We start from the raw sequence: 115,343 nt of genomic DNA on the forward strand, positions 1-115,343 counted from the left end.
CCAACATAGTACATATGGGCGACCTTCTTTTTAACCGAAGACCTCCTTTTGTTGATAAATCGGCTGGGGCAAATATGGGCAATTGGCAGTCGGTTCTTGAAAAAACTTATAATACCTTTGACCGCGATACGATTTTCATCTATGGCCACTCTGGCGAGGGTTATGATATTCAAGGAAATCGTGAAGATTTGAGGGCTTTTCAAAATTATTTGCAGAAGGCTCTTGAGTATGTAAAAAAGGGAATTGATGGAGGAAAGACGAAGGAAGCTTTGTCTGAAGTGAATGAGATTCCGGGTGCTCCTGAATGGAAAGGAAACCAATCTAGAATAATTGATGCAGCCTATATAGAGCTGTTTGAAGGAAAATAATGATTTTAAAAAAACTCATCTTACCTGTTATAGTATTACTTTTTGCCATTCCGACTAAGCAAGGAGGTGACGGGCTCAGTTTGCTGGAAAAAATGAATAAGCGTTATCAAGGCAAATGGTATAAAACCCTCACCTTTGATCAGCAGACTACCCGCTATGATGAAAATGGAAAAGTAACAAGTGACAATGTTTGGTACGAAGCCATACAAATGCCTGATAAACTAGCCATTAAGTTTTATCATATGGATCAGGGAACGGGCATTATCTTCAGAAATGACTCCATCTACCAGCTAACAGATGGCCAAGTTACAGGCTCTAGATTAATGTACCACCCACTCCTTATTTTAGGGTTTTCGGTTTACGACCAGCCTGCGGCAAAAACCGCCAAAGCATTAACTATATTGAATTTTGATCTTGAAAAGGCTTATCAGCGAGACTACAATGGAAAGAAGGTTTATGTTGTAGGCGCATTGGAAGGGGACGAAAGCTCTAACCAGTTTTGGATAGATAAAGAAACGCTCCTTTTTGTTAGAATGATTCAGAATTTTGGAAACGGCCGAAATCAGGATGTTCACTTCAACAAATATGAAAAACTGGGTGGTGGCTGGGTAGCCACAGAAGTAAAGTTTTATACCGACAATAAACTAAGACTTTTGGAGGTGTACTCTAACATCAAATCTCCTGAACACATTTCTAATAAAGCATTTGAGCCTAAGAATTTTACTGAGGCCAAATGGCTGCCATAAAAGTATATTGAGGAATAAGTTTGGTCTGAATATCTGAGCGATTGAACATAGAATGAGATTCGAAAAACATTTTAACTAAGCACTTTCTGTTTGGCTTATGCTCAATAAAAAATGCCTCCAAAATCAATTTTGGAGGCATTTTTTATATAGAATCGAAACTGATCAAAGATCGAACAAGTGCGTATTCAGCTTTCGAAGCGCTTCTACCTTAGAGCCCTCATCTGTTAGTAAGGAGATATTGTGACGGCTACCTCCATACGAAATCATTCGAATTGGAATGCTGGTTAAAGCCTCAAAAATATTGTTGACTACTCCTTTTCTTTCGGCTACAAAATTACCCACTACGCAAATGATGGTTTGATTCTTATCTACCTCCACGGTACCAAATTTCTCTAGTTCCGTAAGAATTTTGTTCAAATAAGTATCGTCATCTATGGTTACCGAAACCGCTACCTCAGAGGTGGTAATCATATCAATTGGTGTTTTATACTTCTCGAAAATCTCGAACACCTTTCTCAAGAAACCATAGGCCAAAAGCATTCGACTAGACTTGATCTTAATAGCGATAATCCCATCTTTGGCGGCCAAGGCCTTCACATCATCAGAAGTCGTTGCCGTGCTAATCACAGTTCCTTTTGCTTCTGGCTGCATGGTATTGAGCAAGCGCACGGTAATTCCCATTTTCTGCGCAGGCCAAATAGAAGCAGGGTGTAAGATTTTAGCCCCAAAATAAGCTAACTCAGCAGCCTCATCAAAAGAGAGTTCAGCAATTGGGAAGGTTTTGTCTACCACCCTTGGATCGTTATTGTGCATTCCATCAATGTCCGTCCAAATCTGAATTTCAGTCGCATTAATGGCTGCACCTACCAAAGAAGCTGTATAGTCACTTCCTCCACGCTGCAAATTGTCAATTTCTCCCTTATGGTTTTTACATATATAACCTTGGGTAATAAAAATTGAGGCATCGTTTTCCTTTGCTAGAATAGCCGTCAGTTTTTCAGAGATCAAGTCTAAATCTGGCTCCTCCTCTTCGTTGGTACGCATAAACTCAAGGGCAGGGAGTAACTTTGCGTTTACACCAATTTCTTCCAAATAAAGTGTAAACAGCTTGGTAGACATCAGCTCACCTTGTGCCAGAATATCTCTGTTTAATGCTTCGTTGAAAGATATTTTAAGGGTGATTAACAGAAACTCAAAATGCTCATCGATGATATCATTTGCCTCTGCTGCTTTCTCTTTTGTTGAAAACAGAGTCTCTATAAAAGTGGCATAATGAACTCTAAGTGTTTCAATCTTACTTTTTGCCTCTTCCTTATCGCTTTTTGCCAACGACTCTCCAATAGACACTAAAGCATTGGTAGTACCCGAAAGGGCAGATAAAACAACAATTTTTGAGTGCTCATCTTTAGTAATAAGCTGAGCCACTTGATGCATTCGTTCCGGTTTCCCAACCGAAGTTCCTCCGAATTTTAAGACCTGCATAAATTGATCTAGAAAAATAAATAGTGAAAAAATTAATGATTAAAAGCCGAGCATTTTCACAGCCGTAATTGCCGCTTCGTCTCCTTTGTTGCCGTGTTTTCCTCCTGCCCTGTCTAAGGCTTGTTTTTGAGTGTTTGGTGTAAGCACCCCAAAAATTACAGGCTTATTGTACTTCAATGATACGTTAGTTATGCCATGGGCAACGGCATCGCAGATAAAATCGAAATGACGCGTTTCGCCTTGAATTACACAGCCTAAACAGATTACCGCGTCAATTTCTTCTTTTTGAGCCATCCATTGCGCTCCCATTGAAAGCTCGAAGCTACCTGGTACCATCTTTTTAATGATGTTTTCTTTATTTGCGCCTTGCGAAATCAATGTTTCATATGCACCTTGGTAAAGCGATTCAGTTACTTCTTCATTCCATTCTGAAACTACAATAGCGAACTTCTTCTTACTCATATCGGTAATATTTTTATCGCTGTAATCGCTTAGATTTTTAAGGTTCGATGCCATAATGTTGGTATAAAGTTTTTGATGTTAAAGAATGTTCTGTTTGGCTTCTCGCCAAATAAAAAAGGTAAGACCTTACGACCTTACCTTCATTGTTAATTTTTTGAATTAAGAATTAACTCCCGGCAAGGCCTTCAAGGCGAGCCTTATGCTTTCGTGCGCTAGCGTACTCAGCAGTTCCAAAGTGGTTCTTAATAATATTGTCTAGAGGCTTAACAGCCGATTTTAGGTCTCCTTGTTTTTCGTAAGCCAAAGAAGCTTTCAATAAATAAGCAGGAGAAAAAGCATCGTCATCAGCAGTGCTTGCTGCTTTTTCGTATTGGCTCGCTGCATCACTAAAGTTACCCAATTCCATATAAGCATCGCCTGTTAGCTTATACGCTCTTGCTTGGATCAATTCTTCAGAAGAACTAAAATCTTTCAAATGATCTAAAGCCAATTGAAATTTTTGCTCTTTTAGATAAATAGCTCCAACATAATAGTTAGACAGATTTGCAGCTTCTGTTCCACCGTAAATATCGATGATACTCAAGAAACCAAGGTTTCTGCCATCACCATTCAAGGCCAAATCAAGGCTATCTTGCTCAAAGTAATATTGCGCTTGAAACATGTCTGCCTGAGCAGTTGTGTTCTTGCTAGTCTTGGTATAATTAATAAAGAAAACACCACTGGCAATTACTATAATTACCAATCCAACTATCATCCCAACAAAACCTGTTGGGCCTAGCTCTCTCTTCATTTTTCCAACTGCTGAGTTGGTGTCGTTATGCGTGTCGTGTGCTTCTTCTGAAGTCTTCTTTGCCATCTCTTGAAAATTAGGTCGCAAATATAAGGAAAATGTTGAACAACAAGGGATTAAATCCTATTCGGTGATGAACGGATAGTCTTCTTGTACATAAACGTCTTTGTAAGCCTCAGACGGATCTGGATAATCAGACTCTTCTGCAAACTTAACTGACTCTTCCACAGTAGCTTTGATCTTCTTGTCGATCTCTTTCAATTCTGCTTCAGTAGCCCATTTGTTCTCCAAAATCTTAGCTCTTACTTGCTCAATTGGGTCTCTATCTTTGTATTCGTTTAACTCTTCTTTGGTTCTGTATTTCGCAGGGTCAGACATTGAATGCCCTTTATAACGGTAAGTTCTGAACTCCAATAAGGTTGGGCCATCACCTCTTCTTGCTCTATCGGCAGCTTCTTCAACCGCAATGTGAACGTTTTCAGGGTTCATGGCATCAACAGCAGCAGAAGGCATATCATATGATTCACCTAAAGTATGAAGGTCGGTTACGTTAGAAGTTCTTTGTACCGAGGTTCCCATGGCGTAACCATTATTTTCGATTACGAAAATCACTGGCAATTTCCAGTTCATGGCCATGTTGAGCGCTTCGTGGAATGCACCTTGACGCACAGCACCATCACCCATCATACAGATACAAAGCTTACCTGTTTTATTATATTTTTCGGCAAAGGCAATACCTGCGCCTAAAGGCACCTGCCCACCTACAATACCATGACCGCCCATAAATCCAACTTCTTTGTCGAACATGTGCATAGAGCCACCTTTTCCTTTAGAAACACCCGTTTCTTTGGCCATAAGCTCGGCCATAATTGCATTAGGGCTAGTACCTAAAGCCAATGGCTGACCGTGATCTCTGTAAGCAGTAATCCACTTATCTCCTTTTTCTAATGCAGTAACCGAACCACTTGAACAAGCTTCTTGGCCAATGTATAAATGGCAAAAACCTTTGATTTTTTGCTGTCCGTAAAGCTGTCCTGCTTTCTCCTCGAACCTTCTTTGTAACAACATGTTCTCGAACCAGAACATATAAGTCTCCTTAGAGAACTTTGTCGCCTTTTTTGCTTTTGCTTTAGATGTTGCTTTAGTTGCGGCCATTCGTCAATATATTTGAAGGAAATCTCCGTTTCCTTTGCTTGTACAAGTTTAAATCGGAGTGCGAAAATAAGACAAAAACGTTCAACTTCGAAATTAATGCATCTCGAATCTATCGGCCTTAACAATTTCAAGAACTACGAAAGTTTAAAGATCGACTTTTCGAAGGAAATTAACTGCTTGGTGGGTAAGAACGGAAGCGGCAAAACCAACCTATTGGATGCCATTTATTACCTTTGCATCACCAAAAGCGCCTTTAATCCTCAAGACGTCCAATGCGCCCTTCACGGCCAAGACTATTTTTCTTTACGAGGAAAAATTATTCTAGGCGACCGAACACACACCCTCGTTTGTGGCTTGCAATTGGGCAAAAAGAAATTAATTAAGCTAGACGAGAAGCCATATAAGAAAGCAAGCGAGCATATTGGCAAGTTTCCCGTAGTGCTAATTGCTCCCAACGACACGGATGTAATCCGAAATGGAAGCGAAGATAGACGAAGATTTTTTGATGGAATTATTTCCCAAACTAGCCAAAGCTACCTGAACGACCTGATTCAATATAACCACGTACTAAAGCAGCGCAACAGCCTGCTGAAACAGTTTGCCGACCGTGATTTTTTCGATGCAGCCCTGCTTCAACAATACACCGATCAACTGATTGAAATTGGCCAACGCATTTACGAAGTCAGAAAAGGCTTTACCCAGGCTTTCCGTCCTTTGGTGCAAAAGCATTATGCGCTGCTTTCAGAAGAAAGTGAACAAGTGGATTTACAATATGAATCGGACTTTGGGCATGACATTGCCGCTTTATTTAAGCAAAATCAGAAAAAGGATTTAATTCTGAAGCGTACAAATGTGGGGATTCATAAAGATGAGTTTCTATTTGAAATGGAAGGTGAGTTGATCAAAAAGTTCGGGTCGCAAGGGCAGCAAAAGTCTTATTTGATTGCACTTAAGCTGGCGCACTTCGATTATATCTTTACTGAAACAGAAATAAAGCCCATGCTCCTGCTCGATGATATTTTCGATAAGCTGGATGATTTCCGCATTACCAAGCTGATGGAAATGGTGGCCTCCGATGCCTTCGGTCAGATTTTCGTTACCGATGCCCGCCCCGAGCGCAGCCAAAAAATCTTTGAAGCCATTGGCCATGAAGTGAAGTTTTTTGAGGTAGAAGGCGGAGAAATTGAAGCTAAATAACTGGCCTCATTTTTCACCAACCTTTATACGCATACCTTCAGAATGGCTTGAGAATTCAGGAGCATACATGTTTTGGATGCTCGTAATTCCATTCGAAAACTCTCCCTTATTGTTTACCCTAAGATCATACTCAAAAACAAAAGTACCCTTTGGTAACCTCTCGATAAAAAAGTTGGTTGCGGCATCTCTTGTGCTTTCATAATAGCCAAGTCCATCTTGCCACTTATATTCAGACAGTACGTTTATCGGCTCCAAGCCTGATGCTCTCATGTCCTTCAAGTGAATATATTCCATTTCTCGATCAGAGGTGATTTCCAAACGTACCCTAATGAGGTCTCCAAGGGCTAAATCCGTTCCTTCTCTTACCGACTCAAGCTTTTCTCCCGAAGCGGAACGAACCACTTTATAGAGCTGCTTTTTTATAGAAAGTGGCCCCACCGCAGAAGTCACCTGATCTAAATCTTCGAAGTATTGCCAATGAAGCCCTCCCCATGCAATATTATCGTTTGGATTGTCAATTGTAACTTTCGCCATCTCAGGTTTAATCTCATTGGTGTTCCATACTTTTTTGAAGTAAGCCGTTTCTGGCTGGTCTGAATTTCCATTCGTGTTAAACGTTTCAGTGCCCACCATAAGCTCCACGGGTTGAGAAGGCACCAACAGCTCTTGACCGCCCGAAAGTAAAGCGAATATAGCTTCAGTTGTAGCCTTAGTCGACTTCCAACTTTTCACCCTTTTTTGACTTAAAAGCCATTGCTTCATCCCATCAATAAAAACCTGATCTTTTGTGATTTGAGAGAAGACATCAATCAAGATAGATTGCGTCTCGATAGGCGATTGCCAAGCACTCCATCCCGAAGTATTGTTCATCCAATAAACACCTAACTCCTCTGAGCTAGTGCTATTCTCCTTAATCGAAGTAAGAATCGTATTGGCCATTTTACTATTGCCAATTTTATAGGCGTAAAAAGCAACCATGGCTTGAGACTGAAGATCCAACTGCAACCAGTGGTCAAAAGCTTGTTTTGAATAAAAATCAACGGCTTCTTTTAATGCCTTAGGCGTTTCCTCTCGAACATGTAAAGCATAGGCATAAAGATACTGCACTTGTAAAAAGTTAATCTGCCTTTCTCTAGGATTGACTTTGTCTTTTAATGCTCGTTTGTGGTTGCTTATGATTTCGGAATCTAAATAAGACATGCCCTTATTGATCGTAGCCAATGCATCGTAATTTCCAGTAAGGTTTTGAAGTTTCAGAAGCCCTGTGATTATATGCTGAGTAATGTAAAGATTAGCCCTATTACTTCCTGTAAACCAAGGGAAGCCACCAGAGCTTAACTGCATATCTTTTAGCTTTTGCAGGGCAGCATCGATATCGCTTTCAGTCATTCCAGAATCAAATATTTGGGCTAACCTCTTTCTTTGAAGCGTTTCATTTTTGGCATCTCTCAACCATGGCGTTTCCTCAATCAAAATTGCTTTTAAGTCAGGGTTCTTTTCTAGTGGGCTCAACGGCTCCTCGATCGAAGCCCAGTTTTTTAATGTTGACTTAATCGTTGGGTTTTGCTCTATAATATAGGCGCCTAGACTATTGGCATAAAACCTTGCAAACGTTTGTTCAGAACATTCATATGGGTATTCAATTAAATAAGGTAAACTCTGAATGGCTTCCCATATTGGATTTGTTGTAAGGGAAAGTGTTAAGTTGTGGTTCACCAAAGTTTTGGAACTGTTGCTATTTAGCTTATCCAAAGTAAAGGTATTTTTGCTTTTGGCGTTCACCCATAATGGAGTGCTTTCTTGAATCAGAATACGGTTGGTTAAGACTGGAAGCACGCTCTCTTCTCCATCTGAAAAACTACCTGTTGTGGCTACCACCTTATAACGAATTGCGGAGATCCCTTTAGGTATAAAAAGCCTCCATTCCACATTCGTATTTCCCTTAGGAAGAAGGCTGAAGCTCTTGTTCTCGACTCCTAAAATTATGGTCTGCAGATGTTTTTCTGTTAGTGCATCGAAAAGCTGTAGCTGGGCTGTTCCTTTCAAAGAGTCTAAGCTTAAGCTGGCAATTTTAGAGGCAAACACTAATGTATCCCCTTCTCTAAGAAAACGTGGAGGGTTGGGCAGCACCATTAGCTCCTTTTGGGTCACTACATTTCTTTTAAGTATGGCGGAGGCTAGTTCTTTATTATGTGCCAACAATTGGAAATTCCACTGAGTCAAAGACTCAGGGCTTTCAAAGTTAAAAGACACATTTCCTTCTGCATCTGTTCTGAGCGTAGGGAAGAAAAAGGCAGTTTCATTTAAATTCTGTCTTGTTTTTACCTGTGCCAAAAGGGCGTCTTGTTCTTTCTTGCCTCTTTTGGTAGTGATTAAAACTACACCATTCACCGCTTGAGCACCATAAAGGGAAGTAGCCGCTGTACCACTTAGTATTTCCATGTTCACAATATCTTCCGGATTCAGCCCACTAAAAGGTTTAATCACGCCATCGACAATATACAGAGGCTCTTTGCCTGGAGTAATTGAGCCAGTGCCTCTTAGGGTTACTCGAATTCCTGAGGCAAGACTGGTTAACTTCATAGGGTTAGGCTCAAACTCAAACATCATTTCCTCAGCAATCTCTTCGTCATCGGGAATTTCGGCAATGGAGTATGAAAGAGACTTCTTGTTTCGGGCAACCCCATAACCTGTAACTATCACCTCTCCTAAGTCTGTTAAGTCTGGCAGTAGGCTAATCTCAAAGTAGTTGTTATCACCAATTTTAGACTCATAGGTTTTATAGCCTAAAAACCGAACCAGTAGGGTTTCCCCTTTACTCGCTTCCAATTCAAAGTACCCTTCAGCATTGGTAGAAACGCTTTTATTCTTGCCTTTCACCAAAACGTTTACACTGATTAAGGGAGAGCCTTCTTCATCCAAAATTTTGCCCGCCACAAAACCATTTTTAAGCGCTATTTTTTTTGAAGAAAGCACCGGATTGGGTTTTTTTCGCCAACGTAAATCATTCAAATATCTCTGATTGACATTTGATGGATTGACAAAACTGAACCCAAAATAATTTAAAGCATCATAGCTAAGACTTGGGGAGGGTGGAGAATATTCATACTTAAGATTTCTGAAAAAAGTCAGGTTAAAGCTGTTTTCGCGGTCAAAGGAGTTTTGGGTATACAAGGCATAATCGCGAAAAGGTGAGAATGACCATTCATTTGTGCGAAACTGATCTAATGAAGCATCGTACATTGACGCTAATAATTCAGCGGAAGCTTTTTTACCATTTTCTCCCAACACTTTAAAAGACCATTGTTCATTAACCCCCGGTTCGAGTTTATTGCGAAAAGTACCCACTTCTAAATCAAGCTTTGGCAAGTCATCCGTTACCTCCACGTCAAGGGTTCCACTATTGAAATCATTGAATGCTGAATAGAAATAATGAATACTAAAGCCTCCTCTATCACTTTCATTCACAGGAATTTCTAAGGTTTTCAATTCATTATTCAGGGGAGTAGTTATTTTCTCTACAACCTCATCTCCTTTCTTGATCCATATGGTTGCTACTAGGTCTTTCGCTGCGGTGCCATACCTGAACTTAACCACCTCGCCCGGAGAATAACTCACTTTTTCTGTATTGAAAGTGAATAACAGATTGTCCGATACTTTTTGGCTATTAAAATCTGTCAGTTCAAAAGTCATGCTTTCTAAAATCTCCTCTCCAGAAGGTTCTTGAGTAATAAACTCCAATAGATATTTCCCCGTAGGCCAGTTGTTCGTTTGACCTAAATCGACAGCCTTTGAATCTGTTTGAATACTATCGCTAAAAAAAGTGCGTCCTTTTGGCCATTCAGCCACTTCGCTTTCATTTTGGTAGGGAAGATGAGGAAAGAGCTTGTCGTGTTCTTCCTTAGTAAAACCAACGTAATCTGGAGAGTCCCAAAGCGCACTACGCTTTACTTGCTCAGGAGCGACCAATTTATATACTTTTAAATCACCCAACACTTGCTGAGGCTCTCCATTGAGTGATTTCGCATTGACAAAAACACCTAAGTTCTTTGAGGTTCTATCAACAACTGATGGAACAGAAACAGATACTTTTAAGGTATGGTGTGCAACCTTAACCTGAGTTTCTGCGCTATGCGTCTCTCCATTGATGTCGATAACATCGGCTTCAATGCGATACACAAAAACAGGTCTGTTGACTTTAGAAATGCTGGAATCTATAACGGCTTTAAAAGGAATGATGAACTTACCTTCTAAATCCGTTTCCATTTCTCCTTCTACCAGAGTTACCGCTGTGCTTAGTGGATAACGGGGAAGCGAGTAGTAATTAAGGCGGTCAAAATCAACTGACCTAACTACTGAATAACGCACTTTTGCATTAGAAACATTGCTGCCTGCAAAAGCTATTGCATTCCCTTCTACAAATATTGAATCGTTAATCTGATGGGTATCGAGGGTTGGAGTAAATGTAACTTCGAATTTTGGGCGCTTGTATTCTTCTACAGAAAACGTGGCATATTGATAATCAAAGTCATCTGAGTCTTCAAAAAATGGAGACTCGTACATATCTTCATCCACCTCAATTGAATACTCTCCTGTAAGACCCGATTTAGGCAACTTAAAGCTTCCCGAAAAGGAGCCAAATTCATTGGTAACCAAGCTGTGTGAACCCACAGGTTCATCATTCGGGTCAAAGAGCGTTACATATATTTTTTCTTCAGAAACTACTTTTGATTCATTGGCAGTCTGTTTAATCAAGATGCCTTTAAAATGAACTTCTTGGCCTGGGCGATAAATCCCTCTGTCGGTAAAGAAGAACATTTTAGCCTCATAGTCACCTTCCTCTTCCGTATACCCTTTATTATATCCTGACTGATAGATATTGTTAAATACTGGCTTGTCCTCCCCATTAATTAACTCAATATTCACGGAGCCATAACGATTGCTAGGAAATGAAAAAGACACTTCTCCACTTTCATTGGTGGTTAGTGTTTTATCTATCTGGGTATCTTGGTTGTTCGAAGTAGAATAAACATGAAAACTCACTCCAGAAACATGATTTCCATTATTTCTGTCAATTACCCTATATGTCTTTGAGGAAGCGTTTTCAACTTGAACAATAGCCAATTGAGTCACTTGAACCATATCAAAAGCAAGCAATTCATTGTCCTTAAGCGCATTTGATACCACTACTAAATAACTGCCAAAATCATGTGCAGGAAACAAAAGCTCAGTACTGTGTTCTTGATAATCCTTTTCATTTTTAACCTGAACAGTCCATTCTTCAACTTTTTCAAGCGTATTCAGAAGCGCGACTCTTGATGAATCGTTTCTAAGTCGTTCAAAGCGTTCAGAATCCTTTGAGTTTACTTTGTATGTTGAAAGCTTAAGTCGATCATAGTTCTTGTAACTTAACAATACCTTAGTGGCTTGGTGAGGAAGAATATATGATTCGGCCCTGAGTGAAAGAGAAGGCTTTTTAATTTCGTCAGCCAAGTTTTTGCATTGCTTAGCGCCAAAACTTTTTGGAAAATTATCAATTGCCTCATTACAAATTCTTAATGCCTCTGCTTTTTTAAATTGGTTCTGCCCTAAAATATTTGGATCATATTTATCACCTTCTTGGTTTAGAAACCTAGCCAATTCATAGTCAATCATAGTAGACACGTCATGATTGGCATACTGTTCTTTCAGCTCTTCTAATGATTGAAAATAAAGCTTATCGCTCTCTGGAAAGGTATTTGATCGCTTGATCAATAATTTTCTCTTGAGCTCTAAGTCAACGATTGCATAAGGTTGTTCATCAGTTTTATGTAACTCAATTAAACGCTGATAAACCCTAAGCGCCTTTAACAAAAATGAGGAAGGATCGGGGTTAGAGAGAGCAAGAGATAAAAACTCTGTTGAATTATAGAAAGATTGAGGGTTGTTAATAATAAATGTGTTTGCATTCCTTTTTCTGCGGTATTGATATGCAACAAAATAATCAATGGCCTTGTTGGCGAGTAAATCAAACAGCAATGGTCTGTATTTGCGCCCAAGCTCACTTTCATCTAGTAGCATTTCATAGTTTGAAAGAGGGATATAAATTATACTTTTCCCCATTTCTAAAGAACTTTCATACAACTGCGCAATATTATCAAGGAACGTTTCCGAGTCCCAGGTTAAGAAACCAGAGGCATTATCAGTTTTTGATCGTTCTCTAATTCTCCATTGATTTTGCGCATAATAGTCCAAGTACATTCCGGCCAGCATACTCTGCAGTAAATTCCTAAAGGGTTCACTGCTCTGATCAATCTCATTTCTGAAATTTTCAATCACCTTACGCTGTGCGTTTTCCTCAACCAACAGAATAAACTTGGATTGATAGATCAGTGCTTGAATGACTTGATTTGGCTGATTATGCTTTTTAGCTGCCGTATAAATAGAGTCTACTATTGGAGCAGCCGACTTAGGCCGGCCTTGTAACTCTAAATGATATACTCTTTCCCAAGATTGGTCAAAATTGAATTTCTTGTGCTGTGCATTAACAGCACTATTCATCATTAGAAAGACTATAATAAATGCGGTATACTTCATAAAATAAATCTATGTTAATCTAACAGGTCAATTGGCTCAAACCACTATGTGATGGTAATGTAACTGTTCTTACAATTAATAACTAATTATTTAGTTTATAAATAACTTCTTGCCTCCTAACAAATATGTAATCACTTACGTATAATCTTTATTTTACATTTAACTACCACTTATGAAAAGCAAACTAAAACAAAGAGCCATTCCGGCTTTCGCTCTCTGCCTATTGGCCATTGGACTCACCAGCTCAACCTTAAAGCCAGTAGATGGCGGTTATGATTACCTCAAACAAAGGTTAGAAGTTACCAAAGCCTTCACCATTGAGGTTTTTAATGCCATGCCAGAGGCAGATTACAACTTTAAGCCCAATGAGGAGCAACGCTCTTTTGGGGCACAGGCCTATCACATTGCCTATAGCATCGATTATTTCCGAAGGGCTTTTCAAAACCAAGGGCAAGCCGCTTGGAGCCCAGGCGATGAAAACGCCAAAAGTAAAGCAGAGCTGATCAAATGGGCTGGGGAGCAATTTGATGCCATGCACAAATTAATTCTTTCGAGTGAGTCAAGTGACGCAGTAACTGCTCAAGTAATTTCTTATTTGGACCATAATGGCCATCATCGTGGCCAAATGATCACCTACTTAAGAATGAAAGGAATTACGCCTCCTGCTTATCGCTAAACGAATTGTATTGTGTATTGGAATGGGCTGTGCCGAAAGGTGCAGCCTTTTTTTATTTCAAATCACCCCCCTACAAAGCAGCATTACATCTTCTCAACAGTTCAGTGCAGACAAATTACAGTTCATTGCATTGCGGTTTTTTCTTGCGCGGCATCTTCCCATCATTGTAAGGTCGATTAGCCATTTGGCGCATCGGCAAGAGGTCAAGCCCGATAGGTCATCGGGAACTCAAAACAACAAAGACAGTTGAAAGGCAGGTTTGGTCACCTGCCGGCAACTGCCTAAAAACAAAAGAAATTATGAAAAACCGAAGCACAAAAACTCGAAGTATGATTATGGGAATGGCCGTTGCCTTATGGGCAATGCTTTCCTTGGCAAATGATCTTTCTGCACGCCAAATCTCTATTTCAACCTCTAGGTCTAATTCCAATTCAACAAGCATTTCACAAAAGAACGGCACCTATCGCTATACTAGCAAACAAGGCAGCAACGGCTTTGAAATAGAGTATGAAGGCGACATTGAATTTACAGATGATGACAAAGCCATCAAATCCATTTCCAGAGACGGCTATATCAAAATAAGAAAAACCTCTTTCGGAGAAAGAAGAGAGTTATTGGCCGAAGGAAATTCTGCTGGAACTATTGATTATCAGTTTTATGAAGGCAGAAGAAGAGCCGATTTTGATGCCGCTGCACAAAAATGGTTGGCCGATGTATTGCCCGAAGCCATTCGCGCCACGGGCATTGGGGCTGAAAGCAGAACCCTAAGAATTTACGCCAAAGGTGGTCTAGATGCCGTTTTGAAAGAAACGAGTGAAATCAAAAGCGACCATGTAAGCCAAATGTACCTTAAAGCAGTACTCAGCAAACAAAACCTAAGCAATAAGGAATTGGTAAAAATTGCGGCTTATGTACCTGCTAACTTAAGCTCTGACCATTACATCACCGAAGTTTTTAAGGATTACAGCACCTTGTTTCTTAAGAATAATGAAACTACAGAAGCATTCTTGAATGCGATTAGTAGAATGGATTCCGACCATTATGTGAGCCTCATTTTAATGCGTGCTTTGAAAGAAGACTTAAGTGATGCTATGATTTCTAAAGTGTTAGATGCTGCTGAGAGAATGGATTCTGACCATTATAAAACTGAGGTAATTAAAAGAGTAATGGATAGAAAAGAGCTTTCGAGCAACGCAGTAAATAGAATAGTGAAAGCCACTTCAGATATTGACTCTGATCATTATTCAACTTTGATTTTACGCCAAGCACTAGACAGGCCCAACTTAACAGACGAGGCTTTTGAAAGCTTGATGGAGGCCATTTCAAATATTGATTCCGATCATTATGTAACCGAAACCATGCGTGGCCTTTTAAGACAGAACAACCCTTCCGACAGAGTAGTAGAAGCGGTAATAAAAAGAGTAGGCCGAATGGATTCAGACCATTACAGAAGCTTAGTAATCAATGATTTGATGAAGAATCAACAAATTTCTAAAAAATACTTTAATGACTTATTGGTCACTGTCAATAATGTAGACTCCGACAATTATGCTTCCAAAATATTGAAAAGCATATTAAGTGAACAAGACCTTTCAGACGAAGATTACGACAAGGTATTAAGCCGAGTGGCCAACATTGATTCGGACTTTTACAAGCTTGGCATTTTGAAAGATCTGCTTAATGCCAGGAACTTGAATAAAAAGCACATGATCAGCATACTGAAAACAATATCCACCATAGACTCAGATTATTATAAGTCTGAAGTATTGAAAGGCGCTTGCAGTTCGGTAAGTGGCGCTGATACAGAAGTAAAAGACTTGTTCAGATCGGTAGCTAAAACTATTAAATCAGATACTTATTACGGCAAAGTAGCCCGTTGTATCGACTAAAATTTTCTGTCCAAAAGAGAGGGAAGTGAAAATACGGCTTTTGAATATATTTCGATAGACCGTTATTTTGCCCCTCTCTTTTTCTTAAATTTCTATCCAACCAACTTTAATGTATGCCCAAGCTTATCAGGCTTGTACTTTTTACCGTCATAGGAATTCTATTTCTAGAATACCTCTATTATAGCGAATACGATTTATTACCCAATGTATATAAAGAGGCTCCACTATATATATTTACCATTGTTACCAGTATTATCTCTGGCTGGGTTATTAGTAGCATTAACCTAAAGCTCAACGAAAAACTACCCTGGCGTAAAAGTATCATGCAGCGATTTATCGCAGGTTTAGCCTTCGATTTTATAGCCCTCGCCATTATACTTTTGACCTTAAACTGGTTGGCAAGAATTTCAGGTATTATCGACTTTCACTTGTTCGAAGCAGCACTTACGGAAAGCCAACTAGAAGTAAAAGTGATCATCCTGTGCTTTATCACATTATTTATAGTTACGCTGGTTGAATTCAATACTTATTCCTACAGCGAGTTTTCTGTAGGGCAAATTCGGAGACTAAGGTCGGAACGAAAACAACTTGAATTTCAGTTTGAAGCCTTAAAAAGTCAGCTCAGCCCGCATTATTTGTTCAATAGCATGAACACCATTTCATCGCTCATTTATCGCGATCCTCAAATTGCAGAGAACTTTATTCGCAACCTGGCCGAAACATTCAACTATGTTTTGAACACTAAAAATGTAAAGCTGGTAAGCTTAAAAGAAGAAATTGAAGCCCTGAGAGATTTTAATTATTTGTTGGGCATCCGTTATGGAAATGCGCTGGACTTGAAAATTGAAATTGATGATGCTACGCTCTCTTTCCCAATTCCGCCTTTAAGCCTTCAGCTTTTGGTAGAAAATGCGGTAAAACACAATGTAATTTCTGATGACGAGCCGCTGAGGATCAACATTAGAAATGACGAGCATCACCTCATCGTGTTGAACAACAAAACCGAAGCGCCCACCAAAACCAGTTCACATAAAGTAGGCCTCGACAATATAAAAAAGCGATATGCCTTTTTCACCGTGCGAGAAGTGGAGGTAAAAGACGAAGATTATTTTGAAGTGAAACTGCCGATTCTGAAAGATTCATGAAAAAGAACCTACTAGATCAGCCGCTTTTCCGCATTACCGTGCCTCCCATTTATGGGTTGATGATGTATTTTCTGATTCTATTGCTCAACAACAGACTTGGTGAAATTACAGAAACTGTCCTTACCCAAGAGTTACTCCTTTGCGTAGTCCTTGCCTTTCTTACTTCCGAATCGCTGCGTTTTACCATTGTGCTCTTCGAGAAAAAAGTAGGGCATGAATTAAGAAGAACAGGCAATATCACTTTGCTCTTTTTTACCTCATTACTGATTTCAGCAGCGATCATCTTCGCTGCCGTGTATTATTACTTTTCTGAAATTGAAGGCAATTCTTACTTTGTACTTTTTAAATCGAACTTGATTAAACTTGTTTCCATTTACTCGATTAGCGGCCTGCTTTACACACTTTTCTATCTGAGCATTTATTTCCTTTCCGTTAAAAACGAAACTGAGATAAAGCGTGAAGACCTGAAGCGCCAAAACCTAGAACATCAGCTCGAAATCTTCAATAATGAAATCAACCCAAGTCTGCTTTTCCAAAGTTTGGAAACGCTTATTGCCTTGGTGCATCACAATATTGACGCTGCAGAAGATTTTGTGGACAGGCTGTCATTGGTCTATCGTTACATTTTAGATAACCGAAAAAAGGAATTGGTAAAAGTGGAAGATGAGCTTCAGGCCACCAAAAACCTGTTTCTCCTTTTCAAAGAAAAGTATCCTGAGCAAATCAGCTTAACTATTGCGCCTTGGACTGGAGAAAAAGGAAAGTTACTGGTGCCGAATTCATTGCCAATGTTGTTAGACTGTGTGGTAAACAGCACAATCATATCGGGCTACCAACCTTTAAATATTCGAATTAGCTTTGATGAAGAAGGTTACCTGGTAATGCAATACCAAGAAAATGATAAATTGAGTTTGGATGAGATGATTAAGAAAAGGCATAGAAACCTGCATCAGGCCTTTGCTTATTTTTCAGACAAGCCCGTAATCCAAATCAAGGCCTATGGTGACGCCTTTATAAAACTGCCATTGCTCGAATTGAAAGAAGAACTATGAAGGTATTTATTATAGAAGATGAAATTCCGGCAGCCGAAAAGATTCAACGCTATTTAAAGCGCTATGATGAAAACATAGAAATCTTGGGTCAGGCCATGAGCGTAAAACAAGCCATAAGTTGGCTTGATGAAAACCATGATGTAGATCTGCTGCTGATGGACATTCAATTGACAGACGGCCTCAGCTTTGATATTTTCAAGTCTGTTAAAATCGATATTCCCGTGATTTTCACTACGGCTTACAATGAATACGCCATCGAAGCCTTTAAGGCCAACGGCATAGATTACCTCCTCAAGCCCGTTACTTTCGATGCCCTTTCGGAAAGCTTGCACAAATTCAAAAACCTTAAAAACCGACTTTCGGAACAAGGAAAAGTAGAAACAGAATCGGTCATTGATTTACAAGCGGCCCTACAAATGCTAAGCAAGCGCGAATACAAAACACGTTTTATGGTGAAAATTGGGGAACACATTCGATCCGTAACCACCGATACCATTCACCTGTTTTATGCCGAAGGGCGAAATGCTTATATCGTTACTGAAGAGGGCAAAAGATTGATCATAGATTACAAGCTGGAAACGCTCGAAGAAATGCTCGACCCAAAAAAGTTCTTCCGAGTAAACCGTAGTTATATCATCGAAATCAATGCGATTAAAGATGTACTGGTTTATTCTAACAGTCGCCTGAAAATCATTCTTCATCTAAATTTCGATCGAGAAATTATTGTTAGTCGTGAAAAGGTGAATGCTTTTAAGACTTGGTTTGATGGAGAATGATTTGGTCATTGGTTGATTAGTCATTGGTAAATTGGTAGCCTTTTGAGGTATGAACAACATTCAAATCAAAGAAACAGCAGAGGGACTAGAACTGGTAAAAACCAAGAAAAGTGCGTTCAAAAAGCTGATCCCTGAAGTGGCATTCATCATTTTTTGGTATGCTGTGCTTTTTTCCTACTCCTCAGCTTTCAGGGGAGAGAAGGCTATTTTTGCCTACCTTTTCTTCTTTGCACCTTTTATCTTGATCCCAAGATGGTTTAGGCTGACAAAACCATTCTTTACTAAAGAAAGCATCCCTTTCGACCTCAATACTAGGACTGTGTATAACGGAAAGACCGTGCTAACTACCTTTGATCAAATAGACAAAGTAGTGATTAAATATAGGTCGCAATTAGACAATGATAGATCGCTTCTAAACTTGGTACTAAAGAATGGAAAGCAAATTCTCATTGAGGAAATGGATGCGCATTGGAATAAAGAACTTCAGCTTGTGGGAAATAAAATCGCTGATTTTATTGGGGTGAAATTCCACGATTTACATCCATACGAAGAAAAATAATGATTTTGTCAACTCTCCATTAAGTCTTAGTACTAATATCTAACTACTCAATACTCGCCTTCGCTTTCATCATCACAGGTAAAGCCGACTTGGAAAGCATTTCATTTATATCCAAAGTATCGCTATTTTGGTTTATGAAATTTTTAGGAATAAGTAATAGGATTAGATTTTTTTCACTGGGCTTCTGTCTTATATATCTCTCTCTTCAGGCTCAGACAGAGAAGCAAGTAGTTTACGGAGATGACTTTGTTTTCAAGCTTGATTTTAAAACCTCCTACGATGCGTACGGCCCTGTGAAATACAAAAACTTCTTTGCTTTTTTTACCCATCAAGGCAAAACAATCAACTTTTATAACGACAAAACACTCGAGTCAGCTGGAACTATTTCTATAGCCCAAGAAGGGCCTAATGCGGAAAGGAACCCTTCTGGCTTATTTACGGATAACGATCAATTGTATGTTTTCAATCATTATTATGGCCTGTTATCTGCTATTGATATGGATGGAAAAGCATCTACCGCTTATAGGTTCAAACAGGAAGACCATTATCGTGGTAGCTATGTGCCATATAGAGCTAACCTTGTTTTTAGTGATGAAACGTTCATCTATATTCCATATCAACCAGGTGTTGATTTTAAAACAAAACTGATAGATCACAGCTACCCAACAGTTCTAAGAATTAATAAAGCGGACTCTTCGATAACTACATTCTTAAATTACCCTTCCAATTATAAAAATATAATCAGTGGAGGTTTTCAATCCTTCATTATCACAGCTTTCAATAACAAAACGAGTTCCCTTTTTGTCGGTTACCCTTTGAGTCATGTTGTTTTGGAGCTTACTCAAAATGGCGAAGTAAAAGAGCATTTGATGCAGTCTAAAGAAATAGATGGCTTTGAAGATCACTATTTCAAATCTGAGTCTGAGTTAAAAACAGCAAATATAAAAATCAAATTTCTGAAAAATCCATCTTATTGGAGACTTCATTATGATATCTATTCCGACACTTACTGGCGCTTTGTCAATTTACCGCTAACATACTCTCAAATGAATGAAGAGGAGATTAATGAAGCAGAAACTAGAAATTACAAAGTGGTGGTATTCGATGCTAACTTTAAGAAAATAGCTGAAAGTGATATTTTGAAGGATATCAACTTAACGCTATTGGCTCCGGTAGTCTTCTCCACAGAAAAAGGAATTCACATCTACGCTAAAAGTCAAGAGAACGAAGATGAAATGAGGTTCAAAACGCTGAAAATCAAATAACATCTTAGAACGATTCAAAATATATAAGTGGTTACCTTTTTTTCCTGAATCAAAGTAATTTTGTTTAAGCAACCATTTTTTATGTTGAAAACTCTTTTTTACTCGGTCATTGCGTTTGTTGTTCTTTTTAAATTTCAGGCAAACGCTCAAGTTAAGTCGGTCTATGTAGAAACACCCCCAAAAATAGATGGGGTTTTAGATGAAGACATTTGGAAAAATAGCCCCAATGTAACTGGCTATAAAACCTTTGTGCCAGATTTTGGAAAGGACATGCCTTTTCAAACCATCGCTTATATGGCACATGACGATGAAAACTTATACTTCGCCTTTAAGTGTTTTGACGACCCCAAACTGATTAAAACATCCATTGCAGCACGCGATAAAATTTCGGCCGATGATTGGATTTGCATTAACCTCGATTCATTTAACAGTGCCCAATCACTCTATGGCTTGTACGTAAACCCGAATGGTATTCAAATGGATACGCGATTTGCCGCAGGTAATGAGGACGTTGGTCTAGATTTGATATGGTACAGCGCAGCTAAAATAGTGGATGATGGCTACGTGGTAGAAGCCAAAATTCCTTTTAAAAGTATTCGCTATACTGTTAAGGACGGTCAGGTAGAAATGGGTGTAATTTTCGAACGAAAGATTAGCCGTTTTTCTACACAGGGCACTTTTCCGGCACTAGACCCAAAACAAGGTTTTGCTTTTCTTACCCAAATGATGCCACTACAATATGATAGGGTAAAGAAGCCTAAATTAGTGGAAGTATTGCCTGCAGTTACTTACGCCATCAATAAGGAACATATAAACGGAGCATACAAAAAGGAGTATAATTTTGAACCCAGCCTAACGGCCAAAATCGGTATTACTCCCGAATTGGTTTTTGATGCTACCATCAACCCTGATTTTAGCCAAGTAGAATCTGATGCGCAACAGGTAGAGGTAAACCAGCGCTTTCCTGTTAACTATCCTGAAAGAAGACCTTTCTTTTTGGAAGGAAACGAGAACTTCAATTTTGCTGGAACAGGTGGTTTCTCTCCTGTAAATTCAGTGGTCAATTCTAGATCAATTGTATCTCCGAAAAGAGCCGCTAAACTGACGGGTAAGATTGGCGATAAAAACATTATTTCAAGCATATATGCAGTAGACAGAGCGGATGAAACTTTGGCCGACTTTGCCCAAGACGAAACTGCCGATGTTGGTGTAATGCGCTATATGCGCTCGCTTTCTCAAGACAGCTATGTAGGCTTAATTGGTACAAGCCGTAGAAGAAACGGGGCTTCGAATGATGTATTAGGTTTTGATGGCCAATACCGTTTCAATCAGTCGAACCAAGTGACAGGTCATTTTTTGAATTCCCGAACCAAACTTACGGAAGATGGCCAACTGGCCAACAGTATTTCTAGCTCCATTAGTGTTTCCAAAAACACCCGAAATTTCAATGGCTCTTTTAGTCTGTTAGATATTGGTGAAGACTTTAGGTCAGAGGTAGGCTATATTACCCGAACAGGTATTAGCCGTGCTACGATAAGCTTAAACCCAAAAATATTTCCAAAAGGAGATGGCTTAATCAAACGCATAGATCCACAGCTTTATACCTCCCTCACCAAAGACAAACCCAGCGGGCTTAACGAACACGTGGTTTACCTTTCATTGGCAGCCACCCTGCCCAGAAACACACGTTTGTCTGTTTCTGCAGACCATTCTTCGGAAATCTACTTGGGTCAAGAGTTTAAAGACGGAACTATTAGCCTTCAGGCGAGTTCGCAGATTACAAAACGTATTTTCTTTAGAACTAGCTACGACTGGGACAACGGAACTTACTACCGAGAATTGGCCCAAGGGTATGGCAAGCGCATCAGTAACAACCTGACCCTCCAATTGTCCGACAAGTTTAGCGCGCAGTTCACCCATACTTTTAACTCGCTTTACAATTCTGACACGGATGTAAAATACTATGATATCCACATCGCTCGTGGACGCGTGGTTTACCAAATGAATAAGTACCTTTTCTTTAGAGGCATTGCCCAATACAATAGCCTTTCTAAAGTACTTAGCCCTAATTTCTTGGTGTCATTTACCTACATTCCTGGTACTGTAGTTCACCTGGGCTGGGGTTCTGTTTATGAAAAAACCCGCTGGGATGGCGCCCAGTACGTAAATGATGACCAATACCTGCAAAAAGCCAGCGGCTTCTTCTTTAAAGCCAGTTACTTGTGGAGATGGTAGGCGGGTGTGTAGTTAAGAGGGATTGGTTAGTGAAGAATATCCCTTCCTAAGGCCTCATCAGCTTGTTCGTGAAGAACAGCAACAAAGGCAGAAGGGGCTCTAGCACTAGATGTCCTGCTGAACTTTGACTAGTTCACTTACAACCATTCTAAAATTGTCCTCTCGCATTTCTTTATAGTTGAGTTCAAAAACCTTATCTATTAAATTAGAAAAGGTTTTGCCACCATCAATCCCTGATGCGAAGAAATTTTTAAACAAGAATGGTAAGCCCAATACGGGAAGCAATAAAATTATCGTCAAAAATGGCTCTAGAACCATCACAATATCAAGACCCGTAAACAACAATTCAACATTATTGAAAAGGGTAGATAAGACTACTATAATTATAAAAATGATCCATAAAAAGGTAATTCCCAGTAAGATGAGTGAGGCTATTCCCGACATGTATAATTTTGGAAATACCAATTCAGATTGATTTGCTATTCGAATAAGATCCTTCCTCTTAAACACTCTATTAATTGAGACTCCTTTATGTTTGGGTATTCTTCTCAGTCCATTCTCGTTTTTAGCAATTTGAAGAAGTCTGATCGCAATCAAATTCTTGATTAGCTGAACCAGTAAGTATTTTTTGTCAGCATAAAGCTCAAGTAGGAAAATCTCAAACTCCTGACGCGAAGTGTTTCGGTCGAAACCATAAACCTGGAGGTATCTGTCTCCTTCAAACTCCATTTTAAAGACTGATACTTTCATCTTTCCTGATCTACTGATAACTGATTTCTAAACACTAAGAAATCCTCCCCCAATTCACTACGGCTTTTCTAAGCGACTTGATATGGCGGAGGATATTGCGGTTTTCTTCTTTTTCTAGCTTGGGGTCGGCTTCAAGAATATCGCTGGCAGCATTTCTGGCAGCTTGGAGAATTTGGCCGTCTTTTGCGATGTCGGCAATCAGTAAATCGAGCACGCCACTTTGTTGGGTTCCGGTAATATCGCCTGGGCCACGGAGCTGAAGATCTACATCGGCAATCTCAAACCCATTGTTGGTGCGCACCATGGTTTCCAGTCGCGTGCGCGCTTCTTTGCTCAGCTTGTACTCTGTCATCAGAATACAATAAGATTGCTCTGCACCACGCCCCACACGGCCCCTCAACTGATGCAATTGCGCCAAACCAAAGCGTTCAGCATTTTCAATCACCATCACCGAAGCGTTCGGCACATTTACCCCTACTTCGATTACCGTAGTGGCCACCATAATTTGGGTTTCGTGCTTAATAAAACGCTGCATTTCAAAATCTTTGTCCTGAGGTTTCATTTTGCCATGCACAATACTAATGTGCTGGTCGGGGAAAGCCCTGCGAATGGATTCATAACCATCGTCCAAATCTTTCAAGTCCAGCTTGGCAGATTCTTCAATGAGCGGATAAACCACATAAATCTGTCGTCCTTTTTTGATTTCATCCTTCATAAAACCAAACACCTGTAGGCGTTTGGCATCGTACTCGTGCAAGGTTTTAATAGGCTTTCTGCCGGCAGGCATTTCATCAATAATGGAAACCTCTAAGTCTCCATAAAGCGTCATGGCCAAAGTGCGTGGAATTGGCGTGGCCGTCATTACCAATACATGCGGATGGAAACGTTCGTTTTTGCCCCACAGCTTTGCCCTTTGCGCCACACCAAAACGGTGTTGCTCGTCAATAATGGCCAAACCCAAATTCTTGAATTGAACCACATCTTCGAGCAAAGCATGCGTACCCACCAAAATGCTGATGGATCCATCGAGTAAGCCTGCATGAATCACTTTTCGCTCACTCTTTTTGCTAGAGCCTGTCAGTTTTGCAATGCCAATGCCCAAAGCATCGGCAAAGGGTTTTAAACCCTGATAATGTTGATCGGCTAAAATTTCGGTAGGTGCCATAATACTGGCTTGTGCACCTGAGCCCACCACCAAAAGCATGCATATAAAGGCTACAATGGTTTTTCCACTTCCCACATCGCCTTGCAGCAAACGGTTCATCTGCTTCCCCGACTTCATGTCGAAGTAAATTTCTTTGATTACCCGTTTTTGGGCATTTGTTAAGTCAAATGGTAAATAGTTTTTGTAGAAATCGGTGAGTAAGCTAGAGTCGCTAAACACGGCTCCTCGGTACTTTTCTGTTCGGGTAAGTTTTAATTTGAGAAGGCGCAGCTGAATAAAAAACAGCTCTTCGAATTTTAGCCTGAATTGGGCCTTTTTCAATAACTCTTCGTTGCCCGGAAAATGAATGTGCCAAAGCGCCAGCTTCTTTTCAATCATTCCATAACGCGCCACCAAATGCTGAGGAAGCGTTTCGTTAATATGCTGTTCAGACAATATCATTACTTGGCGCACCATTTTAGAAATGGCTTTACTGTCCAAGTACTTGGCCTTCATTTTTTCAGAAGTATGATACACCGGTTGAAGGAATGAAGCCTTTTCATTTTGGGTGGTCAGCACTTCAAGCTCAGGGTGCGCAATGCTAACTTTTCTACCAAAAGTAGCGGGCTTGCCAAACACCACGTATTCCACCCCCAGCTGTATTTTCTTGGCTATAAACTGAATTCCCTTAAACCAAACCAGTTCTAGGGTACCCGTTCCATCCTCGAAATGCGCAACGAGACGCTTTTTCCGCATTTCGCCCACGGTTTCAATTCTTCTGATTTTGCCTTTAATCTGAACGAAGGGCATATCGCCATGCACTTCTTCAATAGGGTAAAACTTGGTGCGGTCTTCGTAGCGGAACGGGTAATGTTGAATAAGATCGCCATAGGTGAATAGGCCTATTTCGGCACCTATCAGCGCTGCTTTTTGCGGGCCAACGCCCTTAATAAATTCTATGCGTGTTTCGAAAAATGACGGCACGGAAACAATTTAATATTTCCATTCTAAAGTGTTCAACATTTCAATTGCATCCTTCTTAATAAAATCAATAATTGGCCGAAGCGAGTCGTTTTTGTTAGCGGTGTTAAAATACAATGCTCCTCTAAAAAAATGTGTTGTGCTATCGGTAGTAAAAAACTGAAACTGGCTGGGCACTTCTCCTGATAATTCGGCTATGCTTGCCACTTGCTGGTTTTGAATAGAAATAATGCTTTCCTTAATAGAATAGGCCTTTTTATTGTGCTCCATTGTGAGATTAAAAGCCTCGGTAAGCAGTTCCTCCATGTTATTCTCAGGCTTTTTCAAGTCCTTATATGTGATTTGAATCACCGCATCGTAATCGGGGTAAAATAAATTGATATAATACCTGCCCGATTTTGGAAAAGTATCGCGCGAAAGTTCGGCATACTTTGAATAGAAAAAGTGATAAGGAAAAGTATCGGGCAAAGCCTGATAAGCTGATTCTGGTAAATCGATTCGGTTGTATGCTTTTGGTTTGGGTAAATAGCTTTGCTCGCAGGCGGAAAAGCCAAAGAAAGAAACAAATGAAAGGAGTAGTAATTTCTGAGTCGACTTTTTCAAACTGACACTTTACGGTTGATCAAAACTCTAACCCTCTTAATCCTACGAACATCCACCGCAACTATTGTGAAAAGGAACTGTTCGAATTTAATTTTTTCTCCTGCCCTAGGGAGTTTACTGTGTAGCTCGAGCAAAAGCCCACCAAGCGATTCGCTTTCCCCCTTTATTTGATCAAAGTAATAGGGGTCGATTTCCATAATTTTACAGAAATCGTTGAGGGAGGTTTTGCCTTCAAAAACGTAAGTATTGTTGTCTAGTTTATTAAAGGCTACATCATCGTCATCAAATTCATCGTTGATTTCACCCACAATTTCTTCAATAATATCTTCCATTGTAATCAGTCCGGAAGTGCCCCCGTATTCATCTACCACAATGGCCATATGAACCCTTTTATCTTGAAAGTTCTTTAGCAGACTATCTACCTTTTTATTTTCTGGAACGAAGAAGCCTGGTCTCATCAATTTTTGCCATTCAAAATCCTCTTCCTTGTCTACATGTGAAAGCAAGTCTTTGATATATAAAACGCCTTCAATTTTATCAATTGTCTCGTTATAAACAGGAATTCTGGAGAAGCCGCTTTTATTAATCTTGTCCATTAACTCATGAAAATCTACTTCGATATCCACAGCCGTAATGTCCATTCTTGACTTCATTACCTGCCGAACTGTAAGTGTACTAAAGTTTACAATTCCCTTTAGTATTCCCTTTTCTTCATCGGTAGTATCATCACCTGTGGTCATTTCAAGTGCCTGATTTAGTTCGTCTACGGTAATATTGTGCCCTTTTTTCTTCACCCGTCTTTCTATAAGCTGGGTGAATTTTATCAACACATAGGCAATTGGTTTTACAATTCCTTCAAAGAAGAAAAGCATTCTGGCCGTAGCTCTAGAAAATTTTAAATTGTTCTGTGTAGCGAAGTTCTTTGGAAGTACTTCTCCAAAAAAGAGAATAACAAAAGTTACTACAGCTGTTAAGGCCACAACTATGGTTCCTTCACTGGTTTTCTCTCCTATAATTTCCCAGGTTACAAAGGTGGTTAGGGTTACAATAGCAATATTGACCAGGTTATTCATGATAAGAATAGTAGCCAGTAAATGGCGTGGCCTTTCCATCAGCTGAATAATTACTCTATTAATAGGGGTGTCATCATTTTTGCACTCTTCTATTTGACCCTCATTAAGTGAGAAAAATGCCACTTCGGAGCCAGAAATTAGGGCTGAAAGTATTACTAGAAAAATAAAAACCACTCCATTAACCAAAAGGTACGGAGTGGAGATATCTTGAGCTAAGGCCAGAAGGGCCAAACTAGGATAGGGATCGTCTACTGCTGATTCCAATATTCTTTTTTTAAACTAATTAAAACGGCAAATCATCTGAGTCGTCCTCAGGAATGCTCGAAACTTCACTAGATTTCTCTGAACTAGGCGAGTATGAGGAACTTCCTCCACCACCTTCATTATCCGATTTAGTACCTAGCATTGTTAGGTTATTTCCAACTACTTCGGTTGTATATCTCTTGTTTCCATCCTGATCATCCCAAGATCGGGTAGTCAGTTTACCTTCAATATACACTTGATTACCCTTCTTTAAAAATTTCTCTGCAATTTCTGCAAGTGGACTCCAAAGCACAATATTATGCCACTCTGTAGTGGTTACCCTTTCGCCTTGCTTGTTCTTGTAAGTTTCGCTCGTAGCTAAAGAAAAGTTTGCTACTGCTCTACCGCTTTCTAAGTGACGCACCTCTGGGTCTTTGCCCAAGTTACCTACTAGAATTACTTTATTTACTCCTGCCATGGTTTATATTTTTGGTTTCAATAGAACAAATTAATTAAAAACATTGATCTTCCAAGTATTTACTAATAAGAACTGGCTTTGGAAGGTTGTTTATATGTTCTAAAGAGTATTTTTCAATTTCAAGATGATTGCTCTTTAATCTAGCTTCATCTTCATTTCCGAGTTCAATTTTTACGAAGTTGGCGAAAATACGTTGATGCGTCAAAACATGTTCGTATAATTTTGATTCTTCTCCAATAATTGAGTCCGTCAAACCCATTTTCTGGAGGGCTGAAATGACCTCATCTAGACCAATTTGTTTATTCTCTTCAATCAAATAAAAATCAAACAATCCTTGCCAAACATCGCCCTTTCCTCTTTCCTTCAGCCATAAACCTTCTTCTGATTGAAAAACCAAATAGGTTAAATATCGCTTTCTAACCTTGGTCTTCTTTGTTTTAACTGGAAGGCTATCAATTTTATTATTGTTGAAAGCAAAACAGTCGTCCCTAAAAGGGCAAACCCCACAAGCCGGAGACTTTGGTGAGCACTGTATTGCTCCAAATTCCATAATGGCCTGATTATACTGATTTGGCTTTTCCTTATCTAAAAGCTCATTAGCCCTTTTTTCAAAAACTTTAGGGCCTTTGGTGCTCGAAATGTCCTCTTCAATTCCAAACACCCGACTGAGCACTCTATATACATTACCATCTAAAACGGCATTTGGTTGGTTAAAAGCCGATGAAGAAATTGCTGCAGCGGTATATCGTCCTATTCCCTTTAATTTGAGTAGTTCGTTAAAGTCAGACGGAAACACTCCGTCAAAATCATTAACCACCATTTTAGCACAACTATGAAGGTTTCTGGCCCTAGAATAATAGCCTAAGCCTTGCCATAAACGCAGTACTTCGGTTTCAGAAGCATTGGCCAAGTCATTAATTGTAGGAAACTGCTCAACAAACCTTTCATAATATGGTAAACCCTGTGCAACTCTGGTCTGCTGAAGGATAATCTCAGAGAGCCAGATTCGATAAGGATCCTTGGTTTTCCTCCACGGTAAGTCTCTTTTATTTTCTTCATACCAGTTAATTAACTGATTTGCAAACAGTTTACTGTCCAGCATAGTGCTATTTTAGGCCAAATTTAGGTGCTTTCAGGGTATTGTTTAAAATTTGAGGGTTTGTTTTCATAATTAGAAATGAACTCGTAATTTTGCAGGCCAAAATAACTGGGAATTAGTTTTTTACACAATATTTATAAATCTAAAATTTAACAGCGGTGACGAAAGCAGATGTTATTAACCAAATAGCAGAGAAGACAGGAATAGATCGATCTGATGTTACTACTACGGTGGAAACTCTTTTTACAGTAGTAAAAGATTCAATGGCCGAAGGTGAAAATATCTATGTGAGAGGATTCGGCAGCTTTGTGAATAAGAAAAGAGCAAAAAAGATTGCTAGAAATATCTCAAAAAACACTGCCATCGTAATTGATGAGCACTTTGTTCCAAGCTTTAAGCCGTCAAAGGTTTTTGTTGAACAGGTAAAAGTGAGTGATAAAGTAAAGATTGCAAACAAATAAGCTTTAGCCTCATTGGCTATGATGAAAAAGAACCAAATTATACTTCTGAGCATTGGAATTCTGGCGGTTGTTGTATTGTACAGTCTTCCAACTTCTGTGGTAAATAATAAGGATAATGAGGCTTTAGAGTTTGTAGATGAAAGTAGGCCAGGAGGAGAGGTGATAGATCACAGCTCTGAAATACCGGAAGAAATTCAACCCAAAATTGATTTTTGGAAAGAGAAACTGGTTTCTGATTCTAACATTAAAAAGGATGAAATAGCATTGGATTCATTAATGGGTGTTTTTCAAACCATTAACCAATATGATAGCGCTGCCTATTATGCTGAATCTTTTGCAAAAGAATTTAAAACGATTACTCTCTGGCAGAAGGCTGGAGATGCCTATTTCGAGGCGTTCACTTTTGCTATTGAGCCACAAAAAGTAGAAAGACTTGGTGGTAAGGCCCGTGAAATGTATGCTAAGGTTTTAGAACAAACTCCAGACAATCTGGATGTTAAAAACAATTTGGCAATGACCTATATTGCAAGTTCTAACCCTATGCAGGGCATTATGATGCTAAGGGAAATACTTGAAATAGACGACAAGAATGAAAAGGCCCTTTTGAATATGGGTCGCCTTTCAATGCAGTCAAATCAATTTGATAAAGCGGTAGAAAGGTTCGAAGCATTAGTCAGTTACCATCCGAATAGTTTAGATGGCAACTACCTTTTAGCGGTATGCTATTTTGAAACAGGCAAGAACGATAAAGCAAAAGCCCAATTTCAAAAAGTAAAAAACATGGATTCTGATCCAGTAGTGCAAACTGCGGTGGATGAGTATCTGCAAAGAATTAAGTAAAATATTATATCATTAAAACATTAGAATTATGCCTTGCGGTAAAAAAAGAAAAAGACATAAGATTTCAACTCACAAGAGAAAAAAGAGACTAAGAAAAAACAGACACAAAACTAAGAAGTAGTACTTCTTAGTTTTGTGCTTATACGCATCATTAGTTTAATTTTTAACATTTAACTTTTTTCAAATTGAGCAACGAATTAGTAATTAATTCGACTCAAGATGGATGTCGTATAGCCCTTCTGAAAGATAAAAATCTGGTTGAATTCCATCATGACCATGATGACAACCAGTTTAAGGTAGGTGATATGTACTTGGGTACGGTTAAAAAAATCGTCCAAGGATTGAACGCGGCTTTTATAGATATTGGGTACGAGAAAGATGCTTTTCTGCATTACCTCGACCTTGGTCCGCAAATAAAATCACTTAATAAATACACCAGAATGGCCCAATCGGCCAATGATGTCAATGGTAACCTGAGTAAATTCAAAGGTGAGCCAGACATTAACAAGCTTGGCAAAATGGGTCAAGTGCTGACAAGAGGTCAGCAAATACTTGTTCAGGTTGTAAAAGAACCTATTTCAACAAAAGGGCCACGACTCTCTTGCGAGTTGTCTATAGCTGGGCGCTATATGGTTTTAGTGCCTTTCTCCGATTCTATCAATATTTCTAAGAAAATCACTGATGGAGACGAGAGAAAAAGATTGATGAGATTAATTTCATCGATCAAACCCGAAAAGTTTGGTGTCATTGTTCGCACAGTAGCGAAAGGAAAAGATGTAGCCGAATTAGATAAAGACCTCCGAAACCTTGAGGAAACTTGGATTGAAGGCATTAAAAAACTTCATAAAGCCAAGCCTAAAGATAAGGTAATAGGAGAAATGAGCAGGGCTTCATCCTTGCTCCGCGATATCCTCAACGAATCTTTTGACAGTGTAACTACGGATGATAAGGAAATCTTTAATGAGATTAAATCTTACATTCACAAGATTGCTCCTGATAAAGAAAAGATAGCCAAGCTTTACACAGGAAAGGCTAAAATCTTTGAAAGTTTTGGAATTGAAAAGCAGTTTAAATCGCTTTTTGGTAAAACAGTAAGCTTGCCAAAGGGTGGCTATTTAATTATTGAGCATACCGAGGCACTTCACGTTATTGACGTGAACAGTGGTAATAAATCGAATGCAGGAGAAGATCAAGAAAGTACCGCACTTGCTGTAAATATAGAAGCAGCAAGAGAAGTAGCTCGCCAACTAAGGTTGCGCGATATGGGCGGAATTATCGTGATCGACTTTATCGATATGCGTAAAGCTGAAAATAAAAAAGAGCTTTACAGCGTAATGCGTGAGATTATGGACGAAGATCGTGCTAAAAACACAGTTCTTCCCATTACCAAGTTTGGCTTAATGCAAATTACACGTCAGCGTGTAAGGCCAGAAATGAATATCACTACCCGTGAAAACTGTCCAACTTGTGGTGGAACAGGAAAAGTATCTGCAACAATACTTGTGTCAGATACAATCGAAAAGAACATTGATTACATTCTTGGTACACAAAATGAAAAGGGAATTTCACTAACTGTACATCCTTTTTTACATGCTTACTTCACCCGAGGGATATTCTCGAAAAGGTGGGAGTGGTACAAGAAATACCACACATGGGTTAAGATTGAAAAAGACAGTTCTTTAAGTCTTTCAGCTTACACCATTAACAACAAGCTTGGCGAAGAAATTGCCATTACAGCTTAAGTTTAAAACATCAATTCAAACAAAAAGGGAACCTCAAATTAGGTTCCCTTTTACTTTATCAGTCTACTTGGTTGTTAGGCAAAGTAATACGGGAATTTCCCCTTAGCAATCATTGTATCGGCCACTTGTCTACGAAGCTCTTTGGTGTTCACTAAGTCCATTTTCGTAAAGCGTTTTAAGCCCATCAACATTACTTTTTGTTCATCGCCTTTGGTGAATGAAGCAATGGCTTCTTTAGCAGCGGCATTCACTCTGTCAATAGCTTCAGCCATATAAATCTGCGTCATGGCAATGTAATCTTTACATGCTTCCTCACCTCTTTGACTCACCAACTTCTCTGTTCTTAACATAGAAGATTCAACAGCGTAAATCTCAATGAGAATGTCGGCAAGGTTCATCATTACTTCCTGCTCATCTTCAATTTTATCTTGAAGTGCCATGGCGGCTTTTCCGCCTACCATTAGGAAAACTTTTTTCAAGTTCTTCACCACTTCTTTTTCAGCATTGAATAACACCGACTTGTCAATTGTAGTGAAAGAAGGTACCGACACAAGTTCTTTAGAAACTGCCATTGCAGGCTCAAACATGTTCAATTCACCTTTCATTGCACGTTTCAAAAGCATTCCAATCATCAACATACGATTGATTTCGTTAGTGCCTTCATAAATTCTGGCAATACGTGCATCTCTATAAGCTCGTTCCATTGGGGCATCAGCAGAATAGCCCATTCCGCCATATACTTGAACGCCTTGATCTACCACATAGTCCAATACTTCGGAACTGTGGATTTTCGCAATGGCGCATTCAATGGCAAATTGCTCAACTCCTTTAAGCTTGGCCTTGGCTTCGTCCATTCCGCCTGCTATCAGGTCGTTAATTTTATCTTCAATATTCTGTCCTGCTCGGTAGTCTAAAGATTCCGTCACGTAGGTCTTAGTGGCCATCTCAGCCAATTTGCCTTTGATAGCACCAAAGCTTGAAATTGATACACCGAATTGCTTGCGTTCGTTGGCATATTGAGTGGCGTGAGAAATTACAGTTCGGCAACCTCCTAATACTCCAGCGCCTAATTTTACACGACCAATGTTCAAGATATTCACAGCTATTTTGAAACCATTTCCTCTTTCAGAAAGCATGTTTTCAACAGGAACTGGGCAATCGTTAAAGAATACTTGGCGAGTTGAAGAACCTTTGATACCAAGCTTCTTTTCTTCCTCATTCATTGTGATTCCACCAAAGGTTTTTTCAACAATAAATGCAGTCAAATTCTTATCATCTTCGATTTTAGCAAATACAATAAACAAGTCAGCGAAACCTGCATTCGAGATCCACATTTTCTGACCCGTAACATTATAATGTTTTCCATCCGCAGAAAGCACCGCTTTAGTCTTTCCTGAATTAGCATCAGATCCAGCATCAGGCTCTGTCAAGCAATAACAAGCAGCCCATTCGCCAGTGGCAAGTTTCGGTAAGTATTTTTCTTTCTGCGCTTCCGTTCCATAATAAAGAATTGGCAAAGTTCCGATTCCGGTATGAGCCCCATAAGTGGTAGAAAAAGACCCCGCTGCACCAATCACATCTGCCATGAGCATACTTGTGTTAAAGCTCATGCCCAAACCACCATATTGCTCTGGCACGGTGATACCTAAAAGACCCAGTTCACCAGCCTTCTTAAAAATGCTAGGAACCAAGTCTGGCTCTTTCATGCTGTCGATGCGATCGGCATTAGGCGTAATTTCTGTTTCGATGAAATCGCTACAGGCCTGCGCCATCATTTTTTGCTCTTCGCTAAATTCTTCAGGAATAAAAACCTCTTGAGCTGGAGTTTCTCTTACTAGGAATTCTCCTCCTTTAATTGTTCGTTTTGTAATTTCGCTTGACATGTTACGTGTATTTAGTATTGTGATTTGGGTATTGAGCGTGTTAGCGGTTTATTGATTTTTTGAGACTATAAATCATCTTCTGTATCTTATCCACTTCTAACTCTAGTTTCCCAAATGAGTCATTGTTTAAAAACTTTAATCTATTTGCAATGATTAGTTGCGTTTCCAATTCACAAGAAGAGCCATAGGCAATTCCCGAAAACTGGTTAAATTCTCCAGAGGTATTTCTTCCAGCACCCTCCGCAATGTTTGAGCTAATAGAAACTACGCTTCTCCTAATCTGGCTTGTTAAGCCAAATCTTTCATCAGTAGGTAGTTCCTCGGTTGATTTGTAGACATCCACCGCAAAGTCTACTGAACTTTGCCAAACTCTTAACTCTTTATAATTATTCATATGTGCATTGTTTTTGGTTTACAACTGAAACTCATTCACACTACACAATACACACGACTAAAATCCTATTTTAAGAATTCATAGATACCTGCTACGCCTTGGCCACCACCTACACAGGCTGTTACCATTCCGTATTTGGCATTGCCCCTTCTTCTCATCTCGTTGAAAAGTTGGACTGAAAGCTTTGCTCCTGAACATCCAAGCGGATGACCTAGTGCAATAGCTCCACCGTTAACATTCAGAATAGAACGGTCTAAATCCAATTCTTTGATTACCGCTAATGATTGCGCGCCAAACGCTTCGTTTAATTCAATCAGATCAAGGTCGGACTGTTTCAATCCAGCTTGCTTTAGTGCTTTTGGCACTGCATCCACTGGGCCAATTCCCATAATTCTTGGGTGAACACCCACAGCAGTATAAGTAACCATTCGAGCGATAGGCTCTAAACCGAGTTCTTTTACCATTTTCTCAGACATTACCATCACGAATGATGCACCATCTGAAACTGGAGAAGAGTTACCAGCCGTTACCTGGCCACCTTGAGCAAATACCGGCCTTAAACTCGCCAATATTTCCATTGAAGTATCTCCTCTTGGGCCTTCATCTTTATCTACGGTGTAAGACTTTTCAGCCATCTTACCGTTAGCATCAACGAATTTTTCCGTCACTTTAATCGGAACGATTTCATCATCGAACTTGCCATCCGCTTGGGCTTTCACAGCCTTTTGGTGTGACTCAAAAGCAAATTGATCAGACTCTTCTCTGGTGATATTATATTCCTTTCCTACTTGCTCAGCTGTTAGGCCCATGCTTAAGTAGTAATCTTTATGTTCTGTGGCCAGCTTATAGTTAAGGGCAGTTTTATAACCCATAACTGGTACTTGACTCATAGATTCAGTTCCTCCAGCGATAATACAATCTGCGGTACCTGCATGAATTCTAGAAGAGGCCAAAGCGATAGCTTCCAAACCAGAACCACAATAACGGTTAACCGTTACGCCCGGTACACCAATAGGTAATGATAATAGTGAAATCATTCTTCCCATTTGCATACCTTGCTCTGCCTCTGGTACAGCATTACCCACAATAAGGTCATCTACTCTGGTTGGATCAAAGTTGGCCACCTGACCAACCAAGTGTTTTATCACTTCAGCAGCCATGTCATCAGAACGTACACTTTTTAGCACACTGCGCTTGCCACGTCCTACGGCTGTTCTATATCCTGCAACTATATATGCGTCCATATTTTATTTAGATTATAGAGGTTAGATGTTAGAAGATAGACTTACTAACCCTTACCTCTTAGTTTGTTTAATAATCCTGTAATCATTTTCTGAATTTCCCAGACTTTCTCTAGGCACTCATCTAATTTTTCTTGGGTCAAAAATCCCAAATCAAAAGACAAAATAAGTTGAGTTTCAACTTCATGTGAGGAACCCATACTCATGTCCAAGAATCTAGCAAAATCAACATCGCTGCTCCTACCAGAACCTTCTGCAATATTTGAGGGAATAGAAACAGCACAAGATTGAAGTTGGTGGCATAAGTTGAATTTTTCACTGTCTGGAAACTTCGAAGTCAATAAATAAACTTCTTTCACCAGTGACATACTCTTTTGCCAAACTTTTAGCTCTCTGAAATTATGCATCTCTATTCGTCTAAATACTATTATCTAGCGTCTAATCTCTAGTTTCTAAGTGGCTTACCTTTAAATAGAATGCTGTGAATTCGCTCTAAGGTTTTTGGCTCGGCCGTAAGTGCCAAGAAAGCTTCACGCTCTAAATCAAGAAGGTATTGTTCCGAAACTTCTTGAGGAACAGTTAAATCTCCTCCACACATTACATAACCCACTTTTCTAGCAATTTTAGCATCGTGCTCAGAAATATAATTTCCGAAAAGCATTCCGTTAATTCCCGCTTCGAACAATGCTAAACCTGTAACACCTTGTACCTTAATGTCTGTTCTTTCCACTGGCTGGGTATAGCCTGCTTCATAAATTTCGAGCACTTTTTTCTTGGCATCAGAAATCAATCGTTTTCTGTTCATTGTAATTCCATCTGTAGGTCGAAGAATATTCATTCCTCTGGCCTCTTCTGCGGAAGTAGCAACCTTAGCAGTCGCTATATTCATAAAGGCTTCTTGAAGTCGGTTCAATTCTGGATCACCAGCTACGTAAGAATCTGCTGCTCTTAAAGCGAGTTCCTTAGTTCCACCACCACCAGGGATAAGGCCAACGCCTACTTCAACCAAACCAATGTAGGTTTCAGCATGGGCTTGAATGGCATCACAATGCAATGACAATTCACAACCTCCGCCAAGGGCAAGCCCTGCCGGTGCAGCCACTACTGGAATTGAAGAGAATTTTGCGCGTTTCATGGTGTTCTGGAATTGCGCAATCATTAAGTTGATTTCATCAAAATCCTGATCACCTGCATACATAAACAACATGGCCAAGTTTGCACCTGCCGAGAAGTTTGGTCCTTCATTTCCAATTACCAAACCTTTATAATCCTTCTCTGCCATAGAAATGGCTGTTTGAATTCCTTCAATGACCTCCGCGCCCATTGAGTTCATTTTGGTATGGAACTCTAGACAAAGTACTCCATCTCCGATATCGAAAACAGATGCACCCGCATTGCCCCAAACCTTATTGGTTTCACGGATATTTTCTAAGATGATCAACTCATCTAAGCCAGGAATAACTTTGTATGATTTTGAAGGAATGTCGTAATAGTGCTTTATTCCTTTTTCAATTTTATAGAAAGCATCGTTCCCAGCTTCAAGCATTTCATAAACCCAAGCCGCTGGCTTTAGGTCCATGGCTTCCATTTTATCAACTGTAGCTTTCACGCCTAGTAAATCCCAAGTTTCGTAAGGGCCGAGCTCCCACCCAAAACCAGCACAAACCGCTTGATCAATTCTGTAGAGCTCGTCTGAAATTTCTGGAATTCTGAACGAAACGTATTTGAAGGTATCGTAGAAAGTTGTTCTGTAGAATTCGCCCGCTTTGTCATCAAAATTAACGAGTGTTTTAATTCTGGCTTTTAGGTTTTCTTCTTCCTTAACCGCTTCAAGCGCTTTAAAATTCGCCCTTGTTCTTTCACCGTATTCGTAGGTTTTTAAATCAAGCTCAAGGATTTCTGTTTTACCGTTGGCGTCTTTCGTTTTCTTGAAATAGCCTTGCTTAGACTTATCACCAAACCAACCTCTTTTATGAACTTCTTCAACAATTCCAGGAAGGATAAATTTCTCTCTGGCCTCGTCATTTTGTAAGCCCTTATACAAGTTGTTGGCAACGTTAACCGTAGTATCAAGTCCAACAACATCCATGGTACGAAAAGTTGCAGACTTTGCTCGACCGATAATTGGCCCAGTCAATCTATCAACTTCACCCACTGTAAGCTCCATTTCTTCAATGGTATGCATTGCCGACATGATGGCATAAATACCAATTCTGTTGGCAATAAACGCTGGGGTATCCTTACAAAGCACAGTTTCTTTTCCTAAGAAAAGGTCTCCGTAATGCATTAAGAAATCAATAATCGCAGGATCCGTTTTCGGTCCAGGAATGATTTCCAACAAACGTAAATACCTTGGGGGGTTGAAGAAGTGAGAACCACAGAAATGCTTCTGGAAATCTTCGCTTCTACCTTCGCACATCAAATGCATAGGAATACCAGATGTATTCGATGTAATAAGAGTGCCTGGTTTTCTATGCTTTTCAACTTGGTCGAAAATGATCTTTTTAATATCGAGTCTTTCTACAACCACTTCAATGATCCAATCCACTTCAGAAATTTTAGACATATCGTCTTCAAAATTTCCGGTAGAAATTCTATTTGAAAAACTCAAGTCATAAATGGGGGATGGCTTTGATTTTAACGCAGCTGCTAGTGCATCGTTTACCAGCTTATTTCTGGCCGCCTTATTGGATTTTTGATCTTCGGGCAAATCCCTGCGTACCATATCCAATAACAATACTTCTACTCCGATATTAGCGAAATGACATGCTATACGTGAGCCCATCACTCCTGAACCTAATACCGCTACTTTTCTAATCGATCTGTTCATTTGTTCTAAAAGATTGATTTTGTATCTATAAGATTATTTATCTGTTCTATTACCTCGAAAAAGGTGTCCAACTTTTCTTTCTCTATTAATTTGTTGGCTGTAGTATTAAACTCCAAAACGGTAGCTCGAGATATCTCTCTCTTTTGTTTTCCAAGGTCGGTAAGAAATATTCTAACTGAACGGCCGTCATTTGGGTCTTTCTCCCTATAAATGAACCCTTTTTCTTCCATGCTCTTGAGCATGCGGGTGAGGCTACGTGATTCTAAGCCCATTAATGGGGCTATTTTGGTGGCTGGGGTTCCTTCTTTACTGTTTATAATTAGAAGTACAAAACCAATAGAAGTGGTAATGTCGTGTTTTACTGCTTGTTGGTTATACATGCGATAGATAGCATGCCAGAGCATTTTTACGTTGTGGTCTATGGTTTCTTCTCTCTTCATAATCCTGTAAGGGTTACGAAGTTAAAGAAAATTTGTTATGCATGCATACTATTTATTAGAAAAAAGTATGTTCCCAGTTTGTGAAGGAATTACTCTACTTTATACTCTGAACCAGTACAATAGTGGTTAAAGTAGAACTTACAATGGCAGCAAGTGTTCCAAAATTTTCTAGAAACCTGCCTCTTTCTCGTGGTTCTTTAGGTGGTTTTGCAGAAACTGTGATAACTGATCCGTCTAGAACTTTCGGGTTAGAAAGAAAGCCTACTCTACGAGTAAAGCCATTTGGTTTCGTAAGATAGATTTTATCCCCTTGTTTAGTTTTTCCTCCAGCATTTTTCAAGTAAGACCTTACTGAATTATTTGCTAGATATTTTTGGAGTGATGGGTTTGCTACTTCTCCCTCAACCTTTACAGTATAAATAGACTCTGGAAAATAAATACTGTCTGCATTTTGGAGAATTATATCAAATTTTTCGTTTTGCTCCCCAAGAGCCTTCTGAAAATCAAAAGCTAACTGTATTCCGTTTCTATACAGTCTTGCACCAGCTAAATAAACATTTGGGGAAACACCACCTGCCCTTTCTGTGACTTCAGTAAGTTTTTCATTCTTTGACTCCAAATAATAAGTTCCAGGAAACTTAATTTCACCAGTAAGTTGAACCGCTCTTTGTTCTGATGAGCCAGGGATATAGTTTACTGAAACCTGATCGTTGTCCTGAAGAATATAATTGGATGATGGTTTTTTATTTCCTCCTAACAGGTAATTGAGGTCTAACTCAACATTCGTATTAAATGCAATTTTATTTCCTGTAAAATCAAAGTTTTCTCGCGATACAGTAACACTTTCGCGATATGACTTTTTCAGAAAACCACCAGATTGAATAATAAGATCCTCAACCGTCATGCTATCTGTAAGTAGGTATTTCCCTTCGTTTCTAACAGCTCCTTTTACAAAAACGTACTTATCTAATGTTTCAGTAATATCCTTGCTATAAAGAATAACCCTATCTTTTGGCTTTAGTACGGCATTGAATTTCCTATCGAGTACTTCGTCTAAATTGAAAGGTATAACCTGATATTCCAGTTTGCCTTCTTGATAGCGGAGCAAGTCGGCCCTACTGGTTAAAATTCGGTTTCGGTACTCTAAATCTTCTACATTGGCCGACATAAAAATCAAATCGTACAGACTAAGATCCTTTCTCCACAATATTGTTTTGGGTTCGGATAAAAACCCCTCTATGGAAACTGTTTCCAAAGATTTCAGTTCTTCAGTATTATATACTTTCAAGGAGTCATCTGCTTGTAGCAGAACATTTTGTCCAGAATTGGCATCTGTTATAATTTCTGACAAAGAGAAAGAAAGGAATTTAAGTTCTCCATTTCTGTCTTTACGAAATAAATCCACCTTCTCTAGATAGGTATTCGGTCTAAGTCCACCCGCTGAATTAATTAGGTCTCTTATTTTTAAGCCTTTATTTAACTCATAATCACCTGGTCTAAAAACGGATCCGTTTACGGTTACCATGTTGTCATACTTTTCCAGAACTTCTCCGAAAGTAACTTCGTCACCATCTTGAAGTTTGAAGTTTATGCCATGATTCAACAGACTATCATAATTTACGGATACAATTTCACGATCGAATGAGCTGCCATTTGTTCTATTATTAATAGCTCTAATTCTCTTAACGGTAACTGTTTTTGTATAGGCTGTTGGTTTTAGCCCTCCAGCAAAACCAATTAAGTCTAATAAACCTTCATTATCTTTCAGTTCATAAATAGCTGGTTTATTTACTTCTCCTTTAAGGCTAATGGCGTTCATTCTTGTTGGAATGAAAATCACATCATTATTCATTAGTCTTAAATCTTCACGAAGGGCTCCTTTTACTAAGTAATCGTATAAATCTACATTTGAAATGAAACGATTGTTTCTGAAAACCTTAATGTCACGCAATGAGCCTGAGGTTTGAATTCCTCCAGATACGTAAAGTGAGTTCAGTGTGGTTGCAAAAGAGTTGATAAGATGAGAACCTGGATTTTTTGATTCTCCCATGACTACAATTCTGATTGGTCTAAGCTTGGTTAACGAAACATCTAAGAATATTTTTGGTGGATCTTTCTTCAACCCAGAGTAAAACTTTGAAAGAAATTCTTTCATTCGAACATTGAGTCCCTCATATGAAGTTCCTGCAACAAAAACTTGCCCTACATTTGGAATGAATAGATTACCGTTAATGTCAACCTTGCCTTCAAACTGAAACTCGGCTTCACCCCATAAGTAAACTCTTAGTTCATCTCCAGGCCCAATTAAATAACCAGGGTCAATGTTGCCCACTAAAGCTTGTTCGTTTGCAAATGGGTTATTATTAAAAATATTGTACCCAAAATAATCTAAGCCTTCTTTTTTCTTATCTAACTGAATTACTTCAGCTTTTTGACTGTTGTTATCTTGTCTTTCACTATTGTAGTCAACTGTGTCTCTTTCTATTCTTTGGATTGACTCTGGAGTAGTTGTTTCTTCATTTTTGGAAATATATTTCCTAATATATTCATCATAATCAATACCATATAAACGTGCTTGTCTACGAGCATCATCCTCAGACATTCCACGTTTTCTGAGTTCAGACAGAATTTCTTCTTGGGTGTTAATTCCGCGTTTTTCGAGTTCTTGTTTTACTTGCTGCTCAGACTGAGAATAGCCGTTCAGAGTGATTACAAGTAAAAGCAATAGGGAACAGGTAACCGGAGATATGGTTCTCGTTATGATCAAAGTTCGGTATCTATTTGGTATCAGAGGTATGCTTAACATTGTATGAAAAGCATTATTTTGTATCAAAGTAACAAAAAAAGAATTACACTCAAGGATATTTTACCACAAGAGGCAATTGATAACAAAGGTTTAATTTAGGTATTCAGCTCGTCAATATCAAAATCGCCTCCAATACCGTATTGGATTAAGTCAAAAATATTATAGTATTCCAATGTATTAATGTCCTTCAAGCGATAATCTCCATTTGAAAACATCTCAATTACCTCAAAATCAAATCTTTCGGAAAAGTTAATTAGGGTAAATTTTTTACCTACTCGTAAGTTATTAAATGATTTTGCCATTGAGCGAAGGTATTACACTGCGTAAATCTTCTCTATTAGATTGGTATATTTTTCTTTTATTACTCGCCTTTTGAGTTTTAAAGTTGGCGTAAGCTCTCCAGAAGCAATACCCCATTGATCGTTGAGCACTTCAAATTTTTTCACTTGTTCCCAGTGGCCAAAGCTTTGGTTAGTAAGCTCTATTTCACTTTGAAATTTGTTTCTTACTTCAGGGTTATTAATTATATCTGGATCGTTCTTGTCTAAGTTATGACGCTCTGCCCAATTTTTTACAGCATCTAGGTTTGGAACGATTAAGGCAGCGGGAAACTTTCTGTTTTCACCTATAATCATCACTTGCTCTATGAGAACCGATTCTTTCAGTTTATTTTCCATTACCTGCGGAGCGATATATTTTCCTCCAGAGGTCTTAAACATTTCTTTTTTTCGATCTGTAATTCTTAGAAAGTTATCTGGAGTTAATTCACCAATATCTCCAGTATGAAACCACCCATCAACTATTGTTTCATCCGTTTTTTGCTGGTCTTTATAATAGCCCATCATCACGTTTGGTCCCTTCACCAAAATTTCCCCGTCATCCGCAATTTTCACTTGTACATCTGTTAGTAACGGGCCAACATAATCCAATTTTGCTTGTGCTGGGTCTGGCAAACCAATACTAATTCCGGGTGATGTTTCAGTTAGTCCATAGCCTTCCAAAATTTTAATATCCGCAGCCCAAAACACTCTTTTGAGGCGAGGTTGAATCGCTGATGCCCCCACTATAATGTGCTTAACGTTTCCACCAAGAGCTGCTTGCCATTTACTGAAAATGAGTTTTCTAGCAATTGTGAGTTTTGTATCGTAAACAAAACCCATACTTTGATCTGGGTTGTATTTAAGGCCTAAGTTTACAGCCCAAAAGAATAGCTGCTTCTTAATACCAGAAAGAGCAAATCCTTTGTCTATTATTTTATCATAAATTTTTTCGATGAGTCTTGGAACGGTATTAAAGCCATGGGGCTTTATTTCTTGTAAATTTTCACTTATGGTTTCCAAACTTTCGGCATAATGGATAGAAAGGCCAAGCTGAAAGTAGAAGTAAATCGCAGTACGTTCAAAAATATGACAGAGGGGTAAGAAACTTAACACTCTATCATGACCATTTGTATATTCTGCTCTTTCTGAAACTGCCGTGGCATTGGAAATAATATTTTTATGATTGAGCATTACTCCTTTTGGTCGACCAGTGGTACCAGAAGTGTAAATTATAGTAACGAGGTCTAACTCATTAATTTGAGCTTGCCTCATCTCCATTTCTTTTTTCTGATCCTCAGAGCCGTTCTCTAAAAGTGACGACCAGTGTTCGGTAAGTTTGGACTCATCAAAAATATAGATTGGTAAATCTAGGTTTGCTTTTGACGCTCCATTTTTAGCCTTTTTATAAATTTCTTCGGAAGAAACAAAAACCAGTTTAGTTTCGGAGTGTTCAAAAATAAAAGCATAATCATCTTCTGAGATGGTGGGGTACATTGGGACACTGATTGCTCCAATTTGCTGAATGGCTACATCTGCGAAATTCCATTCAGTACGATTTTCGCTGATAATTGCGATTTTATCACCTGCTGATATTCCTTTGCTTAAAAGCCCGAAAGAAAGTTGGGTTGATTTTTCTATTACCTGTTGTGTGGAATACTTACGCCACTTACCGTCTTTTTTATCGGCAAGACAAACTTCTAAATTGTATTGTTGCAACTGCAGTGGTAGCAGCTCAAAAAGGCGGTGCGCGATTTTCATAATAGTTGGCTAAAGTTGATCAAGATAATAAAATCCGTGAGCAGTAAAAATTAACCAAAATCTCCTCGTAATTCTCTTAGCCTTTTTCGGGCTTCCGAAACAAAAATACTTCCCTTAAATTTTTCGAGTAATTGAAGATAGGTTTCCATTGCCTTTTCATTGTCTTTTAAGTCATCTTCCAAAATAATACCTGTGAGAAACAAGGCGTCATCTCCCAAAATTTCGAAGTAATGCTTTTGATTTATAACTGCCAAAGCTGCCAAAGCTTTATCGAAATGACCTAACTCTCTTTCTGTTTTGGCCATTAAAAAATACACTTCATCAATAATTGAATGATTTGGATATTTTTCAATCATTTGATTTAAAGCAACTATGGCTTCATTCTTCTGATTCTGAAAAAGCTGAAGCTCAATATTGGCATATTCTTGCATTACCACATCTGTTGAATCAAAAACTGTATTGTTTTTAATCAGAATGCTTAAGTTCAATGCGTCATTCGCTATTTCCCTAGAGGTGGCAAGTTTTAATATATCTAGATGGCTTTGGGCCAGTTCAAATTCTCCTTTAAAGTATGAGAGCTTGGCACTCTTCAGCTTAGCTTCATACCCAAGTGGCTCATCCTTAAACATTCTTTCTACCTGAGCATAAAGTAAAATTGATTCCCAAGGCTCTTCATTCAGTAGATAAATATCTGCCAAATCCATTTTTGATTCCGCAATTACTCTATGCTTACCAACAGGCTGATTGATATTTTCTGTAAGAATTTCAATGGCCTTTGGAATTTGATTTAAGTAAAAAGCATATAAATGGGCCACTCTTCGATTGGCATCAATGATATTAAAAACATCTCGCAAATTCGATTTGTAGTCTTCATATTTCACTATTAAGTTTTTGATTGAAGTAGTATCAACAGGGTATGTTTCCTTGACTACTTCTTCATCGGCCAATAAAACATATCGTGCAGCTAAGTTCTTACTCGGACTATCAGGAAATTCGTTCAACACATAATCAAATGCTTTTTGCGCTGTTTTGTATTCTTGATTTCTAAAAGCAATTAGCCCTACGTTAATTATATTTTCTGCGTTATTTTGAAGCCTTCTATCCAGTGCTCTGGCTTGCCGTAAGGCAGCCGCAAAATTTTTCTGTTGCAAATGAGTCCATACTAACAGATCATTATAAATAGAATTGCCTGCATCTGTCTGAATAAATTCATAAAGAGTAGTCTCTAAGGTGTCCAAATCTTCGGGTTCTGTGAGTGCCCTTTGAAATGAGTTTTTAACATAACTTATGTTTTGGGGTTGCGACTTAGAAAAAACTAAGTACTCCAAAATCATTTCATGTTTTTGATTCATTAGTTGATAAGCGTTTGCCAATTCCAATGAAAACATATCTGGTCGATTCATTGCCTTTCTTCCAGCTTGATAGGTATCCAATCCTTTTTGCCTTAAGTTCTTTTCAAAAAATATCTGAGCTAAAAACCTTATTCCATTCGTTTTGTTGTTTTCGCCTGCTTGCTTTGCCTGATCTGAAATTAAATCATCGAATACGTTTTCTGCTTTATCTTCCTCTTTTTGACTTTTGTAGAGCATACCTAAATCAACACTGTAAAAAAAGTTATCAGGGTTATCTTTAATAATGCTCTTTAAGTATTTTTCTGCTTCACTAAATTCTTCTTCCCCCAAAAGCAGTTTTAAATAGTTATCGTGTATTCTTGAAATGTTCGAGTTAACCTTTGCTAGTTTTTTATACTCCTTAAGTGCCTTCTCAAAATCTCCTTGTTCATAGTATTCATTTGCAAGTGCTATCGCATCTACCTGCGAAAAACCAACACTACTAATGAGCATCATAAATAATAAAATAGCTGTCTTCCTCATAGTTGTTATAGTTGTTAACATTTTCAACACGCTAGTAATTAAAGATAGATAATTGATTAAAGAAAGTTATTCTCTATTAAGACTGTGGATATGTTTATAAGTTTATTACCCACAGTTTGAGTTCAAGGCTGTGAGTAAGTTGTATAGAGAATTTAGTTTATACACATCTTATTAACTTTCAAATTACTGATTTATAATGTGTTACGTGTTTTAGGTGAATATCTGCAAATTTTGTGGATAATAACTTAAGACTTTAAGAATGTGGATTGGGTTTTGAAAATTACTTGAAAGGCAATGTGTTTATCCACTTGGGTAAGAATATGGGTTATGTATTGTGCACAAGGGTGGATATATGATGAAGTATCCTCTTTCTTATCCACTTTTAATTGCGGTTATTAACAGCGTATGAAATATTGATATCGCCTATTTCCCAATTCTTTTTTACACTGATAGTTTTACTTTTCGAGAGTGGATCTGAATAGAAAATAATGGGTTCTGAATTCGTTCTTGTTAGAATATTTCCAACGTCTAACTTTTGATTATTGTTGTTGTCTATAATCAATCGCACTTTATAATTGCCTGCATCGAGATTATTGAATTGATAGGACTTGATATTGAATACCTCCCGAATTACAGTTCCTTGATTGTTCAACAACTGTACAATGAAGTTGGGCGCGTCAGTTGTAATCGTTCCCTCTATCATTCCAGAGTCTTCGGATTTGGCTAGTTGAAATCTTTTTTGGACTGCGGATGAGCTATCGGATTCAATACTTATAAATGCACCAGATTCAAAAATAGCTTCAAATTGTTCGCCAGGTTTGATAAAGTTAGAGGCTTTTAATGACCATGAAACTTCGGTTTTGTTAGTATTCCATGTGGTGAGTGAATCTACTAATGTGAATTTGTTAAGTGTGTCTTTTTGTATTATGATTTTGTCGAGGTGATAGGTGTTGACTGGTTTGTTAAAGGTAATTTTCAAGTCGAAATCATTGGTGATATATGGAGTTGAAGGTGATATTTCTTGTTTGAATTCATCACCTTGTAAGTTTGACTCGTTGAAATAGACCTTAACAGTTTGGTTTAGATTACTGTTTATGGAATCATTAGCACTGAGTGTGAAGATTGTGGTATCTCCATAAACGTTTGCTTGATTGTATAATCTGATTTTATCAGGAGAATATTGATGATGAAGAATAGAGTTGTCGTCAGTGGACTGTAATTGATACGATGTAATTGGCTTATTGAAAGTGATATCGAAGTATTTTCCGAAATGCCTGTTTGTTTTAATGGCTAATGGAACAACATTTAATCTCTGTATGGAAAATGATTGGTCAGAGATGTTTTGAGTTAGGTTAACAGTGTCCTTTAGGAAACCATATAATTCTTTGTCTGTATCTGCTTTTGAATTGTTGTTTTTGTCAAGAACAGCATAAACAAGAAAATTACCTGACGGAAGGTTATGGAATTTATAATTTCCAGTTGTATCTGTTTTTGTAAGATATAAAGCTGCACCTGAAGTAATATCTAAGGTATCTGTTGAAGGGTACAATGAAACTAAGGCTTGCTTAACTGGCTCTGAAGTATAGAGGTTGGTTATTTTTCCTGAAATGGTTAAAGAATCTATAGTTTCACCAGTAGAAAAGCTGAGATAAAGATTTGATGGGATATTACCTTCATTAAGGTCTGTAATTGTATTTCCAAAATTGAATGAATAGGTGGTATTTTCTCTCCAAGTACTATCAAAAGTTAGCTGTACAGCATTGCGTCTAATTCTGGTTTTGAAATTTCCTGGAATGGATGGAGTAATAATCAAATTGTTTTCAATCGATTTTGTTGTAACAGCTTCATCAAATAGAAGGGTTACGGTTTTTTGATCGTATTGTGTTTGGCCGTCTTTCGGAGTGGATGATATCAGAATTGGGGCATCCTTGTCTTCAGGACCACCAGTTGGGGATGAAACGCGGGCACAACCCAAGAAAGCTAAAATGATAATGATAAGAAGTGTAAAAGCTCTGGTCATTTTCTGAGAATATAAATTAGGCTGCTGTATTCACCAGTAGCGGTTGCTTTTCTATTTGATTTAAGACCCTTTAAAAATCCTTTGAGTAGCGTCATATAATGACCAACATATTTTTCTGAAAGCATACTTACATAGAATGAATCAAATGGCATGGGTTCTATTTTATCAATTTTTAGGCCATGTTGTTGAGCTAGGAAATTAACGCTTTCTCTATCGAAATGATATAGATGTCTTGGTACATCATAGCCTGCCCAATGTTGTTTGTAGTATTGGGCATCAAAAGACTTGTGATTTGGAAGAGCAAGTAAAAGAACACCATTTGGTTTGAGTTGATGAATGAGTAACTCAAGTGTGTCGTTAAGATTATGTACATGTTCCAAAACATGAAATAATGTTATTAGATCGTAATTTTTATTTGAAATTGATTCTATATTATTTAGAATCAGTTGTGAAATTGATTTATTAGAATGAGAAAGAGCAGTTGAATCAGGCTCATAGCCGTTAGAAATCCAACCTTTATTATGGGTATACTCTATGAAATGACCAGTACCAGAGCCATAGTCTAAGTGATGTATCTCAGTGCTATGAGTAAGTAATGATTTTAGTAACCGAAACTTCTTTCCTAATGTATATGATCTCACCAGTTTATAAAGGAAACTAGAAATACTTTTGGTCTTATTGGTATGAGAGATATAATCAGCGGACTTGTAATAAGGTGAAATATCAATCTGTGAAGGCCTAGGGTTAGTGAAAACCAAATTACATTTTGAACACTTGACAAGCATGAACTTTTCATGACTCAAAAAGTGATCGGTGACTTCAGAATGAGTTTCAAATTTGGTGTTCTTACAGAGCGGACATTCCTCTAATCTTTCCATACTTTATCGACCCATATAAACCATTAGCACTGAGATGTCCGCGGGAGAAACTCCACTTATTCTTGAGGCTTGCCCAATTGTAGAAGGTTTGATTTTTTTGAATTTCTCTCGGGCTTCAGCTGATAAGGCACTAATAGAATCGAAATCGAAATCAGATTGAATACTATGATTTTCCAAACTACTGATCTTGTCTGCCAGCTTTTCTTCCTTATCGATATAGTCTTCATATTTAATAAGAATATCAACTTGCTCTAGAATCTCGGGGTCATACTTTGCGAGGTAACTTGCTAAATCTTCATCGAATGAAGGGAGATCATAAATATTAATCTGAGGGCGTTTTAAGAGTTTAGCGTAATTAGTTCGGTGTTCAATGGTAGCCGTACCCAAGGCTGCAAGTGTAGGATTGGCTTTATCAGGATCTATTTTCTTTTGTTTAATATCATTCAATAGTTTTGATACAGACTTTCTTTTTTCTTCAACGTTTTTCAATCTGTCATCTGATGCCAAACCTAGCTTATGCCCCTTTTCGGTTAATCGAAGATCAGCATTATCTTGACGCAGAAGGATTCGGTATTCTGCTCTGGAAGTAAACATTCGGTAAGGCTCATCAGTACCCTTGTTAATTAAATCATCAATTAACACACCGATGTATGCCTCGGATCTTCCTAAAACGAATGGCTCTTTATTATGTGTTTTATTATGTGCGTTAATTCCTGCCATCAAACCTTGACAAGCGGCTTCTTCGTATCCGGTGGTGCCATTAATCTGACCGGCAAAGTATAAGTTCTGCACCAAATTAGTTTCGAGCGTTGTGCTCAATTGGGTTGGTGGGAAGTAATCATACTCTATTGCATAACCTGGTCTAAACATCTTCGCGTTTTCGAAACCTGCTATTTTGCGAATTGCCTTGAATTGAACATCCTCTGGAAGTGAAGTGGAGAATCCATTCACATAGATTTCAACAGTGTTCCAACCTTCGGGTTCTACGAAGATTTGATGACGATTTCGTTCTGCGAAGCGATTGATTTTATCTTCGATTGAAGGACAATAGCGAGGGCCTAAGCCTTGAATTCTGCCATTAAACATTGGTGATCTATCGAAACCTGTCTCCAATATTTCATGAACTTCGGGATTAGTGTAGGTAATAAAACAGCTTTTTTGATTAAGTAATGGGGTTGTACTTGGTAGAAAAGAGAACTTTCCTGGCTGTTCATCTCCTTTCTGCTCTTCCATTTTTGAATAGTCTAGTGATCGACCATCTACTCTTGGAGGGGTTCCAGTTTTCATTCTACCTGATTCGAAGCCAAGCTGAACGAGTTGTTCTGTTATTCCTTTTGACGCACCTTCACTAGCTCTACCTCCTCCAAACTGTTTTTCTCCAATATGGATAAGTCCGTTCAGAAATGTTCCGTTAGTAAGTACTACTGATTTAGAGCGAATTTCTATTCCCATTCCAGTAGTAATACCAACTGCAGTATTATTTTCAACAATAATACCTGTGACCATTTCTTGCCAGAAATCGACATTCGGGTTATTTTCTAGGGCTAATCTCCACTCTTCAGCAAAGCGCATTCTATCACTTTGAACACGTGGACTCCACATGGCAGGACCTTTAGACTTGTTGAGCATTCGAAACTGGATCATGGATTTGTCTGAAATGATTCCTGACATTCCACCAAGTGCATCAATTTCCCTTACGATCTGACCTTTCGCTACCCCTCCCATTGCTGGGTTGCAAGACATTTGCGCTATGGTGTTCATATTCATGGTTACTAATAGAACCTTTGAACCCATAATGGCTGCAGCGTTTGCCGCTTCGCAACCAGCATGGCCTGCACCAACAACTATGACATCATATTGACTGAACATATTAATTGCCCTCTTGATGTTTCACGTGGAACAGTTTTCTCTTTTGAGCTAAAAATGTTTCACGTGGAACAGTTGATTTATTAATTGATTTGCAAAGATAGATAAGCTTCTTCTTTTTCTCTCATTAGCTGTTGCTCATCTTCAGTCTTGTCGTTATAGCCAATGAGATGAAGAAGACCATGAGCCAATACTCTTTTGAGTTCTACTTCGAATGGTACGTTTTGATCAATAGCGTTTTCGGTTACTCTATCAATCGAGACAAAAATATCTGATTCGATTGGGTCATTTATATCATCACGATTATCAAAGGTGATGATATCAGTGTAATAATCGTGATCTAGGTATTCTTGATTGATTTTAAGAAGGTAGTCATCTGTACAGAAAATGTAGCTTATTTCTTCTATTTCAGTATTCTCGGCTTTAGCAATGTTTTGCAGCCAAAGATTAATGGCTTCTTCTTGTTTTAGTTCGAATGGTGTTTCTTCACTAAAGAAATTAATGTTGCTCATTAATTGAGATAGAAAGTGAGTTTTACTTCTTGGCCATCGTTATTGAAAGTAACTTCATCGGCCAAATGCTTCATAAGAAAGATACCTCGGCCACCTGTTTTAGTAAGGTTTTCTGGAGCAGTTGGATCAGGTAAATCATTGATAATGAAACCTTTACCTTGATCTTTTATAAGAAAACTCACTGAATTTTCTTCTAAAATCATAGATAGCTGTACAAACTTTTCTTTTACCAATTGATTACCATGAATAATGGCATTGTTAACCGATTCGATAACGGCTATCATGATGTTTCCGTACAGATCGTCATCTAACTGATACTTTTCTTTGGCATTGTCTATAAAACTTTCGACAATCCTAATGTTCTCAACTAGAGAAGGAATTTCAATGCTAATAGTGTTCATGTAGAGAATTAATTCTTCTGCTTTATTTTTTTGAAGTACTTATTGGTTTCTTGTTTGTAATATGGGTTGAGAACAGCAGGAATAGTTTTTAATAACTCAATCTCTTTTTCCTTGGCTTTAAGGTATTCATTTAAAGACTCAGGCACAGAGATGTCATATTCAGATGCCGTCTCTCCTTTTCTCTCTTCGTCTTCACCCCGTTCGTTCATTGCGTTTTCTGCCTCTAATAAACGAGTGAGGATTTCCTGTTGCCTTTCTACTGTTTCTTCCGTTAGATTTTTATTGATAAGATCATCTTCATTCTTTTCCATTTGATCTATGAGCTTATCAATTTTCTCGTCTAAATTATCTCCATCAACTCCGGTTTCAAAATTTTCGAGTGCATTTCTCAAACGCTGTTGTTCGGCCGCAAGTTTTGCTAATTGTTCTGAAAGCTGTCTTCCTGATGCTCCACTTTGCTTTAACTCTTTTATTTGTTCGCTTAATTGCTTTTGAAGCTCACTTAAACCTCCAGGCATTGGTTTATTTTTCTTATTGCCTTTGCTAGAAGAACTTGCCATTTGGTTCTGCATTTGTTGGACGATGTCATCTAACAATAGGGCGAGATTATTGATAGATGTCATTGTAAACTGCTGTTTACCAGTAGCTTGTGGTATTCTTCGTTCTTTTAACTCATCTAAAGCGCCATCCATTTGTCTATTCATTTCGCTGACTTCTCTCATCACAAATGAAGAAATTTGAAAAACCCTTTGTGAGAGTGAAATTAAGCTGTCCTGAACGATTTTGGAGTCATCCTTAAGCTTGAGTTGTTTCTGGGTAAGATCGATGAAGCGAGGGTCGTTTTCACGCACTTCACGAAAGGAATTCATTAAGTCTTCTTGATTGAATGAAAGGGTGACCAAGTTATCTACAAGCTCTTTTAAGAATTCTAGGTTTTCTTGCTGCTGCTCCATTTCCATACCACCCTGCATAGCTTCAAGGTCTTTTTTCATTTCCTTCATTTTCTCAGCCGCTTTCTGCTGAGATTTTGTGGCGTTTTGTCTGCTATTTGAAGGTTTACTGTTTTCCTTTTGTTCTTTTGCTTGTTCTTCTTCACTTTTTTCCTCTCCTTTTTCGCTCTGCTCTTCTGATTTGTTATCGCTATTTTCTTTTTTGGATTCGTTTTGAAGCTCTTCTTTTGCCTTTTCTTGCTCTTCTTTTATCTCCTCAAATTGTTCTTTTAGGTCGCTAGGCAGGTCATCTGGAGTTTTTCTTTCCTCGTTTAGCTCGTTTAGCTTTTCCATTTGCTCTTGAAGTTTTTCGAGATCTTCCTTTTCTTGAGCTTGTTTTTGACTAAGAGAGTCGGTACTCATTTTTTCATTCTGAGTCTCCTCAATAAGTTGTTCCTGATCTTTAATGGCTTGTTCTAATTCTTTTATGTTCTGCTCCAATTTCATATCGAACTGTAGCTTTTTGAAGAGTTCGAGGGTTCTTTCCAGTTCTTTTTCAAGGTCTCCACCTTTATTTTTCATTTCTTCAATCTGATCTCTAAACTCTGAAATATCACTTTGGTCTTCTAGAAGTTTTCTTAACTCATCATAGAGCTTTTTTGTCTCATCATCCAAAATGTTATTCATCAACTCTTGAAGCTGGTTCATCTTTTCCTGAATCTTGTCATTTTGAGGCGAGAACTGCTCTTTCTTCATGTTATTGAGTTGATTTTCCCTTTTCAGCTCATCAAGCTTCTCAGATAACTGTTCTTTTTGCTTGAGAATATCTTGCATCAGCTTTTCATCTTGCCAATCCAGTTCCTTTTTTGTTTTTAAGCGCTCATCTACTTCTCCTAGCTTCTCGTTTAGCTCTTTCGCTTCTTTAAGCGTTTTATCGATGTCTTTCTGCACTTTTTCAGAAGAGCGTTCTATTTCTTCTTCTATTTCTTCCTTTGAAGGTATTTTGAAAGAGTAGGTGCTGGTTTTTACAGATTTTGAGCCGTTAACTCCATCATTGTCAGATACTTGTACATAATATTTAATTTCTGCACCTGCTGTAATTTTTGCTGAGTCAAGCGTGAAAACCTTGTAATAGCTCTGGTTACTCAATTCTTTGTTGAGCTCTAGAGGTAGTTCTTGGAAGTCCTGATCATCTTGATATTGATAGAATAAGGAAAGACGAGAAAAGCCATAATCATCTGCAATATTTCCACCTAATACAAGGGATTTAAAAAGCACTGTATCTTGATATTGATCTAAAGTGATTTCAGGATAACGATCTTTTATGGATTCAATACCAAAGGCCAAGGAATCTCGATTAAGGCTATATTTATTTTTAAGCTGTATAGAGTAGCGCGTTGATTTCTTGATTGTTTGATTGTAAGAAAAAGTACCGTTTGAAGCTTTCTTGGCTGTTTCGTTGATTTCTAGTTCAGGAAAATTAAGTTTTACTTCATCAGTATTTTCTGTACTGAACTTCCAAGTAACTTTTGTTCCTTCTGGAATGGATACGTTTCCGGAGTTCTCCAATACTTCTTTATCACGTTTCAGATATTTTGGGAAGTCAAGCTCAAGGTTGAATAGTGTGAGTGACGGCCTGGAAACCACTTCGATACTATACTCAGCAGAAGTCACACTTTCAGCTTCTAATGAAAACTTGGTGTTGGCTTGAACACGGTTGAAAGTATACTCAAAACTATCGGGTCCGGTTTTATTGGCTTTTACTTTACGATTGTTCGTCCAAACATAAAGGTTTTGAGGAATGGAGCGTCCTTCAGTATTTACTTCTAATATAAAGTTTTCGCCCTTAAATGCTTGAAAGTTTGGGTTTTTAATGGAAAAAGAAAAAGGTGCTTCAGGGAGAAACTCAGTATTGTAATTGATAATTCTTGTTGAACTTTCTGTTAGAAACTGTGGAATGAAAAGAAGAAGAATAACGATAACGGCACCTGGCCCAATTACATAACGAAGATATTTTCGGTTGCCTTTATAATCAATGGCGTTAACGAACGAAATTTTACCTACTTCTTTACTTTTTTGCTCTATACTGGCCAACAATAGTTCATTTTGAGCTGTATTGAGCTTTTCTAACTGAATTATGTTTAAAAGCTTATCTGAAATTTCTGGAAAATGAGCCCCAATTTGTTTTGAGGCTTCTTCATTTGACAAATGCTTTTGCGCATTTCTTAAATGGTATAAATTTTTTCCAATAAACCAGAAGAAGGCGAACAGGCTTCCAAAAACGAAAGAGAAGAAAAGAATTGCTCTACCACCACCACTTAGGCGCGCGGAAAACTCAAAAGCATTGGCCACAATAAAAAGGCTAAGGAAAAAGGCTAGAAACAGAATAGTGCCTTTGATTAACCGATTCGCGTAGAATTTTTTCTTATATGCCTGAAGTTGCTCCTTTAGTATTTGATTAGAACCCATCTCCTAAATTTAAACTTGTAAACACTAATACGTTAACGAAACGTATTTGATTGTAAAACAATTGACTAAAGGAGAAATATACGATTTAAATCATCGAATTTCTAGGAGTATCGGGCAGTGGTCAGAATGAACAGCATCATTAAGTATTGATGCACTCACTAATCTATCCTTCATTTCCGCTGTGGTCATGTGATAATCTATTCTCCAGCCCTTGTTATTTGCTCTAGAGTTTGCTCTATAGCTCCACCAAGAATATTCATGCGGGTTTTGATTAAAAACCCTGAAGGAATCGATAAAACCAGCTTCCGTATATTTTGTCAGCCATTCTCTTTCTTCGGGTAAGAAGCCAGATGAGTTTTTGTTTGAAACGGGGTTATGAATATCAATAGCCTTGTGAGCAATATTGTAATCTCCGCTGATAATTAAGTTAGGAATGGCTTTTCTTAATTCATTGGCATATTCAAAGAAGAAGTCGAGCCATTCATATTTAAAATCTTGACGAATATCTCCGCTTGTTCCGCTGGGCATGTAAACGCTCATTACCGAAAAACCCTCATAGTCAGCTCTAATCACACGTCCTTCACAATCATACAAAGGGTTTTTACAACCATGTTCCACGTGAAGCGGCTTGATTTTACTGAAAATTGCTACGCCACTGTATCCTTTTTTTTGTGCAGGCTCCCAATATAAATGGTAGCCCAAACCTTCAAATTCAGAAGTATCTACTTGATCGGGTAATGCCTTTAGCTCTTGTAAACAAAGAATATCAGGGTTTTCAACTTTTAGCCAGCCCACAAAATCTTTCTTCATGGCTGCTCTAATTCCGTTTACGTTGTAACTGATAATCTTCATAATTCAATTTTTAACTCAGTCTCAAAATATTCAATTACGTGCATTTTGAGAAGCTTTTCTTGATCCATTAGATCGAAATGAGGCAGGGAAATATCTGTTTTTTTCCAATGTGGCCAGCCATCATTGTCAATTCCTTCAAGCTCATAAAATCCAGAAAGGCTCAAAACCTTGCAAATGGCAATGTGCATTAGGTCTTGTTTTTCTTCTTTGCTGAAGTTCTGTTTGCCATTTCCTAGTTCTTGAACACCAATAAGAAATAGAACTCCATTTAAGTCTTTCGGTCTTTTTCCTAAAAGTTGTTCTAGGCGGCTAACTAGTTTTACCCAGTTAATCTGAAGTTCTAAATCTTTCTTGTACATTATTTATTGAGCTCTTCCCAGAATTCAACAGCTCTTCTAAGGTGGGGAATTACAATGGTTCCACCAATTAAATTGGCAATGGAGAACACTTCAAATACTTCTTTGGTGGTAACGCCCAGCTCATGACATTTCCCTAAATGGTATTTAATGCAGTCGTCACATCTTAACACCATTGAACTTGAAAGCCCAATAAGCTCTTTTACTTTTCCATCTAGTGCACCAGGTGCAAAGGCGTTAGTGTCTAGATTAAATAATCTTTTCAACACTGTATTGTTCTCTTCCAAGATTTTTTCATTCATCTTGGCGCGATAATCATTGAATTCTTCTACAATAGTCATTACCTTAATATTTCGTCAAATATAGTTTCGTTTCGCGAATGCCCAGCAAGATAAATTTAATCTTGAACGACTTTGTTGCTCTCTTTTTCCCAAATATATGTATTGGGTGTAAAGGGCCATTGCCGAATGGCATGCAGCATATTTGCCCTGCTTGTCAGTACAGTTTGCCGAAAACAAATAATTACAAGGAAGAGGTTCCGCATATTTATCAAAAATTGGCTGGCTCTATTCGGTTTAATTATATGCTGGCTTACCTCCATTTTCAGAAAAAGGGAATTGTTCAGCATATTTTACATGAGCTAAAGTATAATCATAAAGAAGATATTGGTCTTATGATGGGGCGCTGGTATGGTCACGATTTGTTACTAGGAGGGTTTTCAAATGAGTTTGACTTGATTATTCCGGTTCCTTTACATCCATCTAAACAAAGAAAAAGGGGTTATAACCAAAGTGAAGCTTTTGCCAAGGGGCTTTCAGAAGTGCTTAAAACAGAGGTGTACATAGGACTTAAGAGAGTAGCAGCCAATGAAACTCAAACAAAAAAAAGCAGAGCTGAAAGACTTGATAACGTTAATGCGATTTTTGAAGCGGTTGACCCTATTAAGCTTAAAGAGAAACGTGTACTCTTAGTAGATGATGTGATTACTACTGGGGCTACTCTTCTTGCTTGCGGAAATGTATTAATTGAAGCTGGGGTGAAAGAGCTAAGTTTTGGAGTGCTTGCCGCTACTCGTTAAGAGGCTAAATCAAAATAGCCGTTCCTTAGTTAAGAAACGGCTATTTAGTTAAGTTTTATCAAGGCTATTTTTTACCTCCAAAGATTCCGCTTCCGCCACCACCAGCTTTGGATTCAAAACCTATAGAAATCATGGCACATCTAAAACCAATGGTATTGGTTGCTTTATCTTGATCTAAAAATCTTCTAGTTCCAGGAGACATCCAATAAGCCACATCTTTCCAAGAACCACCTTTATATACTTTTGCTCTGTCATTGATTAATGACCTGAAATCAGTTCTGTCTCCTTCCCAACCATAAAGTTGTTCTCCATCAGCGGTTCCATCTTTTCTAACTGGGTTTAAATCATCTACAGCTTGGAAAGAAAGCGGTCGGTAGGTATCGTTTACCCACTCACTTACGTTACCTGCCATGTTGAACAAACCGAAATCGTTTGGCTCATAGCCTCCAACGTCACGTGGAATTACATCACCATCATTATTGATATTTCCTGCAATACCAGCGTAATCACCTCGACCTCTCTTAAAGTTGGCTAAAAGCTCACCTCTTCTTTTACCATATGGATTTCTAACACCTCTTCCATCCCAAGGGTAAATTCTTCCGTACTCCTCGTTTTCGTCTAAGTATTGAGTTCCGATGGTCGCTTTAGCTGCATATTCCCATTCGGCTTCATTTGGTAATCTGAATTCAGGTAAGTAAATACCTCTTTCTATAAATAACTTTTTATTCGCATTGATAAAGGCAATCTGATCTTGTTGAAGATCATCTAATTCTTGAGGTGTAATTTGTCCACCACCTGTTGAGCTATTTCCTCCCGCACTACCAAGAATTTGGAGTGTGCCATCTGGATCATAAAACTGCAACTTATAAGCATCTGGAAGATCTTCAAGAGGTAATTGGCTGATAGTTATATAGTTAACAAAATCAGTTCTCCATTTACAATAATCTACAGCTTGTCTCCAAGTAATTCCAACCACTGGTCGGTTATTGTAACCAGGGTTGCTGTAGTAGTTTTCACTATACACATCGTTGAAAGAAAAATCACTAGACCAAACGCTGTCGTTCGGAATGAGATCTTTCATTGTTTGTCCATTATGTGAAGTAGTTGGAGGAAGAAACGGGTTTGAAGGATCATCTACTATTTCAATTTCCTTGCCCAAGCTTAATGGTATTGGGTTAAACTGGTAAAAAACGTACTCCTTCCAATCCTTGTTGGTCACCTCGGTTTCGTCCATGTAGAAAGAATTCACGGTTACGGTTCTTTCTATATTGTCTCTAGTACCTAACAAATCCTCTTCAAAAGAACCTAAAACAGTTCTACCTCCTTGAATAAACACCATTCCTGGAGGGTTAGGTAAGTTTTTTGTATCGAATGGGGTAAAACTGAGGGTGTCTTTTGAGTTACCATAAGCCATACCAGTTGTAGAACTCACTCCTCCTTTATTTTTATTAAAAAGGAAGCAAGAAGATAATAATGAGGTTGACAGTAGTATGAATACCGAAACCTTCAAAAACCCAGCTGTATTTTTCATGTTAGTGTTTTTATTCAGACCTTTTAGGTGAATTAAGGGGGCTAATATACACTTATCCCTTATGTTTAACAAAGGTGTAATTCACTCATTGTTATGCCTAAACGTTAGTTCTAATTACATATTTTACAATTCAGTATCAAAATGCGGGATTGAAAATAATACAAAGGCTGAAAAGACAGCGTATAATTAACCATTATTTAACTCGAACAGGCTGATCGCTGAGTCTTTCTATTTCTGATCTGGTTTATTTTATGGTTAATCCGAATATTAAACCTTTCAGTAAAATGATCGGAGAGGTGTTAAATAAATGTATTTGCTTTAGGCTATGAAAAAGAATCAGCTGTATTGGATGCTCCAAATTGGAGGCTGGGGCGGACTCCATATAACCAGCTTTTTGGCTATTGCTTTTGTTCTGCCTTTTTGGGCTTCTGTCATTTCTACTATAGTAAGTGTTCTTTGTGCTGTTCTTATTAGTCACTTGTACAGGCTTTATGCAAAAAAGAGAAAGTGGAAAGACTTAAAAATTGTAAAGCTTATTCCTAGAGTCTTTTTCAGTAGTATTCTGCAAGGTGCTCTTTTGGCCGTTCTTACTTTCTTGGTTGCTATTGGCTCTGTTATGCTGTTGATCAAGGTAGATCCTAACTTAATGGATCATTTTACTGGGCTTTCTAAAATGGAAGGGGTTGATGAAGCTACTCTTGAAAAATTAAGAGAAGTAAATCGGGGCATCTTCACGCCTAGCACCCTAATTATAATGGCCGTGAGCTTCATTGGCAGCTATTCGGTATATTTTATTAGCTGGTCGTCTATCTATTTTGCGTACCAGTTTCTTCAGAAGAATAGAGAGGTAGAAATTGAAAAGTGGAAGCTTCAGGCTACAGTGAAAGATGCTGAGCTGAGCGCCTTGAAATCTCAGATCAATCCGCACTTTATATTTAACAGCCTTAACAATATTCGATCTTTGGTGGTAGAAGATGCCGAAAAGGCCAGAGATTCTATTACGCACCTTTCAGACCTTCTAAGATTTTCCATTCAATTCGATCATTACGAAAAAGTAAGCCTTGAGAAGGAAATGGAAGTTGTTGCTCACTATTTAAACCTAGAGTCTATTCAGTTGGAGGATAGGCTTAGATATCAGTTTCAAATTGATAGCGAAAGTAAGGAGTTTGTTGTTCCACCTATGATCATTCAAACCTTAGTAGAAAATGCTATTAAGCACTCTATCAATAACTTAGCGGATGGAGGGGAGATTATTGTAGAATCGAAAAAGACAGAAAACTTCTTAAGTATTTTTGTAAAGAACACAGGGCAATTAAAAGGGCCAAATGGTTCTAAAAGAAAAGGAATTGGAATTGGAAACGCCCGTGAAAGACTTCGTTTGCTCTATGGCGATAAAGCCTCTTTAAGTATTGAAAATATGAATGAGCAAATGGTCTGTGCAACGGTCAAAATCCCATTAAATTAGAAACCTCAAAATTAAGCGATATGAAAACTTTAGTAATAGACGATTCAAGACTTGCCCGAAACGAACTGAAAAGGCTGCTCAAAGAATTTGACAATGTTCAAATTGTGGGAGAGGCCGCGAGTGTAGACGAAGCAATCGAAAAAATCACTGAGTTAAAACCCGACTTAATTTTCTTAGACATTCAAATGCCTGAAAAAACAGGATTTGACTTGCTCGAAGAACTTGAAATCGTTCCTGAGGTAATTTTTTCAACGGCCTATGACGAATATGCGCTAAAAGCTTTTGAATACAATGCACTCGATTATTTGGTAAAGCCCGTTCAGAAGGATAGGTTGGCGGGAGCCATTTCTAAGGTGATTGAAAAAGTAGAGAAAAAGGAAAGAGATAAAGAAAGCGGAAGCGATAAACTTACAATCCACGATCAGGTTTTTGTAAAAGATGGCGAAAAATGCTGGTTTGTTCAGTTGGCTGATATCCGCCTTTTTGAGGTAAGTGGAAACTACACTACTGTGTATTTCGACAAATCGAAACCGATGATTACCCGAACATTGAACTATTTAGAATCAAGGCTGGACGAGAAAACGTTCTTCAGGGCCAACCGCCAACAAATCATCAATTTAAAGTGGATCGAAAGAATTGAACCTTGGTTTAGCGGTAGCTTAAGAATCTATATGAAAGGTGGTGAAGAAATTGATGTTTCGCGTAGACAAACGCTTAAGTTCAAAGACATTATGAGTTTCTAATTTTTGCTACTGATAATATTCAAACGCTCCAAATGTTAATTTTGGAGCGTTTTTCTTTTATAGCTTAGGCACTCATATTTTGCATAACCTCAATTGCTTTTCCTATCGAAAGTACCTCGTCAATTCTTAAAATTAAGCGAGTCTTGTGTTCTTTCATATGGCAGCTTTTTGGGTGCGACTGAACATAAGCAATTACTTTTCCGAAAGCAGCCGATTGGAAATAGCGTTCATTGTCAGATGGCAAGAAATAGCATTTCATCGATTCGTTTTTGATGACTACTTTTTCAAAACCTAGCTTTTCAGCCAACCAACGCAGTCTTACCGTTTCCATCAAATCTAAAACAGGCACAGGAATAGGTCCAAAACGATCTTTTATGCTGGTTGTGAATTTGGCTAAGCCTTCCTCATTCTTAATATTATCGATTTTGGAATAGAGGCCAAGTCGTTCCGAAATATTGGAAACGTAGGTTTCTGGAATTAGAATTTCCAAATCGGTTTCAATCGAAGTATCTACTTTTATTGCTTCGGCAGCTTCTTTTACCAAATCCTTGTAGAAGAGGTCTTTGAATTCCGTTTCCTTCAATTCTTGAACGGCCTCGTCAAGAATTTTATGGTACATCTCAAAACCTAAATCGGTAATGAAACCTGTTTGTTCGGCTCCTAATAAATTACCTGCTCCGCGAATATCTAAATCGCGCATAGCCACTTTAAAGCCATCGCCTAAATCAGAGAATTCCTCCAAAGCACTCAAGCGTTTTCTGGAATCGGAACTAAGCCCGATAGACGGAGGAGTTAATAAGTAACAGAAGGCTTTTCGGTTTGAACGCCCCACTCTTCCGCGCATTTGGTGTAAATCTGAAAGCCCAAACATGTGCGCGTGGTTAATGATAATCGTATTGGCGTTCGGAATGTCTAGCCCAGATTCAATGATATTGGTAGAAATCAGCACATCGTATTCGCCCTCAATGAATTTTACCATGCGTTTTTCAAGCACACTTCCTTCCATTTGACCGTGCGCCACGCCAATTCGGGCATCTGGCACAAGCTTCAGAATAATATTTCCTACCTGAACAATGTCTTTAATTCGGTTATGCACAAAGAAAACTTGACCACCACGCCTTAACTCAAAACTGATGGCATCGCGAATAACGGTTTCGTCAAAAGTGTGAATTTCCGTAGTAACAGGCTGGCGGTTTGGTGGAGGCGTAGCAATAACGCTCAAATCTCTGGCCCCCATTAAAGAGAAATGCAAAGTTCTAGGAATTGGCGTAGCTGTAAGGGTAAGCACATCCACATCTACTTTAAACTCTTTCAGTTTATCTTTTACCCGTACCCCAAATTTCTGCTCTTCATCAATAATTAGAAGGCCTAAATCCTTGAACTGAACATCTTTATTTACGATTCTATGCGTACCGACCAGTATTTCCGTTTTTCCTTCTTTTACCCGTTGAAGGGTTTCTTTAATTTCTTTGGCGGTTTTAAATCGGTTGATGTATTCCACATTCACCGGAAAGTTTTCTAGTCTTTCAGCAAAAGTACGGTAGTGCTGCATGGCCAAAATGGTGGTAGGTACTAAAACCGCCACCTGTTTTCCGTTGGCGCAAGCTTTGAAAGCTGCACGAATGGCCACTTCTGTTTTACCAAAACCTACATCACCACAAACCAATCGGTCCATAGGGTGAGGTAATTCCATGTCGGTTTTAACATCTTCGGTCGCCTTGGCTTGATCAGGAGTGTCTTCGTAAATAAAAGACGATTCCAGTTCGGCTTGCATAAAACCGTCAGGCTGAAAAGCAAAACCGCTCGCACCTTTCCTTTTCGCGTAAAGCGCAATCAGGTCTTTGGCTATGTCTTTAACCTTCTTCTTAACCTTAGATTTCTTGGTTTCCCATTCAGGAGAACCCAATTTACTCATAGTAGGCGGAGCGCCTTCTTTACCTGAATATTTTGAAATTTTATGAAGTGCGTGAAGACTTACATAAAGCAAATCGTCATCGCGATACACCAAACGGATGGACTCTTGTTTGTTTCCGTTCACTTCTACTTTTTCCATTCCCGCAAAACGCCCTACGCCATAATCAATGTGGGTAACGTAATCGCCTGGATGTAAAGAGCGCAATTCTTTGAGCGTTAAAGCCTTTGATTTACTGTGCTGTGTTCGGCTTTTGTATTTATGAAATCTATCGAAAAGCTGATGATCTGTATAGCAGAGCATCTGGAGAGTTTTATCGATAAACCCTTGTCTGAGGCCTATATTGAGAGGTTGAATCTTGATGATGGGATTCAACTCCGTAAATATTTTTTCTAATCGGCCAATTTGAGTTTCGGATTCCGCAGAAATTAAAAGCGTATGACTCTTCATTTGCCAACCCGCAAGGTTATCGGCTATGAAGTCGAAATTTTTGTTGAAGGATTGTTGCACTTCGGCATCGAACCTATATTCGAAACCAGATTTTTTGGTAAAGCGATTTCCAAATTCGATTTGGGCTAAACTCTCGATTCCCTTTTTAAAGGACTTTTGAGTTTCGAAAAGCGCATCTGGGCTGAGTACCACTTGGGCATCGGTAACGGAAAGCACTTCGTCAAAATTAGCAGAAGCTTTTTCAAAGTATTTTTCGATCGTGTCTAAGGTTTGTTGGTAATCCTTAAACCAGATTTTGGTGTTGTTTGGAATGAAATCCAAAAACGATTGCCTCACTTCTTGCAACAAGCGGGTTTGAATATTTGGAATTATGTTGATGTGTTTTACACTTTCCTGACTAAGTTGAGAAACAGGATCGAAAGTTCTAATGCTTTCTACTTCGTTACCAAAAAGCTCGATTCTGTAAGGTAAATCGTGGGCGTAAGAATATACGTCTACAATACCACCACGCACCGAAAACTGGCCTGCTTCATATACAAAGTCGGTTTTCTCGAAATCGTAAGTCATCAGCAGTTCTGCTAAAAACTCAACATCAATTTCTTCCCCCACTTTGGTTGAAAAGGTATTTGTGGCCAAAGCCTTTTTGTTGATTACTTTTTCGGTAAGCGCCTCGGGATAAGTAATAATGATTTCGCCAGTGGAGGCTTTATGGTTAATCCTGTTTAGGATTTCGGCACGCATGAGAATGTTTGCATTCTCTGTTTCGTCAAACTGGTAAGGCCTTTTGTAAGAGGTAGGGAAAAGTAAAACCTCTTTGTCGCCTACCAAATTCTGCATATCGTTATGAAAATAAGCAGCTTCTTCTTTGTCGTGCATTACAAATAGACACGTTTGCTTATTGTGCTGATATACGGCAGCCGCCACAACAGCATCTAAACTACCCACCAATCCCTTAAGCTGAATGTTATTTCCCTCATTGGGCTTAATTCGCTCGGCAATGGTTTGAATGATAGGGTCTTCCCTATAAATCTTTATGAAGTCTTTTACTTTCAAGGTTCTTGCTAAAAAGAGGGGGCAAATGTAAATAATTCTGAAGCCATTCGTGGCAAAACAGTGTAAGCAATCAATAAATTAACCGACATTTAACCCAACTCTTTAATTGCTTTTATTGTTAAAGCATCCATAGTGAAAAAGGAAAAAGTTAAAATTGACCTAAGGCGCGAAACTTTTAAGAAAGTGGAACAGATGCACCCGCATCAAATTATGCTTTATGTGGCCTTGATTGGTAGTTCTGTTCTTTTCCTCTTTTTGGTAGTTGCTTTTACTGCAAGCAGACCAACTAATAGCGACTTCCTTAAAATTGAATTCCCTAAATTCTTTGTGGTGAGTACGGTACTAATGCTTCTTTCTAGCTTTTCAGTGTCTAAAATTATTCCCGCTTATGAAAAAGACGAGCTGGAAAAACTGAAAAAATGGTTGGGAATTACCTTTTTGCTGGGTTTGACTTTTGCCACTTCTCAGTTTTTGGGTTGGCGCGAACTACAAGAAAATCAGATTCTTTTTAGCGGAGTACGCTCTGGTGCTTACCTCTATGTAATTACAGGTTTACACGTGGTACATGTAGTGGCCATTTTACTTTACGCAGTTCGATTGCTGGTGAAGTGTAATAAGGTTTCGCTGGATGCTGTGCAAAGCTTGATTTACTGCACCAATCCTTACCAAAAAATCAGATTCAAAATGCTAACAGATTTTTGGCATTTTGTAGATGTACTTTGGCTGTTGCTCTTCTTCTATTTGTTGTTTAGCTTTTAAAAAAAGAAGGCCACAACGTAGTTGCAGCCTTCCAATTGACCAATATAATGTTTCTGACTTTTGGGCTTAGTTAAAATTAATCTGCTTAATGTTTTCGTATTTCACATATGTGGGCTTTCCGCTTGAGTTGAAAACCAAAACGCCTTCATTTTCATCACTTACATCTCTACCCGAACCAAGGGTTAATTCTTTACCGCTTTTCAACACAATTCTTGCATTATCGTAATTTCTTGGGCTGAAGGATTTGATGTTTGCAATTGGAATAAAGTATTCAATGTTATCATCCTTTCCTTGAATGATTTCGAAATTGTACTCTTCATCTAGATCAAAAATGATCTCGCCAGAAAGGCTTTCTCCTTTGGTTGTTTCCACGGTTCCAGAGATTTTCTTCACTTCGTAGGCTGAATATGCTTTTCCAGAGTTGGGCGCATTGGTGAATTCAACACGCTTAAATTCTTTCCATGGAATATCTACTCTTCCGAAATCGGTGCTCACGATGATTCCACCATTCGAGTTGTCCACATCATTCGACCCTCTCAAATAAAGCTCTCTTCCTGACTTGGTCACCACATTACTTCCAGAGCGATCTCTTTCGATGGACTTAATATTGCCAAATTCGATTTTCATGTCGCCATCGCGGGTATCGCCATCGAGTACATTTGTGCTATAGCGCTCATCGTGGTCCCACTGAACGAATCCAGTGATTGAACCTCCGTAATATTCAACAGTTCCGTACAGTGGATCACCAATTCTGCTGGTGAGTTTGCTAGGTGTATCCATAAACTCTATGGTTTCAATTCTGCTCCAGTTGAATTTCATGCTTCCCAATTCTTGATCAAGAATGGTGATTGTTCCTCCCATATCGTCTGAGCCATCTTTTACAAAAACTCTATCCCCATTGCGAAGCGTTAACTCCACTTCAGAACGTCTGTTAATATCTATTCTAGAAATGTTGCCAAATTCAGTTCTGAATTCGTGCGTAGTTTCCCAACTGTTATTGCCCCAACTAATGCTAAAGCTGCCCCAGCTGCTGTTTCTCCTTCTTTGTTCGTCCCTTAAGTCGTTTCTTTCTTCTCTTGTCAGGTGACGATAGTTGTCGTTTTCTTCCTTGTTTCCATTAAAGTGGTCTGTCCAATAGCCTTCTCCGCGATCGCCCCAGCGCATTTGACCTGTGTAGCTCTTGCCATCAATGGTTGTAAGTTTTCCGTAGATGAATCCTTCATCTTGTGCATTGGCCGTAAGAAATGGGGCCGCAATGAGCCCGAGAAAAAGGGCAGATTTTGAAATAATTGATTTAATCATGGTTGTGTTGTTTGAGTTTGATTCTTTTGACGAATCAAAGATGCAGAATGACACTTTAGCAAGAAATACGGATTGGCTCTACCTAGTTATTCTTTAACCGAAACGGGAGGAGACCCTACTGAACTGGAAATGATGGTTGAACTCTCCAAAAGCTTTGATTCTAGATCCTGAGAAAATGATAGCCATTAGGGAATTATGACACCAACTTTTGGAGAGGTGTTTTTAGTTATCTAACCACTGTTTGAAAAGCGGTGTCTTTTCCGAACTCACCACAATGTCTTCATCAATTTCTGGGCTAAGACTCAGTTTTACTCGGCCTTTGAAATAAGGGTGAATGTCGCTAACGGCATCGAAATGCACTAAGAATTTGCGGTTTACTCTGAAGAACTGTTTTGGGTTTAGCATTTGATCTACTTCCTCAAGCGTGTTATCGATGATGTACTTTTGCTTTTCAAAAGTGACGATATAAGTAAGCTTATCGTGGGTATAGAAATAGGCGATTTTTTCTGTAGGAATGGCGCGAATCCGCTGACCAATCTTGGTGAGGAATCGTGATTTATATTCTTTGTTCTGTTCGTTAATCAGTGCTTTGATTTGGTCAAGGTCAAAGGCTGGAGAAGTGGAAATGGCGGGTTGTTCTTCAATTTTTTCTAGCGCAGCGGCCAACTTTTCGCGCTGAATGGGTTTAAGCAAGTAATCCACACTATTTACTTCAAATGCTTTAATCGCATATTGATTGTATGCTGTTGTAAAGATTACTTTACATTTTGGTTTATGTTGTTCAAAAATTTCAAAGCTCGTTCCGTCAAGCAACTGAATGTCGCTGACAATGAAGTTGGGAGGCTCATTATTTTCGAACCAAAGCAAACCCGCTTCAACTGACCTGATGGTACCTACGATTTCGAGTTCTGGTTTGAGTTCTTTCAGCAGTTCAATTAACCTTTCTGAGGCCAGCCTTTCGTCTTCGATTATCAGTACTTTCATTCGCTTAGCTTTTAAGGTTAAATTTCAGAAATATTGATGAGAGGAACACGCACGATGAATGAGTTTGGGTTCTTAATCACTTCAACCTGCTTTTTAGTAAAGTAGGAATACCTACGCTTAATGTTTTCCAAACCAGTTTGCCCACTGTTCGGCAATTCAACTTTCTTTTCCTGCAGGTTATTTTTTACTGAGATATAGCCGTTCTGACTTTCAACATGAATTTTTAGTGGACGTATTTCCGAAACGGTATTGTGCTTAATGGCATTCTCAATGAGCATTTGCAGGGTGAGCGGAGGCAAGTATAAAGCTTCGTCCTTTTTATCTATGGTCATGCTCAGCTGTATGGTGTCTTCAAACCGAATTTCTAACAAATACATATAAGCACTAATAAAACTGAGCTCCTGTTTCAACTCCACCAATTCTTCGGAACTGCTTTGAAGAATAATACGATAGACTTCCGCAAACTTTTCCAGATAAGCCTGTGATTGCTTTTGGTCTTTGGAAATGAGCGAAGAAAGAATGTTGAGGTTGTTGAAGAGAAAATGCGGATCTAAGTGATTTTTTAAAGCATTCAGCTCTGCCTTGATCGATTCTTTCTGAAATTCTTCTGAAGCCAATTGCGCGTTTTTCCAGCGTTTCAAAAACTGAATTCCAAAATTGATTGAAATGATGGGCAACAAAATCAAAATGGATAATGCATTGATGGTTGCAATTTGACTTCCAACAGGAGGGTCTTCCGTGAGGGTAATCTTAAACAGAAAATAGCTCAAGTTGATGATTACTAAAGAAACTAATACGCCAATACCCAATTGGGAGTAAAAGCGCTTATTGCCATGAGTAAGCCAGGGAAGCTTGCGGTCTAAAGAAATAGTTAAAGCACGGTTGGCCAGTAAAATCAAAAGTAACACCGCAACAATGAGCCCTGCTGTCAGATAAAGTTCGCGGGGAGCTGAAGTGGCATAGAGAAAAACAAAAACGCCCACCACCAAACTGATGGCAATGCTGTTTTGGATGATTTGACTACGACTGAATTTCAAAGTGTTTTACTCAATCAAAGATGATTTCGTCAATTTGTGACCAACGTATATAAGTTGGTTTGGCGTCTTTCGAAGTAAATATAAGCACTCCATCATTGTCTTCTGATACATCACGACTTTCACCTAGCAATAGCTCTTTGCCATTTCTGAGAATGACCATTGAGTAACTGTAGTTCTTAGGAATGATGTTTTTGATGTTTCGGAAAGGGATTTTGTAAATCACTCGGTCATCTTGCCCATCTAAAGTTTCATATTCCCAAGCCTCGTCTAAGTCATAGGCAATAAGTCCGCTTATTTTTTCACCATCTCTGTTAATTACAGTTCCTCGTAAGCCTGTGGAGGATGGGAATTCACTATAGGAAGGCCCTTGGTTTTTACTTTCTATAATTTCGAGCTCTTCAAAATCACGCCATGACACTATGATTTGCCCAATTTCTCTGTCGTAAATGACAACACCAGAATTTTCATGGTTCACATCATTCGAGCCTGTTAAGTAGAATTCTCTTCCCGATTTTAGGGTTACGTCTACCCCATTTCCTTTTTTTACAATTTTGGTAATCGACCTGAAAGGAATGTTTTTATCACCATCTCGGTCTTTCCCATTTAGAATGTCTTCTAAAAAACGTTCATTGTGGTTGTTTTCGCTTGTGCCTTGGTCCCACTGAATAACCCCTTCAAAAAATCCTCTTCTACCGGCTTTTACTTTTCCGTATATGGCTTCACCAAACAGCGATTTGGGAGTTTTTCCACTTTCTAAAAACTCAACCTTTTCTATCCTTGCCCAGTCCAGCTTTACAATGCCTAATTCTTCATCGTACACACTCACGCTAGTACCTACATCTGCAAAACCACTACCACTCACTTCTACAATTACTCCATTTTTTAGTGTCACTTGTGCCCGGCTTCTGCCTGTAGGTTTAATGCTTTTGATATCGCCAAAACGGGCATCGAATTGATGAGCCGTGCGGCTATATTTGTCGTCCCAAATGCTCAATACACCGAGGTCAATGCCTAACCATGAGCTTCCACCTTCTTGATCTGAAATCTGTTGTATTTCTTTTTTTGAAAGGAATTTTAAAAAATCGCTTGAGGTTTTTTGCGCATTAAAAAGATCGACCCAATACACCTCATCTCCTCCCCAGCGCAAAGCGCCTTGGTATTTGTCGCCATTAATAGTGGTTACTTTTCCGTAGAGGTAAATGTTCTTTTCCTGTGCCTTCGCTTCTGAAACAATAATCAACAAGCCCACCGCAATACCAATGCAAAGCATCAACTTTCTCACCCTTCTCTCAACTCCATGTTGCAGACTACCCATGCAACAAACGTAATTTGAATTGTTGGGAGAAAAAACGTTTCCAGACTGTACTAGCATATTCAAACCCTGAATCGGGAAAAGCACCACTTCAAATAATTTCTATTTCGGAAAAGCAGAAGCGTCAATGCCCGGTACCAAACGAATAGCATTCTTGTAATAGATCTTTTTTAGGACCTCATCAGACAAACCTAGGCCGTACATTTTCCAATAGGCGTGGTATTTTTTGTAATAAGGAAAGTATTCATCGTTCGTTTCCAGCACCCTAAAATAGGTGGCGTACTCCTCAGGGTTGTAAGCATCTTTTCCAAACAGCACGCGATCTTGATATTTGGTGAGGAAAGCATTTGCTGCACGAGGTTGGCGACCCAACTCAGCGATTACCGCTCCGATTTCTACATTCATATTTGGCATTTCGTCCAAGAGTTTTCCTAAATGGGCTAAGTCGTTACCATACCAGCCTAAGTGTGCTGCAATAAATTGCGTATTCTTATGCTTTTTGAAAACGTTGTGTTGTTCTTGAATTAGGGTTTCCCAAGGCACGGGATTATCATCTTCTCTTTTTCTATTGGGATGTGTTTTCAACTCCAACCATCTTTCATTTTCAGCGTCAAAAGGTGCCCAAAACTGTTTTGGATCTGCAGTGTGGATAAGTACAGGAATACCTAATTCACCACATTTTGCCCAAATAGGGTCAAGCCTTGGATCGTCCACCGCTACACGATTACCGTCTATATCTTTTACGGAGAAGCCTAAGCTTTTGAATATTTTAAGTCCCCGTGCACCTTGGTTATAATCCCTTTCTAGTTGGGCAGCGGCCCTTTCTCCCCAGCCTTGTTCACCTACATTAATAAAGTTTACGTTGGCGAAAACAATAAAACGTTTGGGTTGATTGGCTTTTATATTTGTGGAGGCGTCTGCAATTGATTTGCCGCTACCACCACTTAAATTTACCATAAGCCCCATATTGATTCCATCCATTTCGGCAGCAAGTGCATTTAAATCCTGTTCACCCATTCGTCTTTGATGACTGTGGATATCGATAAAAGGAAATTTAGATCGGGTGATCGGGTGTTCAGGAACAACGAGTGTTGATGGTGGATTATAACCTTCAAAGTCCATTGTTTGAGCGGTTATTGTAGTTCCGAAAAATAGACCAATGGTGCAGGCAATCAATTTGATTTTCATGACTTAAGATAGTTTTTAGCTTAATCGAAGTAGAATATTAAAGGTTTTGTGGCTTTGATCAAAACCCAAACATGTTCTTAATATAGAATGAATAAAGCTTTTTTGAACTAGAAATGATTTTGACGGTAAGAAAGAAGCCTAGTTTTTGAATTAATTTGAAGGGAATAAATAGATTGAATCATGGAGGTTTCATTAAAAGGCAAGGTAATATTGGTCACGGGCGGTTCGAGGGGCATTGGCCGTGCTCTTTCAAAACAGCTTTCAGACTCTGGCGCTGCAGTGGCTGTTCACTATAATTCAAATAAAGAACAGGCACAATCCATTCTAAAAGAGTTAAATCCATCCTGTCAGCTTTTTCAAGCTGATCTTTCTGATGCATCGGAAACCATAAACTTGTTTAAACAAGTAATTGATAAAATGAATGGTTTGGATGTGTTGATTAACAATGCTGGAGTTGCCATTTCTTCGGATTTAACAAAAACTGATGACGACTGGCTAAGCGACTGGCAGTTTACAATGGACGTGAACCTAAAAGCTACGGGACTTCTGTGTAAAAAAGCCATCGAGCATTACTTGGAGAATGGTGGAGGAAGAATTATCAATATTTCATCACGGGCTGCTTTTCGTGGAGATACTTCTGATTACTTGGCCTATGCGGCTTCGAAAGGTGGAGTGGTGGCGCTTACGCGTTCGATAGCTCGGGCTTACGGAAAAAATGAAATCAAAGCATTTACCATTGCGCCAGGTTTTGTAAGAACCGACATGGCACAAGATTTTATGGACCAATACGGAGAGGGTTTTGCCCTTGATGATATTGCATTGAATCAATTGACCGAGCCGAAGGATTTGGCACCATTGGTTACGTTGATGGCCAGCGGATTAATGGATCATGCAACAGGGTGTACGATTGATGTGAATGCCGCCAGTTATGTGCATTAACTATAGAATACTATTTCAATAGTAAATTTTGTTTTACTTTTTGATAGCAAAAATTCGTAGTTGTGCTTTTCTATCACCTGCTTTGCAATCTGTAAACCAAGCCCCATTCCTTTCTGAAGTGAATCGATATTTTCCGCAATTCCGTTTTGAATATGTAAGGAAAGCACCTCGTTTTGTTCCGAGATTTCAACCGAAACGGGTTGCCTACTCGCCCCATATTTTCGTATGTTGTCGAAGAGGTTGACCAATACGCCTTCGAGCTTTTCTCTATCTGCATTTATCGTAAGCTCTTCGGGATTGGCATTGATGGAAAGCTTGATGTCGAAGTTTTTTGTAGACAAAGTCGGACGCATTCTTTCCAGCATATCATAAATCAAATCGTCCAATCTGAAATCGGATTTGCGTAACACTAGCGTTTCAGATTTGAGCTGACTCATCAGCAGAAAATCTTGCACAATGTTTTTTAGCCTAATCACTTCTTCGCGTAAGCTATTGAGCGTTTCTTGACTCAATTCTTTTTCAGACGAGCCCATTCTATACTCTAGCTCAGACTGCATATTGGCCAAAGGCGTTCGAAGTTCATGGGCTGCCATGGCGAAAAACTGATTCTGACTACGAATGGAAGTTTCAATTCTTGAAATCATTTCGTTCATCGTGGCTGAAAGCTGAGTGATTTCATCATTAGCAGAAGAAACAGGTAAACGATCCATTTGAGGCGAGGCCTTTACACTTTGGGCCTTGGCAATTAACTTTTGCAATGGTGCTAAAGTGAAATGAGCAATTAAAACTGCAGCGATAAATGCGATCAGCGCAGCACCCAAATTGGCAAAAATCAACCTGGACTTTAAGGCTGAAATTTCATCATAGACGACCTGATTGTTTTTAGCCAGTACCAAACTGATTTGTGCGCCAGTGCTTTCATCCAAAGGCCTACGGGCAATACAATACGTAAACGAATCAATCTTGATGAATTCCATCAGAGAAACTCGTTCGTCTGAAGTGGGCTGTTCTATTTCTACAAAAACGGAAGAGAATATTTCTGGGAAATCGGGCCGCTCATACACCATTTGGCTTTCGAACATGTTGCCAAACCACAGTTGAATGGGCTGATCTTCTTGTGTAACAGGAATTTGTGTGAGTTCATCATCTACCCCGTTTAATATGCTCAAGGCTTCAATTTTTCCGCCATTCTGAAAAGCATTGATGAGGCTGTTTCGGATGGATTGAAAAAGGGAATAGTTAAAGGCGAGCGAAATGCCTAAAAAGACCACGAAGAAGGCCGCAGCAATCTTAAATCGAATACTTTTAAAAAACTGAATCTGCGGCAAGCTTAACTTTTTACGAGTTCACCTTGAATTTTATAGCCGTAACCTACTTGGGTTTCTATCAACTTGGGCTCAAACTCAAAGTCTATTTTTTTTCTGAGTTGATGCATATGAACTTCCACCACATTGCTTCCTCGATCGAAATTAATGTTCCAGATTTTCTGGGTAATCTCTGACTTGGAAAGCACGCGATTGGTATTGCTCAACAGCAGTTCTAAGATAGAGAACTCTCGCTTACTTAACTCGATCAATTGATCGGCACGGGTTACTTCGCGTTTGATTAAATCTACTTTAAGGTCTTTAACCTGAAGAATTGAAGCCCGTGTTGAACCGAATTTCCTTTGCACATTTCTTACTCTCGCCTTCAATTCTTCAAAATCGAAGGGTTTTTTAACATAATCAATCGCACCTAAATCAAGCCCCTTGATTACGTGTTCACTTTCATTTAAAGCACTCATAAAAATGATGGGCGTATGAATAGAAAATTCACGCATATTCTTCAGCACTTCAAAACCGCTTTGCCCTGGCAGCATAATGTCCAAAAGTATCAGGTCGAAATCGTTGGTGGCTGCCGTTTCTAAAGCTTCGCTTCCATTGGTTTCATGCGCAACGGAATAACCTTCTTCCTCTAAGCCTTTTACTAAAAAATTACCCAGCTTAACTTCGTCTTCAATCAACAGAATTCTCATAGGGAGCGAGTCAGGTTTACTTGGTCTTTAAAAGTTGTTCCGTCTACAGTGATTTTTGAAGGGATAAAAATACCGTAGCCCAATTTATTAACTTCCCCCTCAAGCCCGTTTCTTTTCCAACCTTCGATTTTAATCGTTTTGCCCTCCTTAATTAGGTTTGAAACAGAAGAAGCAATTCGGGTGCTAATTTTAATGTAGAACTTGCCATCCAAAACTACGCCCCTTAATACATCATCTTTATTTACTCGTTCTAAGTCAATGCTGGTTACCACTCCGCTTACTTCTTCAGACTCCGTTTCGTAACTTTCTTTTGCTTGGGCGAAACCGTATAAACGGAGGGTGTCCTTATTTGTGCATAAAGCGTACAGAAAATTATAGTGTTCACTACGGAAATAGCCGTTGTTTGTGCGGTTACGATAGAAAAGTGAAAGCTCTTCGTTTTTGTGGTTCTGAATAAAAGAATTAATTGCCTTTGCATCGTTTTCACTGAATCTATAAGTAATCCTTTCGTTGGCTGATTGCGTCTCCAAATAAGATATCAGTCCAAGTTCATTCGGAACAAGCTCATTTGCCACGCCTGTTTTTTGATCTAAGAACATAGAAATTTGCCCAAAAGAAGGCATTATAGAATTACCATATTTACTGCCAATGATCATTCCATGCGCCATTTCTAGCGTGTTTTTGGTTTTTACAACTGAACCAGCGATATAGTTTTTGACTGGGCGAACATAGCTTACAAAAGCTGATTCAATATGATCGTCATTGTTTGATATAGATTTTTTGGCGAGCAAACTATCTCCGTTTTCTAAAAAGAGTAAGTACTCACGCCCTTTGATTTTTGTGCTGCTCAATACTTTAGCCGCTATCACTGTTTCAAAAGTTTGACTGTTTCTTAACCCTGTTTTATTAGCTTCAATACTATTTGGTTCGATTAAAAAAACTTCTTTTTTCGTTCTTACTTCTAGTAAAGAACCTATCCCTGAAATCTTTTTACTCAGTTCTTTTTCTGCCTTTCTTGTAGAAGTAGTTTTATATGGAGCCTTTTCCAAAAACTCTTGGTCTCCGCTTACCTTAATTTCAACAGTTTCATTTAAAGCCATAAGGGGTTTAATCATCGCCCCATTTTTAGCCGGGAATGTTAGACTTAATAGGTCTCCGTTTTCTTTCTGGAAAATCGCCCCAATTAAATAGCTTTCTATAGTCCTATCACCATAAATGGACTTGATAAACTTTCCACGGTAGGTTACCTCTATATGCTTAGACTTATCATTAAAGCGTTTTGCATAATCGAGCATTTTAGAAGGAATTTCTTGACCCACTACTGGAATAGAAAGTAGTAATGCGAATAGCAAAAATGTAAACCGATTTTTCATAGTCTTAATTTTCTTCGAACATAAAACGCTAGTATTAAAACTGGCTTAACTTCTGATTAATTTTTCTTAATCGACTCATATCCAAAGATGTAACTATCAATTATTTTTTGTAATATGAATAGATTTTCAACCTTAATTTAAACTTATGGAACCACAACGAAACGAAAAACCCATCTCGGTTGGCGAATGGGTATTGAACATTTTCATTACGGCAATTCCCCTTATTGGATTTATTATGCTAATTGTTTGGGCGGTAAGCAAAGAAATTCCTGAGTCAAAATCTAATTGGGCAAAGGGAATGCTTATTTGGTATGCAATTGGTATTGTTCTCACGATTCTTTTTGGGGCATCTGTTTTAGCATTTATTGCTGCGTCTGGAGACCTGAACGGTTATTAAAAAATAAAGAGAATGGGGCTATTAAGTAATACTCAAATACATGAGAATACTTAGCAGCCCTTTCTTATTTTTACGGAAAATGGTTTTATGAAGAAACGTTGCACATGGTGCGAAAACACCTTTGAAGAATACGAAAGATACCACGATGAGGAATGGGGCGTGCCTGTACATGACGATAAAACTCATTTCGAATTTTTGATTCTAGAAGGCGCACAAGCAGGTTTAAGTTGGTCGACCGTTTTGAAGAAGCGAGAGGGCTATCGTCAGTTATTTGCTGATTTTAATGTAGAAGCAGTTGCTGAATTTACACCAGCTGAAGTAGAAATTATTCTTCAGAACCCCGCTATTATTCGTAACAGACTGAAAGTAGCAGGTACAGTAATTAATGCCCAAAAATTTATAGAGGTGCAAAAAGAGTTCGGTTCTTTCGATAAATACATTTGGTCTTTTGTGGGCGGAAAACCCATTGTGAATGCTTGGGAAAACATGAAGCAAGTGCCAGCAACTACACCAGAGTCGGATGCGCTGAGCAAGGATTTAAAAAAGCGAGGGTTTAAATTTGTAGGCAGTACCATTATGTATGCCCACATGCAGGCTTGTGGTTTAGTGATGGACCATACCATCGACTGTTTCAGGTACAAAGAACTCAATGGAAAATAGACGCTATTGAGCCACGTTCAAGACAATCGTCTTTCGAGGAATTTTTATAAACCACATTCCCACCTCTTTGCCTTCTACCACCATGGCCGAAGTGTAAAGTACAAAATGAGTATCTTCTAAGAACTGTACATTGGCAGGTGATTTAATATCATTCTCGCTATTGTATAAGTAAGCTTCGTAAATAGCTCTTCCTTTTCCTTCTAAGTTATTCTCTTCATTAAAAGGCAGACCCTTTGTTTCAATATCACCAGACTCAGTTGCTGCCCATATCACTTTTTCTGCTTCAAGATTCACCTTGAGCTTAACGGAAATACTATCGCCCATTTGCTTGGCTTTTTCAATGATTTGAGCATCAGATACCACCTGAATTTCTTGGCTTTTCATGTCTTGAAGCGCCTTTTTTGTATCTACCTTTTGATTAGAACAATTGAAAGCGAAAAGAGCGAGAATTATGATGCTTAGCTTTTTCATGAAATAAAATATTTACTCAGTTGGGTGTAAAATTAACAGCCTTGTCAATTGTTTGTTAATTTTGTGGATTAATTCGCATAAATATGATTGACAAGCTAGAGACACTCAAAGCACGATTCGAAGAAGTAGGTCAGCTCCTAGTACAGCCTGATGCCATGACAGACATGAAGCATTATTCTAAACTGAACAAGGAATACAAAGACCTAGAGAAGATTGTGACTGTCTATGATGAGTACATCAATGTGAACGAAAATATAGAATCGTCCAAAGAACTTCTGAAAACTGAAAAGGATGAGGAGTTTCGTGAGATGGCCAAAATGGAGATTAGCGAACTTTCCGAACGAAAAGAGGAGATTGAAGAAGAGCTGAAAGTAATGCTAATCCCTAAAGATCCAGATGACTCTAAAGATGTAATCGTGGAAATAAGAGCGGGAGCGGGTGGAGATGAAGCTGCGATTTTTGCAGGTGATTTATATAGAATGTATGACAGGTACATTGAAAATAAAGGCTGGAAGAAAGAACTAATCAACATAAACGAGGCAGCTTCTGGCGGTTTCAAGGAAATTACTTTTGGAGTTTCGGGCGAAGACGTATACGGAGCATTAAAATTTGAATCTGGCGTTCACAGGGTACAGAGAGTTCCTGTAACCGAATCCCAAGGCAGAGTGCATACCTCAGCAGCTTCGGTGGCGGTTTTACCCGAAGTAGAAGATATTGACGTTAACCTCGATATGAAGGATGTTCGAAAGGATACCTATCGTTCTTCAGGTGCGGGAGGTCAGCACGTAAACAAAACTGAATCGGCAGTTCGACTTACGCATATTCCAACTGGTATTGTGGTAGAATGCCAAGATGGGCGTTCGCAGCATAAAAACTTCGATAAAGCATTGAGTGTTCTTCGCTCACGCATGTACGAAATTGAACTGAAAAAGCAGGAAGAAGAGCAGGCTGGAAAACGTAAGTCTTTAGTGGGTAGTGCCGATAGGTCGGATAAAATTAGAACATATAATTACCCTCAAGGCCGTGTAACCGATCACAGAATTGGTTATTCTCAACACAACTTACCTACAGTGATGGATGGTGAAATTGGCGAGTTTGTAGAACGACTACGAATGGCTGAGGCCTCTGAAAAAATGGCCCAAGACAGTATGGTTTAATTACTTAGCTTGGTAGTCCATCGGTTCTAGCTCAAACAAGCGGTTTACCGAAGTATTGAAAATCTCAGATATTTTAAGAGCAAGCATTGTAGAAGGCGTGTATTTTCCACGCTCAATGGCGTTGATGCTTTGGCGCGACACCCCCGCTAGGCTTGCCAATTGTTCTTGAGTTATCTTTTTTCGCTTTCGCTCTTCCCGAAGTGTATTTTTCATTTTGATTCCAATTCTTACGTAAAACTAGAATGATCAGCCCTTTGAACGGCCTTTTAATTAGTTAAGTTTATATTACATTTTTGTTCCTTAAACGAACAGAATGTTACAAGGCTGTTAAAAATTCGTGAACAGTTTCTTAACATTGGCATTTTGATTTATCTTTGCCCTCCGAAATAAAAATAGAAGCTATGTTATTCGACCCGCCAATTGCCTCTGGAGCAAATACCTTTATTTGGATTGTTGTAATTCTTGTTGGCTTTGTAGCTGCTTTGAGTCAGCACGATGCCCTTTTTAAAGGAAAGAAGAAGAAAGAAGATCACTAAGACTCTTCCTTCTCCTCATTTTATTCTGTCGATTAGGCCATTATAAGGCTGAATTTTAATATCTGTTTTTTGGCTAGAAGTCGCTAGCCAAAACCTCTTTTGCTTTTTCTTGAATTAAAGCCCAAGCGTTTTCTACATGTTTGGCTTCAAGGTTTGTATTTCCAAAGGCCAATCGCAACGAAAACTTGTTGTTCAATTTGGTTTGGGCAAAGAAGAGCTTTCCGGTAGCATTCACCCTGTTCATTATTTCTTCATTCAAGCCGTCCAATTTGTCTTCGCTTATATTTGGAGCAAACCTAAAGCAAAGTGTGTTCAGCGGAACTGGCGCTAGAAGCTCAAAATCAGGGTGCTTTTCAATTTCGGTTTTCAGCCACTGACCAAGCGCAATGTGTTTTCTGATTTTGGCTTGAATCCCTTCAACACCCATTTCGCGAATTACGAACCAGAGCTTAAGTGCTCGGAACCTTCTACCCAAAGGCACGCCCCAATCGCGGTAATTTTTCACCTCATCGTCTACTGAAGTTTTTAAGTAATCGGGCGAAATGGCAAAAGTATTGATTAAAGCACGTGGGTCTTTTACATAATAAGCCGTGCAGTCAAAATTGGTGAACATCCATTTATGTGGGTTGAAAACGAAGGAATCGGCAAGCTCAACACCTTCTGCCATCCAGCGCATTTCTGGCAAAACTAGAGCAGTGCCTGCATAAGCCGCATCTATATGGTGCCAAATATCATATTTCTGGCAAATTTTGCTGATAGCCATAATTGGGTCGATGGCCGTTGTGCTGGTTGTGCCTATGGCAGAAACTACACAAAGTGGCTTTCTTCCTTCAGCTATGTCTTCCTTGATCAACGCTTCTAAGTGCGCAGGATCTAAAGCAAAAGCATCATCTACATTTACTTTGCGAAGATTATTGGAGCCTATGCCTGCAATTTTTACGGCCTTATCAATAGAAGAGTGAATTTGGTTTGAAGCATAAACTATGTATTTCTCCGCGCCAGAGAAACCTTCTTCATTCACTTTATAACCCGAAGCTTTTTCGCGCGCAGTAAGAATGGCACAAAGCGTAGCGGTAGAAGCCGTATCTTGAATTACACCCGTAAAATGCTTTGGCAAGGCCAGCATTTCTTTCATCCACTCCATCATTTGTTCTTCAAGCTCTGCTGCGGCAGGCGAGGTAAGCCAAATCATGCATTGCGCACCCAAAGTAGCAGTGAGCATTTCGCCCAAAATGGAGGGCATACTTTTATTGCCTGGGAAGTAGGCCATAAAATTGGGGCTCTCCCAGTGGGTCATTCCTGGCACAATTTGTTGTTTGAAATCGGCAAAAATGGCCTCAAAATGCTCTGATTGCTCAGGAGGGAGTTTTGGAAACTGTTTTTTTATATCGCCCGGTTTTACATCGGGTAAAACAGAGTATTCTTCTACGTTTTGTAGGTAATCGGCCATCCAGTCCACAAGGCTGTGGGCGTGTCGCCTGAAAGATTCATTGTCCATTTACTTACGTTTATCAGCCATATTGTCCGAAAACAAAGTTAGCATATATCTTGCAGGTCTAAGACCGTACTTTAATTCAAAGCACTAAAAATTATGAAAACGAAATGGATTGTTTTAATCGTGGTTGCCCTTGTGGTCATTATCGGTTACTCTACTTTTAAAGGATCTTATAATGGAATGGTTCAACGCGAAGAAAGCATCAGCGGTGCATGGGCGCAAGTTGAAAACCAATACCAAAGAAGATCTGATCTTATCCCCAACTTAGTAAACACAGTAAAAGGTTATGCCGATTTTGAGCAAGAAACCTTAACTGGTGTTATCGAAGCCAGAGCTAAAGCCACTTCGGTAAGCATTAACCCAGAGAACTTAAGCCCAGATGCTATTGCCCAATTTGAGCAAGCACAACAAGGTGTCAGTTCGGCTTTGAGCAGACTTTTGGTAACGGTAGAACGCTACCCTGATTTAAAAGCGAGCACTCAGTTTAGCCAACTTCAGGTTCAGTTGGAAGGTACAGAGAATAGAATTTCAGTAGAAAGAAGAAACTTTAACACAGCTGTTCAAGGGTATAACACCTTTATCAAAACCTTCCCTAAGAATATCATTGCGGGTATGTTTGGTTTTGAGAAGAAGGGATATTTCGAAGCGAAGCCAGGGTCGGATGTAGCACCAGAAGTAACTTTTGACTAATGGCCGAGGATTTATTCAGTAGCGACCAGAAGAAGCGAATCAAAGCAGCAATTCAGGAAGCTGAGTTGAACACCAGCGGAGAGGTTCGGGTACATTTAGAAAACCATTGCAAAACGGAGAATGTACTTGATAGGGCATCGCAAATGTTTTCCAAATTGGACATGCATAAAACCGATGCTAGAAATGGCGTATTGATATACATGGCGGTGAAAGATCACCGCTTTGCCATTATTGGCGATGCCGGCATTAATCAAAAAGTGGGTGACGAATTTTGGGACACCACCAAGGATAAAATGTTGGCCCATTTCAAAAACGGAAATCTTACTACTGGTTTGGTGGAAGGAATCCTTTGTGCGGGAGAAAAGCTAAAAGAACATTTTCCTTACCAAAAGGACGACAAAAACGAACTGTCAGACGACATCTCATTCGGAAAAAACTAATATGCGATACTTACTTACCATAGTCTTAATCTTCAGTCAGGCGCTTGCTTTTGCACAGGGAATTCCAGAAAAGCCTAGCCAAAAGCGATTGGTGAATGACTTTACAGGCACAACTTTATCGAGCGCTGAAGCCAATACGCTTGAGCAAAAGCTCTTGAATTACGAGGATACTACTTCGACCCAAGTGTCAATTCTTATTGTAGAATCACTGGGTGGCTACGAGGTGGTGGATTTTGCTCAGCAAACAGCGCAAAAATGGGGTGTTGGACAAGCGAATAAAGACAATGGAATATTTATAGTAGTATCTATCAGTGATAGAAAAGCAGCCATTGTTTCGGGCTATGGTATGGAGGGTTCCATTACCGATGCTGCAACTTATACCATTCGTGAGGATTATATGAACCCACGGTTTAAGGAAGGTAATTTCTACAAAGGTTTGGACGATGCAACTACGGTGATCTTCAAACTGGCCTCTGGCGAATATACTTCTGATGATGTAGCGAGTGGAAGAACTGGAGATGGTGGCGGAAGATTTCCATTCTTCACGCTATTTATTCTTTTCTTCTTTATCATTCCAGCTTTGGTAGGCAAGAGAAGAGGTAATAGTCACGGTTCACGTGGTATTCCATGGTGGGCTTGGCTTATGATGGGCAGTGGTGGCGGAAACCATAACGACAAATGGGATAATTTCCGTGGAGGAGGCGGCTCATTTGGAGGAGGGTCTGGCTTCGGTGGAGGAGGCGGCTTTGGCGGTTTCGGAGGCGGAAGCTTCGGAGGTGGCGGTTCTGGCGGAAGCTGGTAAACCTAATTCACTTAAAAAGATATTTGAACCCCTTTCAAGAAATTGGAAGGGGTTTTTTGTGCTATCTAATAAAATTGTGTCTAAACCTTTATATTTAATACTAGAAAACGGTTTATGAGAGGTAAGTTATTTCTAGGGTATTCTGCAATTGTAGTACTTGTATTGCTGTTAGGCTATAAAATATACCGTGATACCTATGTTAATGGAGATACGAAATACTTCTATGTGAATCAGTCCTTGTAAGAGACCTATGGGTTGAAATATAATCCGACTAGAAGGGCTTTAGGTATTAGAGAGCTACCAAAGAACTGGTTTACTTATGATACTTCACAAAAACCAGGAATTTGGAATGGAAGAACTAGGGGTAAACAAGATATTTTTTGGCTTAATCAAGTATGGATTCCAATTGACCCCAAAGTTAGTGGGCACTATGAGAAGGAGATTAGGAAGACCTCAGAGACATTGATCTATGAGAAAGACAGATTCAGAAAAGTGATTAATGATTCTTTAGAATATATATTAGAAGTGAAATATAACTACAAATACGATCCAAAAAAGGAAGTCAAACTACTGAAAAATTATTCTGAAAAAGGGGGATATAAAATAGACATCCAAGACTTTGAATGGAGTAAGTTAGATAGTTTAGTCAAATGGATTACTCTATAGTCTTCAATACATCCATACTCAAACACATTAATACTTTAACACACCAACTTATACCCGTAGCCTCGAACATTGAGAATTTCCACGGTTTCGTCTTCGCATAGCTTTTTGCGTAGTTTGGTGATGAAAACGTCCATGCTTCGAGCATTAAAGAAATCGTCATTTCCCCAGAGTTGGGTTAAAATTAAACCTCTATCAGTAACTGCATTTCGATTTTCGCTTAAGTGAAATAGCAGTTGCGCTTCTCTATGGGTTAGGGTTTGTTCTTGGTCTCCAAAAACCAACTTTTGTTTGGAAAGATTGAAACGATAATGACCTATGTTCACCTCTTCTGAAGATTCGCGTTTTCTCTTTCTATCCAATAAAGCATGAATTCGAACAATGAGTTCTTCCATGCTAAAGGGCTTTTTCAAATAATCATTTCCGCCTAAACCAAAGCCTTCCACTACATCCTCGGTTCTGGATTTTGAAGTGAGAAAAATGACAGGAATTTTCTCATTTTCAGCCCGAATTTCTTTAACAAGCGTAAAGCCATCCTTCTTGGGCATCATTACATCAAGCACAAGTAATTCAGGCTTTTCTGAGCGATAGGTACTTAAAGCTTGCTCACCATTGGTACAAAAAAGCACATCGAAACCGCGAGTTTCTAGGCTTTCCTTAATGATGGTGCCTAGGGCCATTTCATCTTCTGCCAACAATATTTTAATTTTTCCCGTCATGAAAAGGCAACTTCAAAACTGGTTAACTGAGGTTTCAGAACTAAATCAATCGACCCGCCATGTTTCTCAATAATCTTTCGGGTATAGTAAAGGCCAATCCCAAAGCCTTTCACATCATGCTGATTACCAGTTGGGATTCTATAGAACTTGTCAAAAACTCTTTCTTTTTGTCCCTTTTCTATAAAACCACCATTGTCCTGAACAATTACTTGAGCACGAGTACCCAATTGAGTTAAAATTACCTGAATATCTCTTCCTCCATATTTGATGGCATTATCCACCAAATTTGAAAGGGCATTTTCTAAATGAAAAGGGTCTGCTTCTATAATGACATCCGTAGTAGAGGCCATAAATGACAGTAGTTTATCTCCAGCCAGCATTTTATACTTCTCAATCATGGTGGAAAGTAACAGTGTTAAATTCACAGGTTCTTTTCTCAAGCTTAATTCATCACTGTCAAGCGTGGCCGTTTCTAGTAATTTCTCCACCATTAGGTTGAGCTTTTTCAACTGGTCGTTCGACATGTCTAAGTACTTGGCTGTTTTTTCAGGATCGTTTTGTTGATTGAAATTTGCGATACCTTCAAGGGCTGAAGTAACTGTAGCTATTGGTGTTTTAAATTCGTGGGTGATGTTACTAATCAGGTCGTTCTTAATTTCGGCCAACTGTTTTTGCTGATTGATAATTCTATAGAGGTATAACAGTGAACCCACCACAGAAACCGAAATGAGCAGTGAAATCAACAAATCGACCATTCCTCTTTTCAGAATAATTAAAGAGGCATTATCGAAATACATCTTGAGCTCCTTTTTGGGCAAATAGCTAGTCTTTGAAAGGGTGGAAAGAGAAAACTCATCATCAGTAAACTCTCTCGATCGCTCAACCACCTCACTGTTTTGCAAAGAGGCAAAAGCGAAATCAATATCTATTTTCTTTCGGCCCAGCTCCTTCTTTACATACTTGGTTAAGGTTTCAAAATCGATGGAGTCTTGCACCATCGAAATCATAATTTTAGTGGTGAACACCTCTAATTCATTCAGGCTTATTGATGGAATGGTATCTTTAGAAATGGAGATGCTTTTAATGGAAGCTGAATTATTAAGTTTAGCACCTCCAAGTAAGCGGATTCTTGAATCTCCTTTGCTTGTGCTTCGCACAGTGACTCCTCCAATAGAAGTGTCTGAAATAGAATTGCTTTTGGTAGAAAATTCAAATTTTGAGAGAGAGTCAGTAACCTTTCCTTCAAAATTATGTTGAAAGAAGGCCTTGATTTCACTGGAATCAAAGGCACCACTATCGCCCTTGTCCAAAAGCACAAAACTCTTGGCCAAAGAGGAAAAATAACCCTCTACTCCGTTGTCTAAAGCTACTTGCACATCGTTGATAAAGCGCTGCTTGTTCAGGTTATAGTTCTGAACATTTCTATACACCTGAATGCCCACGGTAATTAATACCGTAAAGGAAATCAGATAGATAATGGCTTTGAACTTGCGCTTTTTCACAGATCAAATATACGCATTCTCACTGCTTGAGTATCAAAGGTTAACACTCGTTAACACTGGTTAACTATCGGTTTGATTGAATTGAAGCTTTTTTGTACTCCATAAAACAGATCAAAAATGAAAAAGCTCAAAAAAACAATTATGCTCGTATTGGGCATTATAACAGCAGGAACGCTGACACTCAATGCCCAAAACTTTCAAGGCATCGCTACTTACCAATCTGCCCGCAAAATGGGCGGGATGAGTATTAAAGGAGACGGGATGTCTCCGGAAATGGAAAAGCAACTTCAAGAAAGCCTTAAAAAAATGGCGCAAAAAGAATATGAGTTGAAATTCAACTTAACTGAATCTACTTGGGCCGAAGTAGAAAGCCTTGAAGGAGCACCAGCGGCCTCAGCAGGGGGAGTGGTAATGAGATTTTCTTCTGGAGGAGGAGTTAAGTACAAAAACACTGCAGACAATCTTTTTTTAAACGAAACCGAAGTGTTTAGCAAACCATTTTTAGTTGAGAGTAAGCTTAAAAACAGAGAATGGCAGCTGACCAACGAAACCAAGAAAATTGGTAATTACACTGCTCAAAAGGCCATTTTTTCTGAAATAGTAGAGCGCACCGTCATTTCATTCGACAATGACGACAAGGAATCTAAAGTAACTTCTGATACTATAAGCCTCGAGGCATGGTTTACTCCCGAAATCCCAGTTTCACAAGGACCAGATGATTTTTGGGGTCTACCGGGTTTAATCATGGAGATTTCTGATGGCAAAACCACCTACCTCTGCACCAAAGTAATTTTAAATCCAGAAGATGGTGTGAAGATTAAAAAGCCGTCAAAAGGAAAAAAGGTAACTCCAGAAGAGCTAAAGGTTATTCGAGACGAAAAAACCAAAGAGATGATGGAGAAATACAGCCAAGGTAGTGGAGATGGAAAAACCATCCAGATTAAAATAGGCGGCAATTAATTTTTTCGAACCCAAAGGTCAAAAACTCACAACATGAAAAGAATAGGTTTTATTTTTCTGCTCGCATTTCTATGTGGAGCAATACAGCAAGCGCACGCCCAACAGAAAGTGGTTTACCTTGGCGAGGTAAGAGATTCACTGGGCCTTCCGCTTGAATTTGCCAACGTAATGGCAATGGATACCACCAAAAAAACAATTGCTTCGTTTGGAGTGACTAATAAACAAGGCCAGTTTAGATTGCTACTTGAAGACCAAAAGGTCTATCAGCTTAAGGTCAGTTTTATTGGCTTTGTTCCTTTCGAAAGGTATTTCACTGCCAAAGATACCCAAGACTTACCCGTTTCTATTCAGCTGAATAATGACGAAAGAAATTTGGGTGCTGTAGAAGTGGTTTCTGAAATGCCCATTCTAATTCAAGGCGATACCATTACTTATAAAACCGATGTATTTACTCAAGGCAACGAACGCAAGCTAGAAGACGTGCTCAAAGATTTACCTGGTTTTGAAGTAGATGAAGACGGCCAAGTCAAAGTACAGGGAAAAAAGGTGGATAAACTACTTGTGGATGGCAAAGAGTTTTTTGAAGGCGACACCAAATTGGCCACAAAGAACCTACCTGCTAAAGCGGTAGATAAAGTTCAAGTATTGCAGAATTTCAATGATGTTGGCCCTTTGAGCGGAGTGAACAATAGTGAGCAATTGGCGTTGAACATTCAGCTCAAGGAAGACATGAAAAACATGGTTTTTGGTGATTTGGAACTTGCTGGAGGGCCCGAAGAAAGATATAAAGCACACGCCAATGTTTTCTATTATGATAAGAAAACAAACATCAACTTTATTGGTGATGCCAACAATGTAGGCGACTTGGCTTTTAGTATGAGCGACTACTTTAGGTTTAGTGGTGGTTTGGCAAATTTAGGAAGCAGATCGGGCTCAAACTTTAGGGTCAGCTCTGACCAATTAGGCATTCCAATGGCCGAAAGAAACAGCGCAAAAGAATTGAATAATCAATTGGGAGCTCTCAACTTCAATTTCACACCTAGCAGCAAAATCAGGTTTTCTGGATTTGCCATTGGCTCTAAAGTAGACAATACGTTGGGTTCAATTTCGGAACGACAGTATATTTTGCAATCAGGAGAAAAGGAAACCCTCACTACTGAATCGAATGTACAGAGCACTTCGGGCTTATTCAAGTTGGGTATTACCTATTCGCCAAACGCAAGCTTACAATTGGATTACAATGTGTTTTCGCGTTTATCGGACATTGAGAATTCTGATCTTCAAAATTCGCTTTTCAATAATACTTCCAATGACATCAATAGCATGAGCACACAGCAACCATTTTCTATTGAGCAGCAATTGAGAGCATTTTATGCACCCGATGATAAGAATGTATTTTCCGTAGAAACCACCTATAAGAACCAAGAGCAAGATCCAAGTTATGATTTGCTAACCACACAACGACCTTTTGCGGCAATCATTCCTATGACGGGCAACAGTCCTTATAATTTGCTCCAGCTTAAGAACATAAGCACCGAACAAGCCGAAGCAGCCATTAACTATTACAGAATACTCAACAACACCAATCACATCAACTTCAAACTTGGCGTGAATCATACCAGTCAGGATTTGAGCTCCAGTATTTTGGAAAAATTGGATAACGGAAGTACTAATGAGTTCAACGATCCTGATTTGAATAACTTGGTAGACTATACTTTTAGCGACTACTATTTTGGCCTATACTACAAAGTAAAATTTGGTAAGTTAGTATTGAATCCTGGTTTGAACTTGCATCGGTATTCCATCGAAAATCAGCAAAGCGGAATCACCGAAGGTTTCGACAAAACGCTTCTACTTCCCTCATTAAATGCCAAATACAATTTCAGAAATTCGCATTCACTGAATCTGAATTATGGTGTGTCGGCCAGTTTTACCGATATTCAAAATGCTGCCCAAGGCATCATCGTGAGAGGTTATAATTCGCTATTTGCAGGAAACCCAGTGTTGGACAACAGCTGGTATCATAACCTGAACCTCAACTACTTTAACTTCAACATGTATAACTTCTTAAATGTATCGGGTGGGGTGAGTTACCAAAAGCGATATGACGACATTACCAATATTATAGATTTTAGTGGTTTAGAAAGAATAAATACACCTGTTAATATTGATTTGGCCAACGAAAACATGTCGGGAAATGCCAGCATAGACAAAAGATTTGATCATTACAGAGTAAGTCTTTCAGGAAATTGGTCGCGTTCAACAACCAATAACCGTATTAGCGACATTGAAAATGAGAACGTTAGTTTTCAACAAGGCTATAAAGCAGGCATTTCTACTACTGTGCTAAAAGCCTTAGAGTTTAATTTTGGTTATGAGGTTTCATTCAATAATTACACCGCACGAAGCACAAGCAGTAAATTTGAAAACCATAAACCCACTGCCCGTTTACATGTCAATTTCTTAAAAGGTTTCCGTTTCGATACCGATTATGAGTACAACACTTATAAGAACACAACAAACGGAACTAAAAGTACCTATGACTTGCTCAACGCTAAACTAAGTTACCGCAAAGAAGGAAGTAAATGGGAGTTTAAAACAACGGCTATGAACTTGCTTAACACCACTGGAATTAGAAGAGATTCGTTTTCTGAAAGCCTAATTAGCACTTACGAATACTTTATTCAAAAACGTTATTTCTTATTCTCAGTGAATTACGATTTGTAACAAAATACAGTATATAAATTACACAAAATGTCGCCCAACTTTGGGCGACATTCTTTATATCCCATTCATAACATCATTGCTATCAAAATCTTATCTGATTTGGTGTTACTAAAGCTTGTCTTTCGTTTTATACCCTGTAACTGTGTTAACTGATCAATAATTTCTGCTATTTTTACAACTGAGATTTTTTAAATAATACAGTCATGAAGCGTCTTCTAGTTATTGTAGTACTCATCGGTATAATTGCCTATATCACAGTTCAGTACCTTAAAGATCGCAGATTCAATCCTCCTTCAGCTTACGACTATGAGCTAAGCGAAAATATTGATACCGATTTCTACGACCCTGAAGTTCTTAAAAACTATTATAAAACAGCTTTAGAAGTAGGTTCCTACGCCCGATCTCTATGGAGAAATGATCAAATAGATGTTCGGTTTATCAATGATGAAGATTTTGAATCGACCAGAGCTACCGATGTTTATAATGAAATGATTACCACCGCCAAAATGCTCCAAGCCAAACTAGAGCGTTCGGCCGAACTAAAATCACAAGGCTATAGCAACTACGAAGTGCAAATGTACTTTGAGCAAAGCGTAACTCCAGAAGATCTTAAATTCGATAGACACTATAGTTTACTGAACCTAAAAATAGGAGCAAAAGGAGCTGCCGTTTGGGAGCTACAGAAGCTTCTGAACCAAAACGCTGACAGCATTCCGCAAGACGGAATATTTAACCTAATTACTGCCAATAGACTTAAGACTTTTCAACAAAACAATGGTCTTTTCCCTTCGGGCGAAGTAGACGAAAAAACACTTAAAGCTTTAATTAAATAAATCATGGCTAAGGAAAAAGAAGAAGAGAAGAAACAACCTGTTTCTTCAGGCGACCCAAAAATTGACGCGGTTAAACAATTGATTTTTGGAGAAAGCATGCAACAATACGATGCAGAATTCAACGAAATCAAAGCATTGATCAAGCGCACTCGCAATGAAATTGAAAGTGAGCTTAATGATACCCGCGACCAGCTCAACAACATCATCAATGATTTAAGAACCGACATGAATAAGAAGGTAACCCAACTTAGGTCGGACATGGATGAAGCTGTTACCGACCTGGACAATAGAAAAGTAAACAGAAAACTACTCGGAGCCCTATTACAAGAAATGGGCAAACAAATCGCTGAATAAGTAAGCATTCATGAGCAAAGGCTTGGCTTTTGATAAACTTAGAGAAATACTCCTAGAGAAAGACTGGGAGGAAAGGGATGAGTTTGCTCAAAAGCTAAACGACCTCGATGATCAGTTGAATTCTAGAAATAGGCTGGAAAAAAAACTACAGCCTATTCTGGATGATGAGCGCGAAAACCTAAGGCATCGGTTTCCCGAACTTTTTGGCCCTCAAATTACAGAAACAATTAGTAAGCAAATTCGCGAATCGCAAGATGAAGTAGTAGAAGCACTCTACCCCATTTTGGGTAGAATGATCAAAAAGTACATTACCAACGAGATTGAAAAGCTTTCAGAAAAAGTGGACGAGCAAATGAAGCTCGCCTTTTCTTGGGAAGCTTGGAAAATGCGAATCAAGGCATGGTTTACCGGTACGCCTCAAAAAGACTTGATCATATCTAAGCTTATTGAGCCTAAAATTGAAGAAATCTTTATTGTTGAAAAACAGTCGGGAATGTTGCTTGGGAGTTTCTCTAAAAACCATTCGGTTGATCAAGACATGATTGCTGCAATGCTCACAGCCATTAAGGCTTTTGTGGAAGATGCATTTAAAGGTGAAAGCCAAGAATTGGATAGCATTGACTACGACAATTATAAAATCGTGATCAAGAACTTCAAGTCGTTCTTTATAGCTGTTGTTACCTCAGGCGGAATGAGCATGGCTTTTAGAGATAAGCTAGATGACACCTTGCTAGACTTTGCTGAAAAGGTGCTAAAAAAAGCCAAAGATGCTGACGAGGAAGTGAAGCAAGAGAGAATTACCTCTGGTCTTGAGAAATACTTCGATAACTTTGACAAGAATGAATAAAAAGGTAATTCTTGTTGGTCATTTTGGAGTAGGAAAAACTTCCTTAGTACAGCAGTTCGTCCACAGTAAATTCTCAGAAAAATACCTTACCACTATTGGGGTAAAAATTGACAAGAAAGTTGTGGAGTTTGATGGGCATCAAATGACCCTACTGATTTGGGATATTGCGGGTGAAACCGAACAAAACAGTGTATCGAAAAGCTATAAGCTGGGTTCACACGGAATCATCTATGTATTTGATGTTACTCGCCCTTCTACTTACGAAAATTTAGCAGACCAGATAGACTACCTGAAGTCATTACTACCAAATGCACCCGTTCAAATTTTAGGAAATAAAAAAGATTTGATTTCTGAAGCAGAACTTGAATCAGTTACCCAAGCCATTGGCCTCCCTTTTAAAGCTACAAGTGCTAAAACAGGAGAATATGTAGAAGAAGCTTTTATCGACCTATCTAAAGCCATGCTGTAAATGGATAAGCTCAGTCAAGTCAAACTTCAGCAAGTAGCTTCAAAAATTCAAGTAACGATTTTTGATGAAGCTGGAAAAATACTTGAGAGCTGCGACACATTGCTAAAAACAGATATAGGCGAGCCTATTTTCGATCAGTTTATTTTTCTACAAAGTTTACAAGAAGTATTTACCACCATGCTCAAGGGAGAACGCCATGCATTTCCCGAAGTAGAATGGGAAGAGCAGCGGCAAGGTTTGTTCAGCCTTACTTTTGAAAAACTAGAAAACGGACACCTTCAACTCGTTATTCTTGACAAAACCAGTGACTACCCAAAGATTCTCTTAAACCAACAGAGCCGAAACGATAGCGCCATAAATGAAGAAATAGCACTGCTTCAAAATAAAGTGGCTGAAATGGAAAATCAGCTTCTTGGGTACCAAAACGAAGAGTTAAAAAGAATACAAAACTTCAAAAACCAGTTTTTTGCCAACGTAAGCCACGAAGTAAGAACTCCGCTCAACAGCATTGCGGGTTTGGTTAGCCTAATAGAAAACGACAGCTCTAAACTTAATAACTACCTGCCATCTCTTAAAGCCACGTCCAATCATCTCAATTCCATTATAAACGACATACTGGACATCTCAAAAATTGAAGCAGGCAAACTGCGCTTTGAGAAAGTAGACTTTAACTTAAAAGAATGTATATCTAACATTATTGCAGGCTTTGAGTTTGAAGCCGAAAGAAAAAACACGCGGTTAAAGCTCGATTTTCCTAAAGAAACCATTGTTCTAAAAAGCGACCCAACTCGCTTGAGTCAAATTTTATACAACCTTATAGGGAATGGCCTAAAGTTTACTTCAGACGGAACAGTAACACTTTCTATAAAGATTTTAGATCAAGAAGATGACCAAATCAATATTCATTTTGAGCTAATGGATACAGGTATTGGCATGACTACTGAGCAGATCAGCGCAGTGTTAGAACCTTACTCACAAGCCGACCAAAGTACTACCAGAATTTTTGGAGGAACAGGGCTAGGTTTGAGCATTGCCATAAAACTCATTGAAGCTTTTGGTGGAAGCCTCAATATTACTAGTCAGCCGCAAAAAGGCACATCCATGAGCTTCAACCTTCACTTTGACCTAGGAAAAGAAGCGCAAGAAAAAAAGAAACCAAAGGTAAAACAAACAGCTTCTCTTTCTGGATATAAGATACTTTTTGGTGAAGACGACCTTGTAAGCCGAGCAGTTATTGCTGCCTTTCTAGAATCGCGTAAAGCAGAACTCACTGTAGTTTCTTCAGGCGAAGAATTGGTTAAATGTTTGACAGAGAATGATTTCGATATTGTTATTTCCGATATCCAATTTAAGGGCATAAGCGGAATTAACGTGATAGAGCAAAGAAGAAACGCAAACGATTTTGTACCCTTTATTTTTGTAAGTGGAAGCGAATTTGAAGAACCCAATCCGTTAAAATTACTTAGCAATTGGCGGTTATTACAAAAGCCCGTGGATCTCACATTTCTGGAAGAAAACATCATCCAAGTTTTATCACTAAAAGACAAGTTTAAAATTGATCTGGCCATTCTTAATCGCACGGTTGCCGGAGATCAGAGCTTTTTGAAAGATATGATAGAAGTTGTGCTTCTGAATCTTCCTTTAGAGTTGAAAATCCTCAACGAAAAAGTAGCCCAGTCAGATTGGAATGAAGTAAGAAAGGTGTTACATAAAATACGTCCAAGCACAGACTATTTAGGCATCCCTTTTTTAAGTCAAAGTCGAAAAGAAATCCATGAATCTGTAGGATCTGGTAAAATAGATGAAGCCACCAAAGCCCTTATTCTAGAGTTTAATACGGGAATGGCTTTCGCTTTAAATGATTTGAAAACGTATACTTAGCCTTATTCATACCTCAAGGTTTCGGGCAGATTAAACAGTCATGCTCTGACATGCCAAAAATCTGAAAAATTGCTAGCAGTGTTTTTATTAAGTACGGTTCTTATGCCAGTAGTAATTATTGGTTTTACAAAAGCCATCTAAAAAACTCAATGCCGATCCTTAAGAGATGTTAAAACAAAAATATTTTTTTGGACTCAACACACACCAGAAAAGCGAAATTCTTCTCCAATTACATTCAAAAAACATTGTTTAAAGGCAGTAGGGACACAAATTCACTTGCAAGAAGGAAGCATAATTTGAAGTTGGGCTTCCGATAGGGTATGAACCAACCAGTTAATTAACGTTAAATTAATTTAAGAAACACAACCTTTCTGCTAAAAAAACGATCTTTGTATTGAAGATAATGAGAAGTAGTAACCCTCATAGATAAAATTTTCGATCACAAAAGCGTGATCATCTTCATACAGTTAGTAGTTTATTTGTTTAGTAACCCGAGGAGTAGTTAACCTCGGGTTTTTTTATGCACTTATTTTAGATGCCTAATATTTTTAGAAAGCTTGTTTTACGCTAAATAAAAAATTGCACACGCAAGCTTAATTTCATTTTGTAAATTAGGCACATGAATACAGCCTCTTTTACCATTTTCGTAGTTGAAGATGATGAATGGTACCGAAAACTTTTAGTTTACACCCTCGAATTAAACCCCGATTATCGAGTGGTGGCTTTTGAAAACGGAGAATCCTTAATGAAGGCCCTCAAGGAAAAGCCGCAAGTAATTACATTGGACTACCGTTTGCCTGATACCAATGGCGAAGAACTTTTGAAAAAAATAAAGGAGATTGCTCCTGAAATTAAGGTAATCGTCATTTCTGAACAAAGCGAAATAGACACCGCGGTAGAACTGCTTAAAAACGGTGCTTACGATTACATTACCAAAACCAAAGATATTAAGGACAGGCTACACAATGTAATCAAGCACATTCGTGAGCATTCATCTTTACAAGAAAGAATTGAGACTTTACAGTCGGAAGTTGAAAAGAAATATGACTTTCAAAACTCAATCATTGGGCAGAGTGAACCTCTAAAAAAAGTATTTGGACTGATTAAAAAAGCCACCATTACCAATATCTCTGTGATTATTAATGGAGAAACAGGAACCGGAAAAGAACTTGTGGCCAAGGCAGTACACTACAATTCAGAGAAAAAAGAAAGCCCCTTTGTAGCGGTTAATATGAGCGCCATTCCAAAAGAGTTGGCAGAAAGCGAACTCTTTGGCCATGAAAAAGGAGCATTTACTGGAGCAGCCAATCGACATATTGGAAAGTTTGAGCAAGCCAATGGCGGAACACTCTTTCTAGATGAGATGGGCGAAATGGACAAAACCCTTCAAGCCAAAATATTACGTGCCCTTCAAGAGAAAGAAATCAATCGAGTTGGAGGAAAAGAAGTGGTTAAAATTAATTGTAGGATTGTAGCTGCCACCCACCGCGATTTACTGGACGAGGTGAAGGCAGGTAATTTCAGAGAAGATTTATACTATCGTCTTTTTGGGCTCACTATTCATCTACCCCCTTTGCGCGAGCGCGGAAAAGATGTAATTGTTTTGTCTAAACACTTTATAGATGAATTCTGTAAAGAGAATGGACTTCCCAAAAAAATACTTTCCTCAGATGCATCTAAGAAACTATTGGGTTACGGTTACCCCGGAAATATCAGGGAGCTGAAATCGGTAGTAGAGTTAGCAGTGGTAATGTCTGAAGGCGAAACAATTCAGCCAGATGATATCACTTTCGGAACCAAGGATGTGATTTCCGAAATGTCGGGTGAAGAAATGAGCTTAAAGGAATACAACCAGCGAATCATTCAGTTGTATTTAAAGAACTATGATAACGACATTAAGCTGGTAGCTCAAAAATTAGACATTGGCCAATCCACAATCTATCGAATGCTCAAGGAAATTGAAGAAACCGCCTAGCAGAATCTCATTCAAATCTTATTCATTTTGACAAAAACGCTCTCAAAAGTAGAGCGTTTTTCGTTTGTGATCATTTCATTAGTCTGATTTACAGTGTTTTATGTTTAATTCTCAACATGGCTTTGTTTTGGCATAATACCAACCAAAATAGAAAATAAGTATTAACACATATAAATCAGTAGCCATGAAAATTCAAAATTCAAAAACAAGCAAAGCGTTTTTAGCGCTAGCAGCGTTCGCCACTGTAGGTCTGGCGTCTTGCAGTAATGGTGAAAAACAAAAAGTAATCGAAGAGCAAACCGTTTCTATTCAAGAAATGCAAAGCGAGATTGCATCTAGAGATTCCGCCTTCAACGAAGTATTAAATATGCTAAGTCAAGTAGAAGATCAGGTAGCAACGATTGTTGAAAAAGAAAACCTTATTGCCAATGCACAACAAGGCGATAATGCCGATAACAAAGACAAACTTCTAAAAGAGCTTGCTTTGATCGATAATTTGGTAGCTCAATCGAACCAAACCATAGATGATTTAAAAGGTAAGTTGAGAAACACAGATTTGAAGCTTACTGGATTCCAAAAGAGAATCAATCAACTGACTGATGATTTGGAGCAAAGGAGCACCATGATTGCCGACTTGAGAAGCGAAGTGCTTAGAAAAGATGAGCAGATTCAAATGATTGCCGGTAGATACGATTCAATTCAAGTAATGTCAGCAAATCAGGTAAGAGAAATTACCACTAAAGATCAAGAAATCGAATTATTGACTTCTGTAAATGACGACTTGAACACTGTTCACTATGCTGTGGGTAGCTTCAAAGACTTAAAAGAAAGAGGTTTGGTTTCTAAAGAAGGTGGTTTCCTTTGGATAGGTAGAAGCATTGATTTGAACGAGTCTGCCGATAGTAACGAGTATATCGAAACCGACATTCGTGAGTTTTCTAAACTCCCTATCGAAGCAGATAAAATTGAGCTTGTTACTGAACACCCTGCCGATTCTTATGTAATCGTGCAAGACGAAAACGAATCAAATATCAAGTACTTAGAAATTACTGACCCTAAAAAGTTTTGGCAAGTATCTAAATACTTAGTGATTTCAACAAAAAGCTAGTGCCCTCCTCAACTGAGCAATAGCCCAGCAAGAAAAGTAGGCTCCTGTTAAAGGAGCTTACTTTAAAAGCTAAAAACACAAAACATACTTAAAATCTAGAACCATGAAAAAGACAAATAAACTATACATAATTGCCCTATTGATGTTACTTATGGCATCAGCGGCAAAAGCCCAAACAGGATTTACGGTAGGTGCCAATATTTCAAATCTATATGTAGACGATGTAGATGACGAAAACGCCAAAGTAGGCTTAAACATTGGTATTTATAACCGCATTAAGATCACAAACTTTTTAGGCATTCAACACGAATTTCTATACGCTCAAAAAGGAGCGGCCGTACAATACGACAACTTCCTTTCAGGTAGCGGTACATACAAATACAATCTGAATTATATAAAAATGCCTGTTATGCTTAGTGCCAATTTGGGTAAGCTTAACATCCATGCCGGACCTTATGTAGGTTTCTTGGCAGGAGTTAAAATCAAAGATGTAGACGGAGACGGTTCCATCAACAGCATTCAAGAACTAGACCGAGACGATTTCAACACTGTAGATTATGGTGGAGTGGCAGGTTTAGGCTACGACTTTGACGGAGGTATTTTAGGAGTAAGATACAATTACGGTTTCCGAGAAATTGGTAAATCAGGATCGTTTGCTGGAGAAGCCACCAGCGAAGCAAAAAATTCAGCATTAACAGTCTATATCGGCTTTCATTTTTGATGGTTCTTTGAAAGCCATATGTGTAGGGTAGGGTCTATGGACTCTACTCTTTTTTTATGCCCAAAAAGTATAGTTCTTATCATAGATACTTTTTTTAATTTTGGCCATGCGAAAACTCAAAAATGACGAACTGGATAGGCTGACCCTAGAGGAGTTTAAAGAAACTGAAAAGCTTCCGTTAGTACTCATCTTAGATAATGTCCGCAGTATGAACAATGTCGGTTCGGCCTTTCGTACTTCAGATGCTTTCGCCATAGAAAAGATCTACCTCTGTGGAATTACAGCCCAACCCCCACATAGAGAAATCAACAAAACGGCATTGGGCGCTACAGAATCCGTGGATTGGGAGCATGCAGAAAACACCGCAACACTTTGTCAAAACTTACAGCAACAAGGCTATAAAGTATTGGCCGTAGAACAAGCCGACAATAGCACCTCTTTAGAAAATTTCAAAATTAAAAAAGACCAAAAATACGCCCTTGTTTTTGGGAACGAAGTTTTTGGGGTTGAAGATAAAGTGGTTGAAGTTGCCGATGGTTGCTTGGAAATCCCTCAATTTGGCACCAAACATTCGCTAAACATTTCGGTTAGCATTGGTGTGGTTTTATGGGACTTGACGAGTAAAATAAAATTTGGGTAACTCATTTTTGATTAAATTCACCATTCGAAAAATCATCTACTATGAAGCAGATTAGCAACAAAGGAAAAGTGAACCGTTTTAAATACTTGCTGTATTTCTACCTGCTTTTTGCAGTCTTCATCTTTGTTTATAAATACATTATTAGGCCCGATATGCCTGGCCTAATTCTGCTTGTTGCATTTGCTCCGATATTTGGATTTCTTTCCAGTTTAGTCAATTGGCCCCTTTATGTTACTGCCATTGAAACTGAAGGCGGGGTTGCTATTAACACTAAAAAGTTATTCTCGAAAAAGGAAAACGCGATTTTGGTGACCAAATACAATTTTGATAGTTACTACGAAACCGACCACCTACACATTGGCTTGAATCTTTTGGACAAAGACGATAAACTACAAAAGCATAAGCTGCGCATTAGTTGGTTACGCATTAAAGATCTTCGCGCTTTAGAAGAAAAGTTGAGAGAGATTAATCCTTATGCACCTGTGAAGTAACAATGTATTTTGTTTCGACCTTAATTAAACAAGGCCGAAACAAACCATATCTCTTACTCATACTTCAAACTTTTTACAGGATTGGCCGCTGCTGCACGGAACGAATGATAACTTACCGTAAGCAAAGCAATAAGCACAGAAGCACAGCCCGCTATGATGTAAACGCTTACACCAATGGTTGCCTGATACTCGAAGGCCGAGAGGAAATCGGACAAGAAGAAGTAGGACAAGGGTACTGCAACTCCAAAGCCCAAAAGTACCAACAGCAGAAAGTTTTTGGCTAAAAGCATTATCAAATTGCCAATTCCAGCGCCCAATACTTTACGAATTCCAATTTCCTTGATGCGTTGTTCTGCGGCAAAAGAAGCCAAGCCGAAAAGCCCTAGAAGTGAAATAAACACGGCAATCAGGGTAAAAATATTGGCTAAGGTTCCAATATCGGATTCTCTGCGGTAGAGGTTTTCGTATTGCTCGTCTAAGAATTGGTACTCAAACGGATACTGACCATTCACTTGCTTAAACACCTTTTCCACATAATCTAAAGTGGCTTTGGTGTTTTCGGTAGTGGTTTTCATAAACATTACGCTCGATGATTCTGGCCTTAAACTAATTACCAAAGGATCAATCTTATTGTGCAGCGAAGCAAAATGGAAATCCTTTACAATACCAACCACCTTGCCTTGTCTATCCCAAAAAGTAATAGGCTGATTCAATGGATTTTCAACATTCATATTCTTGGCCGTCTGTTCATTGATAATCACATTGAGCGTATCGCTCACCAAATTAGGGTCAAAAGAACGGCCTTCTTTTATCTCCATTCCCAAGGTTTCAATAAAATCGTTGCTTACTTGTAGTACTGTAAACAGCACCTCGCTTTCAGGATCTTTTCCGTCCCAAGAAAACCCACCCGAAGTCGAACTGCCGATATTGATTGGAGTATTGCTGGCTGTAGATACATTCAAGATGTTGGGGTTTTCCAGCATTTTTGATTTGAAAAGCTCAATCTTACTTTCGTTCTGAAGCTCTCCCTCCATAGGAATGTAGATGATGTTTTCTTTGTCATAACCCAGATTGACATTCTTTACATAGGAAATCTGCTTATGAACGGCCAAGCTACTGATGATCAAGAAAATGGAAATCAGAAATTGAAAAACGACCAAACCTTTTCGAATTCCATTGGTCCATCCAGAAGAACGGAAGCTACCTCTCAAAACTTTGATTGGAGAAAAAGAAGAAAGAAAAATGGAAGGATAGCTGCCCGCCAAAATGCCCACTACCAAGGCTATTCCAATAAGGAGCAGAAGGTTACGGATGTTTAAAAGTGAGAAAGCCATGGCCTTATTAGTGAAATCATTCAGAGATGGTAACAGGAGCATAATCACCAAACCTGCTAGTAATGTAGACACCAAAGCCATAATTACGGATTCGCCCATAAACTGAGTAATCAACTGACCTCGTGTAGAACCCACCGCTTTCTTTACACCTACTTCTTTCGCTCTTTTCGAAGAACGCGCTGTAGCCAAATTCATAAAGTTGATACAGGCAATCACCAAAATGAAAATGGCAACATAACCAAATAGCCTCACATAGGTAATTCTTCCTCCTGCCTGAACCCCATCCTTGTATCTTCCATGCAGGTATTGCTCGCCTATATTTTGAACAAAGAGCTCGACAACAGAACCTTCATTCTTAGTTTTTATATAGTCCTTAATTTTTGTGTTGAAAGCTTGAGCATCTACTCCTTTGTGAAACTTCACATAGTCTCTAATGCCATTATTTCCCCAATCTTCCAGCCACTCGTTGTGAACAAGCCAAGGCTCAATGGGAAGCACAAACTCAAAATCGAGAGTTGAATTGACAGGAGGATTTTTAAATACACCTCCAATTTTATACTCGCCCCAACCATTAATCCGAACTGTTTTATCTAAAATCGCAGTGGTTTTAAACATACGTTCTGCCAAGGATTCAGAAATATAGGCCACATCTGGTGCAGTCAAACTATTCTCTTTATTTCCTTCAATCAACGGAAAGTCGAAAACATGGAAAAAATCTTCGCTAGCTACCCTGCCTTGAGATTTATAAGATTGATCACCAATGATAAAGAGGCGTTCTTGTTCCCAAGTAAGTTGAGTAATGTATTCCACCTCGGGCATTTCGGCCTTAAAAGCTTCTTTTAAAGGGCCAGGGTTTGCCGATGTGGTAAGTACATAACCGCCAGAATAGCGCTGATGCTCCATTACCTGATAGATTCGGTCGATATCTTTATGAAAATGATCGACTGTTTTTTCGTCTTGAATATAAAGGAACAGCATAAGGCTTGTGGCAATCCCTACTGTTAGACCTGAAATGTTTAAAACAGAGTAGCCGCGCTCTTTCCAAAAGACACGCAGCGCAGTGATAAAAATGTTCTTGACCATGGTTTTGTTGATTTGAGTTACTAATGAGACGAGGTTATTCGTAATTCATTACTCTACATATGCCAAAAAGTAACCAAGGTTGCACGTATTCGTGGTATTGGAGCATCTCAAAACCCTGATTTATAGAGTGAAGAAGAAATACATTTATTTTTTCACTAAACGCATTGCATATTTAAAGGCCTTAGTTAAATTTGCACTCCAATTCGCTACAAGAGCGGAAAACAAGTACTGAAATAAGCGAGAGTAGCTCAGCTGGTAGAGCACGACCTTGCCAAGGTCGGGGTCGCGGGTTCGAATCCCGTCTCCCGCTCATAAAAATGGAAGATTCTTTATTGCTTCCATTTATGAGTAGACGAAAATCGCACTTTGCTAAGTTTGGCAACGGTTCGCCCCGAAGTTTCGGGATCGTCTCCCGCTCAATACAAAAAGAAGCGTGATCATGATTGCGCTTTTTTACTTTAAGGCCAATAGGTCTTAAAGTCTACCAAAAAAACTTGACTATCTAATAGTCGATGCCGGAGTGGTGGAACTGGTAGACACGCAAGACTTAAAATCTTGTGACCATCTGGTCGTGCGGGTTCAAGTCCCGCCTCTGGTACGTTTAAAGCCCCTTAAAAAGGGGCTTTTTTCGTTTTGTGGATTTGGCAAAATTTATCCAGCAAGCATGCTCAAATTATGAGCATCAAAAACGAAAGAAGATTAAACAATGAAGAGCAATGTTGTCTATTGTTCATTTTTTTCACATGCCTAAGATGAAAGAATCCGTTGGAATTGATCTTTCATCAAAGTGAAACCAAAACTTGATTTGAGTATTATTATGAGGACACTTTTGAGCAAAGTTGGTTAACCGTAGATGAAATCTAAGTGCCTTATTCGACTCAAACATAAGAGGATTAGGGAATACAATTCTGTTGATAGGTTCATTAAAGTCTATCTCGTATTCAACAGTTCCGAGAGAATGTAGAAACAACTCTTGAGGCAGGCCTTTTAGTGTAGTCCAAAGCTTCTCAATATGTATTTCTATACTACCTAATAGGTGGATGTTCGATGTGTTATTTTTAAAGGTGAAATCAAAAATGGGGTCACTTACCTGATTAGGATAATTTTCAGAAGGTGCTCTGAGATTATAGCCATTTTGCCCGTTCAAGACCCAAGAAGATAGTTGACGGTCAATTCCTGAATATGACAGCTTGAAGTTCCCCCCGTTCCTACTAAAGAACTCAGGAAAATACCTCCTTCCAACATGCTCATGTTTTAGGGCAAGTTCAACGATCTTTGTATGCCCCCAATGCTCTATGCTAAATCGACATTTTCTGGTTAATCCATTTGCACTAGCCCAGTACTGCTTTTCGTATTTCTCTCTTATTCCATCCAACCATTGTTGCTCTTCTTTCATGAAGTCTTCAGGAGTAATCAGGATAAAATCCTGAATAAACTGATTTTCTTCTAGAGCCATTTCAATTGATTTGGTAATAACTTGCTTTTGATTTTGTGAGAGTTTAGCTGGAAAAAATTTGAACTGAAATCCAACAATATTATCAGGGAAATCAATACCTCCTTTTATATAACCGTCTACTTTTTTATAGTCGCCAGAGGCATCGGATTCGGAGATAAAGTTTATTCCTCTAGAATGATAATCGGCTGTTAGCAATGTTTTTACAAACCTTGAAAATTCAAGACCGCCTTCCGAACCCGAAGCAATCTTACTATACAATGTAGAAGTATTGAATATTGGCATGTGGTACTGTTCATATGGTCAAATGACCAAAATATTATTATCGATATTTTTCCACGAATTCATCGAATGTACTATACATCTTTTGGCTCTTGCCTTTCATTTTGTATAGAGTAGTACCTTGAATCCACTTGATTAGTACATCGACTACTTCATCAAATTTATGAAGAGGTAGGTCATTGATAGTTCGAGACTGAGCAACTTTGAATCTTTTTTTAAGTCTACTCCCTGTGATGGCGTAGTTAATTTTAAGACCTAAATCACGTTTTAAGTAAGTATCATACCTTTCTTTAAGATAGCCGATATAATCAGCTTTCAGACTGTCAGAACCAATCGTACCGTGAGCACCTCGAATATTCTCCTTCTTACCTAAATTTTTGATGTTTAGTATATTGTTATTTCCAACAATAACATTTCCCAAATTGCCATTTACATCAATAATAGTACGGGTTTCGCTCGTCTCCTTAATTCTTGGGTTCAGTAACAACTCAATCTTTTTTTCCTGTACCTCTATCGGTGGAATATCACCTTTAGTGATTTTCGAATGACAGGTTGGACAAATTAGAATAAGATTTTCCAGTATGTTATTAGATGGATTCTCGTCAATATGATGTATCTCAAAATGCCCTACATCTTGACTTACACAAAAGGGACAAACTGAGTCTATTTCTTTCTGTAATTCAGCCCTTACCTTTGTTTTTTGAGGTATTGTGTTCCTACTTTTTGTCATGAATTCTAATGATTTTTATACTCCATTTCCTGTGTAAGGCGAATCAAATTTCATTTAACGTTGATCTTCCAACATTCCCCAACGAGCAAAAAATAGTTATTGAAACTAATTGAAAAAGCACATCTTACCAAAGATATTAATAATATAGTAATGAAGCATTAATACTCGCTTGACAACAGAAAGAAGAGCTCTACCCCCTGCTCCTCAAGGCTTTTTGGTAGAGGAAATTTACCTCTTCTTCTAGGGTTGGTTCTAATGTTTTTAAGCGATCGAGCAAATTGAGTGACAGATGCTTGATAGTGAGAACGAAAATATCATTGTCCACCACATCACAGATCAACCAGTGAGCACCCGTTTGATAAAGCTTGAAGCGGTTGGAAATTTCAGGTTTCTGAAGAAGCAGTTGGGGGTTTTCTTCGAGTGTAAGCAATGAGTCTTGGATCTGATCAAGGTAGCGCTCAGCCGTTTTCTCTCCCCATTTTTCTATAGAGTATTCATATATTTCTTCAATATCAAGAAGCGCCCTGTCCGTTAAATGAATTTGCGCCATTCTATTTTGAACCTTTGAAAGCTTTCAAATCCTTGTGCAGGTCACCTGAGAACTTTCTAGTCCGTCCGTGAACAATGTCCTGATAACCCTCAACAATTGAAGCCCTGAGCTTAGAGGCCTCCTGTCGTTCTCTATCATGGCGAATAAGGTCGCGCACATACTCGCTTGGCGTTGAATACAATGTGCCGCTACCCGATTGAGAGGCAATAAACTGCTTCATCTCATCGGTCAAAGGGATGTTAATTGAATGAGACTTATTCATATTATACCTTATTTATTTATACATCAAACTTACCATATTATTCAAAAATTGTCAATATTTGAAATAATCATTTGCGCGTACATGTTCTGTGTGCCTATCTTCTTATGCGCTGCAAGTGTATAATATGAAAAGGAAAGGTTTAGCCCAGCACTACAAATACAAAGTTTAATGGGCTTTAACCCCCAAATTCACGTCATAATGTGTGCTACGCCCACTGCCTATTGGCATGAAAGCCTTTATTGTAACTAGCTCCTGTAAATCCCTTGTTGCTGTTGCTTTTGAGGTCTTTGTAATCGACATGTATTTCTTGGCACTCATGCCTCCTTTAAACCCGCCCTCGCCTTCTTCGAGCATTCTGCTGATTACCTTTTCCTGACGCTCGTTGAATTGGCCTTTGTAATGATCAAAGAATTTGGTCTTTTGAAGAGAAAATGAAATCTGCGCTTCGGCCTCTTGTTGTGCCGATACAATTGTACCAACAAAATAGACCAACCATTCCGTGATTTCATTTGAACCCTGTGTTGCCATTAAGCCTTTGTAGTAATCTGCTTTATTAGCCTCTATGCTCTTAGAAAGACTGAGTAGTGCGGGGTAACCCAAACCCTGAGACAATGCTTTCTCCGAAATTGCTCGTCCAATACGGCCATTTCCGTCTTCAAATGGGTGGATGCTTTCAAAATACAAATGGGCTATTGCAGAACGGATGGGAGATTTGTTCATGTCCGCCTTGGTTTTGGGAGCCGTTTCATTGAACCATTTGATAAAACGTTTCATTTCTTCAGGAACACGGTTTGAAGATGGGGCTTCAAAATGTACTTTCTCTCTACCAATAGCCCCTGAAATGATTTGCATTGGCTCGCTATGGGTTCGCCATTGACCAGTATTTATTCCCTTACTACCGAGCATGATCATTTTATGCCAAGAAAAAAGCATGTCCTCGGTTAAAGGCGCTGCGTAGGTATCACGCACATTGGCCATGAGGTCAGCCGCGCCTCGTGCCCGTAAGTCTGAAACTTGCCCTCCATCCTGCAGCCCTAAATTCCTTCTTATTGAAGACATAACGTCCTTACGGCTCAAATACTCACCTTCTATTTCGGATGTTTTTATTGCTTCAGCAATCATCATTTCAATAATTGCCTCGCTTTTAATCTCTTGAGATAACCCTTCTAACAACCCACTCGTACGTCCAGCCCTTTGGGCAAAGTCAAAAAGCATTTCTTCCACTTCAGCAGTGTCGTAGCGGAACTCAGGCCAGTCAGGCTGTTGCCAATTATATCTCATGAGCCGATTATATTATATTATCGGCTCAAATATAGCAAATAAATGAGCCGATTAGAAAGATTAATCGGCTCATTATACTGTTTAGTAGTGCATAGCAGTGTATGCGGAAAACAAAATTATAGCCTACTCATATTTCATTTCTAATTTTACAAACCTAAATCGCTTGCCGTGGTTAATTAAAAAGCATATTTCATAATGCTATAGAGAATTATGGAGTTATTTGTAGAGGAGAAAATTTACATTGAAGAGATTTATTAAGAATCGTTTTTTAAGAATACTGACCCGAGTCATCATCGGTCTGCTTATTTTTTTCAGTTTGGTGGTTCTTTTTATTCGCAGCCCATGGGGTCAGAATATCATTGTTACCAAGGCGGTAAGCTTTATTGCTGACAAAACGGGCACTGAAGTAAGCATAGACAGGCTGTATCTAACCTTTTCGGGTAATCTTTATTTAGAGGGCCTTTATTTGGAAGATGAACAGCAAGATACGCTTGTTTATTCTAAGGATTTAGAGGTATCTGTGGCGTTGCTTCCTTTAATAAAAGGAGACAAAATCAATGTAAAGTCTGTTGATTGGGATGGATTAAAAGCCAACATTCACCGACCAGCCTCTAGTGAAAACTTTAACTACAACTTCTTAATCGAGGCCTTTGCCTCTACCGATACTACCACAGCAAACACTTCTCCTACGGCCAGCCCTGAAATTGTGATCGGAAAAATAAGTTTCAGCAATTTCGATATTACGTATAACGATGAACCGCTGGGCATGAAAGCCTCTGCCGTTCTGGGTGCTCTTGATTTGGAAATAGATGCATTGGACATAGAGCAAATGATTTACGAAATTGATGAACTCTCCATTGCTGATAGCAAGATTCAATATGAGCTCAGCAAAGCACTAGAGGCAAGTACAAACCAAACCCATAACACCCAAAATGAAGCTTCTATACTTCCAACCCTTTCAGTAGAGGCTTTAAAACTAAAAAATGTAAGTCTAGATTATAATGCTATTCCAGATAGAACCGAGGCCAAAATCAACATAGGAAATTTTAGACTCGAGTTGCCCACCGCCAATTTGCAGGAGCAGAAAATTGTGTTGGATGAATTGACTCTAAACGACTCCAAAATATTTATAAAGCAACTATCTAATAGCGGTCAAACGACTCCAACAGACTCTTCTTCAATTTCTGAACCTATGGCTTTTGAGTGGCCAAAATGGAGTGTAGTAGCCAATAATATTTCCTTTAGTGAAAATGACATCACCTTTCAAACTACAGATAGTTTGCCGCAAAGCGGAGTGTTTGATTCTAACTGGATTGAGATCAAAAAACTCAATTTTAAGGCTGATGACATTGAATATGAAGTTGGAAAAGCCAGTTTAGTAGTTGACCAGTTTTCATTTACGGAAAGAAGCGGGCTGACTTTAAAGGAATTTGAATTTGATTTAGAACTAACCGATAAACTCTTATCCATTGAATCGCTTGATTTTGCAACTGCACAGAATATGCTTTCGGGTGATTTAAGTTTGAAATATGCTTCTCTAACCGAATTAATAAATAGCCCAGAATTATCATTGATCAACATCAATTTAGATGAATTAAAAATCAACCTGCTCGAAGCGAAAAGCTTTAGCCCTGAATTGGCTCAGAACGAATATGTCCAGTCCTTATCCAAAAAGAATTTGACAGGACGTTTGGTGGTTGATGGCAACTTAAACGACCTTCAAATTGAAGAAGCAGTGGTGAATTGGGGCAAGGAAACCAATGTTGAAATTGCAGGGCGAGTAACCAATCCTACAGATGTTGATCGCATTGAACTGAACTTATCTACCATAAATGCTAAAACTACCAGAACTGATCTTTCACAAATTATTGATACCACAGGCTTAGGGTTGGGCTTGCCCGAAAATGTTGCATTAACAGGAGCGTTCAAAGGTGGGTTGAATGATGCCCAAGCCAATTTAAAGCTAAATACAACAAGCGGGAATGTTGAAGTAAAAGGTCAGTTCAGCCAAAACGAATCCATCAGTTTTGACGGGCTAATTTCTGTAAAGGAACTTCAGCTCAATCAACTGCTCCAGAACGAACAACTCGACACGCTCACTTTTACAGTAGACTTAAAGGGAATAGGAACCGGTATAAACGATTTAACAGCAGAGCTGAAAACGAATTTTGAGCGACTTAAATACAACGGCTACGATTTCTCAAACCTTAAGCTGAATGGCAAACTGGATCAGGGAAATGGAAATATTGATTTAAGCTTTAAAGACGAGAACCTCGATATGACCATGCAAACCAAGCTAGAGCTTGATTCTGTGGCGCCAAAAGTAATTACCAATCTTACCGTAAAAGGAGCAGACTTTGGTGCTTTAGGTTTGGTTCAAGAAAACATTAAAACGGCATTTGTGCTGGATGCAAGCTTTGAAGGCAACGAATCTAATTTCGATTTAACAACAGAATTGAACGATGGTGTAGCCATATATAAACAGAAAGCCTACACATTTGGAAGCTTTAATCTTGTGGCAAATTCAGCTAGCGACACCCTTTCGATCGATATTAATAGCCAAACGATTGATGCCAGAGTTGTAGCCAACAAAGGCCTGGCGGACATTGCTCCTGTTTTACAGAAAGAATTTACCCGCTACCTAAATAATGGGGCAACATTAGCAGCACCAGATTCTTTGAGTGATGATACCAAACTAAAAATCACCATGGTTGCTAGGCCAACACAAATTCTATCAGAAGTATTTTTACAAGGTTTGGAGCGTATGGATTCCATCGCTTTCGAGTTTGATTTTGATGCTAAGGCCAATAAACTATCAGCCGAGCTTATGGCCCCTTACATTAATTTTCAAGGGACGGAAATCGACAGTTTGGGCTTTAAAGTAAATGGAAAAAATGACCAACTGGACTTTCTTTTGGGTTGGTCAGGCGTTAATTCAGGGCCAGTTTCAATAGACAAAACTAAGTTAGAAGGAAAGGTAGATGCAGGCGTGGTCACTTCACGCTTCAATGTTATCAATAACCGAGAAACACTCTTGAATATTAAGTCTGAAGTAAAATTAAGAGGCGATACAATGGAGCTTCATATCGTTCCAGATACATTAATTTTTAACAGCCAAGAATGGAAAATTTTAGACCAAAACCAGATTGCTCTAGGCAGTAACTACATTAACGTCAACAATTTTGAACTCTCAAGAGGAAGCCAAAAAATAACACTAGGAACCTCATTGCCAGGGCAAGAACAAGATCATTTGGGGGCAGTTTTTAACAATTTTCAGTTGACTACTTTGACTAGCCTGCTGAATGCCGAAAAGCCATTGGCTTCTGGAGTTCTTAAAGGCAATATCATAATGGAGAATCCTCTGGGTAGTTTTGGAGTAGTTGCTGGATTAAATATTTCTGATTTAACGATTTTGGAAGTGCCGTTTGGCCAGTTAAACTTAGAGGCTCAATCTACTGGAGCTGAAAAATATCAAGCAGAACTCTCATTAAAAGGTGCCGATGCCGACCTCGATTTAAGTGGCGATTACGCTGCCTCAGCCAATGGCGGTGATTTAAATCTAACGCTTAACTTGAACGAATTGAAAATGTCTGCCATAGAGCAGTTTTCAAACAATAGTATTTCAGAATCCAAAGGCAGCATTTCTGCCAAGGTAGAAGTTTCTGGAAACACCAACGATCCGCAATATTCAGGAACACTTAGCTTTAGCCAAGTTGGCTTTTTGGTAAATGAACTGAACGCCCGTTTTGCTATTGCAAATGAGCAGTTGAAGGTTGATAATTCTGGCCTTTACCTCGATAACTTCGTGATAACCGATGGTGAAAGCAATGACTTCAGTTTAGAAGGAAAAATTTTGACAGAAAGTCTTAATAACCCAAGCTTCGACCTAAAAGTGAAAGCAAATAATTTCAGGGTGGTCAATTCTGCTAAAGAAGACAGCGACTTGTTTTATGGACAATTAAATGTAGGCGCAGACCTTACCATTACGGGCGATCTGAATATTCCCAAAGTAAGGGGAAGTTTGAAAGTAATAGATGGTTCTACCTTAACCTTTACAGTACCAGAATCTCAGTTAGAACTGAAAGAACGAGACGGAGTTGTACTCTTCGTTAACAGAGAAAACCCAGATGATATTCTAACAAAAGGAGATCAGAGCGAGGTTTCTGCAGATGCAGCCGCCATTGCTGGCTATGATATAGAAACGATTATTACCATTGGCGATAATTCTGAATTCAATATTATTATAGATGAATCCACTGGCGATAACCTGAGGGTTGTTGGCGATGGCGACTTTAACCTAAGTATAGAACCGAACGGAAGAATTGGTCTTTCTGGAAAATATGAATTGAGTGGAGGGCATTATGAAGCCAACCTTTTCAACCTTGTAAAACGTAGGTTCGAAATTGCACCAGGCAGTACCATTTCATGGTCAGGCGACCCCTATGATGCCGATTTGGATGTGAGTGCTATCTACAGCATAAAAACCTCTGCCAGCCCGCTTATGGCCACCAGAACCTCTGCTGAAGCTACTGGCCTAGAAACCTCTTATCAGCAAAGACTTCCTTTTCAGGTATACATTAATGTAGACGGTGAGTTACTGAGCCCATCTATTGCCTTTAATTTGGACATGCCTGAAGATGAAAGAGGCTCTTTGAGCGGAACAGTGTACAGCCAAGTGCAACAATTGAACAGCCAAGAAGAAGAGTTGAACAAGCAAGTATTTTCATTGTTGGTTTTGAATCGATTCTTCCCAAGTTCGGGAAGTGACGGTAGTAGTGGAGGCCCTACTTCTCTGGCTTTAGATAATGTGAATAATGTACTTTCGGGTCAGCTTAATAACTATTCAGAAAAGATTTTTGGCAACACGGGCATCGATGTTGGTTTTAACCTCAACAGCAATACTACCGATGCCAATAGTGGTCAGGTACAAACCCAGTTAGGCATTACAGCCAAAAAGGAATTCTTTAACGACCGTTTAATTGTAAGCGTGGGCAGTGAAGTGGATGTGGCTGGCAATCAAAACGCTTCCCAGGGAGCTCCAATTATTGGCAATGTAAGCTTAGAATACCTACTAACGGAAGACAAAAGGCTGCGCCTTCAAGGCTTTAGTAGAAATGAATACGAAGGAGTAATTGATGGCCAGTTGACGATTTCGGGTATTGCGCTCGTGTTTACCCGTGAGTTCAATAAATTCAAAGAGCTTTTTGCCAAGCAGGTAAAAGAGGAAGTAGAAAAAAAGGAAAAAGAGAATAACAAGAAATGAGTTTTCGTCTGTCATCGGTTCGTTTAATTTTTGCCTTGCTCGCTGGCGTGTTTTTGGCCAGCTCGTGTAGCGTAAGGCGTTTTATTCCTACAGACGAGTACCTCTTAAAATCATCTAGCGTTACGGTAGTTGTTCCAGACAGCGTAAAAAATACAGGTGCAGTAAAGCCTGAGTTGGAAGAGCTCTTAAGGCCAGAGCCCAATGCCACCTTTTTAGGTATGCGTATTGGCTTAAATGCGCATTATAAATCACAAAGAGAAAATCCTGGCTTTCTGAATAAATACCTGAATAGAAAGTTTGGAGAAGAGCCCGTTTATTTATCGGACGTAGACTCTAGTCGCACGATGGATTTGATACAAAATAGGCTTGAAAACAATGGTTTTTTCAATACCAAAGTCTCTTCCTCAACCACCACCAAAAAGAAAGTAGCCACAGTAAATTACAAAGTAGAACTAGGTCAACCGTATTTGTTAGAAAAGTACGAACTCGATACAGGTTCAGGAAAAATTTATGAGGGAATCGTTCAGTCTTTAGAAGAAACCCCAATTACAAAGGGAACACGCTTTAGTTTGGACTTACTAAAAGTAGAACGCGAAAGAATAGATGCGTTTCTAAAAGACAAAGGCTACTATAATTTCAATGCAGATTTTCTAATTTTCGAAGCTGACACGAACCAATATGATAACAGACGCTTCAATCTGTTTTTAAGATTGAAAAATGAGGTGCCACAAAAATCATTGTTGCCCTATAAGCTCAATAAGATTTATGTAAACCCAGATTACTCATTGAATAACAAAGCCACCAAAGAGGATGCATATGTAATAAACGGAATCAATTTTATTCAAGATCCTGAATTCTTTAAGCCAACCCGAATGACACCGTACATTCTGTTTAAGGAAGGTCAACCCTACAACCCAAAAATATCGAGGCTTACCAGTAGCCGATTGTCTTCAATAGGAGCTTATAAGTTTGTGAACATTCGCTACGAACCAGCTTTTGACGAAGTAAGCAATCAAGATACTTTAGGCTTAAATGCCAATATCTTCCTTTCACCATTAAAAAAGCGATCCGTAAGGGCAGAGCTAAAAGCAGTCACTAAATCGAACGGTTTTGCAGGCCCAGCCTTGGCGGTGGTATATAGTAATCGCAACCTTTTTAGGGGTGGGGAAACGCTCAACCTTTCTGGTGATTTTGGCTATGAAGTCCAATTGGGTTCAGGAGATGCAAAAGGCCTAAGCAGTACACAAATTGGTTTTGAAGCAGGACTTGTTATTCCTCGCTTACTTTTACCTTTCAATGTTAAGGATACTTTACTTTACTCAGTGCCTAAAACCAATATTAAGTTTGGTTTCGACTTATTCAACCGTAGTGACCTTTATAATCTCAATGCCCTAAAAACAAGTTTTGGTTACAGTTGGCGAAAAAGCCAATCCATTTATCACGAGCTGAACCCAGTAAGTATCAATTATGTGAACACCTCTAATATTACTCCTGAATTTCAAGAAATTTTAGACCAAAACCTGTTCTTACAAAGTAGCTTTGAACAACAACTGATCACTGGGCCTACTTATAGCTTTATTTATAATCAGCTTACAGAAGGCAGAAAGCGAAACCCTATTCTATTGGTTACCAATTTAGAATTGGCGGGGAACATTCTAGATTTGGTAAGTAAAGATTCGAACGGTGATGGAAAAGAAACCCTTTTTGGAATTGCCTATGCACAGTACCTCAAAGCGGATTTCAACTTTGTGTATAACTATCGCCTCAGCAGTAAACAAACTCTAGTTGGACGCATATTTGGTGGCTATGGCTTACCTTATGGTAACTCCGAAACACTTCCTTTCTCTAGGCAATTCTTTTCTGGCGGCCCTTCTAGCGTAAGGGCATTCCGAACCAGATCGCTTGGTCCAGGGTCATACAATCCTACCGAAATAGATCAAGGTTCCTTTTTCGATAGATCGGGCGACATTCGCTTGGAAGCCAATATTGAGTTTCGCTTCCCCATTTACTCATTCTTAAAAGGAGCCCTGTTTGTTGATGCGGGTAACGTATGGCTCAGCAATGAAAACGAAGCTTTGCCGGGCGGAAAATTTAGCAAAGACTTTATTAAAGAATTGGGCATTGGATATGGTGCTGGTTTAAGGGTAGATATCCAAAATTTTGTAATCCGGTTCGATTTGGCAAGCCCATACAGCAAACCCTATTTGCCTTTGGGTAAACGTACGGGCTTCGACCTTTCAGAAATCCTCTTCAACTTTGGTATTGGTTATCCTTTTTAAGATAAGCCTTGCGATATCAGCATCCTAGCTGGGGATTCTTACTTTTAGAAAATGAATTAATGTTTGATTAACCTACCGTACCGTGAAAATTCGGTAATGTAGAACCAGGAAATCATTGGCCTTTTTCAGCTACCTCGCAAGTCGGCTCATGCCGAATACGGAAATTGCAAGAGTTGGCTATAAAGCAAAGTTGGTTGGCCTTATGATGCAATTTATTTGCTTCCTCTGTTCTACTCTCGTCCGTAATTTTTACTGTTGGTCTTAGTATTACTTCTGCAAAACGACCTCCCCCATCTGGTGTTTCTTCCATCGTACCGAAGGCATTATCAACGTAATCCATTACCGTAATTCCAGTGTCAGCACATAAGTGCAAATAAAACAACATATGGCAGGCCGAAAGAGAAGCAACCAACATATCCTCTGGATTATGTTTGGTTTTGTCGCCTCGAAAAGCAGGATCTGAAGAACCAAGAATTTCGGGCTTTCCTTCAACCAAAATACTATGACTTCTTTCGTAAGCGCGATAAGAACTGGTTCCCGTTCCTTTGTTTCCAGTCCATTCTACTTTTACATTGTAGCTGTGGTTTTTACTCATTTTCTCACATTTAAATAGGGGAGCTTTTTCACTTCAGCAAAGAAAATAAATTCATGATCAATGGCCTAAGACTTCTTCTCAGACCGTTGATCATGAATACAGGAGTAGTCTTTCTCCCAATATAAAAATAGACTTGTTCCGTATAATACTTCAATTATCTTTGAATTGACTACAACTTTAGACCACCTAATACTCAGACCTACGGATGAAATTTCCTTTGGCTACTATTGCCTTATTTCTACTTCTATCAATTCCCTCAAAAGGTCAAACTATTGATGTAAGTTCTATTGTAGAAGGATCAAGAAATATCTCGGCCCAAATGCAAATTTTTGAAGACTCAACAGCCTCCATGAGTATTCAAGAAGTACATAGCCAAAAGTTTCTTATCAATGGCAAGTCTGATTTTAACTTCCCTTTTTCCAATAGCGTCTTCTGGATCAAACTGGTCATTTCTAATACCAGCAATGAAAATAGTAAATGGGTGCTTAACTGGGATAACCCACTTGTAGAAGAGTTGATTTTCTACGAATACTCTGAAATTGACGGCCAGACGGGAAATCAACAATTATCGAATTTAGCTGATGAGAAGGTCTTTTTATTGACTTCTATTGAACCCATGTTTTCATTTGAATTGAACAAAAGGACAGAAAAGGTAATATACCTGAGGCTTCAAAGCAAAAGAGGGCATTTCGGAAAATTGGTTCTATATAAGTCTCAGGCATATGATGCTCATTTGGTTTCAGTTTTGGGTATTGACTCTTTTGTTAATGGCCTACTCGTTTTCCGTATTTTATTGATTGGTATTATTGGCTTGTTCGTTGTAAAAGACCGTATTTTCAGAGCTTATTCGATCTTTATTTTCATTCGAACCTTTGGTTTCTGGGGCTTGGTCAATGTAGGTGGCCCTTTCTTTTCAAGTGATCCTCTAATAATCCCAAGAGTAGATCATTTCTTATATACTTTGGCCCCTTTTTGTTTACTCCTTTTTGCTTTAAAAACTTTGCAACTTGAAAGAGTATCAGGCTGGGTTAAGTCCTTGGGTTATGCCATTGCGGTGATTACAGTTTCTGTTAATCTTATTGTTTTAGTCGATTATCAATGGTATTGGTTAAAGCTAGGGATTGTGCTCTCCGTAATAGCTAACTTTTTCACCCTTTGCCTTTATAGTTATTTTGCATTAAAAAAATGGCCAATACATAAATACTATGCTATACCACTTATGCTAGTATTGGCCAGTAATATGCTCATTATGCTTAGAGTTCTAACTCACATGAGTTTCAACGGTATTTTTCTGTTGGCTTTCTTTCTATTTGTGGCAGAAATCTTTGCATTCATTATCTGCTTAGGTAAAGTGTTTAAGCAAATTGAGAGCAAAAAAATTAATGTTCAGGAGCGGTTAATTTTAGAAGCAGAGCAAAACAAAAAACTCAAGGAACTTGACGAATTGAAAACCAGTTTTTTCACCAACATATCGCATGAACTCAGAACGCCTTTAACATTAATGTATGGCCCAGCACATGAGCTGAGTAAAAAATACCCGAAAGAAAAGTTCGCTAGCTTACTCACCAATAACCTTAAGAAATTAAAAAGTTTGGTTGACGAGCTTTTGGATATTCATAAACTAGAGGCAAAGAAAATGGAACCCGAAATAATGACGGGAGACATTGCTTCCCATTTACGCTTGTTGATTCTATCATTCTCTTCTTTGGCAGAATCAAAAAACATCCTTCTTAAAATAGAAGAAGACAAACCCACTTTTGAAGGCTTTTATGATCAAAAAATGCTTGTAAAGATCATCAATAACCTGATGTCTAACGCCCTCAAGTTTACACCAGAAGGTGGTCATATTACAGTGAACGTAGGTTATAACGAAAATCCGAATCGACTAAACCTAAGCATATCCAACAGCGGAGCAGGAATTGATGAAGAACACCTTCCTCATATTTTTGAACGTTTCTTTCAAGGGAAAAATGCTGGTAGCGAAGGCACAGGCATTGGCTTGGCATTGGTAAAAGAATTGATAATTGTTTTAAAGGGGAATATTAGGGTAGAAAGTAAAGCCAAAGAGAGTACAACCTTCTATATCGAGCTACCAATTGATCGAAGCCATTGGACTGATCAAATAAGTACTGAAGAAGCTATTATTGTTTCTGAAAGGGAAGAAACAGTAAGCTTTGAGAAAGAAAATGTAATAGAAAGAGGTAAAGAAATTCTACTCATTGTAGAAGATAACGATGATATGCGGGAATACATTCAGCTGCTTTTGGCAGATGATTATGAAATTATATTGGCCAGTGATGGTATTGAAGGTTTAGCAATTGCTAGCAAGGAAGTGCCAGATATTATTATTTGCGATGCCATGATGCCCAATATGGACGGCTTCGAATTCAGTAAAATTATTAAAGGGAATCAGGAAACTAGTCATGTACCGATAGTGATGCTCACTGCCAAAACTTCTACTGAAAGTAAAATAGCCAGTTATGAGCAAGGCGTAGACAACTACCTCACAAAGCCCTTCAATACAAAAGAATTAAAAAGTATACTTTACAACCTTAGCTCTAACCGAAGAAAGCTTCAGCAAATTTACGCCAGAGAACTGGTAGACTTAAAACCCAATGAAGTTAGAGTAGACTCTAAGGAAAAACAGTTCTTAGAGTCCCTAAAAAACTATTTGGAAGAGAACTTTTCCAACTCAAATTTAAGTGTCAGCGATATTGCCACCTTCTTGAAAATGAGCGATACCCAGTTGCGCAGAAAACTCAAGAGCATTAGTAACTATTCACCCAATGAATACCTCCGTATGTTTCGATTGAAAAAAGCAGCTGATTTACTGGATTCAAAATCGAACTCAGTAAGTGAAATTGCTTATCAAGTCGGTTTCGAAAACCTCTCGTATTTCTCAAAAGTTTTTCAAAAGGAATACAATTGTCAGCCCTC

The 115,343-nt window shown here is 38.8% G+C and carries 94 protein-coding genes and 2 tRNA genes (2 of these 96 cut by a window edge); 44 read left to right on the plus strand and 52 right to left on the minus strand.

Annotated elements, in window-relative coordinates; genetic code table 11:
- A protein-coding gene (locus tag AAC026_RS02605) for an MBL fold metallo-hydrolase (RefSeq protein ID WP_339694836.1) crosses the window boundary here: on the plus strand, positions 1-368 show its 3' end. Its footprint begins 526 nt before the window's first position; the window shows 368 of its 894 coding nt (coding positions 527-894); the start codon falls outside the window, past its left edge; its stop codon occupies positions 366-368.
- The gene (locus AAC026_RS02610) at positions 368-1,114 is read left to right on the plus strand and encodes a hypothetical protein (RefSeq protein WP_339694838.1); all 747 of its coding nucleotides are present in this window, start codon (positions 368-370) and stop codon (positions 1,112-1,114) included. The genes AAC026_RS02605 and AAC026_RS02610 overlap by 1 nt, the downstream gene beginning before the upstream one ends.
- 162 nt (positions 1,115-1,276) lie before the next feature.
- On the opposite strand, the gene AAC026_RS02615 is transcribed toward AAC026_RS02610, so the two are convergent.
- The 4 genes from AAC026_RS02615 to pdhA form a co-directional block, all read right to left on the minus strand.
- A complete protein-coding gene (locus AAC026_RS02615) occupies positions 1,277-2,596 on the minus strand; it encodes an aspartate kinase (RefSeq protein WP_339608198.1) in 1,320 nt (439 codons plus the stop codon).
- Between the two features lie 39 nt (positions 2,597-2,635).
- The gene (ribH, locus tag AAC026_RS02620; RefSeq protein ID WP_339608197.1) at positions 2,636-3,112 is read right to left on the minus strand and encodes a 6,7-dimethyl-8-ribityllumazine synthase; all 477 of its coding nucleotides are present in this window, start codon (positions 3,110-3,112) and stop codon (positions 2,636-2,638) included.
- A 112-nt stretch (positions 3,113-3,224) separates the two neighbouring features.
- Positions 3,225-3,914 carry a tetratricopeptide repeat protein gene (locus AAC026_RS02625; protein WP_339694839.1) on the minus strand — a complete coding sequence of 230 codons (690 nt, stop codon included), beginning with the start codon at positions 3,912-3,914 and terminating at the stop codon, positions 3,225-3,227.
- Between the two features lie 57 nt (positions 3,915-3,971).
- The gene (gene pdhA / locus AAC026_RS02630; RefSeq protein WP_339608195.1) at positions 3,972-5,003 is read right to left on the minus strand and encodes a pyruvate dehydrogenase (acetyl-transferring) E1 component subunit alpha; all 1,032 of its coding nucleotides are present in this window, start codon (positions 5,001-5,003) and stop codon (positions 3,972-3,974) included.
- A gap of 96 nt (positions 5,004-5,099) precedes the next feature.
- On the opposite strand from pdhA, the gene AAC026_RS02635 reads away from it, so the two are divergent.
- Complete coding sequence (locus AAC026_RS02635) at positions 5,100-6,200, plus strand: DNA replication/repair protein RecF (RefSeq protein WP_339694840.1); 1,101 nt, start codon at positions 5,100-5,102, stop codon at positions 6,198-6,200.
- 6 nt (positions 6,201-6,206) lie between these two features.
- Here the strand turns inward: AAC026_RS02635 and AAC026_RS02640 are convergent, their stop codons facing one another.
- Positions 6,207-12,776, minus strand: coding sequence for an MG2 domain-containing protein (locus tag AAC026_RS02640; RefSeq protein ID WP_339694842.1), 6,570 nt, complete (start codon positions 12,774-12,776; stop codon positions 6,207-6,209).
- 172 nt (positions 12,777-12,948) lie between these two features.
- Here AAC026_RS02640 and AAC026_RS02645 point away from each other — a divergent pair, with 172 nt between their 5' ends.
- The 8 genes from AAC026_RS02645 (at position 12,949) to AAC026_RS02680 (ending at position 22,373) form a co-directional block, all read left to right on the plus strand.
- Positions 12,949-13,452, plus strand: coding sequence for a DinB family protein (locus tag AAC026_RS02645; RefSeq protein ID WP_339694844.1), 504 nt, complete (start codon positions 12,949-12,951; stop codon positions 13,450-13,452).
- Positions 13,453-13,751: 299 nt separating this feature from the next.
- On the plus strand, positions 13,752-15,341 hold the full coding sequence (locus AAC026_RS02650) for a hypothetical protein (RefSeq protein ID WP_339694846.1): 1,590 nt from the start codon (positions 13,752-13,754) through the stop codon (positions 15,339-15,341).
- A 113-nt stretch (positions 15,342-15,454) separates the two neighbouring features.
- On the plus strand, positions 15,455-16,486 hold the full coding sequence (locus AAC026_RS02655) for a histidine kinase (RefSeq protein WP_339694848.1): 1,032 nt from the start codon (positions 15,455-15,457) through the stop codon (positions 16,484-16,486).
- Positions 16,483-17,538 carry a histidine kinase gene (locus AAC026_RS02660; RefSeq protein ID WP_339694850.1) on the plus strand — a complete coding sequence of 352 codons (1,056 nt, stop codon included), beginning with the start codon at positions 16,483-16,485 and terminating at the stop codon, positions 17,536-17,538. The genes AAC026_RS02655 and AAC026_RS02660 overlap by 4 nt, the downstream gene beginning before the upstream one ends.
- On the plus strand, positions 17,535-18,314 hold the full coding sequence (locus AAC026_RS02665) for a LytTR family DNA-binding domain-containing protein (RefSeq protein WP_339694852.1): 780 nt from the start codon (positions 17,535-17,537) through the stop codon (positions 18,312-18,314). The genes AAC026_RS02660 and AAC026_RS02665 overlap by 4 nt, the downstream gene beginning before the upstream one ends.
- A 49-nt stretch (positions 18,315-18,363) precedes the next feature.
- Complete coding sequence (locus tag AAC026_RS02670; protein WP_339694854.1) at positions 18,364-18,873, plus strand: hypothetical protein; 510 nt, start codon at positions 18,364-18,366, stop codon at positions 18,871-18,873.
- Between the two features lie 134 nt (positions 18,874-19,007).
- Positions 19,008-20,138: a DUF4221 family protein gene (locus AAC026_RS02675; protein ID WP_339694856.1), complete on the plus strand. Its 1,131-nt coding sequence runs from the start codon at positions 19,008-19,010 to the stop codon at positions 20,136-20,138.
- Between the two features lie 81 nt (positions 20,139-20,219).
- Positions 20,220-22,373 carry a DUF5916 domain-containing protein gene (locus AAC026_RS02680; RefSeq protein ID WP_339694858.1) on the plus strand — a complete coding sequence of 718 codons (2,154 nt, stop codon included), beginning with the start codon at positions 20,220-20,222 and terminating at the stop codon, positions 22,371-22,373.
- A gap of 105 nt (positions 22,374-22,478) precedes the next feature.
- Here AAC026_RS02680 and AAC026_RS02685 read toward each other — a convergent pair whose 3' ends face one another.
- Genes AAC026_RS02685 through mutY form a run of 6 tightly spaced genes read right to left on the minus strand, consistent with a single transcriptional unit; the run spans position 22,479 to position 28,747 of the window.
- Complete coding sequence (locus tag AAC026_RS02685) at positions 22,479-23,123, minus strand: hypothetical protein (protein WP_339694860.1); 645 nt, start codon at positions 23,121-23,123, stop codon at positions 22,479-22,481.
- Positions 23,124-23,157: 34 nt separating this feature from the next.
- The gene (recG, locus tag AAC026_RS02690; RefSeq protein WP_339694861.1) at positions 23,158-25,251 is read right to left on the minus strand and encodes an ATP-dependent DNA helicase RecG; all 2,094 of its coding nucleotides are present in this window, start codon (positions 25,249-25,251) and stop codon (positions 23,158-23,160) included.
- Between the two features lie 9 nt (positions 25,252-25,260).
- Entirely contained in the window at positions 25,261-25,851 is a 591-nt protein-coding gene (locus AAC026_RS02695) for a gliding motility lipoprotein GldD (protein ID WP_339694862.1), read from the minus strand.
- On the minus strand, positions 25,848-27,188 hold the full coding sequence (gene gldE / locus AAC026_RS02700) for a gliding motility-associated protein GldE (protein ID WP_339607210.1): 1,341 nt from the start codon (positions 27,186-27,188) through the stop codon (positions 25,848-25,850). The genes AAC026_RS02695 and gldE overlap by 4 nt, the downstream gene beginning before the upstream one ends.
- A 19-nt stretch (positions 27,189-27,207) precedes the next feature.
- Positions 27,208-27,645, minus strand: coding sequence for a single-stranded DNA-binding protein (locus AAC026_RS02705; protein ID WP_339607209.1), 438 nt, complete (start codon positions 27,643-27,645; stop codon positions 27,208-27,210).
- Between the two features lie 34 nt (positions 27,646-27,679).
- Positions 27,680-28,747, minus strand: coding sequence for an A/G-specific adenine glycosylase (gene mutY / locus AAC026_RS02710; protein ID WP_339694864.1), 1,068 nt, complete (start codon positions 28,745-28,747; stop codon positions 27,680-27,682).
- A gap of 155 nt (positions 28,748-28,902) precedes the next feature.
- Between mutY and AAC026_RS02715 the strand changes: the two genes are divergently transcribed.
- From AAC026_RS02715 to AAC026_RS02725, 3 genes are all read left to right on the plus strand, one after another.
- A complete protein-coding gene (locus tag AAC026_RS02715; RefSeq protein ID WP_053221676.1) occupies positions 28,903-29,205 on the plus strand; it encodes an HU family DNA-binding protein in 303 nt (100 codons plus the stop codon).
- An 18-nt stretch (positions 29,206-29,223) separates the two neighbouring features.
- Entirely contained in the window at positions 29,224-30,045 is an 822-nt protein-coding gene (locus AAC026_RS02720; protein ID WP_339607207.1) for a tetratricopeptide repeat protein, read from the plus strand.
- Between the two features lie 185 nt (positions 30,046-30,230).
- On the plus strand, positions 30,231-31,787 hold the full coding sequence (locus tag AAC026_RS02725; protein WP_339607206.1) for an Rne/Rng family ribonuclease: 1,557 nt from the start codon (positions 30,231-30,233) through the stop codon (positions 31,785-31,787).
- Between the two features lie 74 nt (positions 31,788-31,861).
- On the opposite strand, the gene AAC026_RS02730 is transcribed toward AAC026_RS02725, so the two are convergent.
- The 19 genes from AAC026_RS02730 to AAC026_RS02820 all read right to left on the minus strand — a co-directional run bounded on the left by AAC026_RS02730 (position 31,862) and on the right by AAC026_RS02820 (position 55,957).
- Positions 31,862-33,670 (minus strand): acyl-CoA dehydrogenase family protein, encoded by a 1,809-nt coding sequence (locus AAC026_RS02730; protein WP_339694865.1) that lies wholly within the window; start codon positions 33,668-33,670, stop codon positions 31,862-31,864.
- 40 nt (positions 33,671-33,710) lie between these two features.
- The gene (locus AAC026_RS02735; RefSeq protein WP_339694867.1) at positions 33,711-34,064 is read right to left on the minus strand and encodes a four helix bundle protein; all 354 of its coding nucleotides are present in this window, start codon (positions 34,062-34,064) and stop codon (positions 33,711-33,713) included.
- Positions 34,065-34,129: 65 nt separating this feature from the next.
- Positions 34,130-35,308, minus strand: a complete 1,179-nt coding sequence (locus tag AAC026_RS02740; protein WP_339694868.1) for an acetyl-CoA C-acyltransferase — start codon at positions 35,306-35,308, stop codon at positions 34,130-34,132.
- Between the two features lie 44 nt (positions 35,309-35,352).
- Positions 35,353-35,712: a four helix bundle protein gene (locus tag AAC026_RS02745; protein WP_339694870.1), complete on the minus strand. Its 360-nt coding sequence runs from the start codon at positions 35,710-35,712 to the stop codon at positions 35,353-35,355.
- Between the two features lie 38 nt (positions 35,713-35,750).
- Positions 35,751-38,135 carry a 3-hydroxyacyl-CoA dehydrogenase/enoyl-CoA hydratase family protein gene (locus tag AAC026_RS02750; RefSeq protein ID WP_339694871.1) on the minus strand — a complete coding sequence of 795 codons (2,385 nt, stop codon included), beginning with the start codon at positions 38,133-38,135 and terminating at the stop codon, positions 35,751-35,753.
- 5 nt (positions 38,136-38,140) lie between these two features.
- Positions 38,141-38,575, minus strand: coding sequence for a MarR family transcriptional regulator (locus AAC026_RS02755; protein WP_339694873.1), 435 nt, complete (start codon positions 38,573-38,575; stop codon positions 38,141-38,143).
- A gap of 94 nt (positions 38,576-38,669) precedes the next feature.
- Positions 38,670-41,300 (minus strand): SLBB domain-containing protein, encoded by a 2,631-nt coding sequence (locus AAC026_RS02760; protein WP_339694874.1) that lies wholly within the window; start codon positions 41,298-41,300, stop codon positions 38,670-38,672.
- Positions 41,301-41,476: 176 nt separating this feature from the next.
- Positions 41,477-41,683: a hypothetical protein gene (locus AAC026_RS02765; RefSeq protein WP_339607200.1), complete on the minus strand. Its 207-nt coding sequence runs from the start codon at positions 41,681-41,683 to the stop codon at positions 41,477-41,479.
- A gap of 12 nt (positions 41,684-41,695) precedes the next feature.
- The gene (locus AAC026_RS02770) at positions 41,696-43,459 is read right to left on the minus strand and encodes a long-chain fatty acid--CoA ligase (RefSeq protein ID WP_339694876.1); all 1,764 of its coding nucleotides are present in this window, start codon (positions 43,457-43,459) and stop codon (positions 41,696-41,698) included.
- A gap of 50 nt (positions 43,460-43,509) precedes the next feature.
- Positions 43,510-45,333 carry a tetratricopeptide repeat protein gene (locus AAC026_RS02775; RefSeq protein ID WP_339694877.1) on the minus strand — a complete coding sequence of 608 codons (1,824 nt, stop codon included), beginning with the start codon at positions 45,331-45,333 and terminating at the stop codon, positions 43,510-43,512.
- 382 nt (positions 45,334-45,715) lie between these two features.
- Positions 45,716-47,353, minus strand: a complete 1,638-nt coding sequence (locus AAC026_RS02780) for an Ig-like domain-containing protein (RefSeq protein WP_339694878.1) — start codon at positions 47,351-47,353, stop codon at positions 45,716-45,718.
- Complete coding sequence (locus AAC026_RS02785) at positions 47,350-48,231, minus strand: class I SAM-dependent methyltransferase (RefSeq protein ID WP_339694880.1); 882 nt, start codon at positions 48,229-48,231, stop codon at positions 47,350-47,352. The genes AAC026_RS02780 and AAC026_RS02785 overlap by 4 nt, the downstream gene beginning before the upstream one ends.
- Before the next feature lie 3 nt (positions 48,232-48,234).
- Entirely contained in the window at positions 48,235-50,100 is a 1,866-nt protein-coding gene (gene mnmG, locus AAC026_RS02790; protein WP_339694882.1) for a tRNA uridine-5-carboxymethylaminomethyl(34) synthesis enzyme MnmG, read from the minus strand.
- Between the two features lie 80 nt (positions 50,101-50,180).
- Positions 50,181-50,609, minus strand: coding sequence for an rRNA maturation RNase YbeY (gene ybeY, locus AAC026_RS02795; RefSeq protein ID WP_339694884.1), 429 nt, complete (start codon positions 50,607-50,609; stop codon positions 50,181-50,183).
- Entirely contained in the window at positions 50,609-51,010 is a 402-nt protein-coding gene (locus tag AAC026_RS02800) for an ATP-binding protein (RefSeq protein ID WP_339606558.1), read from the minus strand. The genes ybeY and AAC026_RS02800 overlap by 1 nt, the downstream gene beginning before the upstream one ends.
- A gap of 8 nt (positions 51,011-51,018) precedes the next feature.
- Positions 51,019-54,408, minus strand: a complete 3,390-nt coding sequence (locus tag AAC026_RS02805) for a DUF4175 family protein (protein WP_339694886.1) — start codon at positions 54,406-54,408, stop codon at positions 51,019-51,021.
- A gap of 90 nt (positions 54,409-54,498) precedes the next feature.
- Positions 54,499-55,260, minus strand: a complete 762-nt coding sequence (locus AAC026_RS02810) for an exodeoxyribonuclease III (protein WP_339694888.1) — start codon at positions 55,258-55,260, stop codon at positions 54,499-54,501.
- Positions 55,257-55,619, minus strand: a complete 363-nt coding sequence (locus AAC026_RS02815) for a hypothetical protein (protein WP_339694890.1) — start codon at positions 55,617-55,619, stop codon at positions 55,257-55,259. The genes AAC026_RS02810 and AAC026_RS02815 overlap by 4 nt, the downstream gene beginning before the upstream one ends.
- Positions 55,619-55,957: a carboxymuconolactone decarboxylase family protein gene (locus AAC026_RS02820; RefSeq protein WP_339606554.1), complete on the minus strand. Its 339-nt coding sequence runs from the start codon at positions 55,955-55,957 to the stop codon at positions 55,619-55,621. Before AAC026_RS02820 ends, AAC026_RS02815 begins: the two co-directional genes overlap by 1 nt.
- A 131-nt stretch (positions 55,958-56,088) precedes the next feature.
- On the opposite strand from AAC026_RS02820, the gene AAC026_RS02825 reads away from it, so the two are divergent.
- Complete coding sequence (locus tag AAC026_RS02825) at positions 56,089-56,694, plus strand: ComF family protein (protein WP_339694892.1); 606 nt, start codon at positions 56,089-56,091, stop codon at positions 56,692-56,694.
- Between the two features lie 64 nt (positions 56,695-56,758).
- Here AAC026_RS02825 and AAC026_RS02830 read toward each other — a convergent pair whose 3' ends face one another.
- The gene (locus AAC026_RS02830) at positions 56,759-58,225 is read right to left on the minus strand and encodes an SUMF1/EgtB/PvdO family nonheme iron enzyme (RefSeq protein ID WP_339694894.1); all 1,467 of its coding nucleotides are present in this window, start codon (positions 58,223-58,225) and stop codon (positions 56,759-56,761) included.
- 325 nt (positions 58,226-58,550) lie between these two features.
- On the opposite strand from AAC026_RS02830, the gene AAC026_RS02835 reads away from it, so the two are divergent.
- Both AAC026_RS02835 and AAC026_RS02840 read left to right on the plus strand, forming a co-directional pair.
- Positions 58,551-59,690: a histidine kinase gene (locus AAC026_RS02835; protein ID WP_339606551.1), complete on the plus strand. Its 1,140-nt coding sequence runs from the start codon at positions 58,551-58,553 to the stop codon at positions 59,688-59,690.
- Between the two features lie 20 nt (positions 59,691-59,710).
- Positions 59,711-60,433, plus strand: a complete 723-nt coding sequence (locus tag AAC026_RS02840; protein WP_339606550.1) for a LytTR family DNA-binding domain-containing protein — start codon at positions 59,711-59,713, stop codon at positions 60,431-60,433.
- Between the two features lie 64 nt (positions 60,434-60,497).
- Here the strand turns inward: AAC026_RS02840 and mfd are convergent, their stop codons facing one another.
- Positions 60,498-63,848 carry a transcription-repair coupling factor gene (gene mfd / locus AAC026_RS02845; protein WP_339694895.1) on the minus strand — a complete coding sequence of 1,117 codons (3,351 nt, stop codon included), beginning with the start codon at positions 63,846-63,848 and terminating at the stop codon, positions 60,498-60,500.
- A 132-nt stretch (positions 63,849-63,980) separates the two neighbouring features.
- On the opposite strand from mfd, the gene AAC026_RS02850 reads away from it, so the two are divergent.
- A complete protein-coding gene (locus tag AAC026_RS02850; protein WP_339694896.1) occupies positions 63,981-64,607 on the plus strand; it encodes a cytochrome c oxidase subunit 3 in 627 nt (208 codons plus the stop codon).
- A 66-nt stretch (positions 64,608-64,673) separates the two neighbouring features.
- Here AAC026_RS02850 and AAC026_RS02855 read toward each other — a convergent pair whose 3' ends face one another.
- The 5 genes from AAC026_RS02855 to AAC026_RS02875 form a co-directional block, all read right to left on the minus strand.
- Positions 64,674-65,909 (minus strand): hypothetical protein, encoded by a 1,236-nt coding sequence (locus tag AAC026_RS02855; protein ID WP_339694898.1) that lies wholly within the window; start codon positions 65,907-65,909, stop codon positions 64,674-64,676.
- Between the two features lie 222 nt (positions 65,910-66,131).
- A complete protein-coding gene (locus AAC026_RS02860) occupies positions 66,132-66,893 on the minus strand; it encodes a LytTR family DNA-binding domain-containing protein (protein WP_339694899.1) in 762 nt (253 codons plus the stop codon).
- Between the two features lie 17 nt (positions 66,894-66,910).
- Positions 66,911-67,930 carry a histidine kinase gene (locus AAC026_RS02865; protein ID WP_339694900.1) on the minus strand — a complete coding sequence of 340 codons (1,020 nt, stop codon included), beginning with the start codon at positions 67,928-67,930 and terminating at the stop codon, positions 66,911-66,913.
- Between the two features lie 10 nt (positions 67,931-67,940).
- Positions 67,941-69,245: a hypothetical protein gene (locus tag AAC026_RS02870; RefSeq protein WP_339694902.1), complete on the minus strand. Its 1,305-nt coding sequence runs from the start codon at positions 69,243-69,245 to the stop codon at positions 67,941-67,943.
- A 99-nt stretch (positions 69,246-69,344) separates the two neighbouring features.
- Positions 69,345-70,430 (minus strand): amidohydrolase family protein, encoded by a 1,086-nt coding sequence (locus tag AAC026_RS02875; RefSeq protein WP_339694904.1) that lies wholly within the window; start codon positions 70,428-70,430, stop codon positions 69,345-69,347.
- Between the two features lie 180 nt (positions 70,431-70,610).
- Here AAC026_RS02875 and AAC026_RS02880 point away from each other — a divergent pair, with 180 nt between their 5' ends.
- Positions 70,611-71,369 carry an SDR family NAD(P)-dependent oxidoreductase gene (locus AAC026_RS02880; RefSeq protein WP_339694906.1) on the plus strand — a complete coding sequence of 253 codons (759 nt, stop codon included), beginning with the start codon at positions 70,611-70,613 and terminating at the stop codon, positions 71,367-71,369.
- Here the strand turns inward: AAC026_RS02880 and AAC026_RS02885 are convergent.
- Genes AAC026_RS02885 through AAC026_RS02895 form a run of 3 tightly spaced genes read right to left on the minus strand, consistent with a single transcriptional unit; the run spans position 71,366 to position 74,756 of the window.
- Positions 71,366-72,697, minus strand: coding sequence for a HAMP domain-containing sensor histidine kinase (locus AAC026_RS02885; RefSeq protein ID WP_339694907.1), 1,332 nt, complete (start codon positions 72,695-72,697; stop codon positions 71,366-71,368). The two genes, AAC026_RS02880 and AAC026_RS02885, sit on opposite strands and share 4 nt — an antisense overlap.
- Before the next feature lie 2 nt (positions 72,698-72,699).
- On the minus strand, positions 72,700-73,383 hold the full coding sequence (locus AAC026_RS02890; RefSeq protein WP_339694909.1) for a response regulator transcription factor: 684 nt from the start codon (positions 73,381-73,383) through the stop codon (positions 72,700-72,702).
- A complete protein-coding gene (locus tag AAC026_RS02895) occupies positions 73,380-74,756 on the minus strand; it encodes a hypothetical protein (protein WP_339694911.1) in 1,377 nt (458 codons plus the stop codon). The genes AAC026_RS02890 and AAC026_RS02895 overlap by 4 nt, the downstream gene beginning before the upstream one ends.
- A gap of 145 nt (positions 74,757-74,901) precedes the next feature.
- On the opposite strand from AAC026_RS02895, the gene AAC026_RS02900 reads away from it, so the two are divergent.
- Both AAC026_RS02900 and AAC026_RS02905 read left to right on the plus strand, forming a co-directional pair.
- Positions 74,902-75,153, plus strand: coding sequence for a hypothetical protein (locus AAC026_RS02900; protein WP_339606538.1), 252 nt, complete (start codon positions 74,902-74,904; stop codon positions 75,151-75,153).
- Positions 75,154-75,240: 87 nt separating this feature from the next.
- The gene (locus AAC026_RS02905; RefSeq protein WP_339694912.1) at positions 75,241-75,813 is read left to right on the plus strand and encodes a DNA-3-methyladenine glycosylase I; all 573 of its coding nucleotides are present in this window, start codon (positions 75,241-75,243) and stop codon (positions 75,811-75,813) included.
- Between the two features lie 3 nt (positions 75,814-75,816).
- Here AAC026_RS02905 and AAC026_RS02910 read toward each other — a convergent pair whose 3' ends face one another.
- The gene (locus tag AAC026_RS02910; RefSeq protein WP_339694914.1) at positions 75,817-76,284 is read right to left on the minus strand and encodes a hypothetical protein; all 468 of its coding nucleotides are present in this window, start codon (positions 76,282-76,284) and stop codon (positions 75,817-75,819) included.
- An 83-nt stretch (positions 76,285-76,367) separates the two neighbouring features.
- Here AAC026_RS02910 and prfA point away from each other — a divergent pair, with 83 nt between their 5' ends.
- Positions 76,368-77,441 carry a peptide chain release factor 1 gene (prfA, locus tag AAC026_RS02915; RefSeq protein WP_339606535.1) on the plus strand — a complete coding sequence of 358 codons (1,074 nt, stop codon included), beginning with the start codon at positions 76,368-76,370 and terminating at the stop codon, positions 77,439-77,441.
- Here prfA and AAC026_RS02920 read toward each other — a convergent pair whose 3' ends face one another.
- Positions 77,442-77,654: a helix-turn-helix transcriptional regulator gene (locus AAC026_RS02920; protein WP_339606534.1), complete on the minus strand. Its 213-nt coding sequence runs from the start codon at positions 77,652-77,654 to the stop codon at positions 77,442-77,444. It lies immediately after the preceding gene.
- Between the two features lie 188 nt (positions 77,655-77,842).
- Between AAC026_RS02920 and AAC026_RS02925 the strand changes: the two genes are divergently transcribed.
- Complete coding sequence (locus tag AAC026_RS02925; RefSeq protein ID WP_339606533.1) at positions 77,843-77,977, plus strand: hypothetical protein; 135 nt, start codon at positions 77,843-77,845, stop codon at positions 77,975-77,977.
- Positions 77,978-78,050: 73 nt separating this feature from the next.
- Here AAC026_RS02925 and AAC026_RS02930 read toward each other — a convergent pair whose 3' ends face one another.
- The gene (locus AAC026_RS02930; RefSeq protein WP_339694915.1) at positions 78,051-79,475 is read right to left on the minus strand and encodes a pyridoxal-dependent decarboxylase; all 1,425 of its coding nucleotides are present in this window, start codon (positions 79,473-79,475) and stop codon (positions 78,051-78,053) included.
- 93 nt (positions 79,476-79,568) lie between these two features.
- Here AAC026_RS02930 and AAC026_RS02935 point away from each other — a divergent pair, with 93 nt between their 5' ends.
- From AAC026_RS02935 to AAC026_RS02950, 4 genes are all read left to right on the plus strand, one after another.
- On the plus strand, positions 79,569-80,162 hold the full coding sequence (locus tag AAC026_RS02935; RefSeq protein WP_339606531.1) for a LemA family protein: 594 nt from the start codon (positions 79,569-79,571) through the stop codon (positions 80,160-80,162).
- Positions 80,162-80,602: a TPM domain-containing protein gene (locus AAC026_RS02940; protein WP_339606530.1), complete on the plus strand. Its 441-nt coding sequence runs from the start codon at positions 80,162-80,164 to the stop codon at positions 80,600-80,602. Before AAC026_RS02935 ends, AAC026_RS02940 begins: the two co-directional genes overlap by 1 nt.
- 1 nt (position 80,603) lies before the next feature.
- Positions 80,604-81,404 carry a TPM domain-containing protein gene (locus tag AAC026_RS02945; RefSeq protein ID WP_339606529.1) on the plus strand — a complete coding sequence of 267 codons (801 nt, stop codon included), beginning with the start codon at positions 80,604-80,606 and terminating at the stop codon, positions 81,402-81,404.
- A 255-nt stretch (positions 81,405-81,659) separates the two neighbouring features.
- Positions 81,660-82,070, plus strand: a complete 411-nt coding sequence (locus AAC026_RS02950; RefSeq protein WP_339694916.1) for a hypothetical protein — start codon at positions 81,660-81,662, stop codon at positions 82,068-82,070.
- A 35-nt stretch (positions 82,071-82,105) separates the two neighbouring features.
- Here AAC026_RS02950 and AAC026_RS02955 read toward each other — a convergent pair whose 3' ends face one another.
- Positions 82,106-82,786, minus strand: a complete 681-nt coding sequence (locus AAC026_RS02955; protein WP_339694918.1) for a response regulator transcription factor — start codon at positions 82,784-82,786, stop codon at positions 82,106-82,108.
- Complete coding sequence (locus tag AAC026_RS02960) at positions 82,783-84,288, minus strand: HAMP domain-containing sensor histidine kinase (RefSeq protein WP_339694920.1); 1,506 nt, start codon at positions 84,286-84,288, stop codon at positions 82,783-82,785. The genes AAC026_RS02955 and AAC026_RS02960 overlap by 4 nt, the downstream gene beginning before the upstream one ends.
- Positions 84,289-84,405: 117 nt before the next feature.
- On the opposite strand from AAC026_RS02960, the gene AAC026_RS02965 reads away from it, so the two are divergent.
- The 12 genes from AAC026_RS02965 (at position 84,406) to AAC026_RS03020 (ending at position 97,294) form a co-directional block, all read left to right on the plus strand.
- Positions 84,406-85,248 carry a GLPGLI family protein gene (locus AAC026_RS02965; protein WP_339694922.1) on the plus strand — a complete coding sequence of 281 codons (843 nt, stop codon included), beginning with the start codon at positions 84,406-84,408 and terminating at the stop codon, positions 85,246-85,248.
- Positions 85,249-85,281: 33 nt separating this feature from the next.
- Positions 85,282-87,975 (plus strand): outer membrane beta-barrel protein, encoded by a 2,694-nt coding sequence (locus AAC026_RS02970; protein ID WP_339694924.1) that lies wholly within the window; start codon positions 85,282-85,284, stop codon positions 87,973-87,975.
- Positions 87,976-88,178: 203 nt separating this feature from the next.
- Positions 88,179-88,808 carry a peptidoglycan-binding protein gene (locus AAC026_RS02975; protein WP_339694926.1) on the plus strand — a complete coding sequence of 210 codons (630 nt, stop codon included), beginning with the start codon at positions 88,179-88,181 and terminating at the stop codon, positions 88,806-88,808.
- 3 nt (positions 88,809-88,811) lie between these two features.
- A complete protein-coding gene (locus AAC026_RS02980; protein ID WP_053222366.1) occupies positions 88,812-89,162 on the plus strand; it encodes a hypothetical protein in 351 nt (116 codons plus the stop codon).
- A 10-nt stretch (positions 89,163-89,172) separates the two neighbouring features.
- A complete protein-coding gene (locus tag AAC026_RS02985; protein ID WP_339606523.1) occupies positions 89,173-90,009 on the plus strand; it encodes a hypothetical protein in 837 nt (278 codons plus the stop codon).
- Positions 90,002-90,478, plus strand: a complete 477-nt coding sequence (locus AAC026_RS02990; protein WP_339694928.1) for a Rab family GTPase — start codon at positions 90,002-90,004, stop codon at positions 90,476-90,478. Before AAC026_RS02985 ends, AAC026_RS02990 begins: the two co-directional genes overlap by 8 nt.
- A complete protein-coding gene (locus AAC026_RS02995) occupies positions 90,479-92,359 on the plus strand; it encodes an ATP-binding protein (RefSeq protein ID WP_339694930.1) in 1,881 nt (626 codons plus the stop codon).
- Positions 92,360-92,978: 619 nt separating this feature from the next.
- Positions 92,979-94,334 carry a sigma-54 dependent transcriptional regulator gene (locus AAC026_RS03000; protein ID WP_339608706.1) on the plus strand — a complete coding sequence of 452 codons (1,356 nt, stop codon included), beginning with the start codon at positions 92,979-92,981 and terminating at the stop codon, positions 94,332-94,334.
- Positions 94,335-94,518: 184 nt separating this feature from the next.
- Positions 94,519-95,442: a hypothetical protein gene (locus AAC026_RS03005; protein WP_339608705.1), complete on the plus strand. Its 924-nt coding sequence runs from the start codon at positions 94,519-94,521 to the stop codon at positions 95,440-95,442.
- A 103-nt stretch (positions 95,443-95,545) separates the two neighbouring features.
- Positions 95,546-96,163: a porin family protein gene (locus tag AAC026_RS03010; protein WP_339608704.1), complete on the plus strand. Its 618-nt coding sequence runs from the start codon at positions 95,546-95,548 to the stop codon at positions 96,161-96,163.
- A gap of 106 nt (positions 96,164-96,269) precedes the next feature.
- Complete coding sequence (locus tag AAC026_RS03015) at positions 96,270-96,803, plus strand: RNA methyltransferase (protein WP_339694932.1); 534 nt, start codon at positions 96,270-96,272, stop codon at positions 96,801-96,803.
- A gap of 41 nt (positions 96,804-96,844) precedes the next feature.
- Positions 96,845-97,294, plus strand: coding sequence for a hypothetical protein (locus AAC026_RS03020; RefSeq protein ID WP_339608702.1), 450 nt, complete (start codon positions 96,845-96,847; stop codon positions 97,292-97,294).
- Positions 97,295-97,347: 53 nt separating this feature from the next.
- Here the strand turns inward: AAC026_RS03020 and AAC026_RS03025 are convergent, their stop codons facing one another.
- Positions 97,348-99,711 carry an ABC transporter permease gene (locus tag AAC026_RS03025; protein WP_339694934.1) on the minus strand — a complete coding sequence of 788 codons (2,364 nt, stop codon included), beginning with the start codon at positions 99,709-99,711 and terminating at the stop codon, positions 97,348-97,350.
- A gap of 237 nt (positions 99,712-99,948) precedes the next feature.
- Between AAC026_RS03025 and AAC026_RS03030 the strand changes: the two genes are divergently transcribed.
- Together AAC026_RS03030 and AAC026_RS03035 are read left to right on the plus strand one after the other, a co-directional pair.
- A tRNA-Gly gene (locus AAC026_RS03030) sits at positions 99,949-100,021 on the plus strand.
- Between the two features lie 204 nt (positions 100,022-100,225).
- Positions 100,226-100,309, plus strand: a tRNA-Leu gene (locus AAC026_RS03035).
- 141 nt (positions 100,310-100,450) lie between these two features.
- Here the strand turns inward: AAC026_RS03035 and AAC026_RS03040 are convergent.
- From AAC026_RS03040 to AAC026_RS03060, 5 genes are all read right to left on the minus strand, one after another.
- A complete protein-coding gene (locus AAC026_RS03040; RefSeq protein WP_339694936.1) occupies positions 100,451-101,449 on the minus strand; it encodes a hypothetical protein in 999 nt (332 codons plus the stop codon).
- Between the two features lie 37 nt (positions 101,450-101,486).
- Positions 101,487-102,176, minus strand: a complete 690-nt coding sequence (locus AAC026_RS03045; RefSeq protein ID WP_339694938.1) for an HNH endonuclease — start codon at positions 102,174-102,176, stop codon at positions 101,487-101,489.
- A 190-nt stretch (positions 102,177-102,366) separates the two neighbouring features.
- A complete protein-coding gene (locus tag AAC026_RS03050) occupies positions 102,367-102,726 on the minus strand; it encodes a type II toxin-antitoxin system RelE/ParE family toxin (protein ID WP_339694939.1) in 360 nt (119 codons plus the stop codon).
- Position 102,727: 1 nt separating this feature from the next.
- Complete coding sequence (locus AAC026_RS03055; RefSeq protein WP_339694941.1) at positions 102,728-102,988, minus strand: hypothetical protein; 261 nt, start codon at positions 102,986-102,988, stop codon at positions 102,728-102,730.
- A 165-nt stretch (positions 102,989-103,153) separates the two neighbouring features.
- Positions 103,154-104,269, minus strand: coding sequence for a Fic family protein (locus AAC026_RS03060; RefSeq protein WP_339694943.1), 1,116 nt, complete (start codon positions 104,267-104,269; stop codon positions 103,154-103,156).
- Positions 104,270-104,510: 241 nt separating this feature from the next.
- Here AAC026_RS03060 and AAC026_RS03065 point away from each other — a divergent pair, with 241 nt between their 5' ends.
- Complete coding sequence (locus tag AAC026_RS03065) at positions 104,511-109,532, plus strand: translocation/assembly module TamB domain-containing protein (protein WP_339694945.1); 5,022 nt, start codon at positions 104,511-104,513, stop codon at positions 109,530-109,532.
- The gene (locus tag AAC026_RS03070; protein WP_339694947.1) at positions 109,529-111,811 is read left to right on the plus strand and encodes a BamA/TamA family outer membrane protein; all 2,283 of its coding nucleotides are present in this window, start codon (positions 109,529-109,531) and stop codon (positions 111,809-111,811) included. Before AAC026_RS03065 ends, AAC026_RS03070 begins: the two co-directional genes overlap by 4 nt.
- Before the next feature lie 112 nt (positions 111,812-111,923).
- Here the strand turns inward: AAC026_RS03070 and AAC026_RS03075 are convergent, their stop codons facing one another.
- Complete coding sequence (locus AAC026_RS03075; RefSeq protein WP_339694949.1) at positions 111,924-112,406, minus strand: OsmC family protein; 483 nt, start codon at positions 112,404-112,406, stop codon at positions 111,924-111,926.
- 205 nt (positions 112,407-112,611) lie between these two features.
- On the opposite strand from AAC026_RS03075, the gene AAC026_RS03080 reads away from it, so the two are divergent.
- Positions 112,612-115,343, plus strand: partial view of an ATP-binding protein gene (locus tag AAC026_RS03080; protein WP_339694950.1) — the 5' portion only. The gene runs 28 nt beyond the window's last position; the window shows 2,732 of its 2,760 coding nt (coding positions 1-2,732); its start codon is at positions 112,612-112,614; the stop codon falls past the right edge of the window.

This window comes from uncultured Roseivirga sp., from assembly GCF_963973945.1.
In the GTDB taxonomy this organism is placed as follows: Bacteria; Bacteroidota; Bacteroidia; order Cytophagales; family Cyclobacteriaceae; genus Roseivirga.

Excerpts from the sequence above, each read along its gene's own strand:
- AAC026_RS02610 (WP_339694838.1), top strand. The coding sequence starts at position 368 with ATGATTTTAAAAAAACTCATCTTACCTGTTATAGTATTACTTTTTGCC.
- AAC026_RS02615 (WP_339608198.1), bottom strand. The coding sequence starts at position 2,596 with ATGCAGGTCTTAAAATTCGGAGGAACTTCGGTTGGGAAACCGGAACGA.
- ribH (WP_339608197.1), bottom strand. The coding sequence starts at position 3,112 with ATGGCATCGAACCTTAAAAATCTAAGCGATTACAGCGATAAAAATATT.
- AAC026_RS02625 (WP_339694839.1), bottom strand. The coding sequence starts at position 3,914 with ATGGCAAAGAAGACTTCAGAAGAAGCACACGACACGCATAACGACACC.
- pdhA (WP_339608195.1), bottom strand. The coding sequence starts at position 5,003 with ATGGCCGCAACTAAAGCAACATCTAAAGCAAAAGCAAAAAAGGCGACA.
- AAC026_RS02635 (WP_339694840.1), top strand. The coding sequence starts at position 5,100 with ATGCATCTCGAATCTATCGGCCTTAACAATTTCAAGAACTACGAAAGT.
- AAC026_RS02640 (WP_339694842.1), bottom strand. The coding sequence starts at position 12,776 with ATGAAGTATACCGCATTTATTATAGTCTTTCTAATGATGAATAGTGCT.
- AAC026_RS02645 (WP_339694844.1), top strand. The coding sequence starts at position 12,949 with ATGAAAAGCAAACTAAAACAAAGAGCCATTCCGGCTTTCGCTCTCTGC.
- AAC026_RS02650 (WP_339694846.1), top strand. The coding sequence starts at position 13,752 with ATGAAAAACCGAAGCACAAAAACTCGAAGTATGATTATGGGAATGGCC.
- AAC026_RS02655 (WP_339694848.1), top strand. The coding sequence starts at position 15,455 with ATGCCCAAGCTTATCAGGCTTGTACTTTTTACCGTCATAGGAATTCTA.
- AAC026_RS02660 (WP_339694850.1), top strand. The coding sequence starts at position 16,483 with ATGAAAAAGAACCTACTAGATCAGCCGCTTTTCCGCATTACCGTGCCT.
- AAC026_RS02665 (WP_339694852.1), top strand. The coding sequence starts at position 17,535 with ATGAAGGTATTTATTATAGAAGATGAAATTCCGGCAGCCGAAAAGATT.
- AAC026_RS02670 (WP_339694854.1), top strand. The coding sequence starts at position 18,364 with ATGAACAACATTCAAATCAAAGAAACAGCAGAGGGACTAGAACTGGTA.
- AAC026_RS02675 (WP_339694856.1), top strand. The coding sequence starts at position 19,008 with ATGAAATTTTTAGGAATAAGTAATAGGATTAGATTTTTTTCACTGGGC.
- AAC026_RS02680 (WP_339694858.1), top strand. The coding sequence starts at position 20,220 with ATGTTGAAAACTCTTTTTTACTCGGTCATTGCGTTTGTTGTTCTTTTT.
- AAC026_RS02685 (WP_339694860.1), bottom strand. The coding sequence starts at position 23,123 with ATGAAAGTATCAGTCTTTAAAATGGAGTTTGAAGGAGACAGATACCTC.
- AAC026_RS02705 (WP_339607209.1), bottom strand. The coding sequence starts at position 27,645 with ATGGCAGGAGTAAATAAAGTAATTCTAGTAGGTAACTTGGGCAAAGAC.
- mutY (WP_339694864.1), bottom strand. The coding sequence starts at position 28,747 with ATGCTGGACAGTAAACTGTTTGCAAATCAGTTAATTAACTGGTATGAA.
- AAC026_RS02720 (WP_339607207.1), top strand. The coding sequence starts at position 29,224 with ATGATGAAAAAGAACCAAATTATACTTCTGAGCATTGGAATTCTGGCG.
- AAC026_RS02730 (WP_339694865.1), bottom strand. The coding sequence starts at position 33,670 with ATGTCAAGCGAAATTACAAAACGAACAATTAAAGGAGGAGAATTCCTA.
- AAC026_RS02735 (WP_339694867.1), bottom strand. The coding sequence starts at position 34,064 with ATGAATAATTATAAAGAGTTAAGAGTTTGGCAAAGTTCAGTAGACTTT.
- AAC026_RS02740 (WP_339694868.1), bottom strand. The coding sequence starts at position 35,308 with ATGGACGCATATATAGTTGCAGGATATAGAACAGCCGTAGGACGTGGC.
- AAC026_RS02745 (WP_339694870.1), bottom strand. The coding sequence starts at position 35,712 with ATGCATAATTTCAGAGAGCTAAAAGTTTGGCAAAAGAGTATGTCACTG.
- AAC026_RS02750 (WP_339694871.1), bottom strand. The coding sequence starts at position 38,135 with ATGAACAGATCGATTAGAAAAGTAGCGGTATTAGGTTCAGGAGTGATG.
- AAC026_RS02755 (WP_339694873.1), bottom strand. The coding sequence starts at position 38,575 with ATGAAGAGAGAAGAAACCATAGACCACAACGTAAAAATGCTCTGGCAT.
- AAC026_RS02765 (WP_339607200.1), bottom strand. The coding sequence starts at position 41,683 with ATGGCAAAATCATTTAATAACTTACGAGTAGGTAAAAAATTTACCCTA.
- AAC026_RS02770 (WP_339694876.1), bottom strand. The coding sequence starts at position 43,459 with ATGAAAATCGCGCACCGCCTTTTTGAGCTGCTACCACTGCAGTTGCAA.
- AAC026_RS02775 (WP_339694877.1), bottom strand. The coding sequence starts at position 45,333 with ATGAGGAAGACAGCTATTTTATTATTTATGATGCTCATTAGTAGTGTT.
- AAC026_RS02780 (WP_339694878.1), bottom strand. The coding sequence starts at position 47,353 with ATGACCAGAGCTTTTACACTTCTTATCATTATCATTTTAGCTTTCTTG.
- AAC026_RS02785 (WP_339694880.1), bottom strand. The coding sequence starts at position 48,231 with ATGGAAAGATTAGAGGAATGTCCGCTCTGTAAGAACACCAAATTTGAA.
- mnmG (WP_339694882.1), bottom strand. The coding sequence starts at position 50,100 with ATGTTCAGTCAATATGATGTCATAGTTGTTGGTGCAGGCCATGCTGGT.
- ybeY (WP_339694884.1), bottom strand. The coding sequence starts at position 50,609 with ATGAGCAACATTAATTTCTTTAGTGAAGAAACACCATTCGAACTAAAA.
- AAC026_RS02800 (WP_339606558.1), bottom strand. The coding sequence starts at position 51,010 with ATGAACACTATTAGCATTGAAATTCCTTCTCTAGTTGAGAACATTAGG.
- AAC026_RS02805 (WP_339694886.1), bottom strand. The coding sequence starts at position 54,408 with ATGGGTTCTAATCAAATACTAAAGGAGCAACTTCAGGCATATAAGAAA.
- AAC026_RS02810 (WP_339694888.1), bottom strand. The coding sequence starts at position 55,260 with ATGAAGATTATCAGTTACAACGTAAACGGAATTAGAGCAGCCATGAAG.
- AAC026_RS02815 (WP_339694890.1), bottom strand. The coding sequence starts at position 55,619 with ATGTACAAGAAAGATTTAGAACTTCAGATTAACTGGGTAAAACTAGTT.
- AAC026_RS02820 (WP_339606554.1), bottom strand. The coding sequence starts at position 55,957 with ATGACTATTGTAGAAGAATTCAATGATTATCGCGCCAAGATGAATGAA.
- AAC026_RS02825 (WP_339694892.1), top strand. The coding sequence starts at position 56,089 with ATGCAGCATATTTGCCCTGCTTGTCAGTACAGTTTGCCGAAAACAAAT.
- AAC026_RS02830 (WP_339694894.1), bottom strand. The coding sequence starts at position 58,225 with ATGAAAAATACAGCTGGGTTTTTGAAGGTTTCGGTATTCATACTACTG.
- AAC026_RS02835 (WP_339606551.1), top strand. The coding sequence starts at position 58,551 with ATGAAAAAGAATCAGCTGTATTGGATGCTCCAAATTGGAGGCTGGGGC.
- AAC026_RS02840 (WP_339606550.1), top strand. The coding sequence starts at position 59,711 with ATGAAAACTTTAGTAATAGACGATTCAAGACTTGCCCGAAACGAACTG.
- AAC026_RS02855 (WP_339694898.1), bottom strand. The coding sequence starts at position 65,909 with ATGATTAAATCAATTATTTCAAAATCTGCCCTTTTTCTCGGGCTCATT.
- AAC026_RS02860 (WP_339694899.1), bottom strand. The coding sequence starts at position 66,893 with ATGAAAGTACTGATAATCGAAGACGAAAGGCTGGCCTCAGAAAGGTTA.
- AAC026_RS02870 (WP_339694902.1), bottom strand. The coding sequence starts at position 69,245 with ATGGGTAGTCTGCAACATGGAGTTGAGAGAAGGGTGAGAAAGTTGATG.
- AAC026_RS02875 (WP_339694904.1), bottom strand. The coding sequence starts at position 70,430 with ATGAAAATCAAATTGATTGCCTGCACCATTGGTCTATTTTTCGGAACT.
- AAC026_RS02880 (WP_339694906.1), top strand. The coding sequence starts at position 70,611 with ATGGAGGTTTCATTAAAAGGCAAGGTAATATTGGTCACGGGCGGTTCG.
- AAC026_RS02890 (WP_339694909.1), bottom strand. The coding sequence starts at position 73,383 with ATGAGAATTCTGTTGATTGAAGACGAAGTTAAGCTGGGTAATTTTTTA.
- AAC026_RS02895 (WP_339694911.1), bottom strand. The coding sequence starts at position 74,756 with ATGAAAAATCGGTTTACATTTTTGCTATTCGCATTACTACTTTCTATT.
- AAC026_RS02900 (WP_339606538.1), top strand. The coding sequence starts at position 74,902 with ATGGAACCACAACGAAACGAAAAACCCATCTCGGTTGGCGAATGGGTA.
- AAC026_RS02905 (WP_339694912.1), top strand. The coding sequence starts at position 75,241 with ATGAAGAAACGTTGCACATGGTGCGAAAACACCTTTGAAGAATACGAA.
- AAC026_RS02910 (WP_339694914.1), bottom strand. The coding sequence starts at position 76,284 with ATGAAAAAGCTAAGCATCATAATTCTCGCTCTTTTCGCTTTCAATTGT.
- prfA (WP_339606535.1), top strand. The coding sequence starts at position 76,368 with ATGATTGACAAGCTAGAGACACTCAAAGCACGATTCGAAGAAGTAGGT.
- AAC026_RS02920 (WP_339606534.1), bottom strand. The coding sequence starts at position 77,654 with ATGAAAAATACACTTCGGGAAGAGCGAAAGCGAAAAAAGATAACTCAA.
- AAC026_RS02925 (WP_339606533.1), top strand. The coding sequence starts at position 77,843 with ATGTTATTCGACCCGCCAATTGCCTCTGGAGCAAATACCTTTATTTGG.
- AAC026_RS02930 (WP_339694915.1), bottom strand. The coding sequence starts at position 79,475 with ATGGACAATGAATCTTTCAGGCGACACGCCCACAGCCTTGTGGACTGG.
- AAC026_RS02935 (WP_339606531.1), top strand. The coding sequence starts at position 79,569 with ATGAAAACGAAATGGATTGTTTTAATCGTGGTTGCCCTTGTGGTCATT.
- AAC026_RS02940 (WP_339606530.1), top strand. The coding sequence starts at position 80,162 with ATGGCCGAGGATTTATTCAGTAGCGACCAGAAGAAGCGAATCAAAGCA.
- AAC026_RS02945 (WP_339606529.1), top strand. The coding sequence starts at position 80,604 with ATGCGATACTTACTTACCATAGTCTTAATCTTCAGTCAGGCGCTTGCT.
- AAC026_RS02955 (WP_339694918.1), bottom strand. The coding sequence starts at position 82,786 with ATGACGGGAAAAATTAAAATATTGTTGGCAGAAGATGAAATGGCCCTA.
- AAC026_RS02965 (WP_339694922.1), top strand. The coding sequence starts at position 84,406 with ATGAAAAAGCTCAAAAAAACAATTATGCTCGTATTGGGCATTATAACA.
- AAC026_RS02970 (WP_339694924.1), top strand. The coding sequence starts at position 85,282 with ATGAAAAGAATAGGTTTTATTTTTCTGCTCGCATTTCTATGTGGAGCA.
- AAC026_RS02975 (WP_339694926.1), top strand. The coding sequence starts at position 88,179 with ATGAAGCGTCTTCTAGTTATTGTAGTACTCATCGGTATAATTGCCTAT.
- AAC026_RS02980 (WP_053222366.1), top strand. The coding sequence starts at position 88,812 with ATGGCTAAGGAAAAAGAAGAAGAGAAGAAACAACCTGTTTCTTCAGGC.
- AAC026_RS02985 (WP_339606523.1), top strand. The coding sequence starts at position 89,173 with ATGAGCAAAGGCTTGGCTTTTGATAAACTTAGAGAAATACTCCTAGAG.
- AAC026_RS02990 (WP_339694928.1), top strand. The coding sequence starts at position 90,002 with ATGAATAAAAAGGTAATTCTTGTTGGTCATTTTGGAGTAGGAAAAACT.
- AAC026_RS02995 (WP_339694930.1), top strand. The coding sequence starts at position 90,479 with ATGGATAAGCTCAGTCAAGTCAAACTTCAGCAAGTAGCTTCAAAAATT.
- AAC026_RS03000 (WP_339608706.1), top strand. The coding sequence starts at position 92,979 with ATGAATACAGCCTCTTTTACCATTTTCGTAGTTGAAGATGATGAATGG.
- AAC026_RS03005 (WP_339608705.1), top strand. The coding sequence starts at position 94,519 with ATGAAAATTCAAAATTCAAAAACAAGCAAAGCGTTTTTAGCGCTAGCA.
- AAC026_RS03010 (WP_339608704.1), top strand. The coding sequence starts at position 95,546 with ATGAAAAAGACAAATAAACTATACATAATTGCCCTATTGATGTTACTT.
- AAC026_RS03015 (WP_339694932.1), top strand. The coding sequence starts at position 96,270 with ATGCGAAAACTCAAAAATGACGAACTGGATAGGCTGACCCTAGAGGAG.
- AAC026_RS03020 (WP_339608702.1), top strand. The coding sequence starts at position 96,845 with ATGAAGCAGATTAGCAACAAAGGAAAAGTGAACCGTTTTAAATACTTG.
- AAC026_RS03025 (WP_339694934.1), bottom strand. The coding sequence starts at position 99,711 with ATGGTCAAGAACATTTTTATCACTGCGCTGCGTGTCTTTTGGAAAGAG.
- AAC026_RS03040 (WP_339694936.1), bottom strand. The coding sequence starts at position 101,449 with ATGCCAATATTCAATACTTCTACATTGTATAGTAAGATTGCTTCGGGT.
- AAC026_RS03045 (WP_339694938.1), bottom strand. The coding sequence starts at position 102,176 with ATGACAAAAAGTAGGAACACAATACCTCAAAAAACAAAGGTAAGGGCT.
- AAC026_RS03050 (WP_339694939.1), bottom strand. The coding sequence starts at position 102,726 with ATGGCGCAAATTCATTTAACGGACAGGGCGCTTCTTGATATTGAAGAA.
- AAC026_RS03055 (WP_339694941.1), bottom strand. The coding sequence starts at position 102,988 with ATGAATAAGTCTCATTCAATTAACATCCCTTTGACCGATGAGATGAAG.
- AAC026_RS03060 (WP_339694943.1), bottom strand. The coding sequence starts at position 104,269 with ATGAGATATAATTGGCAACAGCCTGACTGGCCTGAGTTCCGCTACGAC.
- AAC026_RS03070 (WP_339694947.1), top strand. The coding sequence starts at position 109,529 with ATGAGTTTTCGTCTGTCATCGGTTCGTTTAATTTTTGCCTTGCTCGCT.
- AAC026_RS03075 (WP_339694949.1), bottom strand. The coding sequence starts at position 112,406 with ATGAGTAAAAACCACAGCTACAATGTAAAAGTAGAATGGACTGGAAAC.